The 113,978-nt window shown below is 61.3% G+C and carries 107 protein-coding genes (2 of these 107 running past the window's edge); 48 read left to right on the top strand and 59 right to left on the bottom strand.

The window, feature by feature from the left end; all coding sequences use genetic code 11:
• From mnmG to hemE, 6 genes are all read right to left on the bottom strand, one after another.
• A protein-coding gene (gene mnmG / locus HPQ64_RS03880) for a tRNA uridine-5-carboxymethylaminomethyl(34) synthesis enzyme MnmG (protein WP_172887052.1) crosses the window boundary here: on the bottom strand, window positions 1-1,784 show its 5' portion. It extends 103 nt beyond the left edge of the window; 1,784 of the gene's 1,887 nt are visible here — the first part of the coding sequence; the start codon lies at window positions 1,782-1,784; its stop codon lies beyond the left edge, outside the window.
• Window positions 1,785-2,055: 271 nt separating this feature from the next.
• Window positions 2,056-3,399 carry a tRNA uridine-5-carboxymethylaminomethyl(34) synthesis GTPase MnmE gene (gene mnmE, locus HPQ64_RS03875; protein WP_172887051.1) on the bottom strand — a complete coding sequence of 448 codons (1,344 nt, stop codon included), beginning with the start codon at window positions 3,397-3,399 and terminating at the stop codon, window positions 2,056-2,058.
• Between the two features lie 41 nt (window positions 3,400-3,440).
• The gene (locus tag HPQ64_RS03870; RefSeq protein ID WP_172887050.1) at window positions 3,441-4,115 is read right to left on the bottom strand and encodes a GNAT family N-acetyltransferase; all 675 of its coding nucleotides are present in this window, start codon (window positions 4,113-4,115) and stop codon (window positions 3,441-3,443) included.
• 311 nt (window positions 4,116-4,426) lie between these two features.
• Window positions 4,427-5,692: a transcription termination factor Rho gene (gene rho / locus HPQ64_RS03865; RefSeq protein WP_172888494.1), complete on the bottom strand. Its 1,266-nt coding sequence runs from the start codon at window positions 5,690-5,692 to the stop codon at window positions 4,427-4,429.
• Window positions 5,693-5,985: 293 nt separating this feature from the next.
• Complete coding sequence (hemJ, locus tag HPQ64_RS03860; protein WP_172887049.1) at window positions 5,986-6,414, bottom strand: protoporphyrinogen oxidase HemJ; 429 nt, start codon at window positions 6,412-6,414, stop codon at window positions 5,986-5,988.
• An 11-nt stretch (window positions 6,415-6,425) separates the two neighbouring features.
• Window positions 6,426-7,436 carry a uroporphyrinogen decarboxylase gene (hemE, locus tag HPQ64_RS03855; protein WP_343035978.1) on the bottom strand — a complete coding sequence of 337 codons (1,011 nt, stop codon included), beginning with the start codon at window positions 7,434-7,436 and terminating at the stop codon, window positions 6,426-6,428.
• Window positions 7,437-7,894: 458 nt separating this feature from the next.
• On the opposite strand from hemE, the gene HPQ64_RS03850 reads away from it, so the two are divergent.
• The 6 genes from HPQ64_RS03850 (at window position 7,895) to HPQ64_RS03825 (ending at window position 12,294) form a co-directional block, all read left to right on the top strand.
• A complete protein-coding gene (locus HPQ64_RS03850) occupies window positions 7,895-8,731 on the top strand; it encodes a pyruvate, water dikinase regulatory protein (RefSeq protein WP_172887047.1) in 837 nt (278 codons plus the stop codon).
• Window positions 8,721-9,368 carry a Maf-like protein gene (locus HPQ64_RS03845; RefSeq protein ID WP_246270269.1) on the top strand — a complete coding sequence of 216 codons (648 nt, stop codon included), beginning with the start codon at window positions 8,721-8,723 and terminating at the stop codon, window positions 9,366-9,368. Before HPQ64_RS03850 ends, HPQ64_RS03845 begins: the two co-directional genes overlap by 11 nt.
• Window positions 9,365-10,204, top strand: coding sequence for a shikimate dehydrogenase (locus HPQ64_RS03840; protein WP_172887046.1), 840 nt, complete (start codon window positions 9,365-9,367; stop codon window positions 10,202-10,204). The genes HPQ64_RS03845 and HPQ64_RS03840 overlap by 4 nt, the downstream gene beginning before the upstream one ends.
• Entirely contained in the window at window positions 10,201-10,788 is a 588-nt protein-coding gene (gene coaE, locus HPQ64_RS03835; protein ID WP_172887045.1) for a dephospho-CoA kinase, read from the top strand. Before HPQ64_RS03840 ends, coaE begins: the two co-directional genes overlap by 4 nt.
• Window positions 10,789-10,912: 124 nt before the next feature.
• Window positions 10,913-11,626 carry a DNA polymerase III subunit epsilon gene (dnaQ, locus tag HPQ64_RS03830; protein ID WP_172888492.1) on the top strand — a complete coding sequence of 238 codons (714 nt, stop codon included), beginning with the start codon at window positions 10,913-10,915 and terminating at the stop codon, window positions 11,624-11,626.
• A gap of 122 nt (window positions 11,627-11,748) precedes the next feature.
• Entirely contained in the window at window positions 11,749-12,294 is a 546-nt protein-coding gene (locus HPQ64_RS03825; RefSeq protein WP_172887044.1) for a formyltransferase family protein, read from the top strand.
• A 28-nt stretch (window positions 12,295-12,322) separates the two neighbouring features.
• On the opposite strand, the gene HPQ64_RS03820 is transcribed toward HPQ64_RS03825, so the two are convergent.
• Window positions 12,323-12,934 (bottom strand): DJ-1/PfpI family protein, encoded by a 612-nt coding sequence (locus HPQ64_RS03820; protein WP_172887043.1) that lies wholly within the window; start codon window positions 12,932-12,934, stop codon window positions 12,323-12,325.
• Between the two features lie 52 nt (window positions 12,935-12,986).
• Entirely contained in the window at window positions 12,987-13,973 is a 987-nt protein-coding gene (locus tag HPQ64_RS03815) for a 2-hydroxyacid dehydrogenase (RefSeq protein ID WP_172887042.1), read from the bottom strand.
• A 278-nt stretch (window positions 13,974-14,251) separates the two neighbouring features.
• On the opposite strand from HPQ64_RS03815, the gene HPQ64_RS03810 reads away from it, so the two are divergent.
• Window positions 14,252-14,800, top strand: coding sequence for an SH3 domain-containing protein (locus HPQ64_RS03810; protein ID WP_172887041.1), 549 nt, complete (start codon window positions 14,252-14,254; stop codon window positions 14,798-14,800).
• A 28-nt stretch (window positions 14,801-14,828) separates the two neighbouring features.
• Here HPQ64_RS03810 and fabI read toward each other — a convergent pair whose 3' ends face one another.
• From fabI to fabA, 3 genes are all read right to left on the bottom strand, one after another.
• Window positions 14,829-15,644 (bottom strand): enoyl-ACP reductase FabI, encoded by an 816-nt coding sequence (gene fabI, locus HPQ64_RS03805; RefSeq protein ID WP_172887040.1) that lies wholly within the window; start codon window positions 15,642-15,644, stop codon window positions 14,829-14,831.
• A gap of 58 nt (window positions 15,645-15,702) precedes the next feature.
• On the bottom strand, window positions 15,703-16,920 hold the full coding sequence (gene fabB / locus HPQ64_RS03800) for a beta-ketoacyl-ACP synthase I (protein WP_172887039.1): 1,218 nt from the start codon (window positions 16,918-16,920) through the stop codon (window positions 15,703-15,705).
• Between the two features lie 85 nt (window positions 16,921-17,005).
• Complete coding sequence (fabA, locus tag HPQ64_RS03795; RefSeq protein ID WP_172887038.1) at window positions 17,006-17,521, bottom strand: 3-hydroxyacyl-[acyl-carrier-protein] dehydratase FabA; 516 nt, start codon at window positions 17,519-17,521, stop codon at window positions 17,006-17,008.
• Between the two features lie 374 nt (window positions 17,522-17,895).
• Between fabA and irrA the strand changes: the two genes are divergently transcribed.
• Entirely contained in the window at window positions 17,896-18,327 is a 432-nt protein-coding gene (gene irrA / locus HPQ64_RS03790; RefSeq protein ID WP_172887037.1) for an iron response transcriptional regulator IrrA, read from the top strand.
• Window positions 18,328-18,329: 2 nt separating this feature from the next.
• On the opposite strand, the gene nth is transcribed toward irrA, so the two are convergent.
• Window positions 18,330-19,178 (bottom strand): endonuclease III, encoded by an 849-nt coding sequence (gene nth / locus HPQ64_RS03785; RefSeq protein ID WP_172887036.1) that lies wholly within the window; start codon window positions 19,176-19,178, stop codon window positions 18,330-18,332.
• Window positions 19,179-19,200: 22 nt separating this feature from the next.
• On the opposite strand from nth, the gene HPQ64_RS03780 reads away from it, so the two are divergent.
• Window positions 19,201-19,749 (top strand): DUF2244 domain-containing protein, encoded by a 549-nt coding sequence (locus HPQ64_RS03780; protein WP_172887035.1) that lies wholly within the window; start codon window positions 19,201-19,203, stop codon window positions 19,747-19,749.
• Window positions 19,750-19,756: 7 nt separating this feature from the next.
• Here the strand turns inward: HPQ64_RS03780 and mutS are convergent, their stop codons facing one another.
• Window positions 19,757-22,528, bottom strand: a complete 2,772-nt coding sequence (mutS, locus tag HPQ64_RS03775) for a DNA mismatch repair protein MutS (protein ID WP_172887034.1) — start codon at window positions 22,526-22,528, stop codon at window positions 19,757-19,759.
• Window positions 22,529-22,678: 150 nt separating this feature from the next.
• Between mutS and HPQ64_RS03770 the strand changes: the two genes are divergently transcribed.
• From HPQ64_RS03770 to HPQ64_RS03745, 7 genes are all read left to right on the top strand, one after another.
• Window positions 22,679-24,961: an NADP-dependent malic enzyme gene (locus HPQ64_RS03770; protein ID WP_172887033.1), complete on the top strand. Its 2,283-nt coding sequence runs from the start codon at window positions 22,679-22,681 to the stop codon at window positions 24,959-24,961.
• A gap of 176 nt (window positions 24,962-25,137) precedes the next feature.
• Window positions 25,138-25,794: a phosphoribosylanthranilate isomerase gene (locus HPQ64_RS03765; protein ID WP_172887032.1), complete on the top strand. Its 657-nt coding sequence runs from the start codon at window positions 25,138-25,140 to the stop codon at window positions 25,792-25,794.
• Between the two features lie 3 nt (window positions 25,795-25,797).
• Window positions 25,798-27,015, top strand: coding sequence for a tryptophan synthase subunit beta (gene trpB / locus HPQ64_RS03760; protein ID WP_172887031.1), 1,218 nt, complete (start codon window positions 25,798-25,800; stop codon window positions 27,013-27,015).
• A gap of 9 nt (window positions 27,016-27,024) precedes the next feature.
• The gene (locus HPQ64_RS20835; RefSeq protein ID WP_484496823.1) at window positions 27,025-27,468 is read left to right on the top strand and encodes a RipA family octameric membrane protein; all 444 of its coding nucleotides are present in this window, start codon (window positions 27,025-27,027) and stop codon (window positions 27,466-27,468) included.
• A gap of 8 nt (window positions 27,469-27,476) precedes the next feature.
• Window positions 27,477-28,310, top strand: coding sequence for a tryptophan synthase subunit alpha (gene trpA / locus HPQ64_RS03755; RefSeq protein WP_172887030.1), 834 nt, complete (start codon window positions 27,477-27,479; stop codon window positions 28,308-28,310).
• Window positions 28,311-28,450: 140 nt separating this feature from the next.
• Window positions 28,451-29,440, top strand: coding sequence for an acetyl-CoA carboxylase, carboxyltransferase subunit beta (gene accD / locus HPQ64_RS03750; RefSeq protein WP_172887029.1), 990 nt, complete (start codon window positions 28,451-28,453; stop codon window positions 29,438-29,440).
• A 154-nt stretch (window positions 29,441-29,594) separates the two neighbouring features.
• Window positions 29,595-30,905 (top strand): bifunctional folylpolyglutamate synthase/dihydrofolate synthase, encoded by a 1,311-nt coding sequence (locus HPQ64_RS03745; protein ID WP_172887028.1) that lies wholly within the window; start codon window positions 29,595-29,597, stop codon window positions 30,903-30,905.
• A 21-nt stretch (window positions 30,906-30,926) separates the two neighbouring features.
• Here HPQ64_RS03745 and HPQ64_RS03740 read toward each other — a convergent pair whose 3' ends face one another.
• The 11 genes from HPQ64_RS03740 to aptA all read right to left on the bottom strand — a co-directional run bounded on the left by HPQ64_RS03740 (window position 30,927) and on the right by aptA (window position 42,573).
• Window positions 30,927-31,445 carry an RES family NAD+ phosphorylase gene (locus HPQ64_RS03740; RefSeq protein WP_172887027.1) on the bottom strand — a complete coding sequence of 173 codons (519 nt, stop codon included), beginning with the start codon at window positions 31,443-31,445 and terminating at the stop codon, window positions 30,927-30,929.
• A gap of 242 nt (window positions 31,446-31,687) precedes the next feature.
• Window positions 31,688-32,440 (bottom strand): antitoxin Xre/MbcA/ParS-like domain-containing protein, encoded by a 753-nt coding sequence (locus HPQ64_RS03735; RefSeq protein WP_172887026.1) that lies wholly within the window; start codon window positions 32,438-32,440, stop codon window positions 31,688-31,690.
• A gap of 93 nt (window positions 32,441-32,533) precedes the next feature.
• On the bottom strand, window positions 32,534-33,514 hold the full coding sequence (locus HPQ64_RS03730) for an ABC transporter substrate-binding protein (RefSeq protein WP_172887025.1): 981 nt from the start codon (window positions 33,512-33,514) through the stop codon (window positions 32,534-32,536).
• A gap of 35 nt (window positions 33,515-33,549) precedes the next feature.
• Complete coding sequence (locus tag HPQ64_RS03725; RefSeq protein WP_246270266.1) at window positions 33,550-34,704, bottom strand: ABC transporter permease; 1,155 nt, start codon at window positions 34,702-34,704, stop codon at window positions 33,550-33,552.
• A complete protein-coding gene (locus HPQ64_RS03720) occupies window positions 34,701-35,633 on the bottom strand; it encodes an ABC transporter permease (protein ID WP_172887024.1) in 933 nt (310 codons plus the stop codon). The genes HPQ64_RS03725 and HPQ64_RS03720 overlap by 4 nt, the downstream gene beginning before the upstream one ends.
• A complete protein-coding gene (locus tag HPQ64_RS03715) occupies window positions 35,623-36,426 on the bottom strand; it encodes an ABC transporter ATP-binding protein (protein ID WP_210260073.1) in 804 nt (267 codons plus the stop codon). Before HPQ64_RS03715 ends, HPQ64_RS03720 begins: the two co-directional genes overlap by 11 nt.
• A 117-nt stretch (window positions 36,427-36,543) precedes the next feature.
• On the bottom strand, window positions 36,544-37,995 hold the full coding sequence (hydA, locus tag HPQ64_RS03710; RefSeq protein ID WP_172887022.1) for a dihydropyrimidinase: 1,452 nt from the start codon (window positions 37,993-37,995) through the stop codon (window positions 36,544-36,546).
• 1 nt (window position 37,996) lies between these two features.
• Entirely contained in the window at window positions 37,997-38,440 is a 444-nt protein-coding gene (locus tag HPQ64_RS03705) for a hypothetical protein (RefSeq protein WP_172887021.1), read from the bottom strand.
• 18 nt (window positions 38,441-38,458) lie between these two features.
• On the bottom strand, window positions 38,459-39,709 hold the full coding sequence (locus tag HPQ64_RS03700) for a Zn-dependent hydrolase (protein WP_172887020.1): 1,251 nt from the start codon (window positions 39,707-39,709) through the stop codon (window positions 38,459-38,461).
• A 27-nt stretch (window positions 39,710-39,736) separates the two neighbouring features.
• Complete coding sequence (locus HPQ64_RS03695) at window positions 39,737-41,230, bottom strand: CoA-acylating methylmalonate-semialdehyde dehydrogenase (RefSeq protein WP_172887019.1); 1,494 nt, start codon at window positions 41,228-41,230, stop codon at window positions 39,737-39,739.
• 17 nt (window positions 41,231-41,247) lie between these two features.
• Window positions 41,248-42,573: an omega-aminotransferase AptA gene (aptA, locus tag HPQ64_RS03690; protein ID WP_172887018.1), complete on the bottom strand. Its 1,326-nt coding sequence runs from the start codon at window positions 42,571-42,573 to the stop codon at window positions 41,248-41,250.
• A gap of 519 nt (window positions 42,574-43,092) precedes the next feature.
• On the opposite strand from aptA, the gene HPQ64_RS03685 reads away from it, so the two are divergent.
• The 3 genes from HPQ64_RS03685 (at window position 43,093) to HPQ64_RS03675 (ending at window position 45,389) form a co-directional block, all read left to right on the top strand.
• Entirely contained in the window at window positions 43,093-43,779 is a 687-nt protein-coding gene (locus HPQ64_RS03685; protein WP_172887017.1) for a TetR/AcrR family transcriptional regulator, read from the top strand.
• On the top strand, window positions 43,776-44,438 hold the full coding sequence (gene rutR, locus HPQ64_RS03680; protein WP_172887016.1) for an HTH-type transcriptional regulator RutR: 663 nt from the start codon (window positions 43,776-43,778) through the stop codon (window positions 44,436-44,438). The genes HPQ64_RS03685 and rutR overlap by 4 nt, the downstream gene beginning before the upstream one ends.
• 147 nt (window positions 44,439-44,585) lie before the next feature.
• The gene (locus tag HPQ64_RS03675; RefSeq protein WP_172887015.1) at window positions 44,586-45,389 is read left to right on the top strand and encodes a lytic murein transglycosylase; all 804 of its coding nucleotides are present in this window, start codon (window positions 44,586-44,588) and stop codon (window positions 45,387-45,389) included.
• Here the strand turns inward: HPQ64_RS03675 and HPQ64_RS03670 are convergent.
• From HPQ64_RS03670 to HPQ64_RS03655, 4 genes are all read right to left on the bottom strand, one after another.
• Window positions 45,362-46,330 carry a DMT family transporter gene (locus HPQ64_RS03670; protein ID WP_172887014.1) on the bottom strand — a complete coding sequence of 323 codons (969 nt, stop codon included), beginning with the start codon at window positions 46,328-46,330 and terminating at the stop codon, window positions 45,362-45,364. The genes HPQ64_RS03675 and HPQ64_RS03670 overlap by 28 nt on opposite strands.
• 182 nt (window positions 46,331-46,512) lie before the next feature.
• Window positions 46,513-47,823 (bottom strand): NAD-dependent dihydropyrimidine dehydrogenase subunit PreA, encoded by a 1,311-nt coding sequence (preA, locus tag HPQ64_RS03665; RefSeq protein WP_172887013.1) that lies wholly within the window; start codon window positions 47,821-47,823, stop codon window positions 46,513-46,515.
• Between the two features lie 51 nt (window positions 47,824-47,874).
• Window positions 47,875-49,233 (bottom strand): NAD(P)-dependent oxidoreductase, encoded by a 1,359-nt coding sequence (locus HPQ64_RS03660; protein ID WP_172887012.1) that lies wholly within the window; start codon window positions 49,231-49,233, stop codon window positions 47,875-47,877.
• 220 nt (window positions 49,234-49,453) lie between these two features.
• Window positions 49,454-50,629 (bottom strand): DNA alkylation repair protein, encoded by a 1,176-nt coding sequence (locus HPQ64_RS03655; protein ID WP_172887011.1) that lies wholly within the window; start codon window positions 50,627-50,629, stop codon window positions 49,454-49,456.
• 318 nt (window positions 50,630-50,947) lie between these two features.
• Here HPQ64_RS03655 and HPQ64_RS20545 point away from each other — a divergent pair, with 318 nt between their 5' ends.
• Window positions 50,948-51,082 carry a hypothetical protein gene (locus HPQ64_RS20545; protein ID WP_281358245.1) on the top strand — a complete coding sequence of 45 codons (135 nt, stop codon included), beginning with the start codon at window positions 50,948-50,950 and terminating at the stop codon, window positions 51,080-51,082.
• Window positions 51,083-51,088: 6 nt separating this feature from the next.
• Here the strand turns inward: HPQ64_RS20545 and HPQ64_RS03650 are convergent, their stop codons facing one another.
• Window positions 51,089-52,297 carry a porin gene (locus HPQ64_RS03650; protein ID WP_210260072.1) on the bottom strand — a complete coding sequence of 403 codons (1,209 nt, stop codon included), beginning with the start codon at window positions 52,295-52,297 and terminating at the stop codon, window positions 51,089-51,091.
• Between the two features lie 183 nt (window positions 52,298-52,480).
• On the opposite strand from HPQ64_RS03650, the gene HPQ64_RS20685 reads away from it, so the two are divergent.
• Window positions 52,481-53,494: an NADP-dependent oxidoreductase gene (locus HPQ64_RS20685; RefSeq protein ID WP_210260071.1), complete on the top strand. Its 1,014-nt coding sequence runs from the start codon at window positions 52,481-52,483 to the stop codon at window positions 53,492-53,494.
• 787 nt (window positions 53,495-54,281) lie between these two features.
• On the opposite strand, the gene HPQ64_RS03640 is transcribed toward HPQ64_RS20685, so the two are convergent.
• The 7 genes from HPQ64_RS03640 to HPQ64_RS03610 all read right to left on the bottom strand — a co-directional run bounded on the left by HPQ64_RS03640 (window position 54,282) and on the right by HPQ64_RS03610 (window position 61,953).
• Window positions 54,282-54,614: a hypothetical protein gene (locus HPQ64_RS03640; RefSeq protein WP_172887009.1), complete on the bottom strand. Its 333-nt coding sequence runs from the start codon at window positions 54,612-54,614 to the stop codon at window positions 54,282-54,284.
• Window positions 54,611-55,297, bottom strand: a complete 687-nt coding sequence (locus tag HPQ64_RS03635) for a nucleotidyltransferase domain-containing protein (RefSeq protein ID WP_172887008.1) — start codon at window positions 55,295-55,297, stop codon at window positions 54,611-54,613. Before HPQ64_RS03635 ends, HPQ64_RS03640 begins: the two co-directional genes overlap by 4 nt.
• A gap of 3 nt (window positions 55,298-55,300) precedes the next feature.
• Window positions 55,301-56,179, bottom strand: a complete 879-nt coding sequence (locus HPQ64_RS03630; protein WP_172887007.1) for a pentapeptide repeat-containing protein — start codon at window positions 56,177-56,179, stop codon at window positions 55,301-55,303.
• A gap of 136 nt (window positions 56,180-56,315) precedes the next feature.
• The gene (gene polA, locus HPQ64_RS03625) at window positions 56,316-59,300 is read right to left on the bottom strand and encodes a DNA polymerase I (protein ID WP_172887006.1); all 2,985 of its coding nucleotides are present in this window, start codon (window positions 59,298-59,300) and stop codon (window positions 56,316-56,318) included.
• Between the two features lie 57 nt (window positions 59,301-59,357).
• Window positions 59,358-60,401, bottom strand: coding sequence for an acyltransferase family protein (locus HPQ64_RS03620; protein WP_172887005.1), 1,044 nt, complete (start codon window positions 60,399-60,401; stop codon window positions 59,358-59,360).
• Window positions 60,402-60,564: 163 nt separating this feature from the next.
• Window positions 60,565-61,410: a sterol desaturase family protein gene (locus tag HPQ64_RS03615; protein ID WP_172887004.1), complete on the bottom strand. Its 846-nt coding sequence runs from the start codon at window positions 61,408-61,410 to the stop codon at window positions 60,565-60,567.
• Window positions 61,411-61,434: 24 nt separating this feature from the next.
• Window positions 61,435-61,953 carry an FxsA family protein gene (locus HPQ64_RS03610; protein WP_172887003.1) on the bottom strand — a complete coding sequence of 173 codons (519 nt, stop codon included), beginning with the start codon at window positions 61,951-61,953 and terminating at the stop codon, window positions 61,435-61,437.
• A 307-nt stretch (window positions 61,954-62,260) separates the two neighbouring features.
• On the opposite strand from HPQ64_RS03610, the gene HPQ64_RS03605 reads away from it, so the two are divergent.
• The 7 genes from HPQ64_RS03605 (at window position 62,261) to trpS (ending at window position 70,847) form a co-directional block, all read left to right on the top strand.
• Complete coding sequence (locus tag HPQ64_RS03605) at window positions 62,261-62,995, top strand: Tim44/TimA family putative adaptor protein (RefSeq protein ID WP_172887002.1); 735 nt, start codon at window positions 62,261-62,263, stop codon at window positions 62,993-62,995.
• Between the two features lie 10 nt (window positions 62,996-63,005).
• Window positions 63,006-64,193 (top strand): murein transglycosylase A, encoded by a 1,188-nt coding sequence (gene mltA, locus HPQ64_RS03600; protein ID WP_172887001.1) that lies wholly within the window; start codon window positions 63,006-63,008, stop codon window positions 64,191-64,193.
• Window positions 64,190-64,777, top strand: a complete 588-nt coding sequence (locus HPQ64_RS03595; RefSeq protein ID WP_172887000.1) for a Smr/MutS family protein — start codon at window positions 64,190-64,192, stop codon at window positions 64,775-64,777. Before mltA ends, HPQ64_RS03595 begins: the two co-directional genes overlap by 4 nt.
• The gene (locus tag HPQ64_RS03590) at window positions 64,774-65,145 is read left to right on the top strand and encodes a helix-turn-helix domain-containing protein (protein ID WP_172886999.1); all 372 of its coding nucleotides are present in this window, start codon (window positions 64,774-64,776) and stop codon (window positions 65,143-65,145) included. The genes HPQ64_RS03595 and HPQ64_RS03590 overlap by 4 nt, the downstream gene beginning before the upstream one ends.
• Window positions 65,146-65,214: 69 nt before the next feature.
• A complete protein-coding gene (locus HPQ64_RS03585) occupies window positions 65,215-68,043 on the top strand; it encodes a [protein-PII] uridylyltransferase (protein ID WP_246270260.1) in 2,829 nt (942 codons plus the stop codon).
• Between the two features lie 20 nt (window positions 68,044-68,063).
• Entirely contained in the window at window positions 68,064-69,644 is a 1,581-nt protein-coding gene (gene murJ, locus HPQ64_RS03580) for a murein biosynthesis integral membrane protein MurJ (protein ID WP_172886997.1), read from the top strand.
• A 120-nt stretch (window positions 69,645-69,764) separates the two neighbouring features.
• A complete protein-coding gene (gene trpS, locus HPQ64_RS03575; protein WP_172886996.1) occupies window positions 69,765-70,847 on the top strand; it encodes a tryptophan--tRNA ligase in 1,083 nt (360 codons plus the stop codon).
• Window positions 70,848-70,945: 98 nt separating this feature from the next.
• On the opposite strand, the gene cysK is transcribed toward trpS, so the two are convergent.
• From cysK to dut, 3 genes are all read right to left on the bottom strand, one after another.
• Window positions 70,946-71,908: a cysteine synthase A gene (cysK, locus tag HPQ64_RS03570; protein WP_172886995.1), complete on the bottom strand. Its 963-nt coding sequence runs from the start codon at window positions 71,906-71,908 to the stop codon at window positions 70,946-70,948.
• A gap of 213 nt (window positions 71,909-72,121) precedes the next feature.
• Complete coding sequence (locus HPQ64_RS03565; protein WP_172886994.1) at window positions 72,122-72,799, bottom strand: HAD family hydrolase; 678 nt, start codon at window positions 72,797-72,799, stop codon at window positions 72,122-72,124.
• 60 nt (window positions 72,800-72,859) lie between these two features.
• Window positions 72,860-73,309: a dUTP diphosphatase gene (gene dut, locus HPQ64_RS03560; protein WP_172886993.1), complete on the bottom strand. Its 450-nt coding sequence runs from the start codon at window positions 73,307-73,309 to the stop codon at window positions 72,860-72,862.
• A gap of 225 nt (window positions 73,310-73,534) precedes the next feature.
• Between dut and HPQ64_RS03555 the strand changes: the two genes are divergently transcribed.
• Window positions 73,535-73,963 carry a hypothetical protein gene (locus HPQ64_RS03555; RefSeq protein ID WP_172886992.1) on the top strand — a complete coding sequence of 143 codons (429 nt, stop codon included), beginning with the start codon at window positions 73,535-73,537 and terminating at the stop codon, window positions 73,961-73,963.
• Between the two features lie 41 nt (window positions 73,964-74,004).
• The gene (locus HPQ64_RS03550; RefSeq protein WP_172886991.1) at window positions 74,005-74,586 is read left to right on the top strand and encodes an OmpA family protein; all 582 of its coding nucleotides are present in this window, start codon (window positions 74,005-74,007) and stop codon (window positions 74,584-74,586) included.
• A 42-nt stretch (window positions 74,587-74,628) separates the two neighbouring features.
• On the opposite strand, the gene coaBC is transcribed toward HPQ64_RS03550, so the two are convergent.
• Window positions 74,629-75,840: a bifunctional phosphopantothenoylcysteine decarboxylase/phosphopantothenate--cysteine ligase CoaBC gene (gene coaBC, locus HPQ64_RS03545; RefSeq protein WP_246270259.1), complete on the bottom strand. Its 1,212-nt coding sequence runs from the start codon at window positions 75,838-75,840 to the stop codon at window positions 74,629-74,631.
• Window positions 75,840-77,054, bottom strand: coding sequence for a penicillin-binding protein activator (locus HPQ64_RS03540; RefSeq protein WP_246270257.1), 1,215 nt, complete (start codon window positions 77,052-77,054; stop codon window positions 75,840-75,842). Before HPQ64_RS03540 ends, coaBC begins: the two co-directional genes overlap by 1 nt.
• A 175-nt stretch (window positions 77,055-77,229) precedes the next feature.
• Between HPQ64_RS03540 and rsmI the strand changes: the two genes are divergently transcribed.
• From rsmI to olsB, 7 genes are all read left to right on the top strand, one after another.
• Window positions 77,230-78,156 (top strand): 16S rRNA (cytidine(1402)-2'-O)-methyltransferase, encoded by a 927-nt coding sequence (rsmI, locus tag HPQ64_RS03535; protein WP_210260070.1) that lies wholly within the window; start codon window positions 77,230-77,232, stop codon window positions 78,154-78,156.
• Entirely contained in the window at window positions 78,153-78,329 is a 177-nt protein-coding gene (locus HPQ64_RS03530) for a hypothetical protein (protein WP_172886990.1), read from the top strand. The genes rsmI and HPQ64_RS03530 overlap by 4 nt, the downstream gene beginning before the upstream one ends.
• Window positions 78,330-78,345: 16 nt before the next feature.
• Window positions 78,346-78,732 (top strand): YraN family protein, encoded by a 387-nt coding sequence (locus HPQ64_RS03525; protein ID WP_172886989.1) that lies wholly within the window; start codon window positions 78,346-78,348, stop codon window positions 78,730-78,732.
• A 489-nt stretch (window positions 78,733-79,221) separates the two neighbouring features.
• Window positions 79,222-80,166: a glutathione synthase gene (gene gshB / locus HPQ64_RS03520; protein WP_172886988.1), complete on the top strand. Its 945-nt coding sequence runs from the start codon at window positions 79,222-79,224 to the stop codon at window positions 80,164-80,166.
• A 103-nt stretch (window positions 80,167-80,269) separates the two neighbouring features.
• Window positions 80,270-81,796: a YifB family Mg chelatase-like AAA ATPase gene (locus tag HPQ64_RS03515; protein WP_172886987.1), complete on the top strand. Its 1,527-nt coding sequence runs from the start codon at window positions 80,270-80,272 to the stop codon at window positions 81,794-81,796.
• Between the two features lie 142 nt (window positions 81,797-81,938).
• Window positions 81,939-84,200, top strand: a complete 2,262-nt coding sequence (locus tag HPQ64_RS03510) for a PAS domain-containing hybrid sensor histidine kinase/response regulator (protein WP_172886986.1) — start codon at window positions 81,939-81,941, stop codon at window positions 84,198-84,200.
• Between the two features lie 196 nt (window positions 84,201-84,396).
• The gene (olsB, locus tag HPQ64_RS03505) at window positions 84,397-85,338 is read left to right on the top strand and encodes a l-ornithine N(alpha)-acyltransferase (RefSeq protein WP_172886985.1); all 942 of its coding nucleotides are present in this window, start codon (window positions 84,397-84,399) and stop codon (window positions 85,336-85,338) included.
• Window positions 85,339-85,356: 18 nt separating this feature from the next.
• Here olsB and HPQ64_RS03500 read toward each other — a convergent pair whose 3' ends face one another.
• Window positions 85,357-85,659, bottom strand: a complete 303-nt coding sequence (locus HPQ64_RS03500) for a DUF1330 domain-containing protein (protein WP_172886984.1) — start codon at window positions 85,657-85,659, stop codon at window positions 85,357-85,359.
• Window positions 85,660-86,021: 362 nt separating this feature from the next.
• On the opposite strand from HPQ64_RS03500, the gene HPQ64_RS03495 reads away from it, so the two are divergent.
• Entirely contained in the window at window positions 86,022-87,941 is a 1,920-nt protein-coding gene (locus tag HPQ64_RS03495; RefSeq protein ID WP_425483791.1) for a transglycosylase domain-containing protein, read from the top strand.
• Window positions 87,942-87,956: 15 nt separating this feature from the next.
• Here the strand turns inward: HPQ64_RS03495 and HPQ64_RS03490 are convergent, their stop codons facing one another.
• The 4 genes from HPQ64_RS03490 to hrcA are packed head-to-tail and all read right to left on the bottom strand — an operon-like array spanning window position 87,957 to window position 91,809.
• Window positions 87,957-89,147: a Bcr/CflA family efflux MFS transporter gene (locus HPQ64_RS03490; protein WP_172886982.1), complete on the bottom strand. Its 1,191-nt coding sequence runs from the start codon at window positions 89,145-89,147 to the stop codon at window positions 87,957-87,959.
• A 22-nt stretch (window positions 89,148-89,169) separates the two neighbouring features.
• A complete protein-coding gene (locus tag HPQ64_RS03485; protein ID WP_343035901.1) occupies window positions 89,170-89,910 on the bottom strand; it encodes a M48 family metallopeptidase in 741 nt (246 codons plus the stop codon).
• A 2-nt stretch (window positions 89,911-89,912) separates the two neighbouring features.
• Window positions 89,913-90,716 carry a molybdopterin-synthase adenylyltransferase MoeB gene (locus HPQ64_RS03480; RefSeq protein ID WP_172886981.1) on the bottom strand — a complete coding sequence of 268 codons (804 nt, stop codon included), beginning with the start codon at window positions 90,714-90,716 and terminating at the stop codon, window positions 89,913-89,915.
• 13 nt (window positions 90,717-90,729) lie between these two features.
• Window positions 90,730-91,809 (bottom strand): heat-inducible transcriptional repressor HrcA, encoded by a 1,080-nt coding sequence (gene hrcA, locus HPQ64_RS03475; RefSeq protein ID WP_343035900.1) that lies wholly within the window; start codon window positions 91,807-91,809, stop codon window positions 90,730-90,732.
• A gap of 195 nt (window positions 91,810-92,004) precedes the next feature.
• Between hrcA and rph the strand changes: the two genes are divergently transcribed.
• The 5 genes from rph (at window position 92,005) to HPQ64_RS03450 (ending at window position 96,989) form a co-directional block, all read left to right on the top strand.
• On the top strand, window positions 92,005-92,718 hold the full coding sequence (gene rph / locus HPQ64_RS03470; protein ID WP_172886980.1) for a ribonuclease PH: 714 nt from the start codon (window positions 92,005-92,007) through the stop codon (window positions 92,716-92,718).
• A 12-nt stretch (window positions 92,719-92,730) separates the two neighbouring features.
• Window positions 92,731-93,348, top strand: a complete 618-nt coding sequence (rdgB, locus tag HPQ64_RS03465) for an RdgB/HAM1 family non-canonical purine NTP pyrophosphatase (RefSeq protein WP_172886979.1) — start codon at window positions 92,731-92,733, stop codon at window positions 93,346-93,348.
• Window positions 93,349-93,352: 4 nt separating this feature from the next.
• Window positions 93,353-94,510, top strand: coding sequence for a radical SAM family heme chaperone HemW (gene hemW / locus HPQ64_RS03460; protein WP_172886978.1), 1,158 nt, complete (start codon window positions 93,353-93,355; stop codon window positions 94,508-94,510).
• Between the two features lie 343 nt (window positions 94,511-94,853).
• On the top strand, window positions 94,854-96,422 hold the full coding sequence (phaZ, locus tag HPQ64_RS03455; protein ID WP_246270491.1) for a polyhydroxyalkanoate depolymerase: 1,569 nt from the start codon (window positions 94,854-94,856) through the stop codon (window positions 96,420-96,422).
• Window positions 96,423-96,581: 159 nt separating this feature from the next.
• Entirely contained in the window at window positions 96,582-96,989 is a 408-nt protein-coding gene (locus tag HPQ64_RS03450) for a DUF2852 domain-containing protein (RefSeq protein WP_172886976.1), read from the top strand.
• Window positions 96,990-97,126: 137 nt separating this feature from the next.
• On the opposite strand, the gene secB is transcribed toward HPQ64_RS03450, so the two are convergent.
• Window positions 97,127-97,669 (bottom strand): protein-export chaperone SecB, encoded by a 543-nt coding sequence (gene secB, locus HPQ64_RS03445; protein WP_172886975.1) that lies wholly within the window; start codon window positions 97,667-97,669, stop codon window positions 97,127-97,129.
• A 254-nt stretch (window positions 97,670-97,923) separates the two neighbouring features.
• On the opposite strand from secB, the gene HPQ64_RS03440 reads away from it, so the two are divergent.
• Together HPQ64_RS03440 and HPQ64_RS03435 are read left to right on the top strand one after the other, a co-directional pair.
• Window positions 97,924-99,300, top strand: a complete 1,377-nt coding sequence (locus tag HPQ64_RS03440) for an ActS/PrrB/RegB family redox-sensitive histidine kinase (RefSeq protein ID WP_172886974.1) — start codon at window positions 97,924-97,926, stop codon at window positions 99,298-99,300.
• A gap of 63 nt (window positions 99,301-99,363) precedes the next feature.
• Window positions 99,364-99,921 (top strand): ActR/PrrA/RegA family redox response regulator transcription factor, encoded by a 558-nt coding sequence (locus HPQ64_RS03435; RefSeq protein ID WP_172886973.1) that lies wholly within the window; start codon window positions 99,364-99,366, stop codon window positions 99,919-99,921.
• Here HPQ64_RS03435 and HPQ64_RS03430 read toward each other — a convergent pair.
• A complete protein-coding gene (locus tag HPQ64_RS03430; RefSeq protein WP_172886972.1) occupies window positions 99,918-100,406 on the bottom strand; it encodes an MmcB family DNA repair protein in 489 nt (162 codons plus the stop codon). The genes HPQ64_RS03435 and HPQ64_RS03430 overlap by 4 nt on opposite strands.
• A gap of 210 nt (window positions 100,407-100,616) precedes the next feature.
• On the opposite strand from HPQ64_RS03430, the gene HPQ64_RS03425 reads away from it, so the two are divergent.
• The gene (locus HPQ64_RS03425; protein ID WP_343035898.1) at window positions 100,617-101,813 is read left to right on the top strand and encodes a peptidase C39 family protein; all 1,197 of its coding nucleotides are present in this window, start codon (window positions 100,617-100,619) and stop codon (window positions 101,811-101,813) included.
• 5 nt (window positions 101,814-101,818) lie between these two features.
• The gene (locus HPQ64_RS03420; RefSeq protein ID WP_172886971.1) at window positions 101,819-103,282 is read left to right on the top strand and encodes a RimK family protein; all 1,464 of its coding nucleotides are present in this window, start codon (window positions 101,819-101,821) and stop codon (window positions 103,280-103,282) included.
• Window positions 103,283-103,363: 81 nt separating this feature from the next.
• On the opposite strand, the gene HPQ64_RS03415 is transcribed toward HPQ64_RS03420, so the two are convergent.
• From HPQ64_RS03415 to HPQ64_RS03365, 11 genes are all read right to left on the bottom strand, one after another.
• On the bottom strand, window positions 103,364-104,020 hold the full coding sequence (locus tag HPQ64_RS03415) for a Fe2+-dependent dioxygenase (RefSeq protein WP_172886970.1): 657 nt from the start codon (window positions 104,018-104,020) through the stop codon (window positions 103,364-103,366).
• Between the two features lie 10 nt (window positions 104,021-104,030).
• Entirely contained in the window at window positions 104,031-104,912 is an 882-nt protein-coding gene (locus tag HPQ64_RS03410) for a hypothetical protein (RefSeq protein ID WP_172886969.1), read from the bottom strand.
• 157 nt (window positions 104,913-105,069) lie between these two features.
• Entirely contained in the window at window positions 105,070-105,717 is a 648-nt protein-coding gene (maiA, locus tag HPQ64_RS03405) for a maleylacetoacetate isomerase (RefSeq protein WP_172886968.1), read from the bottom strand.
• A 72-nt stretch (window positions 105,718-105,789) separates the two neighbouring features.
• Entirely contained in the window at window positions 105,790-106,332 is a 543-nt protein-coding gene (locus HPQ64_RS03400) for a VOC family protein (RefSeq protein ID WP_172886967.1), read from the bottom strand.
• A gap of 22 nt (window positions 106,333-106,354) precedes the next feature.
• The gene (locus HPQ64_RS03395) at window positions 106,355-106,570 is read right to left on the bottom strand and encodes a DUF2783 domain-containing protein (RefSeq protein ID WP_172886966.1); all 216 of its coding nucleotides are present in this window, start codon (window positions 106,568-106,570) and stop codon (window positions 106,355-106,357) included.
• A gap of 275 nt (window positions 106,571-106,845) precedes the next feature.
• On the bottom strand, window positions 106,846-108,456 hold the full coding sequence (locus HPQ64_RS03390; protein ID WP_172886965.1) for an FAD-dependent oxidoreductase: 1,611 nt from the start codon (window positions 108,454-108,456) through the stop codon (window positions 106,846-106,848).
• Between the two features lie 31 nt (window positions 108,457-108,487).
• Window positions 108,488-109,036: a DinB family protein gene (locus HPQ64_RS03385; protein ID WP_172886964.1), complete on the bottom strand. Its 549-nt coding sequence runs from the start codon at window positions 109,034-109,036 to the stop codon at window positions 108,488-108,490.
• Window positions 109,033-109,995 (bottom strand): MBL fold metallo-hydrolase, encoded by a 963-nt coding sequence (locus HPQ64_RS03380; RefSeq protein WP_172886963.1) that lies wholly within the window; start codon window positions 109,993-109,995, stop codon window positions 109,033-109,035. The genes HPQ64_RS03385 and HPQ64_RS03380 overlap by 4 nt, the downstream gene beginning before the upstream one ends.
• Window positions 109,996-110,014: 19 nt before the next feature.
• Window positions 110,015-111,028 carry a fumarylacetoacetate hydrolase family protein gene (locus HPQ64_RS03375; protein WP_172886962.1) on the bottom strand — a complete coding sequence of 338 codons (1,014 nt, stop codon included), beginning with the start codon at window positions 111,026-111,028 and terminating at the stop codon, window positions 110,015-110,017.
• A gap of 1 nt (window position 111,029) precedes the next feature.
• Window positions 111,030-112,343, bottom strand: coding sequence for a homogentisate 1,2-dioxygenase (gene hmgA / locus HPQ64_RS03370; RefSeq protein WP_172886961.1), 1,314 nt, complete (start codon window positions 112,341-112,343; stop codon window positions 111,030-111,032).
• A 309-nt stretch (window positions 112,344-112,652) separates the two neighbouring features.
• A complete protein-coding gene (locus HPQ64_RS03365; RefSeq protein ID WP_172886960.1) occupies window positions 112,653-112,892 on the bottom strand; it encodes a hypothetical protein in 240 nt (79 codons plus the stop codon).
• 113 nt (window positions 112,893-113,005) lie between these two features.
• Between HPQ64_RS03365 and HPQ64_RS03360 the strand changes: the two genes are divergently transcribed.
• Window positions 113,006-113,978: the 5' portion of a sulfatase-like hydrolase/transferase gene (locus HPQ64_RS03360; RefSeq protein ID WP_172886959.1), read on the top strand. 710 nt of this gene lie beyond the right edge of the window; the window shows 973 of its 1,683 coding nt (coding positions 1-973); the start codon lies at window positions 113,006-113,008; its stop codon lies beyond the right edge, outside the window.

Raw genomic sequence — 113,978 nt, 5'->3', positions numbered from 1 at the left:
TGACCAAGGGTCCTGGGTCTGACCCTCTCGAGCTTTTGCCGGACTTCGTTAGACAACCCCTTGATCCGATCATAATTGATCGTATCCGGCAATTCGAGCGCCTCATCGCGCTGGAGAGCCGCTATATCGGCGGCTTGCCGCTTCATATAAACCGCATATAGCGCTTCGATTTCCGCCTGCTTTGCAGCCTGAGGCGACAGCGCATCAATCTCCTTCGGCCAGATGCACTTCAAATCATCCAGACAAACGTCGGGATAAGACAGGAGCTCGAATGCCGTGCGCCGCATACCATCCTGGTTGAGAGCCAGGCCCTGGCGGGCCGCATCCGTCGGCGTAACCGATAGCGACTTAAGCGTTTCAATAGCCTCTGACACCGCATGCATTTTCGATTCGAAAGCGAATCGACGCTCTTCGGAAATACACCCAAGCTTCATTCCTATTGGGGTCAGGCGTTGGTCTGCGTTATCCGCGCGAAGGGACAAGCGATACTCAGCGCGCGAAGTGAACATCCGATAGGGTTCGGAAATGCCACGCGTGACAAGATCGTCCACCATTACGCCTATATAGCCATCGGACCGGGAAAAAACGATTTCCTCGCTCTGTCCCACCTTCAGCGCGGCATTAATCCCTGCGACAATACCCTGACCGCCAGCCTCCTCGTATCCGGTGGTTCCGTTCACCTGGCCAGCCAGATAAAGACCGGCGACACGCTTGGTTTCCAGCGTAGCCTTAAGTTCGCGAGGATCAATATGATCGTATTCAATTGCGTATCCCGGTTTTAAGACCTTCACCCGCTCGAGGCCGGGAATGGTCTTGAGGAAGGCGATCTGAACGTCCTCGGGCAATGAGGTCGATATTCCATTTGGATATACCGTGTGATCGTCCAGCCCTTCCGGCTCCAGGAATATCTGGTGACTGTCACGATCCGCAAAGCGGACGACCTTGTCCTCGATCGAGGGGCAATAGCGCGGGCCCTGCCCCGATATATTGCCGGAATACATCGCCGAGCGATCGATATTCTCCCGGATGATGAAATGGGTTTTTTCAGTCGTTCGGGTGATATGGCAAGGCACCTGACGGGCCGTGATTGATCGTGTAAGCGTGGAGAAAACCTCGGGCTCATCGTCGCCCGGCTGCTCCTGGAGCTTGCTCCAGTCAATCGACCGTCCATCTAGCCGGGCTGGTGTACCCGTTTTCAAACGGCCGAGCTGAAAGCCAACCGAAAGAAGGGATTCCGAAAGTTTCAACGAAGGATCTTCGTCCGCCCGACCCGCGGGAATTTGCCGGTCGCCAATATGAATCATTCCTCGCAAGAAGGTACCGGTCGTCAGGACCAGTGCGCCGCAGTCAATACGGCGCCCATCCGAGAGGATAACGCCTCCGATTCGATTATTCTCTATGACGAACTCTGCCGCTTCACCTTCGATAACCGACAGGCCTTCCGTCGAGAGGATCGCCGCCTGCATCGCTTCCCGGTAAAGCTTTCGGTCCGCTTGGGCTCTCGGACCTCTGACAGCCGGCCCCTTACGCCGGTTCAGGAGGCGAAACTGGATACCAGCCTTGTCCGCAACCCGTCCCATCAGACCATCAAGCGCGTCAATTTCGCGAACCAGATGACCCTTGCCAAGCCCACCGACCGCCGGATTGCAGGACATGGTGCCAATTGTATCGAAGCGATGCGTAACGAGGGCAGTCCGCGCGCCAAGTCGGGCAGAGGCCGCAGCCGCTTCACAGCCGGCATGGCCCCCACCAACGACGACAACATCGAATTTCAGGTCCGACATCCTGGCTCCTGATGGTAAACTTGCTCTACGTGGGTACTTGCAACGGGAAGATGGATTATAAATGCCAAAGCCTTCTAGCGGGCCGGTGATACACCATTTGCCTCGGAATAGCCAAGCGATGCGAGGAATTCCGCCAAAGCATGCCCAACGGGAATAGAAGCCGATTTCTCCGCGCAAGAGATAAATACGAGGTGTTAGGTTTTAATGGTCCGACATATGTTTCGATTCTGAATCGATCGCTGGATCTAGCGTTTCACGTGAAACATTTTATTTACTTACCGATACAAAATTCGCCAAATATCACGTCCAACAAATCCTCAACATCGATCCGACCAGATATCCGCCCCAGCGCTTCAGCCGCAGCTCTAAGGTCTTCGGCCCGAAGTTCAAGTGGTTTCGAATCCGAATCCAACGAACGTTCAAGGGCCGTCAGGCAATCCTGAAGGTGCAAGCGATGGCGCTCTCTTGTCGCAAGCGGTTCTTCCGATAGCGCGAGACGCGCTGATGCGAATTTCCCCAGGTCCCAGATCAATTGATCCAGTCCGCGAGGCGTTTTTGTGGAAACAGCGATTGATCCCACCGCCGCCTTAGCCATTTCGCCCAGGCCAAGATCCGCCTTCGACAAGATCATCCATACCGGAGGCATTTCCATCCCACTTAAAAGTTCATCCGGCTGTGCAGGGGCTCCTTCATTGGCCGGCATAAGCCACAATACAACATCAGCCTGTCGCATCCGCTCCCGCGCGCGTCGAATGCCCTCCCTTTCAACCAGCCCTTCAGCTTCGCGAATGCCGGCGGTATCTACCAGAGTGACCGGCAGTCCGTCCAGATCGAGATGGACTTCCAAGACATCGCGCGTCGTTCCCGCTTCCTCGGTGACGATCGCGACGTCCCGCTTTGACAACGCATTCATGAGGCTCGACTTGCCTGCATTGGGCGGACCAGCCAGCACAATCTGGATGCCCCTGCGCAGTCTTTCGGCAATTTTGGACCGGGACAGGTGATCTTCAATGAGGTCTGCGAGAGACCGAACGTTCGCCCACACGCTTTGGGATACAGAAGCGGGCACGTCATCTTCATCGGCGAAATCCAACTCAGCCTCGATAAGGGAACGGGCCCTTAGCAATTCCCGTCGCCACCCCTCGTAAAGTTCGGACAGCCCTCCCCCCAATTGCCGAAGGGCCTGTCGCCTCTGTACCTCCGTCTCTGCGGCTATCAGATCAGAAAGGCCCTCCACCTCGGTAAGATCCAGTCGCCCTGCATCAAACGCCCGTCGGGTGAATTCTCCTGCCTCAGCGGGACGAACGTCAGGAAAACATTCAAGAGCCGACAAAATAGACGTCACGACTGCACGCCCGCCATGGCATTGAATTTCCAGGACATCTTCACCGGTAAAACTGTTCGGCGCCGGAAACCAGATTACGAGCGCTTCATCGATCATCTCCCCTGTACCGGGATGAAGAATTTTCCGAAGGTGCGCTTTTCTAGGGCTAAAAGATCCATCCAGCATCTGCGCTCCTATATCGCCCGCGAGCTGGCCGGAAATGCGGATAACAGCTACACCTGCCGGCAATGCTCCGCTCGAAAGCGCATAAATCGTGTCACGCTCTGTCATATCCTTCTTCGTCTCGTATAGTGCTTGATCGCGGTTGAAGATTATTCTGCATCCGATTCGATCGTCGATGTACCGAAAGAAAAGCTTTCGCTCGGTATACGCACCGGTGAACGCTCTTGTATCGCGGATGTGTAAGCCTGTTTCACGTGAATCCGGCACGGTGCTGACTGACACCAGGTCGCCCGCTGCATTCGATAAGGAATATGGGGCCTCAACGAATCTCCCTCAGCAATCATTGGATGCATGAAATCGCTATCATGATAGCGGGCCAGCCCAATCCTCTCCATCACCCGTGCGGAACGCTTGTTGAGTGTAGCTGTGAAAGAGACAATCTCATCCAGACCCAATGTTTCGAATCCGAATCCCAGTAGTGCCCGCGCCGCTTCGCTACCGTAACCCTTTCGCCAAGATGAAACCGGCGAGCGCCATCCAATTTCGACACATGGTTCAAACGGAAGCGGCTTTTCGTAATCGGGCGGACTCAGTCCGGCAGTTCCTTTAAATTTCCCGGATTCTTTCAATTCCAAGGGAAAAAGGGAGAATCCATCCCGTCCAATCTTCGATTTACAACGTTCTACGAAGGCATCAGATTCCGCGGATGACAGAACAGATGGAAAATATCGCATCACGTGCGGATCGGCGTTCATGTTTCGTGATGGCCGCAAATCGCTGTCATTCCAATCACGAATAATCAATCGCTCTGATTCCAAGAGCATGGGTCAGCTCCCAATCAAGGTTATATAGAAAATCGCCGCGACATGATTCACGTGAAACACCCGTCCACAACATAGCTTGCCAATGCACCAAAGCGCTGTCCACGAAAGCGGACCGCTTTCGTAAAAAGAACTCGCTCTAGTAGCAATATTCTCCGGGCGGCTTACGGAGCCGGAGTAAACTCGGATATTTCCTTCGCGAAATCGGATCCTGATTTCGCGGGACTTGTTCCAGGGTTCAACACCCGGCAATCAAAAAGGGCGCCACCAGATCAGGACGCCCTTCGAAATTCCGAATGGATTGCTCCGTCCGGTCAGGTGTTCATGGAATCGAAGAAATCCTCGTTCGATTTCGTCTGCCTGAGTTTGTCCATAAGAAACTCGATCGCATCGACCGTTCCCATCGGATTGAGGATGCGGCGAAGAACGAAGGTCTTCTTGAGCCTGTCCGGTGCAACCAAAAGCTCTTCCTTACGCGTGCCCGAACGCTGAATATCGATCGCCGGGAAAACGCGCTTGTCGGAAATCTTGCGGTCCAGGATGATTTCGGAGTTACCGGTTCCCTTGAACTCTTCGAAGATAACCTCATCCATACGGCTGCCGGTATCGATCAGCGCGGTCGCGATAATTGTGAGCGAGCCGCCCTCCTCGATATTACGGGCGGCACCGAAAAAGCGCTTCGGACGCTGAAGGGCATTCGCATCCACACCGCCTGTCAGCACCTTGCCGGAAGATGGCACGACAGTGTTGTAGGCGCGGCCGAGGCGGGTAATGGAATCCAGCAGGATCACGACATCACGGCCATGTTCAACGAGGCGCTTGGCCTTTTCGATCACCATTTCGGCAACCTGTACATGGCGTGCTGCAGGCTCATCGAAGGTAGAGGAAATCACCTCGCCATTCACCGTGCGCTGCATGTCTGTCACTTCTTCCGGGCGCTCGTCGATCAGAAGAACGATCAGATAGCATTCCGGATGGTTCGTCGTGATCGATTTGGCAATGTTCTGGAGGAACACAGTCTTGCCCGTACGCGGCGGAGCGGTGATCAACCCGCGTTGGCCTTTGCCGAGCGGCGCAACAATATCGATGACCCGAGCCGAAAAATCCTTCGAGCCGGGATTTTCGACCTCCATCACGAACCGCGAGTCCGGATAAAGCGGTGTCAGGTTGTCGAAATGAACCTTGTGGCGCGCCTTATCAGGATCCTCGAAGTTGATCGAGTTGACTTTCAGGAGGGCGAAATATCGTTCGCCTTCCTTGGGGCTGCGGATCTCGCCTTCCACGGTATCGCCAGTGCGAAGCGAGAACCGCCGTATTTGCGAGGGGGACACATAAATATCGTCCGGCCCTGGCAGATAATTCGCATCCGGCGAGCGCAGGAAACCAAAACCATCCTGCAGCACCTCCACCACGCCTTCGCCGATAATATCGACATCCTTGGCGGCGAGCTGCTTCAGGATCGCAAACATCAGTTCCTGCTTGCGCATCGTGCTGGCGTTTTCGACCTCATTCTCTTCCGCAAACGCCAGCAGCTCTGTCGGAGTTTTCTCTTTAAGATCTGAGAGTTTCAGCTCTTTGATTGACAAGGCAGTATCTTCTTTTTCTCAGTTGGGAGGTATGTTTCAGCTTCAGCGGGAATGCCGCGCCAGAGGAAACGCAAAAAGGTGGGAGAGATTTGCGGATCTTTGACTTAGGGGAGAACCGAAGCCTGGCGCCTTCCAGTTCCAAGGCCACCATGTCCGCACGATTTCGATTAACCTGAAAATATATGCTTCGTAAGCCTACGGCAAGTGTAATTACGAGTTCAAACCTCTCTATAACTTTCTTTTAATATTCAATCGATTCACAGAACCAGCAAACGAAAACAGGTGGCTCAGAACGGCCGCACGATCACCAGGATAACGATCCCGATCATCAAGACTGTCGGAACTTCGTTTATTATTCGGTAAAATCGCTCCGACTTGTCGTTCCGGTCGGCCGCAAACTTCTTGAGGCAACTCCCCAGATATTCGTGAAATGCCGTCATAAGAACGACAAGCAACAGCTTGGCGTGAAACCATCCTTGCGTGAAAGCATCGCCGAGATAGGCCACCCAAAGGCCGAAAATCCAACTTGCGCCCATGGCCGGTCGCATGATCGCCACCATCAACCTGCGTTCCATGATCTTGAAGGTTTCCGCCTTCTCCGATCCGGCGGCGGCTGCAGCGTGATAGACGAAGAGCCTCGGGAGATAAAACAGACCCGCCATCCAGGCGATGATCGACATCACATGGAGTGCCTTGATCCAGGAATAAAGGTCCATCAGCCGCCTCTTCAGCCAGCTTGGCGGACACGATCTACCATCCGCTTCACGTTGTCAGGGTCCGCATCCGGTGTAACGCCGTGCCCAAGGTTGAAGACAAGCGGTCCTCGGCCAAGCTCCTCCAGAACCCTATCCACCCCCTCATCGAGCGCGCGACCACCAGCCACAAGGCGCATGGGATCCATATTTCCCTGGATTGGCACCTTTTTCTGGATTTCCCGAGCAAGTGAAGCCGGTACCGTCCAGTCAAGCCCCATCGCATCCACACCCGTTTCCTCGATATAATCGAACAAACGCGCGGCAGATGCTTTCGGGAATCCGATAATCCTGGCATCGCGCGCACGAGCCTTCACACCGGAGACGATTTCCCTCGTCGGCGCGACCGACCAACGTTTGAAGCCTTCGTCGTCAAGCACGCCAGCCCATGTATCGAAGATCTGCACGGCATCCGCCCCCGCTTCAAGCTGGCGCACCAGATAATCGATCGACGCGGGTACCAATTCATCGATGAAAGCCTGCAGCAGGTCCGGATCGCGATAGGAGCCGATCCTGGCTGCTGTCTGGTCTTGGGTGGTATGTCCCGCTACCGAATAGCATGCAACCGTCCAGGGCGCCCCGCAGAAACCCAGGAGCCCTGTTTCGCGCGGTAGTTCTTCCCGCAACCGCTTCACGGTGGCGATCACAGGATCAAGGTGCGATTTCGCCCGTTCCCGATCAAGTCCACGTACAAGCGTTTCCGACAAGGGCTCCAGCACCGGCCCGCGTCCCTCTTCGAAGCGGACTGGATATCCCAGCGCATCCGGGACCACGAAAATATCGGAAAACAGTATTGCTGCATCGAAGCCGTAACGACGTATCGGCTGAAGCGTCACTTCGGTCGCGAGATCCGTATCGTAACAAAAATCGAGAAAATTTGGTTTGGCCTTCCGCGCTTCTCGATATTCAGGGAGATAGCGTCCTGCTTGACGCATCATCCAGACGGGGGGTGGCCATAACCTTTCGCCACTCAAGGCCCGGACGATTGCTCGAGACGATGACGCGGTATCGGGCACAGTTTGCTCCCTCTAAAAAACAAAGAATCTTTTTGAAAGAGTCTATTGTTTTTGATTGGCGTTGGATTGCATGGATTATCCGGTTTTCCTCACTCGTCTACATGATCTTGAGTTTGCGCGAAAGGATGGATAACCAAGTCTTTATGACGCAGCCCAAATTTTATGAAATCGATTTAACGCTTCGTTCTCAATAAGATATTCCTTTGTTAACGCTTTATTAACCTTTTAGGCGCCTGCGGACAATGTGAGGATATCCGAAGAACAAATCACTTTTCCCCACGGGCGCTAAACGTTACGCATGAGTCACGCATGATGACATCGGGTGTTGATCGAATTTCCAATACGGGCATGATTTTTCGAAATCGCCGCCTTTGAGCTCGTTTATGCACGTCGATCAAATGGTGTCGGCGACAATTGGGGACAAGAGCTTGGGAAAGTCCGGTAACTTCTTCCATTTGCACATGGTTTCGGATTCAACCGGTGAAACGCTGATGACGGTTGCCCGAGCGGCGACGGTTCAATATGAGGATGTGCAGGCGATCGAGCACGTCTACCCTCTCGTCCGCTCCCAAAAGCAGCTCGACCGGGTTGTCGGCGAAATCGAGACCGCGCCGGGAATTGTGCTTTACACTCTCGTCGATAAAGACGTTGCCGCGCGGCTTGAGCGCGTCTGCCTCGATCTCTCGGTTCCCTGCGTGAATGTGCTGCAGCCTGTTTTCAATATTTTCCAGTCGTATCTGAATGTTGCCTGGACGGGGCGTATCGGGGGTCAACATGCCCTGGATGCGGATTATTTCGGCCGTATCGAAGCTCTCAATTACACTATGCTGCATGATGACGGCCAGGTTCCGGGTGACCTGAATGAGGCCGACGTCGTTCTTGTCGGCATCAGCAGGACCTCCAAGACGCCGACCTGTATCTATCTCGCGAACCGCGGGATCAAGGCCGCGAATATACCGATGGTGCCCGAGATTCCGCTTCCGCCTCAGCTTGATGAAATCACCCACCCGCTGGTCGTCGGCCTCGTCGCATCGGCGGAAAGGATCCAGCAGGTCCGGCAGAACAGGGTGCTGGCGCTGAATGCGGTGTCGTATCAGAACGAAAGCTATACAGACCGCCGTCAGATCGCGCATGAGGTATCAAGCACCAGGCGGCTATGCGCGGAGCGCGGGTGGCCGCTGATCGACGTTACGCGCCGATCCATCGAGGAGACGGCGGCCGAAATAATGGCGCTTCTGCGCGACCATCGGGTGGATGAAAAGTGAAACCCGGATGATAAGTAGCGTTAAAATCGAAAGAAAAATCATGCCTGAAATTATTCTGGCCAGCGGGAGCCGCATCCGCGCAAGTCTGCTTGAGAACGCAGGCATTGAAATCCGAATCGTTCCCTCGGACCTGGACGAGCGCGCTGTGGAAGCGCCTCTTCTCGAAAGTTGTGCTCCTGTAGAGGATATTGCCGCGGTGCTTGCAGAAGCGAAGGCGTTAGACGTGAGTGGTCGGGAAAGCGACTCGCTCATTATCGGCGCGGATCAGATGCTTGAATTCGAGGGGAAGCGTTTGACCAAACCCGCTGATATGGATGCTGCGCGCAGGCAACTTCTTGTGCTTTCAGGCAAGACGCATCAACTGCACTCGGCCGTGGCCGTGGTGCGCAATGGTGAAACGATGTGGCGGAACGTTTCGAGTGCAAGCCTGAGCATGCGCGAATTGTCGCCCGGGTTTATCGGGCGTTACCTTGCCGATGTCGGCGATGAAGCCCTCTCAAGCGTTGGGGGTTATCAGCTTGAAGGGCGCGGCATCCAGTTATTCGACAAAATCGACGGAGATTATTTTACCATTCTCGGGTTGCCGCTTTTACCGTTGCTTGCCTTCCTTCGCGATTTCGGGGCGATCGACGGATGACGGTACGCGCGGCGATTACAGGTTGGCCGGTGGAACACTCCCGTTCGCCGCTGGTGCACGGGTTCTGGCTGGAAAAATACGGGATCGACGGGGAATACGGGCGTGTCGCGGTTCCACCGGAAAGCGCAGAGGCTTTTTATCGCGATTTGGCCAAAAGCGGCCTTACCGGATGCAATGTAACGGTTCCCCACAAGGAAACTGCCGCGACAGCTTGTGATTGGTTGGACGATACAGCGAAAGCGATGGGCGCCGCCAATACACTCTGGTTCGATGAGGCCGGCAAGCTTTGCGGCGCAAACACTGACGGTCTCGGGTTTCTGGGTAATCTCGACCAGATGGCGCCGGGTTGGGATTCAATACCCGGTGCGGCGGTTGTTCTGGGGGCGGGAGGCGCCGCCCGGGCAGTCATATGGGCCCTTTTGAAACGTGGCTTTACACCTGTCTACATCGTGAATCGTACTCATGAAAAAGCAAGGCAACTTGCCAAGGATTTCGGGTCCGACTCGATTGCGCGACCCTGGGAAAACCTTGGTGATCTTGTGGGGAAAGCAAGCCTGCTGGTGAATACGACTTCCCTTGGTATGCAGGGCCATGGCGATCTCGATATCGATCTTAATCCGCTGCCGAAAAGTGCCTTGGTTACCGATATCGTTTACGTACCGATTCAAACGGGCCTTCTTCGGCAGGCAAGCGCAAGAGGTAATCTGACAGTCGACGGATTAGGCATGTTGCTTCATCAGGCGGTTCCGGGTTTTGAGAAATGGTTCGGCGTGCGGCCGGAAGTGACGCCGGAGTTGCGCTCCCTCGTTCTTCGCGATCTTGGGGTGGAGGAATGATCGTCCTCGGTCTGACGGGTTCGATCGGCATGGGCAAATCCACTACTGCGAAAATGTTCGCCGAATCCGGCGCCGCGACCTATGACGCGGACGCCGCCGTTCACAAACTCTACCGGAGGCGTGCAGCCCCGCTTATCGAAGCCGCTTTTCCAGGCGTCGTAATTAATGGCGTGGTCGACCGGAGCCTTCTCGCTCAACGTGTCATCGGCAAGCCGGAGGCGATGAAAAAGCTTGAGGCAATCGTTCATCCGATCGTGCGCGAGGAAGAGGAAAGCTTTCTGGCGAATGCGTGGTCGGAGGGGCGGCGGATTGCCGTTCTCGATATCCCACTTTTATTCGAGACGGGCGGCGATGACCGGGTGCGGGCATGCGTCGTGGTGACGGCCGACGCGGAAATTCAACGCAAGCGAGTGTTTGAGCGGCCTGAAATGACCGCAGAGCGGTTCGAGCAGATTCTGGCCAAGCAAATGCCGGATGACGAAAAGCGCCGTCGAGCGCATTTCCTGATTGATACAGGATTGGGCTTCGATCCCGCGAAACGTGCTGTCGAGGCAATATTGAAAGCCGTCGCCTGTATGGCGTGAACGCGTAGAAGCTGGGGATAAGGATGAGGATGACGTGGGGATTTGCTGAACGCCAATAGGCGTGCGGTCAATGCCTCGCCTAGACTCCCTTCCTGTGGAACGAAATTGGCCGAATGAACCAATGCTGCGGGAAATAGCATTCGATACGGAAACGACGGGGCTCAACCCCAGAGACGGTGATCGCCTCGTGGAAATCGGTGGCGTTGAACTCGTCAACCACGTCCCAACGGGGCGTACCTATCATGTCTACATAAACCCGGAACGCGAGGTCCCCTTGGAGGCTTACAACGTCCATGGGCTTTCGACCGAATTCCTTGCCGACAAGCCAAAATTCCATGAAGTGGCAGAGGAATTCCTGGCGTTCGTAGGTGATGGAAGACTCGTGATCCATAATGCCACGTTCGATATGGGCTTCATCAACATGGAGCTTGAACGTATCGGCAAGCCAATCATCGGAAACGAGCAGGTGCTTGATACGCTTGCCATGGCGCGAAAAAAGCACCCGGGCGGATCGGCGTCGCTCGATGCGCTTTGTTCGCGTTATGGCATCGATAATTCCAGACGAACCAAACATGGCGCCCTGCTCGATGCCGAGTTGTTGGCGGAAGTCTATATCGAGTTGATCGGAGGCAAGCAGGCCGGTCTTGCCCTTCTTTCCGACGATGAAGCGGCCCATACTTTCGAAACGAACGGGCGGGCCGCCAGATCTTCCGCGCCAGCAAGGCAACGCCCGACATCGTTGCCCGTCCGCATATCGGCGGAAGAACTTGCCGCGCACACGAGCTTTGTCGAAAAGATGGGTAAAGAGGCCGTGTGGTCGAAATATTCAGATGACTGAAACCATTTTGAAGACGAATCGTTTTTCTCGTTCGACAATGAGCCTGAATTTCATCTGCTATCCGGGACCTTGACATGAATTCTCGCGCGGCGATTTGCGAGGATTGCTCCTTTCTCCTTTTGATGAGCGAAGGCGAAGCGGATTTTTTTGCACGGCTTCTGGCAAAACACGCGCCCAACGCCTACTTCGCGCATGCGGGGGACAAGGCATCCTTGATGTTTCAGGCTGACAATCTTCCTGGCACTGCCCGGCTGATCGCCTTTTGTACCGATGTCATTGTTCCCGCTGCGGTGCTGGACCGAATGGCGGCCGGATCGTTCAACTTCCACCCTGGTCCTCCGGAACGACCGGGCTACCGGCCCGCGGCGTTTGCCGCGCATGAAGGTGGGGCGAGTTTCGGAATCACGCTGCACGAAATGGCTGTAGCTGTGGACACGGGTCCTATCATCGACTGCGAGCGCTTTTCCGTGCCGCCACCGGCGAGTGAAGAGGCCTTAAACATCGAGGCTTATCGTCGCCTCCTCAATCTTGCGAGGCGGCATGCGAGATCGCTTGCCGATATCGGCTCGCGGCCTCCCCCGTCGCGGGAGCGGTGGTCCGGGCGCAAGACGACCCGCCGGGACTGGCGTCAAATCCAATCCAGAAGGAAGCTCGGCGCAACAGCCTGATGGGCTCATCTGAGAAAGCGCTATCGTCTTAATCTGCTTCGGCGGGCAGTCCTTCAATGGAAGTTCGCGGCGGGAAATCGTATGCGATATAGCTTTTCGTGCGTTCCACGGTTTCGGGGCCGTAGAGTTCGTTCACCAGCCAGAGAGACATCTCGATGCCGGACATTACACCGCCGGCGGAGACCAGGTTGCCATCGCGCACGAACCGTACGCCTTCTACCACATCCGCGCGCTTCATTTCCCGGAATGCCTGGATGAACAGGTGGTGTGTCGTCATGCGCCTGCCATCGGCAATGCCGGAGCCTGCGATCAGAAATGCGCCGGTGCAAACGCTGGTGACCCATTTGCATCCGCCGCTCGTTTTCCTCAGCCATTCGACGGTGGCGGGATTTCCGATCTCCCGGCGCGCTCCGCTGCCACCCGGGACGATCAGAACATCAAGCGCGGGTGCTTCGTCAAACTGCGTATCGGGAATGACTCGCATGCCTTTTTCGCAGACGATGGGGCGAGCATCCGGCGCTACTGTGAGCACGCGCTCGCCCGTCTTGCCCTCGACGGCGGCGGCCAAGACCTCCCATGGGCCGACGAAATCCATTTCCTCGGCGCCGTCGAATATCAATATTCCGATAGTATACGCCATGGTAGCCACCCGGCTCGACCGACGGGAACCTTCTGACTTGCGTTTCGACGCATTACAGCATCGACGGCAGCACGCGATCCGGCGGGCGGTGCCCGTCCATGAAGGTCTTGATGTTGATGATGACCTTTTCACCCATGTCGATCCGGCCCTCTATCGTTGCCGATCCCATATGCGGCAGGAGCACGACACGGTCGGATTTCACAAGCTTCGGATTGACTGCCGGCTCGTGCTCGAACACATCCAGGCCCGCGCCTCCAAGCTCGTCGTTTTCGAGTTGGCGGATCAGCGCGTTCTCGTCGATCACCTCGCCGCGCGCGGTGTTGATGATATAGGCCTCGGGTTTCAGGAGCTTCAGGCGCCGGGCGGATAACAGATGATATGTGGCTGGCGTATGCGGACAGTGCACCGAAACGACGTCCATGCGCGCCAGCATCTGGTCCAGGCTGTCCCAATATGTCGCCTCCAGGTCCTCTTCGACTTGTGCCGCCAGCCGGCGTCGGTTGTGGTAGTGGATGGACATGCCGAATGCCTTGGCGCGGCGGGCGACCGCCTGGCCGATCCGGCCCATTCCGATGATGCCCAGGCGCTTGCCCCATATACGGTGGCCGAGCATCCAGGTCGGCGACCATCCGGCCCAGTCGCCATGTTCCATCACCTTTATGCCCTCGGAAATGCGGCGGGCCACCCCGACGATAAGGCCCATCGTCATATCCGCCGTATCCTCGGTCAGGACGCCCGGCGTATTCGTTACGGTGATCGAGCGATTGTTTGCCGTAACGACGTCGATATTGTCGACGCCCGTGCCGAAGTTGGCGATCAGTTTGAGCCTTTCTCCGGCCTGGGAAAGCACCGCAGAATCGATCCGGTCGGTTACCGTTGGAACCAGGACATCCGCCGTCTTGACCGCGTCAACGAGCTCTGCCTGGCTCATCGGGCGGTCGGAGTCGTTTAGTCGCGTGTCGAACAGTTCGCGCATCCGCGTCTCGACCACGTCCGGCAATTTCCGGGTGACGACGACCAGGGGCTTCTTTTTCGGCATGCTCCTCCGCCTTCCGCACTTCGTTGAGGGCCCGTTAACCCTAAGGTATCAACATGCACCGGCGGGCAAAGTTGCCCGAGCGGTACGTTACCGTTCTCCTACTCACAAGACCGGCTCGAAACAAGAGACAGCAACCAGTCAATATCGGCAGTCTTCACGACCTAACATGATATCGCACAAGTTCGAAGTGAACTTCGGCCTTGGTATAACACGGTGTTTTGTGCCACATGCAGCGGACGGACGCAGCAGGGAACGTTATGGCGACGCGGAATAAAATTATGCACGCAAGGATGACGGGCGCATTGAGGTCGCTCGGGCGGGGGCTTTTTCCGCTTCTGATTCTCGCCGCATATCTTGCCGGTGTCGCTCAGGCGCAGGCGCAGGCCACTAAAACGGGGCCAAGCGGACTGCCGGTGCCGCGCTTCGTCAGCCTCAAATCCGACCGGGTGAACGTGCGGAAAGGCCCGAGCCGGGAACATGATATTGCCTGGACGTTCGTACGTGCCGGCCTGCCTGTGGAAATCGTTCAGGAATTCGATAATTGGCGCCGGGTGCGCGACTGGGAAGGCGAGGAAGGTTGGGTGTTTCACTCGCTCCTGTCGGGCCGCCGCACGGGGCTGGTAACCCCGTGGGAATCCTCCTCCACGACACCCATGCGCGCCGATGCCTCGTCGGACGGGTCAATCGTTGCGGAACTGGAGCCGCTGGTTCTGGTGAATGTCGCAGGATGCAGCGAGGGTTGGTGCGAGGTTTCGGCGAACGGTCATGACGGCTGGGTCGATCAGACGCGGCTTTTCGGCGTCTATCCGGACGAAACCTTCGAATAGTCGCCGATCGCCGCCACGATTCTAACCGTCAGATCTGCTCCTGGTCTTCCTGCACCTTCAACGCGTCGAGCCTGGGCATCGACACGATGTTGTAGCCGCTGTCGACGAAGTGGATTTCTCCCGTGACGCCGGCTGAAAGGTCGGAAAGAAGGTAGAGCCCCGCCCCGCCGACATCCTCGATCGAAACGGTGTTGCCGAGCGGCGAATGCTGCTTTTGATATTTGAACATCAACCTGGCATCCGTAACGCCCGATCCCGCCAGTGTGCGGACCGGGCCGGCGGAAATCGCGTTCACGCGTATTCCCTGAAGGCCATAGTCCATCGCCAGATATCGAACCGACGATTCCAGGGCGGCCTTCGCGACGCCCATGACGTTGTAGTTCGGCATGACCCGCGTCGATCCGCCGTAGGTCAGCGTGATGATGGAGCCGCCGTCGCTCATCAGTTCCGCCGCCCGCTTTGTCACCTCGGTGAAAGAAAAGCAGGAGATCACCATTGTGCGGGAGAAATTTTCCCGCGTGGTGTCGGCATATTTGCCTTTCAGCTCCGACTTGTCGGAGTAGCCAATGGCGTGGACGAGAAAATCGAGCTTTCCCCATTTTTCCTTGAGCGCAGCGAATACGGCATCCACGGATGCGATATCCTCCACGTCGCAAGGCAACACCACATCGCTGCCGAGGCTTTCCGCCAGCGGCATCACCCGCTTCGCGAAAGCGTCACCCTGATAGGTGAAGGCGATTTCCGCGCCCTGCGCCGCGACGGCCTTGGCGATGCCCCATGCGATCGAGTGGTTGTTGGCCACGCCCATGACAAGACCGCGCTTGCCTTCCATAAGCCCTGTCATAGGGTACTCCTGCTCAATTTGATGAGGATGCGAGGCCGGTTACCTTGTCGGCCTGGCATCAGGCGACGTAACGCCGGAAGACAAGCGAGGCGTTCGTTCCGCCGAAGCCGAAGCCGTTCGAAAGCACGCAATTGAGGTTTGCGTTGTCCATCCGCTCGCGAACGATCGGCAGATCGGCGAATTCCGGATCCATCTCGTCGATATGCGCGGAAGGCGCAACGAAATCGCCCTGCATCATGAGGATCGAATAAATCGCCTCGTGGACGCCGGCCGCACCCAGCGAATGGCCGGAGAGCGACTTGGTTGCCGAAATCTTCGGAACCTCCTTGCCGAAGACGGCACGGATCGCCTCGATCTCGCGTTGATCGCCGATCGGCGTAGAGGTGGCATGCGGGTTGATGTAGTCGATCGGCTCCTTGACGTCGGCAAGGGCGATGCGCATGCAGCGCTCCGCGCCTTCGCCGGATGGCTGTACCATGTCATAGCCGTCCGACGTCGCGCCGTAGCCGATGATCTCGGCGTAGATCTTCGCGCCCCTTGCCTTGGCGTGTTCAAGTTCCTCGAGCACGAGAACGCCGCCGCCACCGGCAATCACGAATCCGTCCCGGTTCTTGTCATAGGCGCGTGACGCAACCGAAGGCGTGTCGTTGTATTTGGACGACATGGCGCCCATGGCGTCGAAGAGGTTGGAAAGCGTCCAGTCGAGTTCCTCTCCGCCGCCGGCGAAGACGATGTCCTGCTTGCCCCACTGGATGAGCTCGGCTGCATTGCCGATGCAGATGTTCGTCGTCGCGCAGGCCGCCGAAATCGAATAGTTCACGCCATGGATCTTGAACGGCGTGGCGAGCGTCGCGGAGTTGGTCGAACTCATCGCCTTCGGTACGGCGGTGGGGCCAATGCGCTTCGGGCCCTTCTCGCGGGTGATGTCCGCGGCCTGTACGATCGCATGGGTGGACGGACCGCCGGAGCCCATGATGAGCCCCGTGCGCTCATGGCTGATCTCGTTTTCTTCAAGGCCGGAATCGGCGATCGCTTGCTGCATGGCGATATAGTTCCAGGCCGCGCCGGCGCCCATGAAACGGGTCGTGCGCCGGTCGAGAACCTCAAAGGCGTCCACCGTCGGTGCGCCGTGCACCTGGCACCTGAAGCCCAGGTCCACATAATCATCGGCCCGGACGATACCGGACTTGCCCTCGCGCAGGCTCGCCATCACCTCCTGGGTCGTGCCGCCAATCGACGAAACGATTCCCATCCCGGTTACTACAACCCGCCTCATTGAGGTCTCCCGTCGTTATCCTGCATGCGCCGCATGGATTGGCGGCTTCGCATTTCGTTATCGTTGAACAGTTCCTGCGCAGTTCCTATTCTGCGCTTGCCCGAAAAAGGCCGACGCGCAGATCCTTTGCCTGATAGATAGTCTCTCCGTCGGCTTTCAGCCAGCCGTCGGCGATGCCGAGCACAAGACGCCCTGTACGCACGCGCTTGATGTCGATGCCATATTCCACCAGCTTAGTGGAGGGTGTGACCATCTTGGAAAACTTGATTTCGCCAGTAGAAATCGCCCGGCCCCGGCCTTCCTCGCCGAGCCAGCCCAGGAAAAAGCCGGTCATCTGCCACATGGCGTCAAGCCCGAGACAGCCCGGCATGACGGGGTCGCCCTGAAAGTGGCATGGGAAGAACCAGAGGTCGTCCTTGATATCGAGTTCGGCGCGCACGCAGCCCTTGCCATGCTCACCGCCGTCTTCGGAGATTTCCGTGATCCGGTCGAACATCAGCATGGGCGGGAGCGGCAATTGCGCGTTGCCCTGTCCAAAAAGCTCGCCTCGCCCGCAGGCGAGCAATTCCTCGTAATCGTAGCTCGATTGCCGCTCTTGCATTCCTGTCCCGCAGTTCTGTTTTTATCGTCCGCCGGCACCTTGGCGCAGCGCGCCTGCACCGTTTCGGCCGATCCGTTTTGTGCTTCTTCGGTCGAAAACCGCGCTTTCCTAACACAGTGCCACAGTCTTCGAAAGACCGTGCGGCATTGCCGGAACGCAGGACGTCGCTGCGTCGCGCGCTGTTGCCCTTGAGTCCGGTATAAAATATTGATTGCCGGGCGATACTTCCCTATCTCCCGATAAGATCGCTGAAAACGCGGGTGCGACGACGTGTGGCTTGCCATTCTGGTGGCCGTCATGGCACAACGCTAGGGAACGACTTCGCAGAGAGTAGGTTTCTTCGCCCTGAACCTGCAGGAACCGACCGGACGGTAATGACGGAACATCATCACCTTGAGCTAAGCGAACTCGACGTGGCCGACACGCTGCGCAATGCGGGTTTGCGGCCGACGCGTCAGCGCGTGGCGCTCGCCGAAATCCTGTTTTCCAAGGGAAATCGCCATGTTTCCGCCGAGCTTTTGCATGAGGAAGCCGAGGCTGTGAACGTGCCCGTATCGCTCGCCACGGTTTATAACACTCTTCATCAGTTCACCGAGGCGGGCCTGCTTCGCGAAGTCGCGGTGGAAGGCACGAAGACTTATTTCGATACCAACACCGACGATCATCACCATTTCTTCATCGAGAGCGAGAATCGCCTTGTAGACATTCCGGGCGAGGGCGTGCATCTGACATCGATGCCGCGCGCGCCGGAGGGGATGGAAGTGGTGCGCGTCGATGTCGTCGTCAGGGTGCGCCCCAGGCGCTGACGTCAGGCGCCGGTTTCTTCCGCCGCAGCTTTCTCCGCCATCTGGCGGGCTATTTCCGGCACCGCGTCCAGTTTTTCCTTTTCCGGGCTCTTGCACAAATCGTAGATGATGCAGCGCCTGCATTCGGGCTTGCGCGCCTTGCATATGTAGCGTCCATGCAGGATCAGCCAGTGATGAGCGTGCAGGCCGCGGTCCGGCGGAACGATTTTTTCCATCGCCTTTTCGACCTCCAGCGGCGTCTTGCCGGGCGCGATGCCGATGCGGTTTCCAAGCCGGAAAAGATGGGTGTCGACCGCGATCGTCGGCTCCCCGAAAGCGATGTTGAGCACGACGTTCGCCGTCTTGCGCCCCACACCAGGCAGCGCTTCCAGCGCTTCACGGTCCTGCGGCACTTCGCTGCCATGCTCGGAGATCAGCTTTTGCGAAAGTGCGACCACGTTCTTCGCCTTGTTCTTGTAAAGCCCGATGGTGCGGATCTCGTCGCGTACCTTGTCTTCGCCCAAGGCCAGCATCTTCTCAGGCGTATCGGCAATCTGGAAGAGGTGTTTCGTCGCCTTGTTGACGCCGGCGTCCGTCGCTTGCGCGGAAAGGACGACGGCGACGAGCAGCGTGAAGGCGTTGGTATGGTCGAGTTCGCCCTTCGGTTCCGGGTCGGCGGCGTGAAAACGGTCGAATATCGCGCGGATTTCCGCCTTGGTGTAGCGGGGCGCGGCGCGCTTTCGCGGGGGTGATTTCGCCTTGCCGGCGGCGGCTTTCGCAGCGCTTCGCTTTGAGGCGGCACGAGCCGGCTTTTTTTCGCTCGTTTGCGCGCGCTTACGGGTTTTTACGGAATTCTGGTTTTCCTCGGACATTTCCAATCTATACTTATCGCCTATGACAAAGAGCAATGGCCGATCCAGCGGAGCGAGCGAAATTGATGCGGTTGCGGAAAATTCCGACCGCCCGTTTTTTTCCGCCGTGCTCACGCCGCATAGGTCCCTCGGTCCGAAGGGTTTTACGGTCCTGATGGTTGTCACCGGCGGGGTCTGCTTCGCTGCGGGCCTTGTTTTCATGGCGATAGGCGCCTGGCCCGTCGTCGGCTTCCTCGGGTTGGATGTTCTGTTGGTCTGGGCCGCCTTCCGCTGGAACTACCGGACGGCGCGGGCTTTCGAGGAGGTGAGCGTTTCGCTGACCGAAATCGTCATTCGCAAGGTCAGCCACTACGGCAAAGTCGAGGAATATCGTTTCAACCCGTTCTGGGTGCGGCTTTCGGTTTCACGAGAGGAGGATGAAGGCGTCACCCGCATCGCCCTTTATGCGAAGGGCGAGCGTGTTCCCGTTGGCGGCTTTCTGAATCCGGACGATCGTACGAGCTTCGCGGGCGCGTTGCAGGCCGCACTTTCAGCCGCGAAGTCCGGCCGCATTCCGCATCCGGCAACCTGAGTGCCGCTCACCCGCCTTTTTTCAATTCCAGCCGCTTCCGCTTCAACTCGTAGAGCGCTTCCAGCGCTTCGCGGGGCGTCATGTCGTCGGGGTCGACGGAATCGAGCGCTTCGCCCAGCTCGTCGGATATTTCCGCCGATTTCGTGGCAGGCGCCGGCTTTTGCGGCATGGCCGCGAAAAGCGGCAGGTCGTCGATCAGCGTTTCGACGGGTTTCTGACGGTCCTGCTCTTCAAGCTGGACGAGAACCGCACGCGCACGCTCAACCACGGAAGCCGGCAGCCCGGCGAGACGCGCGACCTGAATGCCGTAGGATCGGTCGGCGGCACCCGGGGCGATTTCATGGAGGAAGATGACGTCGCCTTCCCACTCCTTCACCCGAACGGTGGCATTCGACAGGCGTTCGAGACGGGCGGAAAGAGCCGTCAACTCGTGATAATGCGTGGCGAATAGGGCGCGCGAGCGGTTGACCTCATGCAGATGCTCTATCGCCGCCCAGGCGATCGACAGCCCGTCGAAAGTCGCGGTACCCCTGCCGATCTCGTCCAGGATCACGAGCGAGCGTGGCCCCGCCTGATTGAGGATCGCCGCCGTTTCCACCATTTCCACCATGAAGGTGGAGCGCCCGCGCGCCAGATCGTCGGCAGCACCCACGCGGGAAAACAGCCGGTCCACTACTCCGATATGCGCCTCCAGGGCAGGGACGAAGGCGCCCATCTGCGCCAGGATGGCGATCAACGCGTTTTGCCTGAGATAGGTCGATTTGCCGGCCATGTTCGGGCCGGTGATGAGCCAGATGCGGCCGTTCCCGTCCCCGCCTTCGCCGCCAAGGTCGACGTCGTTCGCCACGAACGGATCGCCGCCCTGACGGCGGAGCGCCTGCTCGACCACCGGGTGCCGCCCGCCCTTGATATCGAAGGCCAGGCTCCCGTCGACTTTTGGCCGGACGTAATTCTCGGCCTCGGCGAGGACGGCGAGTGCTATCGCGACATCGAGGATCGCGAGCGCATCTGCGCCTTTTTTGATGAGATTGCCGGCGGCGATCACCTGGCCCTGCAGCTTTGAAAAGACTTCAAGCTCAAGCGCCAGCGCCCGCTCACCCGCACTTGCTATCTTCGATTCAAGCTCGGCAAGCTCCGTGGTGGTAAAACGCATGGCACCGGCCATGGTCTGCCGGTGGATGAAGCGTGCCGGGTCGGCGGTAAGCTTCTCCGCCTGCATGGTCGGTACTTCGATGAACCAGCCAAGCACGTTGTTGTGCTTGATCTTGAGCGAGCGAAGGGCAAGCTCCTGTGAAAGCTCGGCCTGCATGCGCGCGATCACCTTGCGGCTGTCGTCGCGAAGCCGGCGGAGGTCGTCAAGGTCGGGTAAATAACCTTCGGCCACGAACCCGCCGTCGCGTTTCAGCAGCGGCGGTTCGTCGGAAAGCGCATGGTTGAGTTCCTGGCCGAGGTCGTAAGGCGTCTCGGCGAGGCTTTCGCGCGCGGCATCGACTTCCGCCGGCAGTACGCCATGTTTGGCCAAAAGGTTGGCAATGGCATGCGCGGAGGAAAGGCCTTCGGCAAGGGCCAGAAGGTCGCGCGGGCCGCCCCGGTCGAGCGCGAGCCGCGAAAGGGCGCGCGCCATGTCGGGCGCAGCCTTCAGATATTCGCGAAGCCGCTCGCGGAGCATGGTTTCCGAATGGAAAAGCTCGACGGCATCCTGCCTTCTATGGATCGCTTCGATGTCCAGCAGCGGCCCAGCAAGGCGCGCGGCCAGAAGGCGGGATCCTGCCCCGGTTACCGTTCGGTCTATCGCTGCAAGCAGCGAGCCGCCCCGCTCTCCGGACAACGTGCGCATGAGCTCAAGGTTCGCTCGTGTCGCCGGATCGATAAGCATTCGCCCGTCGCCGGCTTCGCGCGCCGGCGGATCAAGCGGCGGCCGGTTGCCGATCTGCGTTTTTTCCACATAGGAGAGCGCGCCGGCGGCGGCTGAAAGTTCGATGCGGGAAAAGCTGCCGAACCCGTCAAGCGTACGCACACCGAAATAATGCGACAGGCGGTCGGCGGCGGTCGCCCCGTCGAAGAGCGCACGCGGCACCGGCGAAAGCGAGGCCGGCAGATCGTTCAAAAGGCGGCGCAATTCGCCATCGTCGAGCAGATTGTCGGAAACGACGATCTCGCGCGGGTCGACACGGGCGATGTCGGCGGAAAGTGTTTCGTCATCGCTTTCGGCCACGCGGAACGCGCCGGTTGAGATATCGATCCAGGCAAGGCCGAAGTTTTGCGTCTCGTCGAGCGAGCCTGCCCGCGCGCGCGTCAGCGCCAGAAGGTAGTTGCTGCGGCTTGCGTCGAGCAACCGCTCCTCGGTCAGCGTGCCGGGCGTGACGAGACGGATCACGTCGCGCCGGACGACGGATTTCGAGCCGCGCTTCTTTGCTTCCGCCGGATCCTCCGTCTGCTCGCAGACGGCGACGCGGTGGCCGAGCGATATGAGCTTTTGCAGGTAATCGTCGGCGGAATGCACCGGAACACCGCACATGGGGATATCTTCGCCCAGATGCTTGCCGCGCTTGGTCAGCGTTATGGCGAGTGCTTGTGCCGCGATTTCCGCGTCCTCGAAAAAAAGTTCGTAGAAATCGCCCATCCGGTAAAAAAGGAGGCTGTCGGGATTGGCTGCCTTGATTTCCAGGAATTGCGCCATCATCGGCGTAACGCGCTGGTCCGCTGCGGAACTTGCGGGGCTATTGGCCGTATTTCGTTTGGCTGGGGGCGTGTCGGGCCTGGTCAGGGTGTCGGGCATGGGCGCAAGTTAGCAAACCGTTGAAAGTCTTTCATTGCCGGATCGCCCTCCGGTCGGGTTGAGCGCACCATTTTCCGGGGATAATGTGCCTCTCCCCAAAGGGTTCGGGCTCATCCCGATTCCATAATAATTTTTTCCAGGGAGGCCGGGATGGTGGCGACGGACAAGTCGAGCAAAAGCGGTGTCAGTTTTACCGAGCAGGAGGCGCTGCAGTTCCATCAGCAAGGCCGGCCCGGAAAGCTCGAAATTACGCCAACGAAGCCGATGGCGACGCAGCGCGATCTGTCGCTGGCCTATTCGCCGGGCGTCGCCGTTCCGGTGAAGGCGATTGCAGAAGATCCGACCCGGGCCTTCGACTACACCACGCGCGGCAACCTCGTGGCGGTGATTTCCAACGGCTCGGCCATCCTCGGCCTCGGCAACCTCGGTGCGCTCGCCTCCAAGCCGGTGATGGAAGGCAAGGCGGTGCTTTTCAAGCGCTTCGCTGATGTCGATTCCATCGATCTGGAAGTTGATACCCAGAATGTCGACGAGTTCGTGAATTCTGTACGCTATCTCGGGCCGTCCTTCGGCGGCATCAACCTTGAGGACATCAAGGCGCCGGACTGCTTCATCATCGAGCAGCGCCTGCGCGAGATGATGGATATTCCCGTCTTTCATGACGACCAGCACGGCACCGCGATCATCGCGGCCGCCGGCCTCATCAACGCATTTCACCTGACCGGGCGCGACATCAAGGACGTCAGGATCGTCTGCAACGGCGCGGGGGCGGCCGGCATCGCCTGCATCGAGCTTGTGAAGGCGATGGGCGTGCCGCATGAAAACGTGCTTTTGTGCGACACCAAGGGCGTTATCTACCAGGGCCGCGAAGAGGGCATGAACCAGTGGAAGTCCGCCCATGCGGTGGAAACGGACGCCCGTTCGCTCTACGACGCGCTGAAAGGTGCCGACGTCTTCCTCGGCGTTTCGGTGAAGGGAGCGTTGACGGAGGACATGGTGCGCGTCATGGCGCCCAATCCGATCATTTTCGCCATGGCCAATCCCGACCCTGAAATCACGCCGGAGGAAGTGGCTGAAATCCGGGACGACGCCATCATGGCGACGGGGCGGTCGGATTACCCCAACCAGGTCAACAATGTTCTGGGCTTTCCCTATATCTTCCGTGGCGCGCTCGACGTTCTGGCGACGACCATCAACGACGAGATGAAGGTCGCCTGCGCGGAGGCGCTGGCCAAGCTCGCGCGTGAGGAAGTGCCGGATGAGGTGGCCGCCGCCTATCGCGGCAACCGGCCCAAATTCGGGCCGGAATACATCATTCCCGTGCCGTTCGATCCGCGTCTTATCTCCACCGTGCCGCCTGCGGTTGCCCAGGCGGCGATGGATTCAGGTGTCGCGCGCCGGCCGATTGTCGACATGGATGCCTACCGGAACCAGCTTTCGGCGCGGCGCGATCCGGTTGCCGGCACCTTGCAGCGCATATTCTCCAAGGTGCGGCAGTCGCCGAAGCGCGTCGTCTTCGCTGAGGGAGAGGAGGAGCCGATGATCCGCGCGGCTGCGAGCTTCGTCAGCCAAGGCCTCGGCAAGGCGATCCTGATCGGCCGCGACGACGAGGTGCGCGAGGCGGCGAAGGAAGCCGGTGTCGATCTCAACCGGCCGGGCATCGAGATCATGAACGCGCGGCTTTCAAACCGAAACAGGGATTATGCGGAGTTTCTCTACGCCCGCCTGCAGCGCAGCGGCTATCTCTATCGCGACTGTCAGCGCCTCGTGAACAACGACCGCAACTACTGGGGCGCGATCATGGTCGCGCGCGGCGACGCCGATGCGCTGGTTACCGGCATCACGCGAAATTACTCCGTCGTGCTCGACACGGTGAGGAGCTGCATCGACGCGAAGCCCGGCCACCGGATGATCGGTATCTCGCTGGCATTGAGCCGCGGCCGCACAGTTCTCGTCGCCGATACGGCGGTGATCGACATGCCGACGTCGGAGGAACTTGCCGATATCGCCGAGGAAGCGGCCCATGTCGCCCGGCGCCTGGGATATGAGCCGCGCGTGGCGATGCTCGCCTATTCCACCTTCGGCCATCCGCCGGGCGAGCGGTCGGAGCGGGTGCAGGAAGCGGTGAAGATCCTCGACCGCCGCCGGGTCGATTTCGAATACGACGGCGAGATGGGAGCCGATGTCGCGCTAAACCCGGACAAGATGGCCGCCTACCCCTTCTGCCGCCTGACGGGGCCTGCCAATGTGCTCGTGATGCCGGCATTCCACTCCGCCTCCATCTCCACGAAGATGCTGCAGGAGCTCGGCGGCTCGACGGTCATCGGCCCCCTCCTCGTCGGCCTCGACAAGCCGGTTCAGATCCTCACGATCGGCGCGAAGGATAGCGATATCGTCAACATGGCGGCCATCGCGGCCTATAATGTGACGTGATATCGAAGACCGTATATCGACGATCGTGCATTTTCGTTCGCCATTGCCGGGCATGGCCCGGCAAACCATATGGATAAGTGCTGCGATTGAAATGTGGTTGATGTCCGGGCCATGCCCGGGCATGACGCTGAATGCATTTTCTTCGAAGTCGGTTGCATGAGTTGAGTGAGACCTGAATGACGGATCCTCTCGTCAAAATCTGCGGGCTTTCGACGCCGGAAACGCTGGATGCTGCCCTGGACGCGGGTGCGGCGATGGTCGGGCTTGTTTTCTTTCCCAAAAGCCCGCGCAACATATCCATCGAGAACGCCTCGCGCCTTGCCGAACGCGCGCGTGGCAGGGCGGAAATCGTCGCGTTGATGGTCGATCCCGATGACGGCCTGATCGACGAGGTCGTCGAACGGGTGAAGCCCGATTGGCTGCAGCTCCACGGGAAGGAAACGCCGGAGCGCTGCGCGCGCATCAAGATGCGCACGGGGCTGAAGCTTATGAAGGCGCTGGGCGTTTCTGAAGGCTCCGACATCGATGCAGCAATGCCCTATATCGGCATTGTCGACCGCTTCCTGTTCGACGCGAAGCCGCCCAAGGGCGGGGAGGTTCCAGGCGGAAATGGCATCGCTTACGACTGGTCTCTTCTAAAGGAGCTTGACCTGGGGGTTCCCGTCATGCTTTCGGGAGGGCTTGCCCCTGACACGATTGCCGAGGCGCTTGCCATATCGGGCGTATCGGCTGTCGACGTTTCCTCCGGCGTGGAGCGCGAGCGGGGCGTGAAGGACGAAAATCTGATCCGGGCGTTCATCGCAAACGCGAAGCGCGCCGGCGTGGGAGAGTAAGAAATGACCGTGCAGCAGCCGAACACCTATCGCTCAGGCCCCGACGAGCGCGGTCATTTCGGGATTTTCGGCGGGCGCTATGTCGCCGAAACGCTCATGCCGCTGATCCTCGATCTGGAAAAGGCCTATGAGGACGCGAAGGCCGACCCATCCTTCCAGGCCGAGATCGACAGCCTCAACAAGCATTACACGGGCCGCCCCTCGCCGCTTTATTTCGCCGAGCGGCTGACGGAGGAGCTTGGCGGCGCGAAGGTCTATTTCAAGCGCGACGAGCTGAACCACACCGGCAGCCACAAGATCAACAATTGCCTTGGCCAGATCCTGCTGGCCAAGCGCATGGGCAAGACCCGCATCATCGCGGAAACGGGCGCGGGCCAGCATGGTGTTGCGACGGCGACGGTCTGCGCGCGCTTCGGCCTGCCTTGCGTCGTCTACATGGGCAAGACGGATGTCGAGCGCCAAAAGCCGAACGTCTTCCGCATGAAGCTTCTGGGCGCCGAAATCGTTCCGGTTACCGCCGGCGCCGGCACGCTGAAGGACGCCATGAACGAGGCGCTGCGCGACTGGGTCACCAATGTGGACTGGACCTATTACCTCATCGGTACGGCGGCGGGCCCGCACCCCTATCCGGAGATGGTGCGCAACCTTCAGTCCGTGATCGGCAATGAAACCAGGGCGCAGCTCATGGAGGCCGAAGGCCGCCTGCCGGATGCGCTGGTTGCCGCCGTTGGCGGCGGGTCGAACGCCATCGGCTTGTTCCACCCGTTCCTCGACGATCCTTCGGTGAAGATCTACGGCGTGGAAGCCGGCGGCAAGGGCCTTGAGGGGGATGAGCACTGCGCTTCGCTCAACGCCGGCAAGCCGGGCGTCCTGCATGGCAACCGTACATATTTGCTGCAAGATGATGACGGGCAGATCCTGGAAGGGCACTCGATTTCCGCCGGTCTCGATTATCCCGGCATCGGGCCGGAGCATTCCTGGCTGAAGGAAACGGGCCGGGTCAATTATGTTCCGGCAACCGACGACGAGGCGCTGGAGGCTTTCCAGCTGCTCACCCGCGTGGAAGGCATCATCCCCGCGCTCGAGCCCGCGCATGCGCTTGCGCATGTGGTGAAGCTCGCCCCGCAGATGGACAAGGATCAGATCATCGTCATGAACCTTTGCGGGCGCGGCGACAAGGATGTCTTCGCCGTCGGCAACATGCTGGGTTTCGATCTTTGAGGCTGTTCTGTGTTTAGCGAGACTGATAATAGCTCAGCTTTTGAAGCTGCAAATAGCATTGCGTTGAAATGGTTTGAAATCCACGCTCAACAAAGGATGAGTTTGTTCAGATTTTTCCTTCTTTCATCGGCATTTATATTTGCAGCATACTTTACGGCTCTTCGAGATAATCAGAGTTTCGTCGCGTTTATTTTGTCAATTTTATTAGTCGTATTTTCTATTTGTTTTAAATTATTGGATTCAAGGTGTTCTCAGCTTATGAAGAATGCTGAAAAACATTTAGAATATGCTGAGGTTCTGCTCTCGGAAAAACTAAAAACAGATACTATAAGACTGATAGAAAAGTCGGAAAAAAAGGAAGCTGTGCTCTCATATCGCCAGACATTCAATATTGTGTTCTGGGTCATGGGAGTATTCGGAGTTGTCAGTTCAATCGTGCCCTGGATTAAGTAGAAGAACAAATGGCAGAATCTCGCATCGACCGCCGCTTCGCGGCCTGCAGGGAGGCCGGGCGCCCGGCGTTCGTCACCTTTATCACGGCGGGCGATCCGGACCTTGAAACGTCCGAGGCGATCCTGACCGCCCTTCCCGGGGCGGGGGCGGATGTCATCGAGCTTGGCATGCCGTTTTCGGACCCGATGGCGGAGGGCGTTCCCATCCAGCGGTCGTCGCAGCGCGCACTTGCCGCCGGCCAGACCATGGACAAGACGCTTTCCATGGTGCGCCGGTTCCGCGAAAAGGACGATGAGACGCCGATCGTCCTGATGGGCTACTACAATCCGGTCTACGTGCGCGATCCGAAGAAGTTCGTGGTGGAAGCGAAACAAGCTGGCGTCGACGGGCTCATCATTGTCGATATTCCGCCGGAGGCCGATGATGAACTTTGTATCCCGGCGCTCGAAGCGGGCCTGAACTTCATCCGCCTCGCCACGCCGACCACGGATGACAAGCGTCTGCCGGCCGTTCTCGCCAATACCTCCGGCTTCGTCTACTACGTGTCGATCACCGGCATCACGGGCACGGCCGCGCCTGACGCGGAAAAGGTCGCCGTGGCGGTTAACCGCATCAAGGGCCACACGGCCCTTCCCGTTGCCGTAGGCTTCGGTGTCAAGACCGGCGATCAGGCGCGGGAAATCGGCAGGAACGCCGATGGGGTCGTGATCGGGTCGGTATTGGTGGAAGCCGTGCGGGAAAGCCTGGACGAAGCGGGCCTTGCCACGGAAAAGACGGTTTCGGCTGTCACGGAATGCGTTCGCGAAATTGCGGAGGGTGCCCGCATGGCCAAGACGGGCTGACGGCACGCCCCCGCTTCTGCTAAAAGACGAAGTAATTCGAATTCGAGCGGCGCGCAGGAGCGGTTCCGTGTGCCGGGACTGAAAGGAATTGATCGGCCTTCCGGCATCGGGAGCAAACCGGTCAGGAAACGGATCGAGCCTTGAACTGGATCAACAGCGTCGTCCGGCCGAAAATCCGCAGCTTCCTCGTGAAGCGCGACACGCCGGAAAATCTCTGGATCAAATGCCCCGAAACGGGGGAAATGGTCTTTCACCGGGACCTTGAGGCAAACCAGTGGGTAGTGCCGAATTCCGGCCACCACATGCGCATCCCGGCGAAAAAGCGCCTCGAATTCCTCTTCGACGGCGGTGAGTACGAAGTCGTCGAAACTCCGCAGGTCGCTGCCGATCCACTCAAGTTCCGTGATGAAAAGCGCTACGTCGACCGGTTGAAGGACGCTCGCGCCAAGACGGAAATGGACGATGCGGTCATGGTCGCCAGCGGCAAGCTGAAGGCCCAGCCGATCACCGTCGCCGTTCAGGATTTCTCCTTCATGGGCGGTTCTCTGGGTATGGCCGCGGGCGAGGCGATCCTGAAAGGCATGGAAACGGCGGTCGAAAACGAGACGCCATTCGTGCTTTTCGCCGCTTCGGGCGGCGCGCGCATGCAGGAAGGCATTCTCTCCCTCATGCAGATGCCGCGCACCACGGTCGGCGTGCAGATGTTGCGTGAAGCGGGCCTTCCCTACATCGTCGTCTTCACCAACCCCACCACCGGCGGTGTGACGGCGTCCTACGCCATGCTTGGCGACATCCATATCTCCGAGCCGGGCGCGCTCATTGGTTTCGCCGGCCCGCGCGTCATCGAGCAGACGATCCGCGAGAAGCTGCCTGAGCGCTTCCAGACGGCGGAATATCTGCTGGAGCACGGTATGGTGGACATGGTCGTCCATCGCCATGAATTGGGGGAAACAATCGCCCGTCTCTGCTCCATCCTGATGAAGCGTGAGGTCGAGGTGCCGACGCTCGATGAAGTCGGCGTCCAGGCCGCGCTGGAACTCGAAGAGCCGGCAAAACGCGCCGAAGGCGCGGGCGAGGTACCGGCGAAAACCGAAAAAGGCGGTCAGGAGCAGCCAAAGGCTGCCGAGTAAGAGCGCTTCGGACGGTATCGCGTCGTTGACTGTTCTTTTTTCGACATGTTGAAAAAGCCCTCTTGCGGGCAACCTTGCGGGACCGTAATCGAATGCGGGCCGCTGTCCCGCCACGCTGGCGTCAGCATGTCGAAGCCGGTTGGAACGAATACCAATGGATCAGGTCGCCGCGATTCTTGAACGGCTTCTCGCGCTTCACCCGCGCGAGATAGATCTTTCGCTCGGCCGGATGGAACGGCTTCTGGCCGCGCTCGATCATCCGGAGCGAAAGCTGCCGCCGGTCATCCATGTGGCGGGAACCAATGGCAAGGGCTCCACGACGGCGACAATGCGCGCCATCATGGAAGCCGCCGGCAAGCGCGTTCACGTCTATACGTCACCTCATCTCGTTGCCTTTAATGAACGCATCCGTCTTGCCGGGTCGCTCGTGGACGATGTGCGGCTTACGGCGGCGCTCGACCGTTGCGAGCAGGCGAACGGCGGTGCCGAGATCACCTTCTTCGAAATCACGACCGCCGCCGCCTTTCTTCTGTTTTCCGAGGAACCGGCGGATGCGCTGCTGCTGGAAGTCGGCCTTGGCGGCCGGCTGGACGCGACGAATGTGATCGACAGGCCGGCCGCCAGCGTGATCACGTCCATATCGATGGATCACGAGCGATATCTCGGCGCTTCGCTCGAAGGGATCGCAGCTGAAAAGGCCGGCATCGTCAAGCAGGGCGTACCCGTCGTCACCGCCGCGCAGGAAGATGTCGCATTACAGGTCATAGAGCGGGTGGCGCTTAGCAATCGTTCGCCCATCCGCGTGTTCGGGCAGGATTTCGCAACGTATGAAGAAAACGGCCGGCTGATCTACCAGGATGAGGGCGGGTTGTTCGATTTCCCCCTGCCCGGCCTCAGGGGCCATCATCAGGTTGAAAACGCAGGCCTTTCCATTGCCACCCTTCGTGTCGCGGGCCTCTTTCCGGAGGTGCCGGCGGTTGAAAAAGGTCTCCAGAAGGTCGATTGGCCAGGCCGGCTGCAGCCGCTCATGCATGGCCGCATCGTCGATCAATGCCCGCAAGGGGCCGAAGTGTGGCTGGATGGCGGGCATAATCCGGGTGCCGGGGTGGCCGTCGCCGCTTTCATGGGCGAGCAGGAAGAGCGTTGCTCCCGCCCGCTTTACGTCGTCTGCGGCATGTTGAACACGAAGGATCCGGTGGGGTTTTTCCGCGCATTCGAGGGCCTTGCCCGCCATGTCGCGACGATCCCTCTTAGCGCCACGGAAAACGGGCGCGAACCCTTCGAGCTCGCGGACAGCGCGCGGGAAGCCGGACTGGAGGCGACCCCGTTCGACAGCCTGGAAGCCGCGTTGGTGGATATCGCGGCATGCGCGGAAAAGGACGGCGAACCGCCGCGCATTCTCATCTGCGGTTCGCTTTATCTTGTCGGCGAAGTTCTGGCGCTGAACGGCACGCCGCCGGTTTGACACCGGCACCGGAAATCCGCTTCAAAGATCGTATTCGAGCGTGACGGCAAGGTCGGAAAATGCATCTTCCAGCCTTGGTGCGCGGGGCAGGTGCACCGCCTCGCCGGATGTCAGTTTATGCTTGATGGCGCGCTTGTAGATGGCGATGCAATCTCTTCCGGTCAGCCTCGAACGGTAGAGAATGCCATCGATATTAGGGAAATCGTCGTGCAGTTCGCTGCTGAATTGCCGGGATTTCTCGTGTGCTTTCGCCCCGACAGCGTCGGTATCCAACCCCAGCCGCAACGCGCCGATCGTTCGCAGGTCGAGCAGGTTCAGACTTTCCGTCGCCGAGATTTCCGCAACGGACCATTCGTCTAGTTCGGAGGCAAGAAGCTTGCGATTATCGACGGCTTCGAACCTGTCGCGAATGACCGTTTCGGCGATCGCGGAAACCAGATCGCAGGCCGCGTAGAGAATATGGAAATGATTGTCGGGTGGAGAAAAGCGTGAAGACCCCGCACCAACGCCCAAGGGGGTTTCTTCGAATTCGCTGCGCATAACCCTGAGCCACCGTATCGGCTTGAAGGGCTGTAACAAGCGAGAAATTTCTTTCGAATCCAAAGGCATAATTGATATCACCGCTCGGAATGAAACTTCAGCGGAGAATTTTGAAAAACCGGCATTCGCCCCGAATCTTCATCCAAAGCATATTCGAATGCAATTCCGGGCCGTGCCGCAGCACCGAATGTCGGAATAGGCAATAAAAGATCCCCGGTCAGGCTCGATCCGGGATCGTGACCTTATGAAAAGGACCGATGAACCGCGTCCAATACGGCTTCGACCTGCCCCTCTTTCAGAGCCGTCAAAGGAGGCGTCTTGTCAAAATCGATATGTGGCGTGACGAGCCACCGCCATGCGACGTGATGATTACCAGCCGCTGCCGCGACTATCCCTTTCAGCCCCTTGACCGGACGCCCTTCGGCAAACTGGTCGGCAGGATAGACATGCGCTCTCAGCCCTTTATTCAGCGCAATCACCATGTTCTTTTGTCGCCAGTTGTCCAGTGTGGACCGTGAAATCCCGAGCCGATCCTTGATGTCCGACGGGCGCCAGACATTGCCCGCCCAACTTTCCAGGGCGGTGGGCTCTGCCAGTCGGAGCAGGCGTTCGGCCGCCTTTGCTTTACTCAAGGGTGTCCCGAGGCCTTCGCCCGTCGAAACTTCGACGGGAGGAGCGTTACCCGGCTCCTGGATGGGGGGCTTGTCGGCAATAACCCGGCACACGGCTACAAGAAGCTCGTTCGTACTTCCACTCAACGCAGCGAGAGCTTTCATGTCCATGCTTCCCGCGGCGTTGACGAATTTGGCCATGGCCTCACCCATAGTGTCGAGTAGCGGCGTCGGTACGTCCGGATTTTCGAACCGCAGTTCCGCCTGAAGTCTTGGCAAGGAAACATGAAGACGGTTTTCGGTGTCATTGCCGGCGGTTTTCATCGTGGGCATGGTCGTCTCCTTCATGCCCGTAATATAGGCGATAATGTCCAGAATGTCCATATTGTACAGTGTGTGCAGCACGGACATGGCAGTGAATAAAAAAAGGGCGCCGCGATTGCGGCGCCCCTTCGGCGATTGGAGCCTGATTTCCTCTTACTTGATCCTGTCCGTAACCGCGTGGGTCCACGCGCCTTCCGGCTCAGCGGTAATGACCGGGTCCGAGCCGCCGGCCAGCAGCGTGTCGACCGTGCGCTGGTAGTCGGCCGGGTCAAGCGTGCCGTCGGAGCCTTCCGTCAGCTTGTTGATCTCGCCGACCATGCGGATCTGGTGCTTTTCGGTCTGCGCGCCGGTGGCGTCGTTCTCAAGCACGATTTCCGCCGCTTCTTCCGGGTGCTCGCGGGTGTACTCCCAGCCCTTCATGGACGCCTTCACGAAACGGGCCATCTTGTCGACGAACTCGGGATAGTCGAGATTTCCCTCCAGAACGTAGAGGCCGTCCTCGAGCGTGGCCACGCCCTGATCCTCATACTTGAAGACAATCAGGTCTTCTTCCGGGATTCCGGCGTCGATCACCTGCCAGTATTCGTTGTAGGTCATCGTGGAGATGCAGGCAGCCTGCTTTTGCAGGAGCGGGTCGACGTTGAAGCCCTGCTTCAGCACGGTCACGCCTTCCTCGCTGCCGTCGGTCGGAATGCCGAGGTGAGCCATCCACGACAGGAACGGATATTCGTTGCCAAAGAACCAGACACCGAGCGTGTTGCCGCGCAGGTCTTCCGGCTTTTCGATGCCGGTTTCCTTCAGGCAGGTCAGCATCATTCCGGACTTCTTGAACGGCTGGGCGATATTGACGAGCGGCACGCCCTTCTCGCGCGAGGCAAGCGCGGACGGCATCCAGTCGACGATGACATCGGCGCCACCGCCGGCGATCACCTGCGGCGGAGCGATGTCCGGCCCGCCCGGCTTGATCGTGACGTCAAGGCCCTCTTCCTCGTAGAAGCCCTTGTCCTTGGCCACGTAGTAGCCTGCGAACTGGCCCTGGGTGACCCACTTAAGCTGCAGCGTGACTTCGTCGGCCGCCTGGGCGGTTCCGAGCCCCATGGCAAGGGCGGCGGCGGCGAGCATCAATTTCTTCATTCTCAAGCTCCCTCTGGTTTTGGCATCCGTGTCCATTATCCCCGAACTGACGGATGCCAGAAGGTGAACACCCGTTCCAGGAGCGTCACCAATCCGTAGAAGACGGAGCCCGCCAGTGCGGCGACGGCGATCTCCGCCCAGACCATGTCGACGTTCATACGGCCGACTTCGGTGGATATTCTGAAGCCCATTCCCACGATCGGCGTGCCGAAAAACTCCGCTACGATCGCCCCGATGAGCGCTAAAGTGGAGTTTATCTTCAACGCGTTGAAAATAAAGGGCAAAGCCATCGGAAGACGTAATTTCAAGAGCGTTTGCCAGTAATCCGCTGCGTAAGTGGTCATCAGGTCGCGCTGCATGCGATCAGCACTCGCAAGGCCCGTTACCGTGTTCACCAGCATGGGGAAGAAGGTCATGATGATGACGACGGCGGCTTTGGACGGCCAGTCGAAGCCGAACCACATCACCATGATCGGCGCGACGCCGACGATTGGAAGCGCCGAGACGAGGTTGCCGATCGGCAGCAGGCCGCGACGGAGGAAATCGACCTTGTCGACGAGGATCGCGACGATGAAGGCGCTGCCGCAGCCGATCGCATAGCCGATGAGTACGGCCTTCAGGAACGTTTGCCGGAAATCGGCCCAGAGCGTCGGCAGCGAGCTTGCGAAGCGCGCGCCGATTGCCGACGGCGGGGGCAGCAGCACGGGCGATACGCCGAATCCGACGACGAAAAGCTGCCAGAGCACCAGCACCCAGACGCCGAAGAGCGCAGGGATCAGAAGCCCGATCGCACGTTTCGCCGTCGGCGATTTCGCGTCCCAGCCCGACAGGCGCTCGACGAACAGCCAGGAGGCGAGCCACAGCGCAGCCACGAGGGTCCAGAAGCCGCCTTCCGCCTTGTCGTAATTGGCGCCCACGGCCCGCAGGAGCTGGATGGCCGCGACAACCGAAACCGCCAGGAGCGCGAGATCGACCAGCCGGCGGGGGCCTACGCCCAGCGCCAGCATGATCGCGGCTCCGCCGAGCAGGATCGGAGCCAGCATCAGGTCGGCCGATCCGATGACCGAAGGCCCGTTCGTGAAGGCCGTCTGCGGCAAGGAGAATAAAGCGAGGGCGACGATGGTCCAGGCGAGATAACGGCCGACGCCCACAGCTCCCTGCCCGGTAAACGTGAGGCTTGCACCGCTCATTGCGCCATCCCCATGCGCTTCAGGACGATGCGCTCGAACACGCCGACGATGGTGACGAGGCTTGCCGCTATCACGGCGGCGACGATAAGCGCCGACCAGATCTGGATCGTCTGTCCGTAGTAGGACCCGGCAAGGAGGCGCGCGCCCAACCCTGCCACCGCGCCGGTCGGAAGTTCGCCGACGATTGCGCCGACGAGGCTTGCGGCCACCGCCACCTTCATGGAGGCGAAGAGGAAGGGGGCTGCCGAAGGAAGGCGCAGCTTCATCAGCGTCTGGCCCTGGCTTGCCGAATAGGTCTTCATCAGGTCGAGCTGGATAAACTCGGGCGAACGCAGGCCCTTCACCATGCCCACCGCCACCGGAAAGAAGGAGAGATAGGTGGAGATCATTGCCTTTGGCAGCGTTCCCGTGATGCCGATGGCGTTCAGCACCACGATGATCATCGGCGCGATCGCCAGGATAGGGATCGTCTGCGAGGAGATGATCCAGGGCATCAGGCTCTTGTCCAACACGCGGCTGTGCACGATTAGAACGGCAAGCCCGATGCCGAGCGCGGTACCGATCAGAAAGCCGAGTAGGGTGGAAGATAGCGTGATGCCGGAATGATAGACCAGCGAGCGCTTGGAGGTGACGCTCTTTTCAGCCGTCGTCTTCCAGATTTCCACCGCCACCTGATGGGGTGCGGGCAGCAGCGGGCGCTCCTGCGCCAGCGTGTCGGCGATGAATTCGGTAAGCGGCACATCCTCGCGGCCTGCGCGCTCGTAGGCATCGCGCTGCAACTGGCCGTTCAGCAAAACCGCGCCCAGATACCAGATGGCGAAGATCACCGCGACGACGACGATCACCGGCCCCGCCGTGCCGCTCATCAGCCGGCTGAAGGGGCTGAGCGAGGCAGGCGCCCCGCCGTGGCTCATCGCCTCAGTCGTCATAGCTGTGCCCCGCGCGCAGACCGTCGCGCACGCGATGCGCGATCTTCAGGAACTCGGGCGTTTCGCGGATGTCGAGCGTGCGCTCGCGCGGCAGGTCGCTTTCGATCACGTCGTAGATGCGGCCAGGCCTCGGGAAGAGCACGACGATTTTCGTTGAAAGGAACACCGCTTCGGGGATCGAGTGGGTGACGAAGATGACCGTCTTGTTGGTCTTCGCCCAGAGCTGCAGAAGCTGCTCGTTCAGGTGGTCGCGTACGATCTCGTCAAGCGCGCCGAACGGTTCGTCCATCAGGAGAAGATCGGGCTCGACGGCAAGCGCGCGGGCGATGGAGGCGCGCTGCTGCATGCCGCCGGAAAGCTGCCATGGGTATTTGCGCTCGAATCCGGAAAGGTTCACGAGGTCGAGGTTGCGCTTCACCCGCTCCGCCCGTTCGGCCTTCGAAAGCCCCATGATCTCGAGCGGAAGCGCGACGTTGTTGGCGATCGTGCGCCACGGATAGAGCGCCGCCGACTGGAAGACGTAGCCATAGGCGCGGGCAAGGCGCGCGTCCTCCGGCGAAACGCCGTTGACGGAGATGTGCCCTCCGGTCGGCTTTTCGAGGTCGGCGATCACGCGCAACAGCGTGGTCTTGCCGCAGCCCGACGGCCCGATGAATGAGACGAAATCGCCTTCCTCGACCTTGAGGTCGATATTGGAGAGCGCGTGCACAGGTCCGTCGTTCGTCTCGAACGTCAGCGAAAGGTCGCGGATGTCGATGACGGAACGCGCGTTAGCACCGTCTTCCCTTGCCATCCCGTCCTCCGCTCTGGCCTCACTTGCCGTTGTCAGCATTGTCCCATCTCTTTTATCGGCGCAAGGCGGGCGGTCCGTCTCGCGCCGTTTCCCCTGAAAACTGGTGTGGAAGGCCGCTCAGACGCCCGTCGCCGGAATTCCCGTGCGCTCCACCTTGCGCGGCGCGGTCAGTTCCTTCCACTTCGAAAGCGCCTTGTTGACCGCCGGGTAAGGCTCGCGAGCCACGAATTCGCCGTGGCCCGGCTCCGCCTTCACGGTCGATTCCTCGATGGCCACCTTGCCGCGCGTCAGCGTATAGCGCGGCAGGCCCTTCACCTTTATGCCCTCAAAGACGTTGTATTCGATCACCGACTGCTGGGTCTTCGCGGTGATCGTCTTCTCGCGCTCCGGATCCCAGACGACGATGTCGGCGTCGGCCCCTTCCACGATCGCGCCCTTCCTCGGGTACATGTTGAGGATCTTGGCGATATTGGTGGAGGTGACGGCAACGAATTCGTTCATCGTCAGCCGCCCGGTGTTGACGCCGCGCGTCCAGAGCACCGGCATGCGGTCTTCCAGCCCGCCGGTGCCGTTCGGGATCTTCGTGAAATCGCCCACACCCATGCGTTTCTGATCAACCGTGAAGGCGCAGTGGTCTGTCGCGACCACCTGCAGGGAGCCTGCCTGCAGGCCCGCCCAGAGCGAATCCTGATGGACCTTGTTGCGGAAGGGCGGCGACATTACGCGCTGGGCGGCGTGGTCCCAGTCGGCGCTTTGATATTCGCTGTCGTCGAGCACGAGATGCTGGATCAGCGGCTCGCCGTAAACGCGCATGCCCTTTTGCCGCGCGCGGCGGATCGCTTCATGCGCCTGCTCGCAGGACGTGTGCACGACATAGAGCGGAACGTTCGCCATGTCGGCGATCATGATGGCGCGGTTCGCCGCCTCGCCTTCCACTTCCGGCGGGCGGGAGTAGGAGTGCGCTTCCGGCCCGTTGTTGCCTTCCGCCAGCAGCTTTTGTTGGAGAGTGGCGACGACATCGCCGTTTTCGGCATGCACCAGCGGCATCGCGCCAAGGGCCGAACAGCGCTGGAAGGAGGCGAACATTTCGTCGTCTTCCACCATCAGCGCACCCTTGTAAGCCATGAAATGCTTGAAGGTGTTGATGCCCCGGTCCACCACCTCGGCCATTTCGTCGAAGACCTGCTCCGACCACCATGTGATCGCCATGTGGTAGGAATAGTCCGCACAGGCAAGCGACGATTTCTGCTGCCAGACGGCAAGCGCTTCGAGAAGCGACTGGTTCGGCGAGGGCAGGCAGAAGTCGACCACCATGGTCGTGCCGCCGGAAAGGCCGGCGCGCGTGCCGCTTTCGAAATTATCGGCCGAATGGGTGCCCATGAAGGGCATTTCCAGGTGCACGTGCGGGTCGATGCCGCCGGGCATCACGTAGCAGCCGGTCGCGTCCAGCACTTCGTCGGCGGAGAGATTGTCGCCGATCTGGACGATCTTGCCGCCGTCGATCTTCACGTCGGCTTTCCAGGTGCGGTCGGCGGTGACGATGGTGCCGCCCTTGATGACTTTCGACATGTCAGAATCTCCCACTGATAACTCGTGACGAATCCAGCGCCCCGCCTGCGACGAACCGCAGTTTCAGCCAGACCGCGCGCAGCGTCGCATTTCCCTTCAAAACGCCCGTCGCCGCAACGACGAGCCGCCCCTCGACGCCCGGCCAGGTCAGGCTGAAGCCCGCGTACCGCCCTTCGCCCAGAATGTGCACCTGCGGCGAGCGGTTCGAATCCTCCTCCGCCCACCCGGCGAATTCGGACATCGGCTCGGCGAGGCGAAAGCGCCGCTGTTTGATCGTCTCGCTCGAAGCGTCCAGGCTTTCGCGCACGAACGGGTTGTCGCGTACCGAGACGAATACGAACTCGCGGCCCATCCGCCTGTTGCCCGGCGTCAGTTCCTTGAGAAACGCAAGCAGCATCGCGTGATGCTGCCTGATCTCCAGAAATGCGTCGACGAGCGCTCTCACTTTCCCCTCGGTTTCCCCTCAGCCTACGACTTCCGCCGTTTCCAGCACCGCATGCAGCAGCACGTCCGTGCCCGCCGTCGCCCATTCGGGGAAGATCTTCTCATCCTCGTTGTGCGACAGGCCGTCAACGCAGGGGCACATGATCATGGCCGTCGGCGCCACACGGTTGACCCAGCAGGCGTCGTGGCCCGCGCCCGAAACGATGTTGCGGTGGGAATAGCCGAGCCGTTTTGCGGCGTCGCGCACCTTGGAAACGCAGCCCTCGTCGAAGGTGACCGGATCGAAATGGCCGACCTGCTCCACCTCGCCGGAAATCTGCAGCGCGTCGCAGATGGTGTCGATGCCGTCGCGGATGCGGTCGTCCATCTCGTCAAGAGTGGCCTTGTCCGGAGAGCGGATGTCGATGGTGAAGACGGTCTTGCCCGGAATGATGTTGCGCGAATTCGGATAGACCTCGACATGGCCGATGGCGCCGACCGCGTCGGGCTGATAGTCCATCGCCACCTCGTGCACCAGCTCCGTCACCCGCGCCATGCCGAGCCCGGCGTTACGGCGCTTGGGCATGGGGGTGGAGCCGGTGTGGCTTTCCTTGCCCGTCAGCGTCACCTGCAGCCATTTCAGGCCCTGCCCGTGGGTGACGACACCGATGTCTACGCCCTCGTCCTCCAGGATCGGGCCCTGCTCGATGTGAAGCTCGAACATGGCGTGCATCTTGCGCGCGCCGACCTCCTCGTCGCCGATCCAGCCGATGCGCTTCAGCTCGTCGCCCACCGTCTTGCCTTCCGCGTCCTCGCGGGCGTAGGCCCAGTCGAGGGTGTGGACGCCGGCGAAGACGCCGGAGGCCAGCATGGCGGGCGCGAAGCGCGTGCCTTCCTCGTTCGTCCAGTTGACGACGACGATCGGATGCTTCGTCTTGATGTCGCGGTCGTTCAGCGTGCGGATGACCTCGAGCCCGCCGAGCACGCCGAGTACGCCGTCATAGCGCCCGCCCGTCGGCTGGGTGTCAAGGTGGGAGCCCATGTAGACGGGCAGCGCATCCGGGTCGGTGCCCTCGCGGCGGGCGAACATGTTGCCCATCTTGTCGACGCCCAGGGTGAGGCCTGCTTCCTCGCACCATTTCTGGAAGAGCGCGCGGCCCTTGGCGTCGTCGTCCGTCAGCGTCTGGCGGTTGTTGCCGCCGCGCACGCCGGGGCCGATTTCCGCCATCTCCATCAGGCTGTCCCAAAGGCGGTCGCCGTCGATCCGCAGGTTGTCGGAAGGGGCTGTCATCGGAAGTTCTCCTTGCGCCTCTTGTTCTTACATGGTCGGGAAGGTGTAGACCGCGCCGTCCTTGATGCCGGCCGGCCAGCGCGAGGTGATGGTCTTCAGCCGCGTGTTGAAGCGGATGCCCTCGGGTCCGTAGATCGAGTGATCGCCGAAGAGCGAGCGCTTCCAGCCGCCGAAGGAAAAGTAAGCGACCGGCACAGGAATCGGCACGTTGACGCCCACCATTCCCACTTCGATGCGGTCGGCGAAGGCGCGCGCGGCGTCGCCGTCACGGGTGAAGATCGCGGTGCCGTTGCCATACTCGTGGGTGTTGATGAGGTCGACGGCCTCGTCGTAGTCCTTCGCGCGCACGACGGAGAGCACAGGGCCGAAGATCTCTTCCTTGTAGATCGTCATGTCCTTCGTCACCCGGTCGAACAGCGTGCCGCCGACGAAATATCCGCCCTCGTAGCCTTGCAGGTTGAAGCCGCGCCCGTCGACGACAAGCTCCGCCCCTTCCTTTTCGCCCTGGTCGATGTAGCCGAGCACCTTCTGCTGGTGCGCCTTGGTGATCACCGGGCCCATTTCGGCGTCCGTATCGGTGGACGGGCCGATCTTGAGGGACTGAACGCGGGGGGCGAGCTTTTCGATCAGCTTGTCGGCGGTCTCCTCACCGATGGGAACCGCGACGGAAACGGCCATGCAGCGTTCGCCGGCGGAACCGTAGCCCGCGCCCATCAGCGCGTCGGCCGCCTGGTTCATGTCGGCGTCGGGCATGATGATCATATGGTTCTTCGCCCCGCCCAGCGCCTGCACGCGCTTTCCGTGGGCCGTGCCGGTCGAGTAGACGTATTCGGCGATGGGCGTCGAGCCGACGAAGGAGATCGCTTTCACGTCCGGGTGCGTCAGCAGCGTGTCGACGGCTTCCTTGTCGCCGTGGACGATGTTCAGCACGCCTTCGGGAAAGCCCGCTTCCATGAAGATGTCGTAGACGACCATGGCGGCGGAGGGGTCGCGTTCGGAGGGCTTCAGGATGAAGGTGTTCCCGCAGGCGACCGAGACCGGGTACATCCAAAGCGGCACCATGGCCGGAAAGTTGAACGGCGTGATGCCGGCGACGACGCCGAGCGGCTGACGGTCGGAATAGCTGTCGATGGCCGGGCCCACGTTGCGCGCGAATTCGCCCTTCAGCAGGTGCGGGATACCGCAGGCGAATTCCACCACCTCGATGCCGCGCGCCACTTCGCCCAGCGCGTCGTCGTGGGTCTTGCCGTGTTCGGCCGAGATCGCGCGGGCGATCTTGTCGGCGTTTTCGGACAGAAGCTCCTTGAAGCGGAACATCATGCGCGCGCGCTTGAGCGGCGGCGTGTCGCGCCATGCCGGGAAGGCGGCCTTTGCGGTGGCGATGGCCTCTTCGACTTCGGAAACCGAGGACAGGCCCACAACGCCGGACTGTTCGCCGGTCGCGGGGTTGAAAACGGGCGCGGTGCGGCCCGAGCGGCTTTCCACGCGGGCGCCGCCGATGGCGTTCGTTATCGTCTGCATTTCATTCCCTCCCCGGATCAATCCAGGCTCTGGAGCACTTCGCGAAGCGTACCCACGATCTGGTCGATCTGGCTTTTTTCGATGATGAGCGGCGGTGACATGGCGATGATGTCGCCTGTCGTGCGGATCAGGACGCCCGCGTCATAGGCCTTCAGGAAGGCGGAGAAGGCGCGCTTCGTCGGCTCGCCGGCGATGGGTTCCAGCTCGATGGCGCCGATCAGGCCGATGTTGCGGATGTCGATGACATGGCGCGTGCCCTTCAGCGAATGAAGCGCGTCCGCCCAGTAATCCTCCAGTTCCGCGCCACGGGTCAGCAGGCCTTCCTCCTCGTAGGTGTCGAGCGTGCCAAGGCCCGCCGCGCAGGCCACCGGGTGCCCGGAATAGGTGTAGCCGTGGAAGAACTCGATCAGATGTTCCGGCCCGGTCATGAAGGCTTCGTGAATGTCGCTCGTGCAGAACACCGCGCCCATCGGGATCACGCCGTTGGTGATGCCCTTCGCCGTCGTGACGAGATCGGGCGTGACGCCGAAATGATCGACGGCGAAGGGTGAGCCGAGACGGCCGAAACCGGTGATCACCTCGTCGAAGATGAGCAGGATGCCGTGTTGGTCGCAGATCTGGCGAAGCCGCTCCAGATAGCCCTTCGGCGGGATCAGCACGCCGGTGGAGCCGGCAACCGGTTCCACGATCACGGCGGCGATTGTGGAGGGGTCGTGCAACTGGATGACGCGGATCAGCTCCTCGGCGTATTCCGCCCCGTTTTCCGGCTGTCCGCGGGAGTAGGCGTTACGCTCCAGGTCATGCGTGTGGCGGATGTGGTCGACACCGCCAAGCAGCGTGCCGAAATGCTTCCGGTTGGCGACGATGCCACCCACGGAAATGCCGCCGAAGTTGACGCCGTGGTAGCCGCGTTCCCGGCCGATCAGGCGCGTGCGGGCGCCCTCGCCGCGCACCCGGTGATAGGCGATCGCCATCTTCAGCGCGGTTTCCACCGATTCCGAGCCGGAGTTGGTGAAGAACACATGGTCGAGCGGGGAAGGCATCAGTGCGGTGAGCCGGGCGGCCAGCTCGAAAGCCGCCGGGTGGCCCATCTGGAAGGCCGGCGCATAGTCCATTTCGGCCACCTGGCGCTGCACGGCCTCGGTGATCTTCGGCCGCCCGTGGCCGGCGTTGCAGCACCAGAGGCCCGCGGTGCCGTCCAGCACCTGCCGCCCGTCGGCGGTGGTGTAATGCATGTCCTTGGCGCCGACGAAAAGGCGCGGGTTCTTCTTGAACTGCCGGTTCGACGTGAACGGCATCCAGAAGGCTTCAAGATTATTGGTAGCAAGCGCCGTCTTCGACATGGTTCCTCCAATCGCCCTTGTTTTCCCAAACGGGCGAAACATCGATCCAACAATCGACCGAAGGAGCGCCCGGCACCCTTTGCTGCGGCCGGGCCGGCTCAATTGCCTGCGTCGGTCCGCATCGGGCCGGGGCCGTCTCCGGTCGTTCCCATGAGCGGCGCTCGCGTTCCACGCAGGAGGCCGCGAACATGGGCCGCTCGTTGTGAAGAAGCGCGCGGTCGGCCTTCAAAGGCGTCCGCGGTCCGCTTCTCTTTCGCCGGTCGATGATATGGCTGCCGCCGGTTGGGCGATCAGCCGCTGTCATCCCCTGGCCGTCCGGACATACGTTATTCGCATGACCCGGGCTATCTGGAAGGTTGAACGGGCCGTTATCTTTTTTCTGGTCGGCCCGCCTGTCGTTGCGACCGTCGCGGCCAGGGTGTAAAACCTGACCAAACGGTCAAATCGAGCGTATGAACACTTGACCAAACGGTCAAGATCATTTTTCGATATCTCTACTCAAATCACGTTCATGGTCGGATGTCGCAGAAAACAACCCAGAAAAGCGCGGTGCGCGCGGAAAACGAGCGGACGATCCTGAAGGCGGCAGAGGCCGTTTTCGCCGATCACGGCTTTCGCGGCGCGACGACCGGCATGATCGCCGAGCGCGCGGGCATCCCCAAGGCGAACCTGCATTATTATTTCCCAACCAAGGAGGCGCTCTACCGCCGCGTCGTGGAGCATATCTTCAACATCTGGCTCGATGCGGCTAATTCCTTCGATGAGAGCGACGATCCGGTCGAGGCGCTGACGGCCTATATCTCCAAGAAGATGGATATCTCGCGCGAGCACCCGATGGGCTCCAAGGTCTGGGCGAACGAGATCCTGCACCGCGCGCCCGTCATCCAGGACTATCTGGAAACGACGCTGCGCGACTGGACGGCAAGCCGCGCCTCCGTCATCGAGCGCTGGATCGCGCAAGGGCGTATCGCTCCCATCGATCCGAACGCACTTTTGTACATGATCTGGGCGACGACCCAGCATTACGCGGACTTCAACCACCAGATCGACACGCTGAACGGCGGCAGGCCCCTCAGCGAGGAGCAGTTCGCCGAGGCCAAGAAAACGGTGATACAGATCGTGCTCGCCGGTATAGGTGCCGCGCCCGTGGCCCTTGCGCGTGATGCTTCGGCTCAAGCTGCCGGTGAGACGGAGGCGGCCGAATGAGCGCGTTTTCCGAAAGCGAGACCGGCAACGGCAGGGGCAACGGATCGGCCACCAAGATCCAGGAGAAAAACCGGGGGCGCATTCTGGAGGCCGCCTTTTCGGAATTCGCTCAATTCGGCTATCGCGGCGCGCGTATCGAGCATATCGCCGCGGCCGCCGGTATGTCGAAATCGAACCTGCTTTATTATTTCGGCTCCAAGAAGGACATCTACAAGGCGGTTCTGGCCGACCTTCTGGACATCTGGCTGGCGCCGCTGCGCACGCTCGATCCGGAAGGCGACCCGCGCGAGGAACTGTCCGCCTACATCAACCAGAAGATCGAGCTTTCGGCGCGTTATCCCGAAGCTTCTAAGCTTTTTGCAAACGAGGTCATGCAGGGTGCGCCGATGATCGGCGACGTGCTGGAAGGCTCGCTGAAGGCGCTGGTCGACGAGAAGGCGCAGGTTATCCGCACCTGGGCGGCCAATGGGAAAATACGCCCGGTCGATCCGCATCATCTCATCTTCATGATCTGGGCGACGACGCAGCATTACGCCGATTTCGCGACGCAGATCCGCGCGCTCACCGGCACCGGCATTGAAGAGGCGGAATTCCGCAAATCGGCGGAAGAAACCGTGGCGTCGATCGTCCTCGACGGGGTGGTTGCGAGGCAGGGTTGACCTCCCGTCTCGCCGCTTCCGCCACCGCGCCGACTTCCAATTTCCAGAGTTTCCTGCCTAATATATTGTTTCCGTTCGGAAAGGTAATGCGCCGGGGCACGCTCGCCTGACCGGACTTCGCTTTGTTTCGCGTATCGGGAGCCGGTCATGTCGAGATTTGTCGCTGCCCTCGCAATTCTTGCGTTCGCATCCCTGCCTGCTTTCGCCGCGTCTTGCGGAAACGACAGCGGCGGTTTCGGCGCGTGGCTTGAGGATTTCAAGCGCCGCGCGGTCGCATCCGGCGTTTCGCCACGCACAGTGCAGGGGGCGCTGAATGGCGTCTCTTACGACCGCAAGGTCATCCGGCTCGACCGGTCGCAGAAGTCCTTCAAGCTGAGCTTCGACCAGTTCCGCCAGCGTCGCGCGCCGGCCGGCACCATCGCTCTGGGGCGCAGGCAGCTGCGCAACAATCAGCGACTGCTCTCTAGTATCGAGAATTCCTATGGCGTCGCGCCGGAAATTCTTGTCGCCATCTGGGGCCTTGAAAGCGGCTTCGGGCGGTTTTCCGGCAATATGTCGGTCTTCCGCTCGCTCGCCACGCTTGCCTACGACTGCCGCCGTTCCGAGTTCTTCACGGAAGAGCTCTATGCGGCGCTCGTCATTGCCGACCGGGGTTACATGAGCCCGTCGGCGATGGTCGGCGCCTGGGCGGGCGAGCTTGGGCAGACCCAGTTTCTCGCCTCCAACTACGTGCGCTACGCGGTAGACTACGACCGCGACGGGCGCCGCGATCTCATCCGCTCGCGAGCGGACGTTCTGGCCTCGACGGCCAATTACCTGAGGCAAAAGGGTTGGCGGCCGGGCGGAGACTGGTCGCCGGGCACGCGCAACTACGCTGTCTTGAAGGAGTGGAACCGGGCGGAGGTTTATCGCCAGACGATCGCCTATTTCGCGACCGAACTCAGGCGCTGATCCCGTACTTGCCTTGTCGACCATTGCAGGATGAAGGTCGCAAGCGCGGTTATCGCAACGCCCGCGAAAACCGTGAGGCCCGGTGTGCCGTCGCCGACAGCCATCTTTTCCAGGACCACGAAGGCGGGCAAAAGGTAGGTATAGGCCATCACCTGGCCGGAGGGCAGGCGCACGGTTGCGAATTTCGCGAGATAGAAGGTGAGTGCGGTTGGAAAGACGGCGAGATAGGCGATGCCGCCGTAGATCTTCCAGGGCACGGCCGTCCAATCGGCTGCAAGGATCGCCGGCAGGCCGAAGACGAACAGCGCGGCTGAACCGCCCATAAGCACCCACAGGGTGAAAAGCATCAAGGGTTCCGCTCCGTGCAGTTTGCGCACGAAGGGCGAATAGGCGGCGAACGCCACGCAGCCGATCAGGAACATCCGCTCGCCGTAGCCGAGCGACAGGTTCAGGAGGGCCGCGATATTGTCGCCGTAAAGTACGACCAGCGCGCCGCAGCCGGCGATCGCGAGACAGACGAGCTGCAGGCGCGTCATCGTCTGGCGCAGGAGGATCCATGCGATCGCCGCCGTCATCGCGGGCACGAGCGCGAACAGCGCGCCGGTGTTGATCGCGGTCGTATAGCGAAGGCCCTCGAACATGGCGACGAAGTAGAAGGCAAGCAGGCTGCCCACCCATGTGGCTTTCGCGGCTTGCGCTGGAGAAGGCATTCGCCACTCGCCGCGCGCGGCGACGATGCCGGCGAAGACGAATGTCGCCAGCAGGAAGCGCAGGAAGGTGAGCGCGCGCGGGTCGAGTGCCGGCGAAATCGCCTCGCCGACAGGAAATGTCGTCGAGATCACGAGAATGAAGAGCAGCATTGCCAGATGCGCACGCAAATTCCCCGCCGCCTTGTCTGCGCCGGAGTTTTTGCCCACGGCTCCTGTGATCGGCTGGTTCATCCTGCTCCAATCTTTCTAGAGCGCTTTCCACGAAATCCGACTCAGATTTCGCGGGATATGCTCTAAGCGCCGAAGATAGCGCTATCCGGACATGATAAGACGGCAAAAAGCCGGCGCACTATAGCTGCGCCGGCTTTTCCCACAGTCCCGAATTGCCGCTTCGCAGTTCGAAAACGCGCCGGTTACTCGGCCGCCTCCATCACCCGGTTGGGGTTGTTCGGATGCGTCGTCCAGTCGGCGAACCTGGTGTCGATCGGCTGCTTCGTGCGCGGATCCACGCCACTCGTCATCGGCTCCATGGTGATGCAGTTTTCAACGGGGCAGACGCTGACGCACAGGTTGCAGCCCACGCATTCCTCGTCGATCACCTCGAAGTGACGCGCCCCGTCCACCATCGCCGTGATCGCCTGGTGCGAGGTATCCTCGCAGGCGATGTGGCAGCGTCCGCACTTGATGCAGAGGTCCTGGTCGATCTTCGCCTTGGTGATGTAGTTGAGGTTGAGGTTCTGCCAGTCGGAGCAGTTCGGCACGGCCATGCCGACGAATTCGTCGATCGACGTGTAGCCCTTTTCGCCCATCCACTCCTTCAGCCCGTCGATCATGTCCTGCACGACCTTGAAGCCATAGGTCATGGCGGCGGTGCACACCTGCACGTTGCCTGCGCCAAGCGCCATGAACTCGGCCGCGTCGCGCCATGTGGTCACGCCGCCGATGCCGGAGATCGGCAGGCCGGCGGTTGCCGGGTCGCGGGCGATTTCCGCCACCATGTTAAGCGCGATCGGTTTCACCGCCGGTCCGCAGTAGCCGCCGTGCGCGCCCTTGCCGTCGATGGTCGGCGTCGGCGCCATGATGTCGAGGTCGACGCCCACGATGGAGTTGATCGTGTTGATCAGCGAGACGGCGTCCGCGCCGCCGTTTTTCGCCGCCTGGGCGGGCTTGCGGATGTCGGTTATGTTCGGCGTCAGCTTCACGATCACCGGCATTTTGGTGTTTTCCTTGCACCAGCGGGTGACCATTTCGATGTATTCCGGCACCTGCCCGACGGCCGAGCCCATGCCGCGTTCGGACATGCCGTGCGGGCAGCCGAAGTTCAGCTCCACGCCGTCGGCGCCCGTATCCTCGACCTTCCTCAGAATGTCGATCCAGTTCTTTTCCTCGCACGGCACCATCAGCGAGACGACGAGCGCCCGGTCGGGCCAGTCGCGCTTCACCTGTTTGATTTCCCTGAGGTTCACCTCAAGCGGGCGGTCGGTGATGAGCTCGATGTTGTTGAGGCCCAGAAGGTTGCGGTCGCGCCCGTGGATCGCGCCGTAGCGCGGCCCGTTCACATTGACCACATGCGGGTCCTCGCCCAGCGTCTTCCAGACGACGCCGCCCCACCCGGCCTCATAGGCGCGGATGACGTTATAGGCCTTGTCGGTCGGCGGCGCTGAGGCCAGCCAGAACGGGTTCGGCGATTTGATGCCGAGGAAATTGCTTGTCAGATCGGTCATGTCGGTCCCCTTCTTTCCCTGGGGCGGAATGAAATTCCGGAAAATTGAGGTTCAGCCCGTGATGGCTGCGTGGATGGAGCGCGCGGCAAGCTTGCCGTCTTCCACCGCGGCCACCGTCAGGTCCTCTCCGCCGGCCACACAGTCGCCACCGGCCCAGACCTTGTCGAGAGAGGTCTTGCGCTCGCCGTCGACACGGATCCGGCCCGCGTAGAGCTCCAGCGCGTCGGATCCGCCGGCAACAGGATCGGCGATAAATGTCTGGCCGATCGCCTTGAACACCTGGTCGGCCTCGAACCGCTCTGTCTCGCCGGTGCCCGAAAGCCTGCCGTTCGCATCCAGCGCGGTACGCTCCGCCTCGATGGCGATGACATGCCCGCCCTCGCCGATCAGGCGCTTGGGCTGGAACCACTCGCGGATCAGAACTCCGTTCGTCTGGGCAAGCTCCTGCTCGTAGCGGCTTGCCTTCATGGCGTCCTGGCCGCGCCGGTAGAGGATCGTCACCTCGTCAGCACCGAGGCGCTTGGTCTGCACGGCAATGTCGATCGCCGTCATGCCGCCGCCGATGACGACGACCTTGCGCCCGACGGGAAGCTTGGCGCGGTCCGTCTCCTGGCGCAGCTCCGCGATATAGGCGACCGCGTCGATCACGCCGGAAAGCTCCTCGCCCTCGGCGTTAAGCGCATTCACGCCGGGCAGGCCCATGCCGAGGAAGACGGCATCATATTCGCCGCGCAGCCCCGCCAGCGTGATGTCGCGGCCGAGCGCCTTGCCGGTTTCCACTTTGATGCCGCCAACGGACAGCAGGAACTCCACCTCGCGCTGGGCGAAGTCGTTCACCGTCTTGTAGGCGGCGATGCCGTATTCGTTGAGACCGCCGAGCTTTTCGCGCGCCTCGAAGATCGTGACGTCATGGCCCTTCAGCGCAAGGGCGTGGGCGCAAGCCAGGCTCGCCGGTCCGCCGCCGACCACGGCGATCTTCTTGTTCGTCGGTGCTTCGCGGGTGAAATGCGAACCGGAAACCTTGTCCATGTAGGTGTCGGTCGCATAGCGCTGCAAAAGGCCGATCTTCACCGGCTTGTCTTCCGCCTCGTTGCGCACGCAAGCTTCCTCGCACAGCGTTTCCGTTGGGCAAACGCGCGCGCACATTCCGCCAAGAATGTTTTCGGCGAAGATCGTCTTCGCCGCGCCCACCGGGTTGCCGGTCTGGATCTGGCGGATGAACTGCGGAATGTCGATCGACGTCGGGCAGGCGATCGTGCAGGGCGCGTCATAGCAGAAGTAGCAGCGGTCCGCCTCGACGGAGGCTTCATGCCTGTCGAGCGGCGGATGGATGTCGTCGAAATTCTTCAGATAGTCTTCGGGCGACAGGCGGCCCGCACGGATATCGGGCGCCGAAAGTACGTCGGCCATTTAAGGACCTCCGGATCGGACCGAACGCAAGATGCCGCCGCTGCGGGGCGGGCGTCTCTGTTCCGGTCGGTTGTTCCTCTCCGCGGCCTCGGCTTGTTCAGGCGGGCCGCTGTCTGGCGATTGTCGCGGCCGGCGCCTCGTTCAGGTGGGCATTTCGGTCCGCTTCGCCTATTGGGCCGAATTTTGACCAAATAGTCAAATTTTTTATTCGCACGCCTGATTATTGGCGGTCCGGGGCCTGCCGTCCTTTTCCCGAAGGGTCGGCGACCAGAGGCATCTTGAGCGTGAATGGCCTCGTCGCAATGATTTCGCCATTCACCTGAATGTCTATCGCATGGCCGCCAGCATAGTATTTTCGCGTGGTGATCTCGCGCATGCCGTGGCGCTTGAAGAGCCTGATCGACCCTCCGCCTTCAAGCATGACGTTACGCCATTTGAAGACTTTCGGGCTGGTGCCGCCATTCGCCTTGCGGTGATGGATCACGTAGTCGATCACCAGTTTCTGCGGCTCGGGCGAGGTCGAGACGATCTCCGCTTCGAATTCCAGATCCGAACCGAATTCGACGCTTTGCGAAACGGAAAGAAAATCCGCCCTGACCCGCGCCGGACCAAAACCCAGCGCGGCAAGCGTTTCGGGATGGCCTTTCTTGATCAATGTGCGGCAGGCGTGGCGCACCAGCCGCGCGCGGTTCTTTCCCGCGCCCTCAAGCCATCGTTTTGCGGTTTGCGCGATCTTGTCCGGATGGTCCTTGCTGATATCGTTCAGATTGTTGGCGACAGAACGGCGGACATATTCCTCCTTGTCATCCTTCAGCTTCTCCAAAAGTTCCATGACCGGGGCCGGATCGGCTATGAATTGCGGAAGCTTCGGCGCCCAGGGCAGCCTCGGACGCGTCCCTTCGGACACGAGGCGGCGCACGTGCTGGTTCGGGTGGTCCGTCCAGTCGTGCAACACTTCCAGCGTTTTCTCCGGCGCGCGCAGCAGAACCGGGCGGATGGCGAATTCCGCGCTGCAGCGCATGGTCAATTCCTTGAGAAGCAGCATCGTCGTTTCGAAATGCGCCGTGCCTTTCTCGGCGACATAATCCGCCAGGGGAAGTGTTGCCCAGCCGGTCAACCCCCTTCCGTCGCTGCGCGCATCGAAATCGACTTCGCTCAACACGGGGCCGAGGCAGTCGAGCACGATTTCGGCAGCGTGCGGGAAATCCTCCGGAAGGTGGCAAGCAAGCGTCCGCGTGATCCGCTGCGAGCGCTGCTTGAGTTCAAGTTCCTCGAATCCGTCCAGCGTCTCAGTGGCGAAACCTTCCGCATCGAACGAATTCCAGCGGTTCGAAAATACGCTGGCCATCGACCGGACAAGCTCGGGGGAAAAAATATTCTTCAGCGGTTCAGCCATCGCGGTGTGGCCCGAAAAGCGAATCCAGAACGATCGCGGCGTGTCGGCATCGGCGGATAAGTCGCCGCCGGTTTTCGCAGCGCGCGTATCAGCGCCCGGGGTTCCCTGTCAATATTTGTCACCGGTCGTTCTGAAATAAACCGGCCCGGGCCATCGTCCGGGCCGTTGTCGCTCAGCGTTGCCGAAATATCGCTGCGGCAGAGAAACTGTTCGAACGCGGCCGGTTCGCTCGAAAATTGCCGCAATGTCACATTCTCTTGACCGCAAGAACGCCCACGCGCGGAAAACCTCCGCCGGGCCCCATCGACGGAGAGAACCATGCGGGTCGATATTCTTGCCGGCATCATTGCCATCGCGCTTCTCTTGATCGCGGCGACAGCGCCTGCGGATGCGGAATATCCCGTGTTCGATTGTGTCCAGGGGGACGAGACTACCTGCAAGGCGCAAAACTGAGCCGGCTTAGAATGTCCGCTGCACGCGGAAGGTGCTTACCCAGAAATCGCCATCGGAAAGGCCTGAGGCGCGCGTGAAGTCGCGCGTCTGATAGCCCACTTCCGCGCCCATCACGAAACCGGAAACCGGCTGCCAGGTCAGCGTGGCGTTGCCGCCCCATTGCGCGAAGTCATAGGCGCGCAAGGCAGCATCGGCTTGGTGATAGCCGCCTTCCAGCGCGATCTCCCAATCGCCGAAGATCGGCTGGCGGTATCCGGCGGCGAAGTTCCAGGTCGTTGTCGTCTCCAGCGAATTTCCGCTCACCACGGCATCGGTGATCTGCCCGTTCCAGCTGTCGATGCCGTATCGGCTCGCGCCGTCGGTATAGATGGCTTCGGCGAGGAAAGCCGCGCCGGGCGTCACGAAAGGCGCGTTCACGGTCACACCGGCGCCGATGGCGAAGCCGAGTTCGGAATCCGCCGTGCCCTGGAAGGTCGACCGGTCGTAAGTGACGTGGTGCAGCGCGCCCATCACCTGCGCCGAGCCCCAGCCCTGGTCGACGCGAAGGGCCGCCACGAAATCCGGAACCCGGTGCCCGCCATAGGCGTTCGCGGCGATCAGCGACGTGCCGGCGGCGTTCAGCCGGGCGATGTTCGTGCGCCGGCGCGTGCCATCTTCCAGAGATACGGTCGCCGAAAACCCGTTGCCGAAGCCTTGCGTGTAGGAAAAGAGGTTCTGCTTGATGTCCGTATAGTCGGTGAAGAACACGCCGAAGGCATAGCCCGTCCAGTAATCCCAGACGGATTGCGCGCGCCCCGCCGTCAGCCCGCCGAACTGGATGAAGCCGAATTCGATCGTCGCCGTATCGCCGGCCGTGCCCGTCTGGTTCTGGAAGACGGCGCTCAGATAAGTCCGCAGGAGGCCGTATTCCGTGTGCGTTCTTGCGTCGAACCGGGCGTAGCCGCGCGCGCGAAAGCGGGTGGAGATATCGCTGTCCTCGTCCCAGAAGTTGGGGCTGTCGCCGAACTGCTGGGCGGAGATTTCCGCGCGTATCCGCCCGCCGACCTTGAGGCACGTTTCCGTGCCCGGCAGGTAGAAGAAGCCGTCGCCGAATGCGTCGCACACCCGAACATAGTCGACAGGCTCGGGCGCGACGGCCAAATCCGCCGCGTAACCCGCTGAAGGAACGGCGGCAAACCCGGCTGCCGCCACGAATTTGAGGGGAGCGAATCGCACGGTCTTCTCCATATGAGTCCGGTCTACCGGAGAAGAATCTATCGTCGCGGCACTTTCAACTTCCGCGAGGTAATTTGAAGACTTTGCGCCCCAACCTGTAGCCCGCGCGCCACACCGTCCTCTTGCTAAGCTCGCGTGCCTGGCGTCAAACTCCTTCCAAAATCAGAAATCGGGAGAACCTTCGTGAGCAAAGCCCGCGTGAATCGCCGCGTCATCCTCGCCTCGCGCCCGAAGGGCGTGCCGCAGGCGAAGCATTTCGCGATAGACGAGGCGCCGATGCCGGCTCTCGCCGAGGGCGAAATCCTGATCCGCAACGAATATTGGTCGGCCGATCCCGCGCAGCGCGGCTGGGCGAACGATGCGCCCAACTATCTGCCCCCCGTCGCGCTGGGCGATCCCATGCGCGGTTTCGCCGTGGGCAAGGTGATCGAGTCCCGCCACCCGGATTACGCGGTGGGCGAGGCGGTTACCGGCATGTTCGGCTGGCAGACCCATGCGGTAAGCAACGGGTCGAATGTCGATAGAAAAGTGACGGAGACGGATCTTCCGCTCTCGCTTGCCCTCGGCGTTCTCGGCCTCAACGGCATCACCGCCTATTTCTGCCTGCTGGAGGTTTGCGCGCCGAAGGCGGGTGAAACCGTCGTCGTTTCCACCGCCGCGGGCGCGGTCGGCTCGGCCGTCGGGCAGATCGCGAAGATAAAGGGCTGCCGCACCGTCGGCATTACGGGCAGCGATGAAAAGGCCGAGCTTTGCCGCAAACGTTTCGGCTATGACGTGGCGATCAACTACAAGACGGAAAATGTCGCGAAGGCCGTAAAGGCCGCCTGCCCCAACGGGGTGGACTGTTATTTCGACAATACATCCGGCCCGATCAGCGATGCGGTGATGGAAAACCTTGCCAGAGGCGCGCGGATCGCCATTTGCGGCACGGCGGCGATACAGGACTGGGAGCCGATCCCTCAGGGCCCCCGCGTTCACCGGCAGTTGCTGGTGGCGCGTGCGCGCATGCAGGGTTTCATCGCGTTCGATTATCAGGCCCGTTTCCCCGAAGCGCTTTCCCAACTGGCGGAATGGGTGCGTGAGGGCAAGCTTGCCTATAACGAGCATGTGCTGGACGGTCTCGCCGCCGCTCCCGGCGCGATAGCCATGCTCTATCGGGGCGAAAACACCGGCAAGCTCGTGATCCGGGTGGATTGACAGCGTTTTACGCTGTCATCGCCGTACCACTCCTGTCATCCCCGCGCAGGCGGGGCTTGTCCTCGGCTTGATCGGGGAACCTCCCTCCCCACGCTGTGTCCTCTCGTCGCGCTCCCGCGCCGTGTCCTCTCCTTCGTCATCCCGGACCAGCGAGGCGAGCGTGCGAGCCGAGTGCCGATCCGGGACCCAGCGCATCAGTCGCGCGTTAGCGCGCTTCCGCCGAGAAATAGAGCGGGCTTCGCCCGCAGCAGATATCTGGCTCCCGGGTCATCGTTCAGCTTACGCTTCACTCGCCCGGGATGACGCCTGAGAGCGCGGCAAACGCTCATCTCTCCTGCGTCCAATTGCTCCACCGCCCCCGCATCACGCCTGTCATTCCCGCGAAGGCGGGAACCTCCCTCCAAACGCCGCGTCCTCTCCTTCGTCATGCCCGGGCTTGACCCGGGCAACCATTCAAAATCGCCGTTTGCCGCAACCTCTCTATGGGTCGCCGGGTCTGCGCCCGGCGATGACGACCCGAGAGGCATCACCACTCCCTCCACCGTCACCCCGTGCTTGACACGGGGGCCATTGGCCCCTCTTCGCAGAATGTAGCTTTCGGCTTGACTGCGCCTTTCCATCTGATCGGCCGATGTCAGCGATACGGTAGGGCTTTTGTAGAAGTATTTATATCAAAAGCGATAGATTATTCGCCGTCGCAATATATTATAGCAGCGCTCAGCGATTTAGCGCTATTTTTAAAGTTATAAATTGGATAATAATGTTACAGTATGACGTATTAACGATTTCAAGTATATCCGTATTTTTTAAATATATTCTTGATTTTATTTTGAATATCCGCAACATAAATCTTATCGAGATTGTCGTTACCTTCGAATACGCCTCGACTATTATCTGCTAAAAATCCCGCCCGCCTACCAATTTCGATCAGTATGTAGACAATATCTTCGACTGCTGCTTTTGGTAGAAATTGAAAAGCACGCACCCGCCAATCCTCAATAGCACCGGAACTAAGGCCTGCTAAAGGGCAGTTAATGCAACAATGCGAGGAATTTATAGTGCTTAATATGGAACGTTCGATATTAATGCGAGCGTTAAATCTCGAGGTTCGCTCTGTCATTTTATAGCCCTAATATGTTCGCTAACGGCTATTGCCCATGGTTTTACAGTAGATGCAGCCTCAAAGGCCAATTCAGGTGTTACTCTCAGAGGTGTTATGCCTCTAGTGCTAGCCATTCGGCACAGCATTATCTTATCATATAAGTGCTTAGGTAGTGTGAGAGCGAAACTATTAAGTGCATATGGAGCGTATCTTCCAAAAAAAGGATTTTCAAGTAAGTGCCAACTTGCAGACATCGCTATATTTCGCGCGCAAACATAAACTATGCCCATCTCAAAAATAGCGTTTTCTGGATGCCTTTCAATGTTTGCTTGGGTCTCGAGAAGTATGTCAGTAAGGCCTGTAACATCTTCTGTTGCCGTTTTATAAGCTTTAGGAGGACCAAAAATACTACTAAGGTGAGTGAAATTATTTAAACTGTAAGATTCTTTGTGTAGGTGCCAAGCAAATAAATGACCGTTCATGTACATCCTTCGTAATTTGGCTTCGCCATAAAATGAAATAGAGGGGCGCTTGTTAAATATAGAAACTATATAATTTTCAATTATTTCCTCTTTTACAGTGCCAAATCCATCTTTCACTACCACAATCACATCTAAATCACTAAAATTATCAGTATCGCCTCTTCCATGCGATCCAAATACGGAGATATTGATAATATTTTTCGGTAGTAAATGGAGCATTGTTTACCTGTGCGAAAGCCATCGAAATAAACCAGTCACCAATACGCCAAACGCAACATAACGTGTGACAACGACAATCCATTCCAATAATATAATTCTACTTGCAGGTAAAATGAAATCTACATCTAAAAATAGACTTAAATAATAATATAGGTATTCTAAGTATGTTTTAGAAACAAAAGAGATTGTTGCGTCAGAATGGTTGTATACCAAATTTATTGTTGAAATTAGAGCTGCCAATCCCAGTAGGACAATAGTGGAAAAAGCCAATCTCCACAAGCGTTCACCGTGTCCCCATAGAAAAGAATCAAACCATAAGGCAACGCGTTGCAAACCAATTTTCATTTGATTTCCAAAGCCACTGTATTTCTTTTTATAATAAGATTCATCCTGCCTCCAAGCCCGTCGTAAATGCTCTTTTCTTGCGTCTATCTCTTTTAGTATAAATTTTCTAGCTGATGAAACGTCTCCTAAAGACATGGAGTTTTTTCTTAGTATCTGGAGAAATTCCCGTCGGACGTTCGGTTCGTCTGGTAAATTATTTAAGAGTTCATTGGTTGAGATACGCGTGCCTGTAAAGTCAGAATATCGAAAATCGCAGCCCACAAATGAGGCATTTCTGAAATTACAATTGATAAAATGGCATCCTACAAACTTACAATTTTTAAAACAAGCATTGTGAAAATAACCTCTGGTTATTAAACTGTAGGAAAAATCAACATCTACATAGTCGACACTTTTTCCGCTAACATCAGTCAGGAAAGCGTGTTGAATACGCTTCCCATTTATTTCCTTAAGTTTTACATTTTCAAGTTCAATTTTTTCGAACACTGCAACATCTTTATCTGGAATACTACCGCCCGAAGCGGCTTGGGTGGCCATCAGGTTAGCTCCTTACGAGTAATCATTCTTGCAGGTTGGCATGTTAGTTCGCCGTGCTGCAACCTTTCATCTCTCAGCCAGGACGGAGATCATACAGGTTTCAAGGTGGGCAAGATAAATACTATAGTTGGAATCACTAATGCGCCTCGTCCCAATTGTCTGCCGCTCTCGCGTCCACCTGCAGGGGCACGGCCAGTTGCACAGCCGGTTCCGCGGCCTTTTCCATCACGTCCTTCACCAGCGGGATCGTCTTTTCCACCTCGTCGTCCGGCACTTCGAAGATCAGTTCGTCGTGCACCTGAAGCAGCATTCTGGCTGAAAGCTTCGAGCTCGCGAGGCGGTCTTCCATGCGGATCATCGCCCGGCGGATGATATCCGCCGCAGAGCCCTGGATCGGCGCGTTGATCGCCGCGCGCTCCAGGAAGGAACGCATGTTCGGGTTCTTCGTGTTCACTTCCGGGTAGTGCGCCTTGCGGCCGAAGATCGTGCGCACGTATCCGTTTTCATGCACGAATTTCTTCGTCGCCTCCATATAGTCGCGGATGCCGGGGAAGCGCTGAAAGTAAGTCTTGATGTAGTCTGCCGCCTCGCCCCGCGATATGCCGAGCTGGGCGGCAAGCCCGAAGGCGGAAATGCCGTAGATGATGCCGAAGTTGATCGCCTTCGCCCGGCGGCGGACCATCGGGTCCATGTCCTTCACGGGTACGCCGAACATCTCGCTCGCCGTCATGGCGTGGATGTCGAGCCCATCCTCGAACGCCTGTTTGAGCTGCGGAATATCCGCCATATGAGCAAGCACGCGAAGCTCGATCTGGCTGTAGTCCGCCGAAAGCAGCTTGTGGCCCTTGTCCGCGACGAAAGCCTTGCGGATCTTGCGCCCTTCTTCCGTCCGCACAGGGATGTTTTGCAGGTTCGGCTCGGAAGAGGAAAGCCGCCCCGTTGTGGTCGCGGCCAGCGAATAGGACGTGTGCACCCGCTTCGTTTCCGGGTGGATGTAACCCGGCAGCGCGTCGGAATAGGTGGATTTCAGCTTGGAAAGCTGGCGCCATTCGACGATGCGCGAGGGCAGCTCGTGGCCTTCCGCCGCCAGGTCGTCCAGCACCGAGACGGAGGTGGACCATGCGCCCGTCTTCGTCTTCTTGCCGCCGGGCAGGCTCATCTTGCCGAACAGGATATCGCCAAGCTGCTTCGGGCTGCCGATGTTGAAACTTTCGCCCGCAAGCTCGTGGATTTCGGATTCAAGGCGCGCCATGCCTTGCGCGAATTCGCCGGAAAGGCGCGACAGCATCTGCCGGTCGACGGAGACGCCCCGCTCCTCCATCCGTGCCAGCACCGGCACCAGCGGACGCTCCAGCGTTTCGTAGACGGTCGCCATATGGTCGCCCGCAAGGCGCGGTTTCAGCACCCGCCACAGACGCAGCGTCACATCCGCGTCTTCCGCTGCATAGGCCGACGCGCGCTCGATCGGCACCTTGTCGAAGGTCACCATCGACTTGCCGGAGCCCGCCACCTCCTTGAAGGGGATCGGCGCATGGCCGAGCCAGCGCTGCGACAGCTCGTCCATGCCGTTGCCGCCCTTGCCGGCGTCGACGGTGTAGGAGAGCAGCATCGTATCGTCGAAGGGCGCGACCTCGATGCCATAGCGCTTCAGCACCAGCCAGTCGTATTTCAGGTTCTGCGCGATCTTCAGCACCGACGGCGCTTCCAGCATCGGCTTGAGAACGTCTAGCGCGTCTTCCAGTCTGATCTGGCCGGGGATAAGTCCGCCGCCGCCCAGAAGGTCGCCCTCTCCCTCCACATGGGCAAGCGGGATGTAGCAGGCCTTGCCGGGTTCCGTTGCCAGCGACACGCCGACAAGCTGCGCCTGCATGGCATTGAGCGACGTCGTCTCCGTGTCGACGGCGACCAACCCCCGCTCGAAAGCCTCCGCGACCCATTCCTTCAGCCGGTCGAGGTCCATCACGGTTTCGTAACCGCTGGTGTCGATCTTTTGCGCGCGGGCTTCTTCCGCCCGGGAATCCGCCAGCGCATCCGGCGTCCAGGGGCCGGTGTCGGGCGCAAAGCCGTGAGGGATTTCTGATGAACCTTTTTCGGCCGCTTTGGAATTCTGATCGCCCGGCGCGGAATTCATCACGCGGCCCTTGCCGTCCGGCGTGTCCCAGCCCCTGATTTCGAATTCTGCGGGCTCGACTTCCGCAATGTCGGCGCCGGTTTTTTCCGCCACGCGCCGCGTCAGCGTGTTGAATTCCATGGCCTTCAGGAAGGCGACGGCCCTCGGCCCGTCCAGGGTTTCGACCGCCAGCGCGCCCAGCGGCACGTCCAGCGGCACATCCTCCTTCAGCGTCACCAATTGCCTGGAAATCCGCGCCTGTTCGGCGAATTCGATCAGGTTCTGCCGCCGTTTCGGCTGCTTGATCTCCTCTGCCCTGGACAGCAGCGTCTCAAGGTCGCCATACTCCTGGATGAGCTGCGCCGCCGTCTTCAGCCCGATGCCCGGTACGCCCGGCACATTGTCGACCGAGTCGCCCGCAAGCGCCTGAACTTCAATGACTTTATCGGGCGTCACACCAAATTTCTCGGCAACATCCTCAACGCCGAAAATCTTGCCTTTCATCGTGTCGATCATGCCGACGTTGGGGCCCAAAAGCTGCATCAGGTCCTTGTCGCCGGAAGCGATCGTCACCCGCGCGCCCGCCTTTTCCGCCTGGCGTGCGTAGGTGGCGATCAGGTCGTCCGCCTCGAAGCCCTCCTGCTCGATGCAGTGGACCGAAAACGCCCGCGTCGCCTCGCGGATCAGGCCGAACTGCGGGATCAGGTCCTCCGGCGGTTCCGGGCGCTGGGCCTTGTATTCCGGATAAATCTCGTTGCGGAAGGTCTTCGCCGAATAGTCGAAGATCACGGCCATATGCGTCGGCTCGTCGCCCGGCTCCGGCGTCAGCCCCTCCTGCAGCAGCTTCCACAGCATGTTGCAGAAGCCCGAGACCGCGCCGACGGGCAGCCCGTCCGACTTGCGGGTCAGCGGCGGCAGCGCGTGGTAGGCACGGAATATAAAGGTGGAACCGTCGACGAGGATAAGATGATCGTCGGGCGTGAGCGATGAGGCGTTGGATTCGTTCGGCATGGGCCGGACGATGCCCGCGAATTCGCCAAAGGGCAAGCCGCTATTGGGGGTTGTCGCCTATTCCGCGGCTTGCGGCGAAGGCGCTGGTCTGCGGGGATTGTCGATCCGCGCCCAGGCCGGCCGCACGAAGAGGAACCGCCCGTACCCGGTCTTTTGAATGAGCCACCACAGAACAAGCGGTGCGGTGACGCCGGCAGCCGTGACGATCACCGAAATCGTGCCGATGTCGGAAATGATCCCGAGTTTCAGGAGCACCGTTCGCGACACCGCCATCGGGAAGAAGAAGGCAAGATAGATGACGATGGAATTCTCGCCGCAGTGACGCAAGGGCGCAGCGACGCCGATCTGGGTCAGCAGCGCGGAAACCGTAATGACGGCGAATGCGCCGATCGCGCCGAGAAAAAGGCTGACGAGCGGAAGGTCGGCATGGCCCTGGAACACCAGCATTCCGTTGGCGAGCGCCCAGACGAACAACCCGCCGACGGCAACCGCCATGTGACGCCGGGCCCACGCGGCGATTTCGAAGGCGTTTGTCGCGAAGATGTAGCCCGAATAGAAATAGACGTAGCGCGAGCAAAACTCGTCGAGCGTGACCCAGCCGGTATGGATCGGCGCGATCTGCAGGATGGCGGCGCCCGCCAGCATGACGGGCCAGGGAACGCCGATCTGCCGTGCGGCCTTGGTAACGACGAACATGACCGGCAGCAGGTAGATGAACCAAAGGGTGCCGAAGGGCTGCACGAAGCTCAGGAGATACGCGCGAAGCACGCCCGCCCAGCCGATTTCGGCTGCGAAATGCGGGGCCTTGACGATGAATTGCAGCGTCACCCAAAGCGCGTAGAAGTACGCGAAGTGCACCACCTTGCGGTCGGCATAAAGCCGCCAGTCCCGGTCGATCACATTGGCGAGGAAGAGCCCGGAAATCAGGAAGAAATCCGGCATTCTGAAGGGGCGCGCGAATTCGACGAGGTATCCCATCCAGCCGGTTTGCCCGGCGGCGGCCTCCACGCCCAGGGTTGAATGCATCATGACGACGAAAACGATGCAGAAGCCCTTGGCCGTATCGACCCAGTCGACGCGTGTTTTGCTCCCTTCGCCCATTCCGGTCCTCCTCCTTGGCGCGAGTCTGCCTGCGCCTGATCGAAGCGTGGCGACCCGTTGCCGGGACGACAAATCGTAAGGTGTCAGGGTGTAGGCCGCGTTAACGTTGCGTCGGTCATTGGCTCAAAAATGCGTGTGTGAGGGGCGGCCTTGCGAAAGCAGGTCAGTCTTCCGGGCCGAAGCGCCGCCCGATCGGGAAACGGCCGACGTTGCCGCGAAACGGCTGGATCAGCATCCGGTCGAGCCAGAGATCGCGCGGCGTACGAAACTGGTCGACGCCGATTGCCATCTTCTCGTGGCCGTCGCGGGGCTGCGGGCGGTAGGTGCCGAGCAGCCGGTCCCACCAGGGAAGGTTGAAGCCGAAATTGCTGTTGGCCTCGTCCGGGTGGACGGAGTGATGCACCCGGTGCATGTCCGGCGTCACGACAAAGAGCCGCAGGATCCGGTCGATACCCGCGGGCAGGTGGATGTTGCTGTGATTGAACATCGAAGTACCGTTGAGCAGCACTTCGAAAACGAGAACGGCGGCGGCAGGCGGGCCAAGGGCCGCGACGGCGGCCAGCTTCAGCGCCATCGACAGCAGGATTTCGATTGGGTGGAAGCGCAGGCCCGTCGTGACGTCGAACTCAAGGTCGGCATGGTGCATGCGGTGCAGCCTCCAGAGGGCGGGCACGGCATGAAACATCACGTGCTGAAGGTAGATCACAAGGTCGAGCACGAGCAGCGTCACGACGAATTCCAGCCAGAGCGGCCAGCCGGCAATATTGAAAAGGCCCCATCCTCCTTTTTCGGCAATAAGGGCCAGCCCGACGGCAAGTACGGGGAAACTCAGGCGTACGAGCAGCGTATCGACCACCACGACAGCCAGATTGTTGGACCAGCGCAAAAGGCGCGGTATTTCCAGCCGGCGGCGGGGCGCGGCGACCTCGAATACAGCCATCGCAAGCAGGATCGCGAAGAATGCGGAAAAGCGCACTGCAGGTTCGTGATCGAGAAGAAATTCCGTCATCTGGCGCGGCGTCCGCCTTCGCCGTCAGGTGTCGGGCCGGTTCTTCCAGGGGCTGATGCGGCGCGGATCGCCACCTGCGCCCTGGTTTGCGCGGGTATCGCCATTTTTTGCGGTCCAATCCTCTTCGTCCAGATCGACGATATCCGGATCCCGCCGATAGCGCCTTGCGCCCTGAACCACCGTGACATCCGCATGCCTGATTATATAGCGCCCGATTGCCGTGCGCACCGGCGGAATGAACAGGAGCAAGCCGAGCGTATCCGTGACGAACCCCGGAATGAGAAGCAATATCGCCGCGATGACAATAAAGGCGCCATGGATGATATCGTCTCCCGGCACGCGTCCCGCGTCGATCTCGCTACGCATGCGTGTCAGCAGGCTCAGCCCCTGAACCCGCAGCATGAGCGTGCCGGCGAGCGCGGTAAGGACCGTCAAGCCGATTGTCGGTATCGCGCCGATCTCGGAGCCGACCTCGATGAGAACGAAGATCTCGAGCAGAGGTACGCCGATAAGCACGAGTAGAATGAGAAGTCCGATGGGCATTTGCGATCCGGTCGGTTGGGACTTGTGAAGCCATGACCTGCACAGTCGGCTCACGATCTCAAATAGGATGCGAAACCGCGGAGTGCGAGGGAAATTCTCCGCAAATGTTAAGGCCGGTGCGTCATCGGGCTTGTGAAAAGGTCTGGATGCTGCTTCAAGGAACCTTACATTAGAGGTGAGACCCTGTGTGCCGTGGGCAATCCGGAAGCGGATTTCGTCATGGCCTGGTTCCTCAGCCCGATCATTCTCCGGGGCGATGTGCCGAGCATCCCCGGTCGCATCACGCGATTACACGGCCGGACGCGACATGAGCGAAATATTCGACGTCTACAACATCATCTTCCTGGCGCTTGCGATTTTCATTTTCCTGAGGCTGCGCAGCGTACTTGGAAAACGGACCGGCAACGAACGGCCCCCGTTCGATCCCTATTCCGCGCCCAAGGAAAACCGTTCGCGCAATGGCGCCGGCGAAAACGGCAGCGACAACGTGATTCCCCTTCCCGGCCAGACGGAGCCGATGGACCTTGAACCGGAGGGTGAGCCCGCCACCTCCGCGGCAACCCTCGACAAGGTGGCGCCGAAGGGTAGCGCGCTCAACGAGGCGCTGCGGCAGATCCTTTCCGCCGATCGCTCGTTCGATCCCTCCCAGTTCCTTGAAGGCGCGAAATACGCCTATGAGATGATCGTCACGGCCTATGCCAATGGCGACCGCAAGATGCTGAAGAACCTCCTGTCGAAGGAGGTCTACGAAGGCTTCGTGGCCGCTATCCAGGACCGTGAATCGCGCAAGGAGACGGTAGATTTCACGTTCGTCGGCATCGACAAGGCGGAAATCATCGAAGCCGCCCTGAAGGATTCCAACGCCCAGGTGACCGTGCGTTTCCAGAGCGAACTCATCTCCGTGACCCGCGACCGGGACGGCAACGTCGTCGACGGTGACGCGAGCAAGGTGAGCGACGTCACGGATATCTGGACGTTCGCCCGCGACACGACGTCGCGGGATCCGAACTGGAAGCTGGTGGCAACCGAATCGATCGAATGACGGCCACGGCATGGGCGGCGGCACAAGGGCGTTTGCGGCATGCGCTTCGCTTTGCGCCGTCTGGCTCGCGATCACGGCCCCCGCTTCGGGAGCGAAGACCGTGAACGGGCCTGAGCTTACCCCGGTGGATTTCAACGATCTTGCCGGCTGGGTCGAAGAGGACCATGCGGCCGCATTGTCCGCCTTTGTCCGCCATTGCGATGACGGGCGTCGAAATCCGGCGAAATCCGGCGCGCTCGGCGTCGATGCCGCCGCACTCGCGCAGGTTTGCCGCACGGCCCGCGGGGTGGAGCCTTCCCGGGCACGGGCTTTCCTTGAAGAGAATTTCCGTCCTGTGCGGATCGAGATGCCCGGTTTCGTCACCGGCTATTTCGAGCCGGAGCTGGAAGGCTCGCGGTCCAGAATAGGGAAATTCACCGTCCCGCTACTGTCGAAACCTGACGATCTTGTGAAGGTTACGGACGAAAACCGGCCTCGCGGTTTCGACCCGGTTTTCGCCTTCGCCCGCAAGCTCGATAACGGCCGGCTAGTGGAACATCCAGACCGTGGCGAGATCATGAATGGCGCACTCGATGGGCGGGGACTTGAGCTGGTCTGGCTCGCCGATCCCGTCGATGCCTTTTATGTCCACATTCAAGGTTCCGCGCGGATTCGCCTGACGGACGGCGGCGTCATGCGCGTCGGCTATGCGGCGAAGACCGGGCACCCCTATTTCCCGATCGGCCGCGTGATGATCGAACGCGGCCTTGCGGACCCTGGCACCGTAACGATGGATGTGCTGCGCGGCTGGCTTGCGGAAAACCCGGATGAGGTGGACGGCGTCTTGCGGCGAAACCGTTCCTACATCTTCTTTCGCGAAGTGAAGGCCGGCGGCCCGGATGCCGGACCCGTGGGGGCGGCGGATATTCCGCTGATCGCGGGGCGCAGCCTTGCCGTCGACAAGGCGCTGCACACGTTCGGCACGCCGGTATTCGTCGAGGCGGAGCTGCCCACCGGACGGGACGGGACGATCGAGCCCTTTCGCAGGCTGATGATCGCGGAAGATACGGGCTCGGCAATCGTTGGCCCGGCCCGTGGCGACATCTTCATCGGTTCCGGCGGGAAGGCGGGCGATATCGCCGGACGCATCCAGCACGAAGCGCGTTTCACGCTGCTCGTGCCGAAGGGTGTGACGCTTGCCGGCGAGGTGAAGCGTTGAGCGGCAAGACGCGGCGGGGACGCCAGCTTTCACCCGAAGAGCGGGCGCTGTGGGAGCAGGTGGCGGCGAGCGCGAAGCCGCTGCATCCGGCCAGACGCAAGGCGCATGCGCCCGCCGGCGGTGAGGAGGCCTCCTTGCCGAAGGGAAATGACAAGGCGGCGCCGTCTACGTCGACGGCCATCCGTTCTCCCGTGGCGAAACCGTCCGCAATCAATCCGCCCGCGCTTGCCCCGCTCGACCGCCGTCACCGGCAGAAGCTTGCCCGCGGGAAAGCCGGGGTCGATGCGCGGATCGACCTGCACGGCCTGACACAGGCGGAGGCGCATACGCGGCTCGCCGGTTTTTTGCGCTTCGCCCAGGCGAAGGGCCATACGCTCGTTCTGGTCATCACCGGCAAGGGGTCTCCGGGAGGCGGCGCTTTCGCCGAAGAGCGCGGTATTCTGCGCCGGGTTGTGCCGCAGTGGCTTGCAATGGCGGAGTTCAGGTCCATCGTCGTTGGCTTCGAGGAGGCGCAGCGCGCTCATGGCGGCGGCGGCGCGCTATACGTTCGTATCCGCAGGAAAAAGGGGGCGAGCGCGCGATGACACCTTTCGGGGCGAAAATCCGTGAGCACAGGCGCAGGCGCGGCATCACGCTCAAGGAAATGGCAGCGGCACTTTCGGTTTCGAGCGCCTATCTATCCGCGCTCGAACACGGCAAACGCGGCCGTCCCACGTGGTTCATGGTCCAGCGCATCATCACCTTCTTCAACGTCATCTGGGACGAGGCGGAGGAACTGCAGCGGCTTGCCGAGATTTCGGATCCGAAGGTTTCCATCGATACTTCGGGCATGGTTCCCGAAGCGACGGAACTTGCCAACCAGCTTGCCGGCAAGATCGGCGGGTTGTCGCGCGACAGCTTGAATCATCTTTTACACCAGCTCAGGGTCGTTGCCGCGCGCGACGGGGTGTGAGAGACGTAAAGGGGCGGGTGGATGAAATCCCCCGGCAAACGAACCCTTAAAGGGAGGCGAACGGGTCCGTTGGACGTTCCCACGACGAAGCCATCAAGAGCGGAAGCGGAACTGGTCGACTTCAAGGCGTTGAAGGCGCAGCTTGCTGCCTTTGCCGTGGAAGCCGGGGGCAAGGGTGGTGATTTCGCGGTCAGGACCAAGGTTCTCAAGCACCTGAAGTCCGTCATGCGCGAGGCCCGCGAAAAAGCCGAGGAACTGCTTTTCGCCGATGGCAGCGGGACGAAATGCGCCAAGCGGCTCTGCCATATCCAGGATGCGCTGATCCGGGCGATCTACGATTTCGCCGTGGAACACGTCTACAAGGTGGAAAATCCTTCTTCCGGAGAAAAGCTTTCCGTCGCCGCGGTCGGCGGGTACGGGCGGGGCACGCTCGCCCCCTTCTCCGACGTCGATCTCCTTTTCCTGCTTCCCTACAAGCAGACGCCCTGGGGCGAGCAGGTGGTCGAATACATCCTCTACATGCTTTGGGACCTCGGCCTCAAGGTCGGCCATTCGACGCGCAATGTGGACGAATGCCTGAGGCAGGCGCGCGGCGACATGACGATCCGCACAGCACTTCTGGAGGCGCGTTACATTCACGGCGACGCGCCGCTTTTCAAGGATCTCGTCAAGCGGTTCGACGAGGAGGTCATCGCCGGAACGGGGCCGGAGTTCATCGCCGCCAAGCTTGCCGAGCGCGACGAGCGCCACCGCCGGCAGGGCGCCTCGCGCTATCTTGTCGAGCCCAACGTGAAGGACGGCAAGGGCGGCTTGCGGGACCTCCACTCGCTCTTCTGGATCGCCAAATACTTCTACCGCGTGCGGGCAGGCTCCGAACTCGTGAAGGAAGGCGTGTTTTCGCGCGGCGAATACAAGCGCTTCAGGAAGTGCGACGATTTTCTCTGGGCGGTCAGGTGCCACATGCATTTCCTGACCAAACGCCCGGAGGAGCGCCTTTCCTTCGATATCCAGCGGGAGATCGCGGTTCGGCTCGGCTATACCCAGCACCCCGGCATGAAGGATGTGGAACGCTTCATGAAGCACTACTTCCTCGTCGCCAAGGATGTGGGGGACCTGACGCGCATCATCTGCGCCGCGCTTGAAAACCAGCACGTGAAAAGCGCGCCGAAGCTTTCACGTATCCTCGGCCGCCTGGGCCGGGGAAAGGTGCGCCGGCGGCACATAAGGGGCTTCCCCGATTTCCTGATCGAAAATGAGCGCATTACCGTGGCGAGCGACACGGTATTCGAGAAGGACCCGGTCAACCTGATCCGGATTTTCGCGCTCGCGGACCGCAACAACGTCGCCTTCCACCCGGAGGCCATGAAGCTGATCCGCCGCTCGCTCAAGCTGATCACGCCGGATGTGCGCGACGACCCGGAAGCGAACCGCCTGTTCATCCAGATCCTGACCTCGCGCAATGATCCCGAAACCGTGCTTCGGAAGATGAACGAGGCGGGCGTTCTCGGCCGTTTCGTGCCGGATTTCGGCAAGGTCGTGGCGATGATGCAGTTCAACATGTATCACCACTACACGGTGGACGAGCATCTGATACACGCCGTCGGCGTGATGGCCGCGATCGATCGCGGAGAGGCCGGAGAGGACCATCCGCTGTCGACGGATCTGATCAAGTCCGTCCAGAACCGCAAGCTGCTTTATGTGGCGATATTCCTGCATGATATCGCCAAGGGACGCCCGGAGGACCATTCGATCGCCGGCGCGCGCATCGCGCGCAAACTCTGCCCCCGCCTCGGCCTGACGGCGGCGGAGACGGACACTGTCGCCTGGCTGATCGAGCACCACCTCGACATGAGCACCATCGCCCAGTCGCGCGATCTTTCCGACCGCAAGACGATCGAGGATTTCGCGCGCATCGTGCAAAGCATGGAGCGGCTGAAACTCCTGTTGATCCTGACGGTCGCCGACATTCGCGCGGTCGGTCCGGGTGTCTTCAACGGCTGGAAAGGCCAGCTTCTCAGAACGCTTTTTTACGAAACCGAACCGCTCTTGACCGGTGGCCACAGCCAGCTTTCGCGCGATGAGCGCGTCCAGGGCGCAAAGGAAGAATTGTCCGATGCGCTCGGCCACTGGAACGCCAGGGAGCGTAAGTCCTATTTGAAGCGGCACTACCCCGCTTACTGGTTGCGCGTGCCGCTGGAGCGCAAGATCGCGGATGCCGAAATGATCCGAGAGGCGGATCGCAAGGAGGAACGCCTTGCGGTGCGCGTCGCCACCCATGTCTTCGAAGGGGTGACGGAAGTGACGGTGCTTGCGCCCGACCATCCGCGCCTTCTTTCCACCATCGCCGGTGCCTGTTTCGTCGCCGGGGCGAATATCGTCGATGCGCAGATCGATACGACGACCGACGGCTTCGCCCTCGACACAATCTTCATTTCCCGCGAGCTGCCCGACGACGAGGATGAGTTGAGGCGCGGGCGCAGGATTGTCGACCTGATCGGCAAGGCCATGCGCGGTGAGGAATCCCTGCCCGTCACCGTCGCGAGGAAGGCGGCATCCAAGAGCCGCATGAAGGCCTTCCGCATCGAGGCGGAGGCGCTCGTCAACAACGCCTGGTCCGACCGCTATACCGTGCTCGAAGTGACCGGACTCGACAGGCCGGGCCTGCTTTTCGACCTGACGCGGGCGATTTCGGATCTCAATCTCAATATCGCGTCGGCCCATGTGGTCACCTTCGGCGAGCGGGTCGTCGACGTCTTCTACGTGACTGATCTTACGGGCCAAAAAATCGCCAACATCGGCCGGCAGGACGCTATCCGCAAGCGGCTTACCCAGGCGGTCGACGGCGAAGAGCCCCAACCCGCACAAACCAGACGCCCGCGCAGAACTGCCGCTTCCTGAGAAAGCCGGAACCGCCGTCGATGAGCCTTGTAAAGAACTTCGCCACCGTCGGCGGCGCCACCATGACAAGCCGCGTGCTCGGCTTCATCCGCGATGTGATGATCGCCGCATTCGTGGGAACGGGGCTTGTCGCGGATGCCTTCTTCGTGGCCTTCCGCCTGCCCAACCTGTTTCGCAGGCTGTTTGCGGAAGGGGCCTTCAACTCCGCATTCGTGCCGCTTTTCGCCCGTGCGCTCGAGGAGGAAGGCGAAGACGGGGCGCGGCGGTTCGCCGGTGAAATCCTGGCGGCGCTCTTCTGGACGCTGGTCGTGCTGACGATCCTGGCGGAAGTCTTCATGCCGGGGCTGGTGATCCTGCTTGCGCCGGGGTTCCTTGATGATCCGGAGAAGTTTGATCTGGCGGTTCTGCTCTCACGGATCGCGTTTCCCTACCTTCTCTACATGTCGCTCGTGGCATTTCTGTCTGGAATTCTGAATACGTTTCAGCGGTTCGTGGCTGCTGCCATGGCGCCCGTCGTCCTCAACGTCGTGATGATATCCGTGCTTGCGGGGATCGGTGCTTCGGATCTGGTGCCCGGAACCGAGATGGGGCTCATCATGGCGTGCGGCGTGGCGGTGGCCGGCCTTGCCCAGCTTGTCCTGCTGCTCGTGGCGGTGCATCGGATGGGCTTTTCCGTTCCGCTTCGCATGCCGCGGCTCACAAAGGGGGTGAAGCGGCTTTGGAGATTAGGGATACCCGGCGTCATCGCGGGCGGTGTCACGCAGATCAATATCGCGGTCGGCACGATCATCGCCTCCACCCAGGCGGGCGCCGTTTCCTTCCTTTACTATGCCGACCGGATCTACCAGCTTCCGCTTGGCGTCGTCGGCATTGCCATCGGCGTCGTGCTTCTGCCCGACCTTGCCCGCCAGCTTCGGTCGGGGCGCGTAGACGTCGCCCTTCACACCCAGAACCGGGCGATGGAATTCGCTCTGGCGCTGACCCTGCCGGCTGCGGTCGCGCTTATCGTGGTGCCGTCCGAGATTATCTCCGTTCTGTTCCAGCGCGGCGCCTTTGACGCAGCGGACACGCAGGCAACGACGGCGGCCCTTGTCGCTTTCGCGCTGGGCCTGCCCGCCTTCGTGCTGAACAAGGTTTATTCGCCGGGCTTCTTCGCGCGGGAAGATACGAAAACGCCAATGTGGTTCGCCGGCATCGGCATGGTCGTCAATGTCGCCGGCGCGCTGGCGCTTGCGCCCTTTCTCGGCCATGTCGGCATTGCGCTTGCCACTTCGCTTGCCGGCTGGGTCAATACGGGCCTTCTCGGCGTCACGCTCTGGCGGCGCGGTCATTTCGGTATCGATGCGGGCGCCAGAAAGCGCCTGCCGCTGCTCGCCGTTGCAAGCCTGCTTATGGGCGCCGTCCTCTATGGCGGTGCAGCACTTCTTTCCGGCTGGCTGTCCTCGCCATTGCTTGTCGTGCGCTTTTCGTCGCTCGGCCTTCTCGTCGTGATCGGCATGGCCGCCTTTGCGCTTTTCGTCCAGCTTACCGGCGCGGTCGACCTGAAGCGCTATCTGGGCGGCGCGTTCAAGCGCAAGCCCCCGTCCGTTGCCGGAGAGTGACACGCTTGATCACAATCGGCATTTGCCTATCGGATCAGGGTTGCATCCGTCCTCACCCTTGCGCATACAGGCGCGCATTCGACTTCGGCACTCCCATGGGTCCACACTAAGGGAAATGAAATGACAGCCTTCCCCAAGCGGGTTTTTTCCGGCGTTCAGCCGACCGGCAATCTCCACCTCGGCAATTATCTCGGCGCGATCTCGCGCTTCGTGCCCCTGCAGGATGAAATGCCATCGATCTATTGCGTGGTCGATATGCATGCCATCACCGTCTGGCAGGATCCTGCGGAGCTTACCCGCGCCACGCGCGAGGTGACGGCCGCCTATCTAGCCGCCGGCATCGACCCGAAGAAGGCGATCATCTTCAACCAGAGCCAAGTCAAGGAACATGCCGAACTTGCATGGATCTTCAACTGCGTCGCGCGCATGGGCTGGCTCAACCGCATGACCCAGTTCAAGGAAAAGGCCGGCAAGAACCGCGAGAACGCCTCTGTCGGCCTGTTTGCCTATCCCGCGCTGATGGCCGCCGACATCCTCGCCTATCGCGCGACGCATGTGCCGGTGGGCGACGACCAGAAGCAGCATCTGGAGCTGACGCGCGATATCGCGCAGAAGTTCAACAACGATTTCCAGGACCGCATCAAGGAACTGGGACTTGGCGTGCCGAACCCGGAACCTTCGCCCGAAACGCCGGATGAGCTTTTCTTCCCCGTCACGGAACCGATGATCGCGGGCCCCGCCACGCGCATCATGTCGCTTCGCGACGGGACGAAGAAGATGTCGAAGTCGGACCCTTCGGACCTTTCGCGCATCAACCTGACGGATGACGCGGAGGCCATCGCCCGCAAGTTCAAGAAGGCGAAGACCGATCCCGAGCCGCTGCCGGGCGATACGCAAGGCCTTGAAGCACGCCCGGAAGCTGACAATCTGGTCGGCATCTACGCAGCCCTTTCCGGCTCCACGAAGTCCGATGTGCTCAATGATTTCGGCGGGCAGCAGTTTTCCGCCTTCAAGCCCGCGCTCAGCGAACTGGCGGTGGAGAAGCTTTCTCCGATCGCAGCCGAAATGCGCCGCCTTATCGACGATCCGGCGCATATCGACGCCGTCCTGAAGGACGGTGCGGAGCGCGCGGCGGCAATAGCCGAGCCGGTCCTGCACGATGTGAAGCGGATTGCAGGATTTCTGGAGTGCAGGCGCGGCTGAATGCGTCGGCCATCGCAGGATTGAAAAAGCCGCGGTTTGTCCGCGGCTTTTTGTTTCTTGTTCGAGAATGCCCTCTCTGGCGCTTCGCGAAGATCTGTCTATTCCAACCCTTCGAAGAGGGCGGTCGAAAGGTAGCGTTCCGCGAAGGACGGTATAATCACGACGATCCTTTTGCCCGCCATGTCCGGACGCTGGCCGACGCGGATCGCCGCCGTTAGTGCCGCACCCGATGAAATGCCGACCGGAAGGCCTTCAAGCCGTGCGGCCTCGCGCGCCATGACGAAGGCTTCCTCGTTCGTGACCGTTTGCACCTCGTCGTAAATGGAGGTTTCCAGAACGCCCGGCACGAAGCCGGCGCCAATCCCTTGTATCTTGTGCGGGCCCGGATCGCCGCCCGACAGAATGGGGCTGTCGGTCGGCTCCACGGCGACGACATGAAGGTCGGGCTTGCGCTCTTTCAGTACCTGAGAAACGCCGGTGATCGTACCGCCGGTGCCGATGCCGGAGACGAAGACATCGATTTCGCCGCCCGTATCGTTCCAGATTTCCTCGGCCGTCGTCTTGCGGTGGATTTCGGGATTGGCCGGATTTTCGAACTGCTGCGGCATCACGGAATTGGGGATCGTCGACAGAAGCTCCTCGGCACGGGCAATCGCGCCCTTCATGCCCTTCGGGCCTTCGGTCAGCTCCAGTTCCGCGCCGAGAAGGCGCAGCATCTTGCGCCGTTCTATAGACATGGTCTCGGGCATGACCAGGATCAGCCTGTAGCCCTTGGAGGCGGCGACGAAGGCAAGTGCGATGCCGGTGTTGCCAGAGGTGGGCTCGATAAGCGTGGTTTCGCCGGGTGTGATCTTTCCGGCCTTCTCCATTGCCTCGATCATCGAGACGCCGATGCGGTCCTTGACGCTGGCGATCGGATTGAAGAACTCGAGCTTGCCGAGAAGTTCGGCCTTCACGTTGTGTTCGGCAGCAAGCTTGTCCATTCGTACGAGTGGCGTATCGCCGATCGTTTCGATGATGGAGGAGTAGATTCGGCCTCTGCCGGGTTTGCGCTCACTCATGCGTTTCCGTTTCCCTCGGGTTTGGCCGCCAGTCCGGTTCGTGGCAACCGGAATGAAGCGGCTCGGGTTTCCTTCTCCAAGCGACCGCGGGGCGCGAGCTTTTCTCGCCCCGCATCTTGCCCGCGGATAGCGCCCCCGGCTGGTAAGGGCAATCCTGTAAGAGCAGCGGGCTTGAAGCAAGTGCAGTAAAGGGCCCTTGCTGCTTCTCGTCGATCAGCAAACGCCGAGTTCGAGCCTGTCGAGACGGAGAAGCCTTGGTAGATCGGCCATATCCGCAAAGAGCTCAGCGCCCGCGGCCTGCATCGCCTCGTCATCCGCTTCGGGATCGCCCGTGAAGCCAAGGACGCGCATTCCGGCGGCCTTAGCCGCCTGAACGCCAGCCACGCTATCTTCAATCACGACGCAGTCTTCCGGTTTCCGGCCCATGCCGGATGCGGCATAGAGAAAGATATCGGGCGCGGGTTTGCCTTCCCTGCAGTCCTCGGCTGAAAAGAGGACATCCTCAAAAAGCGGCAGCAATCCCGATTTGCCGAGCGTTACGTGCATCTTCGAATATTTTCCGCTCGAGCCGACGCAGTAGGGCACGCCGGCCTCCTTCAGCGTCGCGACCACCTCTTCGATGCCTTTGATCGCTTCGACGCCTTTTTCGAATTCCAGCAAGGTTTTTTCCCGAACCTCGTCTGCCCACCCGACGGGCAATCTTCGTCCTGTAAGCTCCTCGACTATGGGATGGATCGTTTCCATCGTCCGGCCCATGAAGCGGCGCTGTGCTTCGCGATAGTCCATCGGCACACCGAGTGCCGTCACCAATTCGGCAAGCAATTTATTGGCTACGGTTTCCGTATCGACGAGCACGCCGTCGCAATCGAAGATAACAAGGCCGGGACGCATGGATCGCTTCTCCAAAATTATCGTCGGGATGGTTATTGGCCGAAAACTTGAAGGAATGTTCTATCTGGTCCCGGTCGAGCCAAAGCCGCCGGCGCCACGTTCCGTAGCCTCCAGATCGTCCACTTCGTGAAGATCGGCACGGACCACGGGCGCGATCACCATTTGCGCGATGCGCGCGCCCCTTTCGATCTCGAAGGGCTCCTGCCCCAGGTTGATGAGGATCACCTTGATCTCGCCGCGATAGTCGGCATCCACCGTGCCCGGCGTGTTCAGCACCGTGACGCCGTTTCTCGCCGCAAGGCCGGACCGCGGGCGCACCTGCGCCTCCGTGCGCGGTGGCAGGGCGATGGCGATACCGGTCGGCACCAGCGCCCGCTCGCCCGGCTGCAGCATCAGCGCCGCATCGACGGCGGCATAAAGGTCCAGGCCGGCCGCGTCGGCGCTCTGGTAGGAAGGAAGCGGCAGGCTGGCCCCGTGTGGCAGGCGGCGGATTTTTACAGGGGTTGTCATGCGATTGCGGCACCGTATCCGGAGAACGAATGAGCCAATGAGGTCGCATTCCGGGCCCCCCTTTGCAAGGGGGTATCGCCGGAGAGGAGGAGATGCCGTTGCCGGGGTGAGGTTTTCCGAAGCGGTATTTAAAATGACGTAGAGGAAAATAATGACTTTCCATAATACAATTGATGTTTAATAAATGTTTTTGGCGCGCGAAATCGGTGATGAAGGATCTTTTGGATGAGCAAGATTTTTGTGTTTCTGGCCATGGCGTCGATGTTCGGTGTATGGGGAGGCGGGAACGCCGCATTCGCGCAAACCATCGGATTTGCCGATGCGATCAAGATCCTGCATGCCAGTTGCGGCGCCGACATCGAGAAATATTGCAAGAACGTCAATCTCGGCAACAACCGCATCCAGCAATGCCTGCAAAAGAACGAGGCGAAAGTCTCGGACCAGTGCAAGGCGGATTATGCGGGTGTTTACATCATGTTGCAGAAGCGCTTTGCCGCCCAGGAAGCCGTCACCAAGGTATGCGATCGGGATATCCAGCAACTCTGCAAGCTCGTGAAGCCGGGCAAGGGGCATGTGCTCAACTGCCTGCTGAAAGCCGAACCTTCGGTCGGCGATAAATGCAATCAAGCGATCACGGACGCCGGATACCGCTGAGAAAATCTCCAATCCAGACCGTTTTCACGGAGCATGCACCGATGAAGAAAATCGCCTTTCTGGCCGTTGGCGCCCTTGCGCTTCCGCTCGTCCTGCAAACCGTCGCGCACGGTCAGACGAAGCTTTCCCGCAATGAAATCATCAACAGCCTGCGCGATGCCGAAGTACAGGTAAAGGTAAATGCCGACGACCTTCGCGCGCAGGCCCTGCAGAACATCAAGCAGCATCCCGGCGACAACGCCACCACGGCGCTGCCGTTGTCGGAGCAGCTTGCGAAACTGCGCCAATTCAACGTCGAGATCACTTTCGACTTCGATTCCGATCGGATTCGGCCCGAATCCTACGAGACGATCGGCCTGATCGCCGATGCTCTCCATACGCCGTATCTCTGGGGCCAGACGTTCTTCGTCGTCGGACATACGGACGCGAAGGGAAAGCGCGAATATAACCTCGAGCTTTCGCAACGCCGCGCGAACGCCATTCGCGAAGCGCTTGTGACAACCTTTCGCGTGCCGGAGGGCCAGCTTGAGGCGGTCGGTCTTGGCGAAGAGGACCTTCGCGATCCGCAAAACCCGGATAGCGAAATCAACCGGCGCGTCCAGTTGATCAACGTTGGGTTCTGACCGGGTTTTCTTGAAAAAGAGGCCGCGGCAGTGGTCGCGGCCTCAGGCTTCCTTCAGACAATCCGCGATCAGGGTGACAAGCCTCTCGGCCACCTCTCGCTTCGACAGCGTCGGCCATTCCTCGACGCCGTCCTTCGTAACCAGCCGTACGGTGTTGGCGTCGCCGCCCATGACGCCCGTCTCCGGCGAGACGTCATTGGCAACGATCATGTCGGCGCCCTTTCGCTCAAGCTTCGCGCGGGCGTTTTCGATCAGGTTCCCCGTTTCCGCCGCAAAGCCGATGACGAGCCTGGGCCGGCCGGACGCGCCATTGCCTATCGTCGCCAGAATGTCCGGGTTTTCGGTAAGCTTCAGCGCCGGCGGCTTTCCGCTACCGTCTTTCTTGATCTTCTGGCCGGAGGCGCCCTCCGCGCGCCAGTCGGCGACGGCGGCGGCCATGATCGCGACATCGGCGGGAAGGGCTGCGTTCACCGCTTCCAGCATTTCGCGTGCGGTTTCCACGCGGACGACCTTCACGTCTTTCGGATCGGGAATCGTAACCGGGCCGGAAACGAGGGTGACATCGGCCCCGGCTCTCGCCGCCGCCTCGGCTATTGCATGGCCCTGCTTGCCGGACGAGCGGTTGGCGATGTAGCGCACCGGATCGATAGGCTCATGGGTTGGCCCGGAGGTGATGACGATCGAGCGTCCCGAAAGCGGGCCCGATTGCGCCGCGAAATGCGCCTCGATCGCCGCCACGATCTCCAGCGGCTCCGCCATACGGCCCACGCCGGCCTCACCGCTTTCGGCCATTTCCCCCGAGTTCGGGCCGATGAAGGATGTTCCGTCGGCTTTCAACTGCGCGACATTGCGTGAAGTGGCCGGATGCGACCACATGGCCGGGTTCATGGCGGGTGCCACGAGCACGGGCTTGTCTGTCGCCATCAGCGCGGTGGAAGCGAGGTCGTTCGCCAGCCCATGCGCCATTTTGGCAAGCAGGTCGGCGGTCGCCGGCGCCACTACGATCAGGTCCGCCTCGCGCGAAAGCCTTATATGGCCGACGTCGTGCTCGTCCTCGCGGTCGAAAAGGTCGGTGAAGACCCTGTCAGCGGTCAGCGCGCCGACGGAAAGCGGTGTGATGAATTCCTGCGCGGCCGAGGTCATCAGCGCGCGCACGGATGCGCCGCGCTCGCGCAGGCGGCGGATCAGGTCCAGCGTCTTGTAGGCGGCGATCCCGCCGCCGATGACGAGGAGGATCCGTTTGCCGTCAAGCATCAGGTGCCCGGCCCGAAGGAGCGCGGCGCGGGGTCTATTACCCTTGCGCCGGAGCCCGTCACCTCGTAGACGGCAAGCCCACGCTCGTTCAACCCCGTGGAGCGGAAGCGGAAGACCCCGTCGATGCCGAGGAAGCCGTCGCCGTTGGCCATCACCCTGCTGCTGAAGCGCTCGGCGCCCGCGGATCTCACGAGGCCGGCGGCAAGGATCGTCGCGTCATAGGCAAGCGTCGCATTGCGGGGCGGACGGTTGCCGAACTGGGCCTGGTAGCGCTGGGCGAACGACTGGAAGCCGGAATTGTCCGGCCCCGGATACCAGGCGCCGATCAGAAGGCCCGTATTTTGTACTTCCGCCGAATCCCATTGCCCGCTGCCGATCATCTTGATCGTGCCGAAGTTGCCGCCTGCCTGAAGCACTTGCGCGACGAACCCGGGAACGCCGCCGCCGGCGGGAACGAACAGTGTGTCGATGGAGCCGGAACTTGCCGCGATCGCCTCCGCCTTCGCTCGAAGATCGTCGGTGTTGCCGCCGCTCAGGCTGTAGCGCTGGATGGAAACGATGCGCCCGCCGATGCGGCCCACTTCCTGGCGGAAAACGGCCTCGGCGATGGAGCCATAGGCATCGTCCGGCAGGAGTGCGGCAAAGGAGCGTTTTCCCTGCGAGCCGGCGAAGGAGACGACGCGGCGAACGTCGCTTTCTGGCAGGAAGCTCAGGAGGTAGACCCCGCGCGAGGCGACGGCGGTGTCGGTTGAGAATGCGACGACCGGCACACCCGACGAGCGCGCCACGGAGCCGGCGCCGCCGACGGCGGGAGCGAAAACCGGCCCCAGAAGAAGTTCGGCGCCCTGCGCTATCGCCTCCTGCGCGGCGGCGCGTCCACCTTCGGCTGTGCCGCCGGTGTCCTTGACGATAAGCTGGATATCCGCGCCTTGGAAATCCGAAAGCGCCAGTTCGGCTGAATTTCGGAACACCTGGCCGATCGAGGTCTGGTTGCCGCCGCCCGAAAGCGGAAGCAGCAGGCCGACGCGGACGGTTCCCGCGCCGATCACATCACCCGCAGCCGGTGGGGTATCCGCGTTCGGATCGCTCGGATAACCGGGGAAATTGCCGAGAGATGAGCCGGAGCAGCCGGCTGCAAGGGCGGCAACGGATAGTGCTGCAATGGTAAGCGCGGTGCGTGAACCGCGCCTGGCAAGGCTTACAAGACGGTGCAAGGCCGACCTCCTGAACCCCATGCGCCGGGTCGCGTTCGGCGCATCACATTTCTCGATCAAATCTTGGCGGCTCCGTTGAGTCCTGTCAAAAGCGCAGGATTTGACGGTGGTTTCGCAGACGGTTTACAGCATCGCGGAGGATTGCGAAACCATATCGCGTTGCAGGGAGAGATCGATGACCGGCGAACCCGGCCCGATGGAAGGCCAGACGGCAGGCGTGCGCCGCTTCTTAATCGGCGCCCATGCATTCGATGCGCCCCGGCTGGAGCCGGCGCTCTACATCGTCGCGACGCCGATAGGCAATCTGGGCGACATGACGTTGCGCGGGCTGGAAACGCTTGCCGGGGCGGGCCTCATCGCCTGCGAGGACACGCGCGTGACGGCGACGCTTCTACAGCGTTTCGCGCTGAAAACGCCGATGCTTGCCTATCACGAGCACAACGCGCAGAAGCAGCGCCCGAAAATCCTGAAGGCGCTTGAGGACGGCAAGGCCGTGGCCCTGGTTAGCGATGCAGGTACGCCGCTCGTCTCAGATCCGGGCTACCGGCTCGTGCGCGATGTCCTCGAGGCGGGCCATCGCGTGGTGCCCATTCCGGGCGCAAGCAGCCTGCTTGCGGCGCTCGTCGGCGCGGGTCTGCCGTCCGATACCGTTTGTTTCGCCGGGTTTCTTCCGCAAAAGGCCGGCCAGCGAAAGAAGCGCCTTGGCGAATTGCGCAATATGCCTGCTACACTCGTTTTCTTCGAAAGTCCGCATCGGCTGTCCGATGCGCTCGCCGCCATGGTGGAAGCGCTGGGGCATGAGCGCGAGGCGGCCGTCGCGCGCGAACTTACCAAGCGGTTCGAGACATTCGAGCGGGGAAGCCTTGAGGACCTGGCGGAACGTTTCGCCGGCCGGTCGGTCAAGGGCGAGATCGTGATTGTGGTCGGTCCGCCGGGGGAAGAAAAGCCGGACGCAAGCAACGCCGATCAATTGCTTGCGGAGGCTTTGAGAACCATGAAGCCAGCAGCCGCCGCCAAGCATGTGGCGGAAATGACCGGGCTCGACAGAAAATCGCTTTATGCGAAAACCCTTGCGCTCAAGGGCGGGGAGGAGACGTCTTGACGAAACTTCTGATGGTGTTCATCGCCATTCTCGTGGTGATCCAGGTCATCAAGCCGCTTGGCTGGCCGGGCCTGCGTTATCGCCGCGACGCCTGGAAGCTGGCGGTTTTCGGCCTTGTCGCCATGGTGCTGCTCATCACGCTGACGGCGCTCATCCAGCCGTCGGCCGGCTGAATGGCCTGAAAGAACCGTGCGCGGGCGCAATCAGGGCAGAAACCGGTCGGACAGGCGGAAAGCCTATCGTCTCGGCCTGTCGGCGGAAGGTCGCGCGGCCTTTTTCCTGCGGCTGAAGGGATGGCGCATTCTTGCAAGGCGCTACAAGGCGGCGACCGGTGAGATCGATATCGTCGCGCTCAAGGGAGATACGGTCGCATTCGTCGAGGTGAAGGCGCGCGCCAGCCGGGAAGCGGCACTTCTCGCCATAACGCCGGCGGCGCAACGGCGCATCGCGTCCGCCGCGCGCATCTGGCAAGCCGAAAACCCGTGGTCGAGCGCCTATACGCTGCGCTTCGACGCCGTTCTCGCAGGCAGGGGCTTCCGCCTCTCCCACGTGCAAAACGTGTTCGAAGGTCGATAATGGAAAAAAGGGTGCCACAGGCAGCCTGCAGCACCCGTCAAGGCGTCGTCTTTTGCAAGACGCGTTCGGGTAGGGATCCGCACATGCCGCTTTCGCCCATGAACGACGCGAAAGCGGCACCCCAAAGGATCCCATGGGGGAGGAATCCGCCATCTTTCAAGCGGATAGCGAAAATCCAGGCTGGCCGTCCGTGTCACCTTGTTGCCGCGCTGGCCCTGGAACCGATCTAGGCGCCAATCGTCCGCCTAGACAATCCTTGGCAAGGCATTTGCGGCGTTCGTGCAACCTTATTGGGACGGCGTGCAACGCTTTCCGGAAACCCGCGCAGCGTGCTTTGTGATGGTACGGCTGGCCGCAAGCCCTGAACGGGAAGCGAAGCCTCGCGGCTGGACAAAGCCGCTCCCGCCTTTCATATCATTGCCGACAACAGGGTGCTGAAGGCATGGATCTCTTGCGCCTGCGGCCCGTCAGGCTTTTCCGGAGTAGCAAATGGCCCTCAAGGTTGCGGTCCAGATGGACCATATCTCCTCGATCAAAATCGCGGGCGACAGCGCTTTCGCGCTCATGCTCGAAGCGCAGGCGCGCGGGCACGAGCTCTACCACTACACGCCGGACAGGCTGGCGATGCGCGGGAACACGGTCACGGCGAGTGTGGAACCTGTCGAGGTCCGCGACATCCAGGGCGATCATTTCACGCTTGGAGAACGCCGGCGCGCCGACCTTGCGGATATGGATGTCATCCTCATGCGCCAGGACCCGCCCTTCGACATGGCCTATGTCGCGGCGACCCACATGCTTGAGAAGATCCATCCGGGCACATTGGTGGTGAACGATCCGGATCACGTGCGCAACGCGCCGGAAAAGCTTTTCGTGACCGAATTTTCCGATCTCATGCCGCCGACGCTGATCACGCGCGACCGCGACGAGATTGACGCGTTTCGAAAGGAGCACGGCGATATCGTCATGAAGCCGCTGTTCGGCCACGGCGGGGCAGCGGTTTTTCGCGTGACCGAGGACGATCTCAACTACGGCTCGCTCTATGACTTTTTCGCCGTCACCTTCCGCGAGCCGTGGGTCGTCCAGGCGTTTTTGCCGAACGTGTCGAAGGGCGACAAGCGTATCCTTCTGGTCGACGGTGAATTCGCGGGCGCCGTCAATCGCGTTCCGGCGGAGGGCGACCTTCGCTCCAACATGGTGCGCGGCGGTGCCGCCACCGAGGCAGAACTGACGGATCGCGAGAGGGAAATCTGCGCCCGTCTCGGCCCTTCCTTGCGTGAGCGCGGACTCATCCTCGTCGGTATCGATGTGATCGACGGATATCTGACCGAAATCAACGTCACCGCGCCGACCGGAATTCGCGCCGTCGCAAAGCTCGGTGGCCCGAACATCGCGGCGAAGGTCTGGGATGTGGTGGAGAAAAAATGTTCAACCTGACGTAGCGACGCCAGTCGGATAATATTTGTTCTCTCTTCGTTCTTGATTTCGTGCGAAGGTTGCATTAGCGTCCTGCCCAACTTTTCCGGGGCGGGACGCAGGCATGGTATCGCGGGTCACGACGGTCGCGTTTCAGGGGATCGAGGCGGTCCCGGTCGACGTTCAGGTTCAGATTGGTCCCGGCCAGGTCAATTTCATGATTGTCGGCCTGCCGGACAAGGCGGTTGGCGAAAGCCGGGAGCGGGTGCGCTCCGCGCTGCATGCCTCGGGGCTTGCCCTGCCCGCAAAACGCGTGACCGTCAATCTCGCGCCCGCCGACCTGCCGAAGGAAGGTTCCCATTACGACCTGCCGATCGCGCTCGCGCTGATGGCGGCGATGGGCGCTGTTCCGGCGGAAGAGCTGGAGCGTTTCGTCGTGCTTGGCGAGCTTGCGCTTGACGGCACATTATCGCCGGTCGCCGGCGTTCTGCCTGCCGCGATCGGGGCGAACGGCATCGAAAAGGGTTTGATCTGCCCGGCTGATTGTGGGCCGGAGGCTGCCTGGGCCGACCCGGAGATGGAGGTTCTCGCCCCTCGCTCACTCATCCAGATCGCCAATCATTTCAAGGGCACGCAGGTGCTCACCCGCCCGCTGCCGAAGCTTGGCGGGGCGGCGCTGGACCTTCCGGAACTGGCTGATGTGCGCGGCCAGGAAACGGCCAAGCGAGCGTTGGAAATCGCGGCGGCGGGCGGCCACAACCTTCTGATGATCGGCCCTCCGGGCGCGGGAAAGTCGATGCTGGCGTCGCGCCTTCCCTCCATCCTGCCGCCGCTTTCGCCCAAGGAACTTCTTGAAGTCTCGATGGTCGCCTCCGTCGCGGGCGAGCTTGCCGAAGGACGGCTTAGCGACCGGCGTCCTTACCGCGCGCCGCATCATTCCGCGTCCATGGCCGCGCTTGTCGGCGGCGGCATTCGGGCGCGGCCCGGCGAGGTGTCGCTTGCCCACAACGGGGTTCTGTTTCTCGACGAACTGCCCGAATTCCAGCCGCAGGTACTCGACAGCCTCCGCCAGCCGCTCGAGACGGGCGAGACGGTGATCGTGCGTGCCAATCACCGGGTCAGTTATCCCTCGCGCATCCAGCTTGTGGCGGCGATGAACCCTTGCCGCTGCGGATATGCGGGTGAGCCGGGCCATACCTGCAAGCGTGGCGAGCGTTGCGCCGCCGACTATCAGGCGCGCATTTCCGGCCCGCTGATCGATCGGATCGATATCCGCATCGACGTGCCGAACGTGACAGCCGCGGATCTGATCCGCCCGTCCCACTCCGAATCTTCCGCCGATGTGGCAGTAAGGGTCGCGGCGGCGCGTGCAAGGCAGCGCGACCGGTTCCAGGAACTCGGCGTCCCCGCGCGCACCAATGCCGATGCCGGCTCGAAGCTGATCGAGCAGATCGCCGAGCCGGACGCGGAAGGCCTTTCGCTGCTTCAGGACGCCGCCGACAGCCTTCGGCTTTCGGCGCGGGGTTATCACCGCGTGCTGAAGGTGGCGCGCACGCTTGCCGATCTTGACGGGATGGAGCGTGTGGGACGGCTGCATCTGGCGGAAGCGCTGAGCTATCGCGGGGCGCACCTCCTGCGCGAAGCGGCCTGAAACAAGCCTTGCGCCACTAAGGAAACATGACCGCGCACGCCGTGAATTTGCCCGGTGGCGGAAAGCCTTTCTCAATGTCTGACCGGCATAATCTCCTTACATTTTCGCGAGGATGTTCGAGGGACAATTGAGGGAGCCACCCTTGGAAGGGACGACGGAGCGTCGGAAGGGGCGGGAACAGCGGACGGACGGACGGGGTTCGGCGAAAGTCGGCTGGACGCGGTTCGGCCTCGCGCCCTTGCATATTCGCCAGACGTTGGCCGCCTTGGGGATGGCAGTCGGCATCGCCTTCTCGTTCTGGCTTGTCCTGGGGGATCCGACGGGCAGGCTGCTTGCGATCTCCATGAGCTTTCTGTCCGGCACGCTTGCGGCCTGGGTGCTGACCGGGGGCGATCTTGCCCGCCTTTCCGGCCGGCAGCGTGCGCTCGACAGCGAGGTTCATACGCTGCGCCGGGAGCGTGAAGTGCTGGAGGATCGCCTCTGGGAACTCAAGGAATCGGACGAACGCCATCGCAGCGTGCTGGATTCTTTGGGCGACGTGATTATCCGCCGTGGCGAGGGCGGAGATGTCACCTATGTCAACGACGCCGCGGCGAGGCTTTTTCCAAAGGATGTCGCGCCGGTGGCGGGCAGGCCGCTTGCCCTCGATATCGATGGCGAACCGGATGCCGAGGATGGCGCGTTCGGCGATATCCGCCTTGAAACGGTGGACGGTCCGCGCTGGTTTTCGCGTATCGACCTTGCGGTGCGCGACCCGATGGACGCGCGACCCCTCAAGCAGACGATCCTGCGCGACATCACCGGCCGGCGGGCGATGGAGGAAGAACTTGTCGAGGCGCGCGACATGGCGGAGGCGGCGAGCGTTGCGAAAAGCCGGTTCCTTGCCACAGTCAGCCATGAAATACGAACGCCGCTCAACGGCATTCTCGGCATGGCGGGCCTGCTTCGCGACACCCGGCAGACGCTCGAGCAGAAAAGCTACACAGATGCCCTGGTCGGTTCCGGCGAATCGTTGCTTCACCTGATCGACGAAGTGCTGGAGTTCTCGAAGGTCGAAGCCGGCCGCGTCGAGCTGGCGCAGGAACCTGTTTCCGTCTCGGGCCTTGTTGAAGGGGTTGTCGAGCTGCTTGCGCCCAAGGCTCAGGCGAAGGGTCTGGAAATTGCCGCGCGCATCGGCGCGAACGTGCCGCGAGAGATCGTCTCGGATGGGAAGCGCCTTCGCCAGGTTCTGTTCAACCTTGCCGGAAACGGCTTGAAATTCACCGAAACCGGCGGTGTCGCGATCGAAGTCTGCCGGGCGGGGCAGGACGCGGCGGACGGCGATAGGGGCATCGAACTTGAAATCCTGGTCCGCGATACGGGCGTCGGCTTCACCGAGGAACAGGCCAAGCGTCTTTTCAAGGAATTCGAGCAGATCGACCATGGCCTTGCCCGACGCTACGGCGGGACAGGCCTTGGCCTTGCGATATCGCGCCGTCTCGTAACGCTCATGGGCGGAACGATAGAGGCCGAAGCTTCGCCGGGCGCGGGCGCGACCTTCCGCGTGCGCCTGCCGGTGCGTGTGGAGCGGGACGTTCTGGAAGACGACGCGGCAATCGATCTTCCACGGCAGAAGATCGCCGTCGTCTCGAAAAGCAGGATCAGCGCGCCGCTCATCGTCGCCCGCCTGCAAGAGGCCGGAGCCGAGGCGAGCGTGGTGGCGCCGGGTAGCGCGGATTTCGAGGAGGAGATCGGCGATGCGGACCTCCTGATGGTGGATCATGCGGGATTTGCAGACGCGGGCGCCTGGCTTGCCGGGGCACGGGCTGCGGGTCTAGAAATGCCGGCCGCGGTGATCGTCAAGCCGACGGAGCGGGATCGGCTGCCGCGCCTCAACCTCGCGGGTTTCGACGCCTATCTTGTAGAGCCTGTCCGTACGTCATCGCTTTTCGGCGTGGTGACGGGCCTTCTGGACCCTGACCGGCGCTCATCCTTCTGGACCGGCGCCAATGCGCTCATCGAGGAAGAGAACGAGCAGAGCGCGGAATCATCGCGCCCGCTCCGGGTCCTGATTGCCGAGGACAACGACATCAACCGCCTTTTGACCGAAGCGCTTTTGCGAAAGTTCGGGCATGAGCCGGTCGTCGCCACGAATGGCAAGGCGGCGCTCGAGGAGGTTCAGGACGGGTCTTTCGACGTTCTTCTGGTCGATCTTCATATGCCGGAGATGGACGGGGTGGAGTTCATCGCACGCTATCGTGAATACGAAAATTCGCGTTGCTGGGACCCCGCACCGCTGATCGCCGTGACGGCCGACGTTATGCCCGACGCCCATGCCAGGGCGAGGGAGGCGGGGGCCGATGACGTGCTTACCAAGCCGCTCGACCCGGACATTTTGAAGCAGGCACTCTCGCGGGCGTCCTGACGGCTGTGCGGCACGTCACGGCAATGCGGGGGCTTTATCGGGCGCCGAATTGTCATGGTATCTTTGAAAAACTATGATGTAGAGCATGACCTGTCCGGTCGTGGGTGCGGTGATTCGCGCGCTTGCCCCTGCCGGTCGATCCAATGCGAGACGCCGAAGGTATCGGCGCGTCTTCGGGGGACGAAACGTGAAGGCCATGCCGCGATCGGGACTTCTGTCGCCGCGCACTCTGGTTCGCAGGTTCATGCCGGCCGCGGGGCCGGCGCCGATAGAACCCGGTCGTTCCGCCGCGCAGCGTTTCCGGTCGTTCGGGAGGCAGGCCGTACCGCTTGGGCGGATAGGGCCTCTGGAAGTGCGGCTTGCCCGCAGCGCCCGCGAAATCAGCAAGGCGCAGGAACTGCGCTATCACGTCTTCTACGAGGAAATGTCGGCAATCGCCGATGCCGAAACGCAGGCGCTCAGGCGCGATTTCGACCCTTTCGATGCCATCTGTGACCATCTTCTGGTCGTCGATCACGATCATACCGAGCGCGCCAAGCCGTTTGCGCGGAAAAAACCGCAGGTCGTCGGCACCTATCGCCTGCTGCGCCAGGAGGTCGCGAACCTTTATGGCGGTTTCTACACGACGGGCGAATACGATCTTCAGCCTTTGGTCGACGCGCACTCCGGCCTGCGCTTCCTGGAGCTCGGGCGGTCCTGCGTCCTCAAGCCCTACCGGAACAAGCGCACGGTCGAGCTGCTGTGGCACGGTATCTGGTCGTATGTACTCCTCAACCGGATTGACGTGATGATCGGTTGCGCGTCGATGGAGGGCACGGACCCGGATCGCCTCGCCTCGCAGCTTTCGTTCCTGCATCACTTCGCCCGCGCTCCGGAAGACTGGCGGGTGAGAGCGGTTGAGGGGCGTTACGTCGAAATGAACCGCATACGCAAGGAAGCGGTTGACCAGCGGCAGGCGCTGCGCGACCTGCCGCCGCTCATCAAGGGGTATCTGCGGCTTGGTGCCTATATCGGCGATGGAGCGGTCGTCGACCGCCAGTTCGGCACGACGGACGTTTTGATCATCCTGCCGGTCTCCGCACTGAACGAGCGTTACGTGAACTATTACGGCGCGGATGCGAGCCGTCATGCCTCCTGAGCGCTTACGTTCGCCGCGTTACGGCTGCGGGCCGTCATACCCTTCGATCACCACCAGGTCGTTCACGCCGGCGTTGCGCCTGATCTCCAGGGCTTCCGCATACTCCGGCGAGCGATAGCACTCCAGCGCCGCCTGGTAACTCGGGAACTCGATCACGACATTGCGTTGGCGCGCAGCACCCTCGACACATTCGAATTCCCCGCCGCGCACGAGGAAACGCGCCCCGTATTTTCCGAAAGCTTTCGCATTCGCCGCGACGTATTTCTTGTAGGCGTCCGGGTCCGTCACATCGACGCGGGCGATCCAATATCCTTTTGACATGGGCTTCCTTTCCGTTTTAAGCGCCCTTTAATCCGCCACAATTAACATAAAAACGGAACCAACCCGCATGGCTTGAGCAGGATGTTCGGCGGGCAGGTAATTTCGTTCGAGGGTCAATGGCACGGCGCCCCAAATCGAGGCAGCGCATAGAACCGCGGTTCGAACCTGACGAGCCGGGATCCCTCGACGTGCGCCTGAGCGCGGACGATCGGCCGGCAAAGCCCTCGAAGCCGAAGCCGCGTCGCAAGAAAACCCCGTCGTCAGGCAAGGCCCCGCCCGCGAAAGCAAGGCCGAACGCGCGGCGCAAGCGCGGCAGCGTGCGGAAGCGGCGCGGCGGAAACGGCAGCTCGCGAATCGGGCGCTTGTTCAAAAGAACCGTCTACTGGGGGCTTGTCGCCGGGCTTTGGGCCTTCATCGGCTTTGTTGGCGTGATGGGATATTACGCGGCGCATCTGCCGCCGCCCTCCGAATGGGAGGTGCCGAAGCGTCCGCCGAACGTGAAGATCGTTTCCCAGTCCGGGCAGCTTGTCGCGAACCGCGGCGATACAGGCGGCGAAGCTGTCCGGCTCGAGCAGCTTCCGGCTTATCTGCCGCAAGCCGTCATTGCGATCGAGGATCGGCGCTTCCGGTCTCATTTCGGTATCGATCCAATCGGTCTTGTCCGTGCGGTTGTCGTCAACCTTGTCGAGGGTCGCCTTGTCCAGGGCGGGTCGACGCTCACCCAGCAGCTTGCAAAGAACCTCTTCCTCGAGCCCGACCGGACGATCAGCCGGAAGATGCAGGAAGTGGTCATGGCGCTGTGGCTCGAACAGAATTTTTCCAAGGATCAGATCCTGGAGATGTATCTCAACCGGGTCTATCTGGGGGCGGGCGCCTATGGTGTGGATGCCGCCGCACGGCGTTATTTCGACAAGCCGGCGCGGTATGTCACGCTGAAGGAGGCGGCGACGCTTGCCGGCCTTCTCAAGGCGCCGTCACGCTACGCGCCGACAAACAGCCCGGACCTTGCCGAAGACAGGGCGCGAACGGTCATCCTTGCGATGAAGGATGCCGGTGTCATTTCCGACCGGGACGCCAAGGATGCAATCGCCGCATCGGCGACGGTCGTGGCGAAGTCCGTCGGCGCGAGCAACAATTATGTCGCCGACTGGGTGATGGAAGAACTGCCGAGTTTTATCGGCCAGATCGACAAGGACGTGATTGTCGACACAACGATCGATATGGACATGCAGCGCGCGGCGGAAGAGACGCTGAAGCGCAAGCTTGCCGAGCAGGGCGACAAGCTTGGCGTCTCGCAAGGCGCGGTCGTCACGCTCGACCGTAACGGCGCGGTGAAGGCGCTGGTCGGCGGGCGGGACTATTCGAAGAGCCAGTTCAACCGTGCGGTCAATGCGCACCGCCAGCCGGGATCGGCCTTCAAGCCTTTCGTCTATCTGGCTGCGCTCGAGCGCGGCCTGACGCCCGAAACGATACGCGTGGATGAGCCGGTGACGATCGGCAATTGGTCGCCCAAGAACTACTCGCGCAAGCATTATGGCGCGGTAACGCTCACCCAGGCACTCAGCTATTCGCTCAACACGGTTGCGGCCAAGCTTGCCCATGAAGTCGGCCCGAAGCGTGTCGTAGAAACCGCCCGCAGGCTTGGTATCTCCTCTCCCTTGCAGGCGAACCCGGCGATCGCGCTCGGCACGTCGGAGGTTACGCCGATTGAAATCGCGGCGGCCTATGTTCCCCTCTCCAACGGGGGATACGGCGTTGTGCCGCATGTCATCCGCCAGATCAGGACGGTCGACGGCAAGGTGCTATACGCCCGTAACGGCAGTGGGCCGGGGCGCGTGGTCAATCCGTTGATCGTCGGCCGCATGAACCGGATGATGGCGGAAACGCTGCAAACGGGCACCGGCAAGAAAGCGAGCCTAGACGGGCGGCCCGCTGGCGGCAAGACGGGCACCAGTCAGGATTTCCGCGACGGCTGGTTCATCGGATACACCAACCAGCTCACAACGGCGGTCTGGCTCGGTAACGACGATAATTCGCCGACGCGGCGCGCAACCGGCGGGTCGCTTCCGGCGGAAATCTGGAAGGAGACGATGCTTGCCGAACACCGCAACGTGCCGGTGGCGGCGCTTCCGGGCGTTTTGGAAGAGCCTGTGCGCGTGGCGGAGCCGGGTAACGGCGGCCCCGTCCCGCCTGGCAGCATCGGTGCGGAGCCGGGCCAGATCGTGAGGCCAGAACCCGGCAGAGGGCCACTCAATCTAATCAAGCGGATTTTCGGCGGATAAAGCTCGCTGCCGCCTTTAGATGGATGCCTCGCGCAGGTGCTTCCCGAACTTGTAGATCAGGAAGGCGGCGAGCCCGTTCGCGGCGATCACGGCGGCAAGCGGCACGGCCGATGAGCCGATGCTAGCGCCCACGCCAATACCGACGATGGCGGCGATGCTCATTTGCGTTACCCCGACCAATGACGAGGCCGTTCCCGCCCGGTCGGGAAAGGGCATCAGCGCGGCGGCCTGCGTTTGCGGCAGGGCGAAACCCACGCCCACCATGTAGACCATCATTGGCAAGACGACCGAAAGCGCGCTTTCAAGACCGGCGAGCACGCAGGCCAGCATGACCACGCCGCCTGCCGCCAGAAGCAGCGTACCGGCGGTTATCACCGCGCTCGAGCCGCGCGTAGCGATGCGCTGTCCGCCGATGGTGCCGAGGACATAGGCGCCCGCGCAGGCGCCGAAGGCGATGCCATAGACCGTCGGCGACAGGCCGTAGAGATCCTGCAGCACGAAGGACGAGCCGGAGATGAAGGCGAAAAGTCCGCTATAGGTGAGCGTGACGACGGCGAGATGGACGCGGAAGCCGCCATGCGTCAGGAGGCTTGCGAAGGCCCGGAAAATCGCGATCAGCGAAAGAGGTTCCTTCGTGCGGTGCTTCAGCGTTTCCGGCAGGCTGCGCCCGACAATGAGCGAAAGGCAGAGGCCGAAGGCGAGCATGACGAAGAAGATCGGCCGCCAGCCCGATATCGCGGCGATCAATCCTCCGAAGAAAGGTGCCACCGCCGGCACGAGGCCCATGATGGAACCCATGCGGGCAAGTTCGTTGCCCGCGCGCGGGCCTTCGTAAAGGTCACGCACGACCGCGCGTGCCAGCACGATGGGCGCGGATGCTCCGAGCGCCTGTACCGTTCTTGCGACGATCAGAAGCTCCACGGAGTTGGCGATGGTGCAGGCGAGGCTCGCGATCGAATAAAGCGCAAGCCCGCCGATCAGCACCGGTTTGCGGCCGTGGCGGTCGGCCAGTGGCCCGTAAACGATCTGGCCGGCGGCAAATCCGACCAGGAAGGCGGATAGCGTCAGTTGCAGGACCGGATTGGTGGTGGCAAGGTCGCTCAGGATCTCGGGCAGCGCCGGCAGATACATGTCCGTCGACAGCGGCCCCAGCGCGGTGAGTCCCGCAAGTGTGGCGGTCAGCGCCCATGTGTTCGCCTTCAGCACGTCTCGTTCCTGCTCGTTTGTATCAGCCGATGTGGTGGAGCCGGCTGCCGTTCTTCCTGAGCCAGAGCCGCGCCTCGTCGGTATGCGGCGCAAGCTTGCGGCAAAGCGCCCAGAAGCGCGGGCCGTGGTTCATCTCGATGAGATGCGCCACCTCGTGCGCCGCTACGTAATCGAGTATTTCGGCGGGAGCAAGCACGAGCCGCCAGGAAAAGGAAAGCCTGCCGTTCGACGCGCAGGAGCCCCAGCGGCTCGTCGTGTCGCGTACGGTGATGCCGGCGGGTTTCTTGGGAATTTTGGCCGCATGCCGGTCAACGGCGGCTTCAAGGTCGGCGCGCGCTTCGCGCTTCAGCCAGTCGGTCAGCTTGCGGGCAAGGTGTTCTTCCGCTCCCGGCACCCGGATTTCGGGGTCTTCGCCATCGTTCACCAATTCGACGAGGCCGCGCAGCTTGCCGGTGCGGACGATCGTGTGCTCGACCCCGCGCAGCGGGATCATCACGCCTTCGCGCAGGCCCGCCGTCTCGGGGCGTGCGCTGAGCTTTTCGGCAAGCCAGCCGCGATGGCGTTCGGCGAATTCCAGCGCGGTTTCGAACGAGCCGTTTTGCGGAACGGTCAGCACCGGCCCCCGGCTGTCCGCCGGAATACGCAGGAGATAGCGCTTCGCGCGGGCGTTGCGCGTCACGCGGACGAGAATTGCCTCGCCGCCGATATCGAGCGTGAGCGTATCTGGCAGGGGGGCTGGATTTCGTGCGAAGAACTTTCGCACGCTCAGGCGTCCGCCAGTTCGGCGAAGGATTTAGGCATGGCCCCTGTGAGCGGGTTTTTCGCCGACCAGGCGTATCTGATCGTCTCCATGCGCATGGAGCGTGCGTCGAACAGAAGGAGCCTGCCCACCAGCCCCTCGCCGATGCCGACGATCTCCTTGATCGCTTCCAGCGCCTGCAGCGAGCCTATGGTGCCGGTCAGCGCGCCGAGGATGCCGGCTTCCGCGCATGTCGGCAGCATGCCTTCCGGCGGCTGATCGGGGAAAATGCAGCGGTAGGTCGGGTTCGGCTTGCCGTCGGCGCCGGTTTCGTAAGGCTTGAGAAGGGTGAGCGAGCCGTCGAACTGGCCGACAGCACCCGTCACCAGCGGTTTTTTCGCGAAGAACGAGGCGTCGGAGGCAAGATAACGCGTGGCGAAATTGTCCGAGCCATCGACCACGAGGTCGTATCGGCCGATCAGCGCCAAGGCGTTCTCGGGCCTGAGCCTGACCGGGTGTGGCTCCACCTTCACATGCGGGTTGATGCGCGAGATCGCCTCCGCTGCGCTTGCCACCTTGGGCTCGCCAAGCTGGTCGGTATCGTGGATCACCTGCCGCTGCAGGTTGGAAAGCGACACCGTGTCGTCGTCGACGATGCCGAGCGTGCCGACGCCCGCCGCGGCCAGATATTGCAGGACGGGAGCGCCGAGCCCGCCCGCGCCGATGACAAGCACGCGCGCGGCCTTCAGCTTCTGCTGGCCGGGCCCGCCCACGTCGCGAAGCACGATATGGCGGGCGTAGCGTTCCAGTTCGGCGGGGGAAAGGGTCATAAGTGCAGCTGCTTCAGGATTTCGGGTTGCCGATCATGCGGCTGACGAGCTTCGCCGTGTAATCGACCATGGGGATGATGCGGGCGTAATTGAGACGCGTCGGGCCGATGACGCCGAGCACGCCGACGATGCGCTGCTCCGCGTCGCGATAGGGCGAGACGATAAGCGACGAACCGGAAAGCGAGAAGAGGTTGTTCTCCGAGCCGATGAAGATCCTCACCCCCTCGCCCTGTTCGGCAAGGCCCAGGAGCTGGATCAGGTCGCGCTTGGATTCCAGATCGTCGAAGAGCAGGCGGATACGCTCCAGATCGTCCGCGGCCTCGAGGTCGGCCAGCAGGTTGGACCTGCCCCGGACGATGAGCGTGCCGGCGTCGGCGGCATTGTTCGTCCAGGTGGCCACACCCGCTTCCACCAGCTTTGCGGTCAGGCGGTCAAGCTCGGCCTGACGCTCTTTCTGCTGTCGCTCCAGCTCGACGCGCGCTTCGGCAAGCGTCCGCCCACGGATAAGGTTGGTCAGGAAGTTCGAAGCTTCCACGAGGGCAGAATTCGGCAGGCCCGGCGGCAGGTCGATGATCCGGTTTTCCACCGACCCGTCCTCGGCGACCAGCACGACAAGCGCCTTCAGCGGCTCGATGCGCACAAACTCCACATGCCGCAGGCGCGCGTCCTGCTTGTGGGCGAGAACCACGCCCGCGCCGCTCGACAGGCCGGACAGCATCTGGCTCGCTTCGGTCAGGATCTGCTCGGTCGTGCGCGGCACTTTCGCGCCTTTCACCTGCACGTCGATCGCCTGGCGCTCCTCCTTTGTAAGATCGCCGACTTCCAGAAGAGCATCGACGAAGAAACGCAAACCCCCTTCGGTCGGCAGGCGCCCGGCGGAGGTGTGGGGGGCGTAAAGCAGGCCCAGATGCTCCAGATCCGACATGACATTGCGGATCGATGCCGGAGAAAGCTGAAGCGATAGCATGCGCGACAGGTTTCTCGAGCCGACCGGCTCCCCGGTGGTGAGATAGGTTTCCACGATCGAGCGGAATATTTCCCGCGACCTCTGGTCGAGATCGCTGAGGCTGACGGAAGGAACGCCAATGCTCACGGGTGAACTCGTCCTGATTGTCTGACCTCGGTTTTTCGTTTCTGGGCCGGATTTCACGCGGTCCCTTATAGATATAGGGCCGAAAGCTGATAATTTGGCAAGCGACCCTTTGACCTCAATCCGTGGACAGCGCTAAAAGGCACGATCTCCTGATCAAGTGTGGACCTTAGCACTTTGCAGCCGGAAAGGAATTTCATGCGACCGTCCAAGCGCGCAGCCGATGAAATGCGGGCCGTTACCCTCGAGCGCGGGGTGTCCAAGCATGCCGAAGGCTCCTGCCTCGTGAAGTTCGGGGATACGCATGTGCTGTGTACCGCAAGCCTGGAAGAGCGTGTGCCGCCCTGGCTGCGCGGCCAGAACCGGGGCTGGGTGACGGCGGAATATGGCATGCTGCCGCGCGCGACGGGGGATCGCATGCGCCGCGAGGCTTCCGCCGGCAAGCAGTCCGGCCGCACGCTTGAAATCCAGCGGCTGATCGGGCGCTCCCTGCGTGCCGTGGTCGACCTTAAGGCGCTTGGCGAGCGCCAGATCAGCGTCGATTGCGATGTTATCCAGGCCGATGGCGGCACGCGCACAGCGGCGATAACCGGGGCGTGGGTCGCGCTGAACGATTGCATCGCCTGGATGAAGGCGCGAGACATGATCTCGGCCCCCGTTCTCGTGGATCATGTGGCGGCTATATCCTGCGGCATTTACGAGGATGCGCCGGTGCTCGACCTCGATTACGCGGAGGATTCGGAAGCCGAGACGGATGCCAATTTCGTCATGACGGGTTCGGGCGGCATCGTCGAGGTGCAGGCGACGGCGGAAGGCAAGCCCTTTTCGGAGGATGAGTTTCAGGCCCTGCTCGGGCTCGCGCGCAAGGGTGTGGCGCGGCTTGTCGATTTGCAGAAAATGTCGATCCTTTGAAGGCGGTGTCGCGTGACGGCTGAGCGGAAACTGGAGCCCGGACGGCTGGTCCTTGCAAGCCACAACCCCGGCAAGCTGGCCGAAATCCGGGACATGCTGGCGCCTCACGGCTTCGAGGTGCTCTCCGCCGGCGATCTCGGCCTGCCGGAGCCTGAGGAAACCGGCACGACTTTCGAGGAAAACGCCGAGCTGAAGGCGCGCGCGGCGGCTGAAGCCAGCGGCCTTCCGGCACTTGCGGACGACAGCGGGTTTTGCGTTGCCGCGCTCGATGGCGCTCCGGGCGTCTATTCGGCGCGCTGGGCGGGGCCTGAGAAGGACTTTGCCCTTGCCATGCGCAATGTGGAGGAAAAGCTCCAGGCGGTGGGGGCGGCCAGCGAGGCGCAGCGGGCGGCAAGCTTCGTCGCGGTGCTGTGTCTTGCCTGGCCTGACGGCGATGTCGCGCTTTATCGCGGAGAGGTTTCGGGAACCTGCGTCTGGCCGCCGCGCGGCAGCCATGGTTTCGGTTATGATCCGATGTTCCGGCCGGAGGGCGAAACGCGCACCTTCGGCGAAATGACCCAGGCCGAGAAAAAGGCCTTGTCTCACCGCGCCCGCGCCTTTGCCCGTTTCCGGGCGTCCGCGATCGGATAGACCCATGAATATTCAGCCTGAAGGCGGCTTCGGGATCTATGTTCACTGGCCGTTTTGCGCGGCCAAGTGTCCCTATTGCGACTTCAACAGCCATGTCCGCCATGCGCCGGTGGATCAGGCGCGCTTCGCCGCCGCTTTCGAGCGGGAGCTGGAGCATTATGCCGAACTCGTCCCGGGGCGCACCGTCCAGTCGATCTTTCTCGGCGGCGGCACTCCGTCGCTGATGGAGCCGGCAACGGTCGCCCGCGTGCTCGACAAGATTTCCGCGCTCTGGCCGGTCGACCCGGATGTGGAGGTCTCGCTCGAAGCCAATCCCTCCAGCGTCGAGGCGGGGCGCTTTCGCGGCTATCGTACGGCCGGCGTCAACCGGGTGTCGCTCGGCGTGCAGGCTCTGGACGACAGGGAACTCAAATTCCTCGGGCGGCTTCACGATGTTGCCCAGGCGCGCGAGGCGATCGAGATCGCGAGAAACACCTTCCCTCGTCTCTCCTTCGATCTCATTTACGCCCGCCCCGGCCAGACGGTGGCTGCGTGGAGGCGCGAGCTTAAAAAGGCGATCAGCCTCGCCGCCGATCATCTGTCGCTTTATCAGCTTACGATCGAGCAGGGCACGCCGTTCTACCGGCTCTACATGGCGGGCAAGCTCACCCTGCCGGACAACGATCTTGCCGCCGACCTCTATGAGGCAACGCAGGAGGTTTGCGCCGCGCACGCGCTTCCCGCCTATGAGGTTTCGAACCACGCGGCACCGGGGGCGGAATGCCGGCACAATCTCGTTTACTGGCGCTACGGCGACTATGTCGGGGTCGGGCCCGGCGCCCACGGGCGCATCTCGGTCGGCGCCACGAAACGGGCGACGGCGACGGAGAAGCATCCCGAAACGTGGCTTGAACACGTGGAATCGCGCGGACACGGGCGGGTCGAGGACCTGCCCCTCGATCAGGAGGAGCAGGGGGATGAATTCCTGCTGATGGGCCTTCGTCTCGTCGAAGGTGTGGATCTCGCGCGCTTCGAAAGGCTTGCGGGCCGAAGGATCGACCCGTGGAGGCTCGACCAGCTTCTTGAGCACGGCATGGTGGAGGAATTGGGCGGACAACGGCTGAGGGTCACGCCCGCCGGTTTTCCCGTGTTGGACGCTGTTGTTGCCGATCTGGCCGCGTGATGGCGGATATCCACAGATGCCGTGACGGAATTACTCGCAATGGCTGTGCCGGATACAAGTATTCGAGCCGCTTTTGTGATTCGATTTGTCCGATAATTTGCTTTGTTCGCAGGTGCGATCTATCCTCCACCGCAGTGCCGCAAAAGTGAAGCGCCGTCGAACCGCTTGATGCATCACTGGAATCGCCGGGCTGTGGACAATGCTACGACAGTCGGTATTGAGGATAGTGCTTCGATCCGCTTAATCTTTTGCGATGCAAAAGTCCCGCCGGTTTTTCCGGTTGCTGGATGAAAGGTCGGATCAGGTGCCTTACTATCAGCTTTACGAACTCAATCACGCGGCCATGAGCCCGATGCGGGCGGCGGCGGACATGACGCGGCTCTACTTCCAGAACCCGCTCAACCCGCTTTCCCACACCACCTACGGGCGTTCCGTCGCGGCGGCCTGCGAAGTTTTCGAGCGCACGACCCGGCGGTATGGCAAGCCGGAGTTCGGGCTGCACGAAACGACGGTCGGCGGCATGCGCGTGCCGGTTCGCGAAAAGGTGGTCTGGCAGCGGCCCTTCTGCAATCTGATCCATTTCGAACGCGGCCCCGGGGATGCGAGAGCCCGCGCGCGGCGCGGCAGCGATCCGCGCATTCTCATTGTCGCGCCCATGTCCGGCCACTATGCCACGCTTCTTCGCGGCACGGTGGAGGCCATGCTGCCGCGCGCGGATGTCTATATCACCGACTGGATCGACGCGCGCATGGTGCCTCTTTCCGAGGGCGGTTTCGATCTCGACGACTATATCGACTACATCATCTCCATCCTGCATTTCCTGGGTGAGGACACGCATGTCATTGGTGTGTGCCAGCCGTCGGTGCCCGTTCTTTCGGCTGTGGCGCTCATGGAGGCGAAAGACGATCCCTACGCACCGTCGACCATGACGCTGATGGGCGGGCCAATCGACACGAGGATCAATCCGACGGCGGTCAACGATCTGGCCGAGGACAAGGGGATCGACTGGTTCGAGCGCAATGTCATCATGCAGGTGCCCTTCCCGCATCCCGGTTTCATGCGCGATGTCTACCCGGGCTTCCTGCAGCTTTCCGGCTTCATGAGCATGAACCTCGACCGACACATGATCGCCCATAGGGACTTCTTCCAGCACCTCGTGGAAAACGACGGCGACAGCGCGGAAAAGCACCGCGAATTCTATGACGAATATCTCGCCGTCATGGACCTTTCGGGAGAGTTCTACCTTCAGACCGTGGAAACGGTTTTCATTCGTCACTCCCTGCCGAAGGACGAGATGATGCATCGCGACGAGCCGGTGGAATGCGGCGCGATCCGCAAAACCGCGCTCCTGACCATCGAGGGCGAAAAGGACGACATCACCGGTCGGGGCCAGACGAAGGCGGCGCACAAGCTTTGCGTCAATCTTCCCGATGACAAGAAGGCTCACTACGAGCAGCCGTCGGTCGGACACTACGGCGTGTTCAACGGCTCGCGCTTCCGGGCGGAAATCGCCCCGCGCATTCTCGATTTCATCGCCTCCAACAGGACGCGCAACGTGACGGTGACGACGGGTGCGGCAAGTGGCGGAACGGCCGCCGTCAAGCCGGCGGTTGCCGTGCCCGCCCCGGCGGCGCAGGCAGAGGCGCCAGTGACCGCCATGCCGGACCCGCTGGACAAGATTCTGCTCGCCAGGCCCGAAGGCGCGGTTGATGATCTGAAGCGGATTTCAGGCGTCGGGCCGAAGCTTGAAAAAATGCTCAATGAGGCGGGTATTTTTCATTACTGGCAGATTGCCCAGCTTACCGACGCGCAGATCGCGGTTCTTGACGACAAGCTGGAGTTTCGTGGGCGCATCGCCCGCGACAACTGGATAGACCAGGCGAAAAAACTCGGCAATTCCGTGACATCGTAAGCTATCTGCGGAACGTCCGGTCAAAGCGGCGGAGCGTCTCGGCTTCGCCGTTTTTCGTTTCCGGTGACGTTGGGAAAATAAGGTTCCGGTCGCGTTCATCTTGAATATCGCCCCTCATGCGCCCACCTTTTAAGAGCAACGGGTGAAGAGGGAGTCGTCATGACAAGTTGTTCCGCGATCAGACCGGGCTGGAATCCGATGACAATCGGCCTGATGGTGCTCGGCTTCATCGTCTTTTGGCCGCTTGGCCTGGCAATGCTTGCCTATATCGTCTGGGGCGACCGTTTCGGAGAAATGGCGCGCGATGCTCGTGATCAGTGGCGCTCGGGTGCGTGGCACGGGCCATCGGGCGGCGGCCACGGCTTCGGCCGCACGGGAAATGCGGCGTTCGACGAATATCGCGAGCGTGAGCTGAAGCGGCTTGAGGAAGAGCGCGCCCGGCTGGACCGCATGCGTGCGGAGTTCGACGAATTCCTGCGTGAATTGCGCCGCGCGCGCGATCAGGAGGAATTCGACCGCTTCATGGCAAATCGCGGTCGTGGCCCCCGGCCGGAAGCGGAAGCCTGAACAAGCTGAAGCCCGCGCTTTCCCTTCAGGCGATCACGCCTGGAGGGTAGGAAATCGCGTCAGGATCAAGCTTCCAACATGAAAAAAGCCGCGGGTCGTTTCCGCGGCTTTTTTCATTGTCGCAAACTTGCTGCCTGTCAGTTCGGCATCGGCTGCTGCGGGGCTCCGCCTTCGCCGGCGCCGGCCGCTTGCTGCTGTTGCAGGTTCTGGCGGTAGAGGGCGGCAAAATCGATCGGATCCAGCATCAGCGGCGGGAAGCCGCCGTTTCGCGTCGCCTCGGCCAGTATGTTGCGAGCGAACGGGAAGATGATGCGCGGCGCCTCGATCATCACGAAGGGATGAAGGTGCTCCTGCGGCACGCCGGAAACCTTGATAAGGCCGGCGTAGACGAGTTCCACAACGAACAGCGCCATGGCGTCGTTGTTGGCCTTCGCGTTCAGCGTCAGCACCACTTCGAACTGGTTGTCGTTGAAGGGCGTCGCATTGACGTTCACGTTGATGTCGAGCTTGGGCTGGCCCTGCGGCTGCAGCGAGCGCGGCGAATTCGGATTTTCGAAGGAAAGATCCTTGATGTACTGCGCGATGATCGAAAGGCCCGGCTGAGCCTCACCGGTCGTCTGCCCTTCTCCGCCCTGCGGAGCGCCACCGGCCGGTGCGGCGGCGTCGTTGGTATCCGTCATGTCGTATCGTCCTGGTTCCAAGTGCCTGGGGCCGCGCGCCGGCGAGGCATTTATGCATCGCAAGACGGCGGCTTCGGCCCGGTGGGCCAAACTGTCGAGCGCTGGCTAACATGTAGGGTGCCCGCGGCACAAGGTATTTAGGGATCACATTGCGGCAAAACCGCCGGTTTGCGGGATTCCGCCTCGCGCCACTGGCGTGGAGGCTGGCGGACAATTAAAGTGCAAGGCATTGATCGGCAAGGAAGGTTTCCCGGATGCTTGAAGCGCGCGACGACGACCTGCGTCTGCCGCACAGGACGTTGAAGCTCGATACCCTCGTGCGGCTGCGCTGGCTTGCCATCGCCGGGCAGACGGCGGCGCTTCTTGTCGTCCATTTTGGCTTGGGCTACCCGTTTCCACTCGTCTTCTGTTTCGGCCTCGTCGCCTTTTCGGCGTGGCTCAACATTTTCCTCAAGATCCTGTGGCCGGAAACCCGTCGCCTTTCGGAGCGCATGGCGGCGATCCAGCTCGGATACGACCTCATCCAGATGGGCGGGCTTCTTTACCTCACGGGCGGTTTGGGCAATCCGTTCGCCTTCCTGCTGCTCGCGCCGGTCATGATCTCCGCGACCGGGCTATCGGCGCACAAGACGATCCTGCTGGGCCTGCTTGCGGCCGGCATCGCCAGTATTCTCGCCGTCTTCCACATGCCGCTTCCCTGGCATGATACGGGCGATTTCTTCCTTCCGCCGATCTATGCCTTCGGCGTTTGGACCGCGCTTGTCTGCGCGCTCGCCTTCATGGGCGTCTATGCGTTCCGCGTAGCGGAAGAAGCGCGTCAGCTCGCCGATGCCCTTGCCGCCAGCGAACTGGTGCTTGCGCGCGAGCAGCACATCAACGCGCTCGACGGCCTGGCGGCGGCCGCGGCCCATGAGCTCGGCACGCCGCTGGCCACCATCTTCCTAACGGCAAAGGAACTGAAGCCCGAATTCGAGACCGACGATCCGCGCGGCGAGGATGTCGCCCTGATCGCCTCCCAGGCGGAAAGATGCCGGGATATTCTCGCCAAACTCACCTCCCTTTCAGACGAGGGCGACCTGCACATCCGCCGCATGCCGCTGTCGCAGTTGATCGAGGAGGTCGTCTCGCCCTATCGCGACTTCGGCACGCGGATCGAGGTCGATATGCGTGGCGATGGCGGAGAGCCGGTCGGCGCGCGCAACCCGGGCATCATCTACGGCCTCGGCAATCTGGTGGAAAACGCGGTCGATTTCGCTGAAGCCACGGTAAAGGTCGAAGGGCGCTGGAGCGGCAAGGACGTCCGCATCGTCATCAGCGACGACGGGCCGGGCTTCGCGCCGGATGTTCTGGCGCGATTGGGTGAGCCTTACGTTACCGCCCGTGGCCGTGGCAGGGATGCGCGCGGCGATCATGGTGAGCGCGCCGGCGGTCTCGGTCTCGGCTTTTTCATTGCCAAGACCTTGCTGGAGCGCACGGGCGCCCGGCTTTACTTCGACAATCGGCGCGTGCCCGCCCATGGCGCGGTGATCACAGTCGCCTGGCCGCGTCCCGTGATGGACCAGGAGGGCGAAACGGCGGTGGAGAAAGACGTTGCCCTGGCGGCTTCCGCTGATACGGGGGCTTTGACGTGAAGGAAAGCCAATCTATAACAATTGCTGAGTTTTGAATTTCTCTAAACAAGGCCGGAATGCCCCATGACCGATCTGCAGGGCCAGCAAAACGCGGCGGAAGACCGTCGCCTGCTCATTGTCGATGACGATCACGCCTTCAACCAGCGGCTGGCGCGCGCGATGGAAAAGCGCGGGTTTCAGACGGAAACCGCCGACAGCGTGCGCGAGGCGATCGGCAAGGTTGAAGCCGCCCCGCCGGCCTATGCGGTGGTCGACATGCGCCTTGAAGACGGCAACGGCCTCGATGTGATCGAGGCGATCCGCGCCCGCCGCCCGGACGCCCGCGCGCTCATTCTCACAGGCTACGGCAATATCGCGACCGCCGTGACGGCGGTGAAGCTCGGCGCGGTCGATTATCTTGCCAAACCGGCGGATGCCGACGACATTTATGCGGCCTTGACGCGTGACGGCGACGAAAAGGCCGCGCCGCCGGAAAACCCGATGTCGGCGGACCGTGTGCGCTGGGAGCATATCCAGCGCGTCTATGAGCTTTGCGACCGCAATGTTTCGGAAACTGCGCGCCGTCTCAACATGCATCGCCGCACCCTGCAGCGCATCCTTGCCAAGCGCGCGCCACGCTAAAGACCGGCACCCGGTCTTGCATCGGGGTCGAGCGCGTCATGCAGGCGGTTGGCGGCGGCCTGCGCGAAACGCAGCGTAACGGCCTTGCGCCTTGCGCCCACAAGCCGGTGCTCAGGCGCTTCGCGCAGGATATCGGCGAAAAACCCGTCGGAGAGGATGAAGCCGGCTTCCTCGGGGAAGATGTCGCGCGGCACGCCGGCGTGGCTTGCGAAGAAGAAACGGTCGCAGAAGTCCCTGTAGCCCGGCCATTTGCGGTCGGCGCGAAAATCCGCGATGGAGGATTTCACTTCCACGATCCAGACCTCGCCCTTCGGCCCCACGGCCATCAGGTCCGCGCGCCTGCCGGACGCAAGCACCACCTCGCCCACGCTCGCATATCCCATCTGCCGGAACAGACGGGCGACGCCGCGCCAGACCATCGCTGCCGTGTCCGACTGCCGTCCGTCCGCCAGGGGATCGTCCAGCCTCACCCTGTTCGATTGCATCGGCCACCTCCAGTTGGAAGAATTGTTCTTGTTTCGTTCGATAAATGCAAGCCGAAACCGGGCGCAGCCTGAATGTGGCTGAAACCATTGTCCCGTTCGTCGAAAGCCTTTGCGAAAAACCGCTATGCGGCGTATATAGCCGGCCGTTGGGTCGTGGCGAAAATTGCAAGCGTCATGCGATCCTGATTTCTTTTCGGACAATCGAATATCGTGGACACTCCGTCCCGCGTCGGTAATGCGGCGCGTCCTTCCGAAGGGCCGCAAGGTCCTCACCCCGTCGGCATGCGCGCGGCGAAGGCGGAGGATCTTGCGTCGCTTGTCGCGCTTGAAGTTGCGGCCTTCGCCAGCGACCGTATCTCGCGGCGCAATTTCCGTTATTTCCTGAAAAGCCCGACGGCACGGCTCATTGTGGCGATCGCGGGAGACCGGCTCGCAGGCTATGCGCTCGTCCTCTTTCGCGCGCAAACGGCGCTGGCCCGGCTTTATTCCATTGCCGTCGATGCCGGGTTTCAGGGTGCGGGCATCGGCCGCGAGCTCTTGCGGGCCGCGGAAGACGCGGCTTATGACGCTGACCGGCTGTTCCTGCGTCTGGAGGTTCGCGCCGATAACCCGGCTGCCATTGGCCTTTACGAAAAGTCGGGTTACCGCCGGTTTGCGCGGGTGAAAGCCTATTATCAGGATGGCGAGGACGCGCTTCGCCTCGAAAAGCGCCTGCACGGCGGGCATGCGCTCAGAACGTCGGTTCCCTACTTCCGCCAGGCGACCGACTTCACCTGCGGGCCGTGCTGCCTGCGCATGGCGTTTGCCGCCTTCGACGTCGAAAGCGGCGTGGACGAGACGGCAGAGCTGCGGCTCTGGCGGGAGGCGACGACGATCTATCTCGCCTCGGGCCTTGGCGGGTGCGAGCCTTTCGGCCTGGCGGTCGCGGCGAAAAAGCGCGGCCTCTACGCCGAAATCCGCGTCAACACGGAAGAGCATTTCTTCCTCTCCTCGGTGCGCGACGCGGAAAAGCGGCGCGTGATGCGCCTCGTTCAGGACGATTTTCGCAGCGAGGCGAAAGCTTTGTCGATCCCGGTGTTCGACAGGCCGCTTTCGGCGGAAGAGCTGGCAGGCGAGGCGCAACGCGGCACGCTGTCCATCGTGCTGATTTCCGGTTACGGCATGTACCGCAAGAAGGAGCCGCACTGGATCCTCGTTCACGGCGGTGACGAGCGCCATGTCATCGTGCACGATCCCTGGACGGAGCCTGAAGTCGCCGCCGGCCACGACAAGGGGACCGATCCCGACGCCATTCCCGAAACCTTCGCCGATGCCGCGCATCTGCCCATTCCCCTTGCGGCGTTCGAGCGCATGGCCCGCTGGGGCAAGCAGGGCGTGCGTGCACAGATTTTGCTCAGAAAGGCGTAGCGCTCATGGCCACATGGGTCATTCTCGTCGACAATCCCAAGGACCTTTCGAACGCGGAAACCCCGCACAAGGTCATGACGGTGCGCGAATACATCACGCGCCCGAAGCTTTTTGCCGGCACGCATCCGACGATCCTCAACCTGTCGCGCTCCTATGCCTATCAGGGCGGCGGTTATTATGCCTCGCTGCTCGCCGAAGCGCGCGGGCACCGCGTGGTGCCGGGCGTGGAAACCATGACGGAACTTTCCAGGAAAGGGCTTTACCGTCATGCCCTTCCCGAGCTCGAGGACCGTCTCAACAGGACACTTGCCAGGATCGCGAATGTTCCGGGCGGCTCCTTCAAGCTCACGGTCTGTTTCGGCCATGCCGCGGATGAGACTTATGAGCCTTTCGCCCGCCTGGTGTTCGACTGGTTTCGCGTCCCGCTTCTCGAAGTGACGGTAAAGCCTGGCGAATGGCGGACGATAGATCGCATCCGCCCACTCCCCCTGACGGAGCTTGATGCGCAAGGGCGCGATCATTTCAACCGTTCGCTGGAGGCCTACACGCGCCGCTCCTGGCGCGCGCCGAAACAGCGTGTGCCGATGAAATATTCGCTCGCCGTCCTTTGCGACCCGAAAGACGCGCTGCCGCCGTCCTCGCAAGCCTCCCTCAAGTATCTTGCGAAGGTTGCCGCGCGCCATGGCATCGAGGTCGTTCCTATCGGCAAGGGCGACCTGGAGCGGCTTGCCCAGTTCGATGCGCTCTTCATCCGCGAAACCACCACAATCGACAATCACACCTACCGCTTCGCCCGCCGCGCGACGTTCGAGGGCATGCCCGTCATCGACGATCCGGTTTCGATGATCCGCTGCACCAACAAGGTCTATCTGGCCGAATTGCTGGAGCAGAACGGCGTGCCGACGCCGAAGACCGTCATCCTGTCGACGATGAAGGATGCGGAGGGCCTTGGCGAGGCGCTCGGCTGGCCGATCGTTTTGAAAATTCCCGACGGTTCCTTTTCGCGCGGCGTTTTCAAGGTCGAGGATGCGGCGGCGCTAACGGCCAAGATGAAAGAACTTTTCGACGAGTCGGACGTGCTGCTTGCCCAGGAGTTCTGCCTCACCTCCTTCGACTGGCGTATCGGCGTGCTGGACGGCGAGCCGCTTTTCGCCTGCCAGTATCTCATGGCAAAGAAACACTGGCAGATCGTGCGCCACGAGGAGGGAAAGGCCGCCGTCGAAGGCAGCTTCCGCACTTGTTCGCTGCTTGAGGCGCCGCCGCTCGTGGTGGAAACGGCGGTGCGCGCCGCGCGCCTCATCGGCAACGGTCTTTACGGGGTCGACCTGAAGCAGGTCGGTGACAATGTCGTCGTTATCGAGGTCAACGACAATCCGAACCTCGATCACGGCGTTGAGGATTCGGCGGAAAAGGACATGGTCTGGGACCGGCTGGTCCGCTGGTTCCTGAAGCGGCTGGAGGCGCGTTAGAGCGCACCTTGCCCCTGCATCACCCCGGCCAACGGCAGATGAGGATGCGGCGGCGTGTCCAACTACGCGCAAATGTTGCGATCAGCCTGCCCACATGCGCAGGAGATTGGAGCGCGTCTTGGCAAGCCGGTCGAACAGGGCCGTCTTGCCTTCAGCCGCATGAACGGCATTCAGGCTCTGCTCCAGGTCGAAAAGGATTTCGCGCCGCTCCGCTTCGCGAATCCAGCTTTCAACCCAGCCGACCACGGCAAGACGTTCACCGCCGGTAACAGGTTCGACACGGTGCAGCGTGTTCGAGGGATAAAGGAACAGGTGGCCCTCCGGCAGCTTGATCGCCCGCTCCTCCAGTGCGTCCTCCACGACAAGCGCCCCGCCCTCATAGGATTCCGGATTCGAAAGGAAAAGCGTGAAGGAAAGGTCGGTGCGCGCTCCGCCCATCAAGGCGTCGTCGACGTGGCTCCCGTAAGTCTGGCCTTCGCAGTAGCGAGATAGAAGAAGGCGCACGATGCGCTTCGGTCGTGCCGCCGCGCTGAAAAGCGGGTTCGCCGCCAGCGCCTCTTCCACCTTCTTGAGAATGGCGTCGCGCTGCGGCGAGGCCGCCGCCTGCGCATTGGCCTTGACTTCGCGGGCGAAGCGGCCGGCGGTCTTGCGCCCGTCTTCGAAGGCCAGGTTGGCAGCGGTCTCTCGGACCGCTGCAACTTCATGGCCGTCGAGCAGATCCTCGATGGCGATAAACAAGCGAATGCTCCTATTTGACGGAAAGCGAGGCGATTTCCATGCGCGCCGCGGCGCCAAGGAGAACGGATGCTTCGAGAAGGGTCGAATCTTCTCCAGGCTGAAGGGCAGGAAAGGCATCCGCTATGACATCGAATTGTTCGTTGATGGCGGCGACGGCATCGCGGACCTCAGGCCGCGTGGAGTGCGACAGCTCTTCGGTCATGGCCCGTGCGGCCTGCACAAATCCCCAAGCGTCCTGATATTCATGCGCTTCGACGAGCTTGCCGTTCCTGACGCCCTCTTCGTACTCCTCGGCCGCTTCGCGTACGATCAGCACCACAGCCTTGAGCCGGGAGGCTTCGCCGCCGCCGGCCTTTTCGCGCGCTTCCTCCAACTCATGCAGGACCTTGTCGAACGCGGCCTTGGCTTCCGGCACCGGCTTGCCGCCTTCGATTGCCGCCGCCAGCGTCGAGAGTTCTTCCGAGAAATCCTCCGCGCCGCGCGACTGCAACTGCGGTTTCAGTTCGGCGTAGATTTCATCCTGAGGATGCTTCATGTGGGGCTTTGCCATATCGGGCGCCCCGGAATCATAGAGGGCGAACCCGGCGCGCAGATGCCCTTCGACGATGGCAAGCTCTGCCAGGAAATGGCTGTCTTCGGCGCCGGCGCGCGCCGCGCCGCCTTCGCCTCCCTCGCCGCCTTCGCCCCCTTCTCCTCCTTCGCCGCCTTGCGAGGCTTCGGCAAGCACGATAGAGGGCACGGATTTTACCGCATATCCGGCTTCTGCCTTGCCGTTCGCAGCGAAAGCGGGTGCGGCTGCGGCCGTGGCGAACCCAACGGCGGCTGCGGTGCCAAGCAACAGTGTGCGTCGCGGCTCGATTCGGCGGGGGGAGGGGGTCGCTTCCTTGGTCATCGATTGCCTTTCTGTTTGGCGATTAAAATATGAGCTTTATACTCAAGTATTTTTACGCGCCTAAAATGTCAACCGGATTTCCGGCGGGAAACGCAAACGTGCGCCCTCGTCGGATAGGCGGTCCGTAACGGCTGTTCTGGAGCGGGACAGGCTGGACTTAATCGGCCGGCGGACCGACGCGTTCGGGGTGAGCGGCGGCGAAAGCTTGCCTTTCCCTGCATCGCTCGCCGATCTCCATCAGCTTCGGGCAGGCGGAGATATCGGCTCCCCAGCGCTCCGCATTGTATAGCTGCGGCACGAGGCAGATATCGGCCATCGTCGGCCGGTCGCCATGGCAGAACGCGCCGGTCGCCGGGTCGTCCAGCATCTTCTCGAAGGCGGCCAGACCGTCGCCGATGAACTTCCTCATCCAGTCGATGCGGATTTGCTCGTCCCCGCCGCCAAGCTGCATCGCATATGCGGCAACGGACATGTTGCAGACCGGGTGGATTTCCATGGCGATCACGTAAGACAGGGCGCGCACGCGCTGCCGCCCCACGGGGTCACGTGGCAGAAAGCCTGCGCCGTCTCGCGTCTCGTCCAGATATTCCAGAATGGAGACGGACTGGGTAAGAGTGCGCCCGTCGATCTCAATCGTGGGCACGAGGCCCTGCGGATTTCGGGCAAGGTTTTCCGGCTCCCTGTGCGCCTTCTTGAGAAGGTTCACCTGCACCGCCTCGTAATCGATGCCGAGCAGGTTCAGCGCGATCCGCAGCCGGTAGCTGGCGGAGGATCGCCAGTAGTCATAGAGAACGGTCCGGCTCATGTTCCCACCTTACTTCGGCCATAGGGATCGCCGGCGGACGCCGGTGCGGGCGTCCGCGCGTCCACTGTCCGATCAAACGTCGGAAAGTTCCTTCTCGTGCATCCAGGCGGCGTGCTTGGGCGCGCGCTTTGTCTTCGACCATTCCTCGAGCATGTCCCATTTCACCGCGTCGAGCTTCTTCAGCATCTCCTCTTCCTTCGGGTCCGGGCAGGCCAGTTCGATGCGGTGGCCGTTCGGATCGAAGAAATAGATCGAATGGAAGATCGAATGGTCGGTGACGCCAAGCACCTCGATCCCGTTCTTCTCGAGGTTTTCCTTGAACTCAAGCAGCGTATCGCGATCCTTCACCTTGAAGGCGATATGCTGCACCCAGACGGGCGTGTTCGGATCGCGGCCCATCTCGGGCTTCGTCGGCAGCTCGAAAAAGGCGAGCACATTGCCGTCGCCCGCATCCAGGAAGATGTGCATGTAGGGATCGGGCTCATGGGTCGACGGCACATGGTCCTCGGCAATCGCGAGGATGAAATCCATGTTCAGGTTCTTCGTGTACCAGTCGACCGTCTCCTTCGCGTCCTTGCAGCGATAGGCGACGTGGTGGATCTTCTCGATTTTCATGGGGTATGTCCTCCGTGGACGTTCAGGATCGGGCAGGATCCCGGTGCATTGCCTGTTTGGCTGCGGCAAGCGCTTGCCTGAGCACTTCCCGGTCGCCGATCTGGTTGGCGAGCACGAAAATGAGACGCGCGTTGAGCGCATCGCTTTCCGCCTTCGAAAGGCCTTCGTGTGCGGCAAGCAGGTCGGCGTAGAAATCGTCCGGCCGGTCGATATTGGCCTTGAGGGTCAGTTCGCTCATTCTCACCTCCTTAGGGTCTGGACCCTTAAAATTGACGGGATCGGTATGAGCCGATTTGATTGGATACGAGGAGCAAGAACGCAGGAAACCAGGCCGGTATTCAAGTTCTTGCGACAAAGTAGCCAGCCAAATCGGCCATATTTTCCAGACACCGAAACGGCTTCGTCCTGCTTCGTCGAAGCGCTTGACCGGGTGGCCGACCCGCTATGCGTGCATCTCCTTGCATCTCTTTGCCGTTTCAGGTGCCGATCTCATTAATTTTATGGGTCCAGACCCTAGATCCGGCCCGTGGCGGTGTTGACGGCTGAGCGAAGCTCCGCCTCGTTGAATTTCGTCCAGCGCGCGGCGACATGCTGGTCCGGGCGCATCAGGTAGATACCGGCCTGGGCATCGCCCAGGTAACGCTCGGCCAAAGCGCCGCTCGGGTCGTCTTTTGCGGAAAGTTCGAGGCGTTCCACCTCAATGCCCGAAACGTCGATCCTGTCGGGCGCCTCCGCGTCGATCGTCATGAGCTGGAAACGGTCGCCAAGACGCGAAAGCAGCCAGCCATTGCCGACGGGCGCGTCCACCGCCGGCGCGCCGGGGCGGGTGCGCCTCGGCATTTCGTCAACATCGGGGCCGTTCAGCGGCGATCCGTCATAGGTCGCGGGTACCGACAGCCGCCCGGAATTGACGATTGGGCGGGCGAACTCGAAATGTTCGGCAAGATCGAGTACGGCGTCGCGGAAGATGCGGCTCTGGTCCGATTTCGGCGTTATGAAGTCGGTGGAGCGCGATGAATTCAGGATGTTTTCATCAGCCGCATGGACCCGCTCCGCGTCGTAGCTGTCGAGCAGGGTTTCGGGCACCTTGCCCTCCATCACGAGCTTCAGCTTCCAGATCAGGTTGTCGGTGTCCTGCAGGCCGGAGTTCGCTCCGCGCGCGCCGAAGGGGGAGACCTGGTGGGCTGCGTCGCCGGCAAAGATCACCCGCCCGTGGCGGAACTTCTCCATCCGCCGGCACTGGAACGTGTAGATCGAGACCCACTCCAACTCGAATTTCGCATCCTCGCCCAGCATCGCCTTGAGGCGCGGGATGACGTTCTCCGGCTTCTTTTCCTTTTCCTTGTCGATGTCCCAGCCAAGCTGCAGGTCGATGCGCCAGACATTGTCGGGCTGCTTGTGCAAAAGGGCCGATTGGCCCTTGTTGAAAGGCGGGTCGAACCAGAACCAGCGTTCGGTGGGGAAGCCCGCTTCCATCACCACGTCGGCGATCAGGAAATTGTCTTCAAAGACGCGGCCCACGAAGTCGAGCCCCATCATGGAGCGCACGGGCGAGCCCGCCCCGTCGCAGGCGATCACCCAGTCGGCGATAATCCGGTACGGCCCGTCCGGCGTCTCGACGGTCATGAGCACGCCATCGTCCTTGGCGTCGACCGCCGTCACCTTGCTGCCGCCGCGCAGGTTGATGGGCTTGCCTTCGGCCTCCAGTACGCGGGCGCGGTTCACCAGATACTCTTCGAAGTAATATTGCTGCAGGTTGATGAAGGCGGGCCGGTGGTGGCCCTCCTCCGGCAGGAGGTTGAAATCATAGACCTTGCGGTCGCCGAAGAAGACCTTGCCGAGGTTCCACTGCACGCCCATGTCGACCATCTCCTGCCCGCAGCCGAGCCTGTCGAGGATTTCAAGCGGGCGTTTCGCGAAACAGATCGCGCGCGAGCCCCAGCTCACCTTGTCGTTTTCATCGAGGATCACGACCGGCACGTCATGCCGGGCAAGGTCGATCGCGGCAGCCAGCCCGATCGGGCCGGCCCCGATCACGACGACAGGATGGCGAACAGGCTCCGCCGCGTCCTGATCCTTGGTTCGCTCGTAGGGGTAAAGCGGCGTTTCGAAGATCTTCGTCATGTTTCCTCCCGAACGCACCTGCTTGCGCTGGTTACTTTGGCTGCCAGCCAGTCATTCCGGCCGTTTTCAAATGTTTCTCAGCAACCGGGTCGCGCTCGAACTCCAGAAAGAATTCGTCAAGCTGCGGCGGCTTCACCCTTGTCGAGGAGAGCATCGCGTGCGCCTGCCCCCGGTGGTGCACCTGATGCTGGAAGAGATGCAGGAGCAGCGCGTCCACCCGCTCCTCGATCGCGCCTTTATCCCCGCGATCGGTCGCAACCTGCCGCAACGTAGCTTTGTCCGTCAGGTCGCGGCAGAAAGCGACGAGACGGGCATCCTCTTTCGCCTGTTTGGATTTCAGTTCGCCCGGATTGGAAATTTCCTCGGCGTCGTAGACTTTCTTCCCGACGCCTTCCTCATAAAGCGCGTCGAGGTAATAGCGGTCGACGAAAAGCACGTGGTTCAACGTCGCCTTCAGCGAGGGGAAGAAGCCTGAGCGCGGAGCTGAAAATTCTTCGTCCGAGAGTTCGCAAACCGCGCCGAGCAGCTTTTCGTTCGCATAGGCGTTGTTGAGCGCCATGAGGTAAAAATACGAGTTCATGTAATCACTTGACCTTGCAGGGCTTCCCACATTTCCTTGTCGCGCTCCGCTGTCCAGATACGTGGCGTGTCGATGTCCAGCGCCTCGTCATAGGCGCGCGCGACGTTGAACGGCAGGCAGTGTTCGTAGATCGCGTAATCGGAAAACTTCGGGTCGCATTCGGCCCGGCACGCGTCCCAGGCTTCCTTCAGCGAGCCGCCGCGCAGCGCCACCTGCGCCACCGGACGGTAGGTCGACTTTACGAAATCGCCTGTAAGATCAAGGGCATCGTTGACCATCTTCTTGCCCACCAGCGCGTCGCCGCGCCCCGGCGCGATGGCGTCGACATCCCATACCCGGATTTTTTCCAGCGTGCCCGGCCAGTCGTGGAAATGGCCGTCGCCGCAGTAGCAGGCGGAGTGGTATTCGACGATGTCGCCGGTGAACATGACGTTGGCGTCCGGCACATAGACCACGATGTCGCCCGCCGTATGGGCGCGGCCGAGGAACATCAGGTCGACCCGCCGTTTACCGAGGTAGACTGTCATGCGGTTGTTGAAGGTCGTCGTCGGCCATGTCAGGCCCGGAATGCTCTCATGCCCCTGGAAAAGTCGGGGAAAGCGGGCGAATTCGCTGTCCCAGTCCTCTTGCCCACGCTCGGCGACCATGGCGCGGGCCTTCTCGCTCATGATCACCTGCTGCGCGTTGTAGGCGGAAGCGCCCAGTACGCGAACGGCGTGATAGTGGGTCAATACCAGATGGGTGATCGGCTTGTCGGTGACCGAGCGCACCTTCTCGATCACCTTGTTGGCGAGCCGGGGCGTTGCCTGTGCCTCGACGATCATGACACTGTCGTCGCCGATGATGACGCCGGAGTTCGGGTCGCCTTCGGCGGTAAACGCCCAGAGGTCACGGCCGATTTCGCTGAAGGATATCTTCTTTTCGGCCATGTCGCCCTGCGATGCGAAGGCTTTTGCCATCGGAATTCTCCCAAGTCTTTCAGTGTTCGTATTTCTCGACCGTCTGGTCGATCGCGCCGAAGATGGAATGGCCGGCTTCGTCCTTCATCTCGATCCTGACCGTATCGCCAAAGCGCATGAAGGGCGTCTTCGCCTCGCCGGTTTCGATTGTCTCGATCATGCGGATTTCGGCAATGCACGAGTATCCGACGCCACCCTGGTCGACCGGCTTGCCCGGGCCACCGTCGAGCTTGTTGGAAACCGTGCCGGACCCGATAATCGCGCCCGCCGAAAGCGGCCGCGTCTTCGCCGCATGGGCTATTAACGTCGGGAAATCGAATGTCATGTCGACGCCTGCGTTCGCCCGGCCGAACGGTTTTCCGTTGAGATCGACGCAAAGGGGCAGATGCAGCTTGCCGCCGTCCCAAGCCTTGCCCAACTCGTCGGGCGTGACGGCAACCGGCGAAAATGCTGAAGACGGCTTCGACTGGAAAAAGCCGAAGCCCTTGCCGAGTTCGCCGGGGATTAGCCCACGCAGGCTGACGTCATTGACCAGCATGACAAGCCGGATCGCCTCGCGCGCTTCATCGAGCGAAGCGCCCATCGGCACGTCGTCGACGACGACGGCAACCTCGCCTTCCATGTCTATGCCCCAGGCTTCATCCGCCATCAGGATCGGCGCACGGGGGGCGAGGAAAGCGTCGGAGCCGCCCTGGTACATCAGCGGATTGGTCCAGAAACTTGCCGGCATCTCGGCGCCGCGTGCTTTTCGAACCAGTTCCACGTGGTTCACATAGGCAGAGCCGTCCGCCCACTGGTAGGCGCGCGGCAGGGGCGAAAGCGTCAGGTGCTCGTGAAAGCGCATGGTCGGAACGGCGTCATGCTCGAGGCTTTCGGCCAGCACGGCGAGCTTCGGTCCGGCGGTCGCCCAGTCGTCGAGCGCTGCCTGGAGCGTCGGGGCGATCCGCGTCGCCTCCGTGCAGCGGGTCAGGTCCTTCGAGACGACGACGAGAAGCCCGTCGCGCGTGCCGTTGTTAAGCGTCGCGAGTTTCATATCAGTCCAAAATCCCTTCCGGCGTACCATTGAAGCGCTTCTTCAGCCCGCTCCAGCAGTCCAGGTAGTTGTCCTGCAGGGTGTCCAGGTTCGCGGCGTAGCGCGTCAGGTGCTGGGGAAAGCGCGTCTCGAACATGAAGGCCATGGTGCCGGAAAGCTTCTGCGGGCGAAGCTCCGCGTTGCTTGCCTTGTCGAAGCCCATGGCGTCCGGCCCGTGCGGCAGCATCATGTTGTGCAGGCTCATGCCGCCCGGCACGAAGCCTTCCTCCTTGGCGTCATACTGGCCGCAGATCAGGCCCATGAATTCCGACATGATGTTGCGGTGGTACCAGGGCGGGCGGAAAGTATGCTCGGCCACCATCCAGCGCTCGGGAAAGATCACGAAGTCGATGTTGGCCGTGCCCGCCTCGCCGGACGGCGCCGTCAGCACCGTGAAGATCGACGGATCGGGATGGTCGAACAGGATCGCGCCGACCGGCGAATAGGTGGTGAGGTCGTATTTGTAGGGCGCGTAGTTGCCGTGCCATGCGACGACGTCGAGCGGGGAATGGCCGATTTCGGTGACATAGAAGCGCCCGCACCATTTCACCGTGATGCGGCAATCGGTTTCCTTGTCCTCGTACCATGCGGTTGGCGTCTTGAAATCGCGCGGATTCGCCAGGCAGTTCGCGCCGATCGGCCCGCGATCCGGCAGGGTGAATTTCGCGCCGTAGTTTTCGCAGACGTAACCGCGCGAAGGGCCATCTTTCGGCTCGATCTTGAAGACCATGCCGCGCGGCAGGACGCAGATTTCCTTCGGCGCGACGTCCATGATGCCCATTTCGGTGTAGACGCGAATTTCGCCGTCCTGCGGCACCAGCAGCATTTCGGCATCGGCGTTGAAGAAATAATCGTCCCGCATTGCTTCGTTCAGCACATAGACGTGGGTCGCCATGCCGACCTGCGTGTGGACGTCGCCGGCGGTCGTCATCGTGCGCATGCCGGCGATGAAGTTCGTCGGCTCGCTCGGCGTGGGGATCGGATCCCAGCGCAACTGGCCAAGCGCAAGCTCGTGATCGTCGATGTTCGGCGCCGTGTTCCAAAGCTTGTAGGAGACCGGGTGGAAGCGGGCGGTGTGGCGTACGGACGGGCGTATGCGGTAAAGCCAGGAGCGCTCGTTCGTACCGCGCGGCGCCGTGAACGGCGAGCCTGAAAGCTGCTCGGCATAAAGTCCGTAGGCGCAGCGCTGCGGAGAATTCTGCCCTTGAGGCAACGCGCCGGGCAGCGATTCCGTCTCGAAATCGTTCCCAAAGCCCGGCATGTAGCTGAGCGTCATGTCTGATCCCTCCTCCGGCATATTCCATTCGGATCCGTCCGATCCGGCAACCAAGAATATGCGCAATAATTTGGGCGGGAGCTAAATTCTCTCGGCCGGTTCGGCATCCGTCCGCAAAGCGCTCCGCAGCCTGGCGTTTATTAGTTGCGTTTGTAACTTTTTATGTACAAAGGATCAACCGTCATTTCCACGAATGGAAAAATCAAGCGGCGTGTGGCGTCTTATGTTCTTGAATCAATAAGCGAACATGGGCGTTCGGCGGCTTCCCGGGCTTTGGACCCGGCAAGGCGTTGCATGCGGAATGCCGGCTCAAACGGCCAGATAGATACCAAGGGCCAGAAGCCAGACACCGCAACCGACCCACCCGGCCATCGTATCCTCAAGCAGATATCTTCCGTGGGGTTTGCGCTTCAGCCCGAAGGAGTTGAAGCCTTTTTCGTTCGAAGACATCGTCTGCACCGTAACGCGGCCGAAGCTGATGATCGGCACGATCATCCGGGCCGTCCAGTAACCGATTATTTCGTAGGCGATGGAAATAAATTCATGCATTGGCTGAAATCCGGATTTTGCGATCGTCACCGCAAATTCATTCAAGGATATGGGTAGCCTGACATCGGCGGGTTAAGGAAACGGGAAACGATTTTCGGAAAGGCGGGCGCGTGGTGGCCGGAAAAATCAAGAACATCCTCTTCATCATGTTCGATCAACTGCGGTTCGACTATCTCTCCTGCGCCGGCCACCCGACGCTGGAGACGCCTTACATCGACAGGCTGGCACAAAAAGGCGTGCGGTTTACCCGCGCTTATGTGCAGTCGCCGGTCTGCGGTGCTTCGCGGATGAGTTTCTACACCGGGCGATACGTCCACTCCCATGGTGCGGCCTGGAACAACTATCCGCTCAAGGTCGGCGAGATGACGCTCGGCGATCATCTGCGCGAAGCCGGCATGGACGCCTTTCTCGTCGGAAAGACGCATATGAAGGCGGATGAAAAGGGGATGGACCGCCTCGGTGTCTCGCGGGATTCCGTCATCGGCGCGCGCGTTTCGGAATGCGGTTTCGACGTTTATCTGCGCGATGACGGGTTATGGGGCGAAGGCCCTTCAGGTTTCTACGACAAGCGGCGATCGCCCTATAACGAATACCTGAAAGCGAAAGGCTACGAGGCGGAGAACCCCTGGGCGGAAAACGCCAATGCAGGTGTTGCGGATGACGGCGAGGTTGCTTCCGGCTGGTTCATGAAGAACGCACGCATGCCTGCAAACATCCGCGAGGAGGACAGCGAGACGCCTTGGCTCACCTCCCGTGCGATCGATTTCCTGGAGGAGCGGCGGAAAAGCGATGCGCCCTGGCTGTGCCACCTTTCCTACATCAAGCCGCATTGGCCCTACATCGTGCCGGCGCCTTACCACGCGATGTATGGTGCGAACCATATCCTGCCGGCCGTGCGCCACCTGGATGAAAGGGCCGATCCGCATCCGGTTTATGCGGCTTTCATGAACAACCCCATCGGGCAGGCATTTTCGCGGGACGAGGTCCGCGAAACGGTGATCCCGGCCTATATGGGCCTCATCAAGCAGTGCGATGACCAGATGGGCCGTCTCTACGCCTATCTGGAGGAAAGCGGACGAATGGACG

The organism is Hongsoonwoonella zoysiae (assembly GCF_013266695.1).
Classification (GTDB): Bacteria; Pseudomonadota; Alphaproteobacteria; order Rhizobiales; family Stappiaceae; genus Hongsoonwoonella; species Hongsoonwoonella zoysiae.
Note: the sequence above shows the minus strand (reverse complement) of the source record. Positions and strands in the feature narration are given on the sequence as shown.

Bases quoted from the DNA above. Each gene is read 5' to 3' on its own strand.
- mnmE (WP_172887051.1), bottom strand. From the start codon at position 3,399: ATGACAGAGCGTGACACGATTTATGCGCTTTCGAGCGGAGCATTGCCG.
- HPQ64_RS03870 (WP_172887050.1), bottom strand. From the start codon at position 4,115: ATGCTCTTGGAATCAGAGCGATTGATTATTCGTGATTGGAATGACAGC.
- hemJ (WP_172887049.1), bottom strand. From the start codon at position 6,414: ATGGACCTTTATTCCTGGATCAAGGCACTCCATGTGATGTCGATCATC.
- HPQ64_RS03845 (WP_246270269.1), top strand. From the start codon at position 8,721: ATGAAAAGTGAAACCCGGATGATAAGTAGCGTTAAAATCGAAAGAAAA.
- HPQ64_RS03840 (WP_172887046.1), top strand. From the start codon at position 9,365: ATGACGGTACGCGCGGCGATTACAGGTTGGCCGGTGGAACACTCCCGT.
- coaE (WP_172887045.1), top strand. From the start codon at position 10,201: ATGATCGTCCTCGGTCTGACGGGTTCGATCGGCATGGGCAAATCCACT.
- HPQ64_RS03825 (WP_172887044.1), top strand. From the start codon at position 11,749: ATGAGCGAAGGCGAAGCGGATTTTTTTGCACGGCTTCTGGCAAAACAC.
- HPQ64_RS03820 (WP_172887043.1), bottom strand. From the start codon at position 12,934: ATGGCGTATACTATCGGAATATTGATATTCGACGGCGCCGAGGAAATG.
- HPQ64_RS03815 (WP_172887042.1), bottom strand. From the start codon at position 13,973: ATGCCGAAAAAGAAGCCCCTGGTCGTCGTCACCCGGAAATTGCCGGAC.
- HPQ64_RS03810 (WP_172887041.1), top strand. From the start codon at position 14,252: ATGCACGCAAGGATGACGGGCGCATTGAGGTCGCTCGGGCGGGGGCTT.
- fabI (WP_172887040.1), bottom strand. From the start codon at position 15,644: ATGACAGGGCTTATGGAAGGCAAGCGCGGTCTTGTCATGGGCGTGGCC.
- fabB (WP_172887039.1), bottom strand. From the start codon at position 16,920: ATGAGGCGGGTTGTAGTAACCGGGATGGGAATCGTTTCGTCGATTGGC.
- fabA (WP_172887038.1), bottom strand. From the start codon at position 17,521: ATGCAAGAGCGGCAATCGAGCTACGATTACGAGGAATTGCTCGCCTGC.
- irrA (WP_172887037.1), top strand. From the start codon at position 17,896: ATGACGGAACATCATCACCTTGAGCTAAGCGAACTCGACGTGGCCGAC.
- nth (WP_172887036.1), bottom strand. From the start codon at position 19,178: ATGTCCGAGGAAAACCAGAATTCCGTAAAAACCCGTAAGCGCGCGCAA.
- HPQ64_RS03780 (WP_172887035.1), top strand. From the start codon at position 19,201: ATGACAAAGAGCAATGGCCGATCCAGCGGAGCGAGCGAAATTGATGCG.
- mutS (WP_172887034.1), bottom strand. From the start codon at position 22,528: ATGCCCGACACCCTGACCAGGCCCGACACGCCCCCAGCCAAACGAAAT.
- HPQ64_RS03770 (WP_172887033.1), top strand. From the start codon at position 22,679: ATGGTGGCGACGGACAAGTCGAGCAAAAGCGGTGTCAGTTTTACCGAG.
- HPQ64_RS03765 (WP_172887032.1), top strand. From the start codon at position 25,138: ATGACGGATCCTCTCGTCAAAATCTGCGGGCTTTCGACGCCGGAAACG.
- trpB (WP_172887031.1), top strand. From the start codon at position 25,798: ATGACCGTGCAGCAGCCGAACACCTATCGCTCAGGCCCCGACGAGCGC.
- trpA (WP_172887030.1), top strand. From the start codon at position 27,477: ATGGCAGAATCTCGCATCGACCGCCGCTTCGCGGCCTGCAGGGAGGCC.
- HPQ64_RS03745 (WP_172887028.1), top strand. From the start codon at position 29,595: ATGGATCAGGTCGCCGCGATTCTTGAACGGCTTCTCGCGCTTCACCCG.
- HPQ64_RS03740 (WP_172887027.1), bottom strand. From the start codon at position 31,445: ATGCGCAGCGAATTCGAAGAAACCCCCTTGGGCGTTGGTGCGGGGTCT.
- HPQ64_RS03735 (WP_172887026.1), bottom strand. From the start codon at position 32,440: ATGGACATTCTGGACATTATCGCCTATATTACGGGCATGAAGGAGACG.
- HPQ64_RS03730 (WP_172887025.1), bottom strand. From the start codon at position 33,514: ATGAAGAAATTGATGCTCGCCGCCGCCGCCCTTGCCATGGGGCTCGGA.
- HPQ64_RS03725 (WP_246270266.1), bottom strand. From the start codon at position 34,704: ATGAGCGGTGCAAGCCTCACGTTTACCGGGCAGGGAGCTGTGGGCGTC.
- HPQ64_RS03720 (WP_172887024.1), bottom strand. From the start codon at position 35,633: ATGACGACTGAGGCGATGAGCCACGGCGGGGCGCCTGCCTCGCTCAGC.
- HPQ64_RS03715 (WP_210260073.1), bottom strand. From the start codon at position 36,426: ATGGCAAGGGAAGACGGTGCTAACGCGCGTTCCGTCATCGACATCCGC.
- hydA (WP_172887022.1), bottom strand. From the start codon at position 37,995: ATGTCGAAAGTCATCAAGGGCGGCACCATCGTCACCGCCGACCGCACC.
- HPQ64_RS03700 (WP_172887020.1), bottom strand. From the start codon at position 39,709: ATGACAGCCCCTTCCGACAACCTGCGGATCGACGGCGACCGCCTTTGG.
- HPQ64_RS03695 (WP_172887019.1), bottom strand. From the start codon at position 41,230: ATGCAGACGATAACGAACGCCATCGGCGGCGCCCGCGTGGAAAGCCGC.
- aptA (WP_172887018.1), bottom strand. From the start codon at position 42,573: ATGTCGAAGACGGCGCTTGCTACCAATAATCTTGAAGCCTTCTGGATG.
- HPQ64_RS03685 (WP_172887017.1), top strand. From the start codon at position 43,093: ATGTCGCAGAAAACAACCCAGAAAAGCGCGGTGCGCGCGGAAAACGAG.
- rutR (WP_172887016.1), top strand. From the start codon at position 43,776: ATGAGCGCGTTTTCCGAAAGCGAGACCGGCAACGGCAGGGGCAACGGA.
- HPQ64_RS03675 (WP_172887015.1), top strand. From the start codon at position 44,586: ATGTCGAGATTTGTCGCTGCCCTCGCAATTCTTGCGTTCGCATCCCTG.
- HPQ64_RS03670 (WP_172887014.1), bottom strand. From the start codon at position 46,330: ATGAACCAGCCGATCACAGGAGCCGTGGGCAAAAACTCCGGCGCAGAC.
- preA (WP_172887013.1), bottom strand. From the start codon at position 47,823: ATGACCGATCTGACAAGCAATTTCCTCGGCATCAAATCGCCGAACCCG.
- HPQ64_RS03660 (WP_172887012.1), bottom strand. From the start codon at position 49,233: ATGGCCGACGTACTTTCGGCGCCCGATATCCGTGCGGGCCGCCTGTCG.
- HPQ64_RS03655 (WP_172887011.1), bottom strand. From the start codon at position 50,629: ATGGCTGAACCGCTGAAGAATATTTTTTCCCCCGAGCTTGTCCGGTCG.
- HPQ64_RS20545 (WP_281358245.1), top strand. From the start codon at position 50,948: ATGCGGGTCGATATTCTTGCCGGCATCATTGCCATCGCGCTTCTCTTG.
- HPQ64_RS03640 (WP_172887009.1), bottom strand. From the start codon at position 54,614: ATGACAGAGCGAACCTCGAGATTTAACGCTCGCATTAATATCGAACGT.
- HPQ64_RS03635 (WP_172887008.1), bottom strand. From the start codon at position 55,297: ATGCTCCATTTACTACCGAAAAATATTATCAATATCTCCGTATTTGGA.
- HPQ64_RS03630 (WP_172887007.1), bottom strand. From the start codon at position 56,179: ATGGCCACCCAAGCCGCTTCGGGCGGTAGTATTCCAGATAAAGATGTT.
- polA (WP_172887006.1), bottom strand. From the start codon at position 59,300: ATGCCGAACGAATCCAACGCCTCATCGCTCACGCCCGACGATCATCTT.
- HPQ64_RS03620 (WP_172887005.1), bottom strand. From the start codon at position 60,401: ATGGGCGAAGGGAGCAAAACACGCGTCGACTGGGTCGATACGGCCAAG.
- HPQ64_RS03615 (WP_172887004.1), bottom strand. From the start codon at position 61,410: ATGACGGAATTTCTTCTCGATCACGAACCTGCAGTGCGCTTTTCCGCA.
- HPQ64_RS03610 (WP_172887003.1), bottom strand. From the start codon at position 61,953: ATGCCCATCGGACTTCTCATTCTACTCGTGCTTATCGGCGTACCTCTG.
- HPQ64_RS03605 (WP_172887002.1), top strand. From the start codon at position 62,261: ATGAGCGAAATATTCGACGTCTACAACATCATCTTCCTGGCGCTTGCG.
- mltA (WP_172887001.1), top strand. From the start codon at position 63,006: ATGGGCGGCGGCACAAGGGCGTTTGCGGCATGCGCTTCGCTTTGCGCC.
- HPQ64_RS03590 (WP_172886999.1), top strand. From the start codon at position 64,774: ATGACACCTTTCGGGGCGAAAATCCGTGAGCACAGGCGCAGGCGCGGC.
- murJ (WP_172886997.1), top strand. From the start codon at position 68,064: ATGAGCCTTGTAAAGAACTTCGCCACCGTCGGCGGCGCCACCATGACA.
- trpS (WP_172886996.1), top strand. From the start codon at position 69,765: ATGACAGCCTTCCCCAAGCGGGTTTTTTCCGGCGTTCAGCCGACCGGC.
- cysK (WP_172886995.1), bottom strand. From the start codon at position 71,908: ATGAGTGAGCGCAAACCCGGCAGAGGCCGAATCTACTCCTCCATCATC.
- HPQ64_RS03565 (WP_172886994.1), bottom strand. From the start codon at position 72,799: ATGCGTCCCGGCCTTGTTATCTTCGATTGCGACGGCGTGCTCGTCGAT.
- dut (WP_172886993.1), bottom strand. From the start codon at position 73,309: ATGACAACCCCTGTAAAAATCCGCCGCCTGCCACACGGGGCCAGCCTG.
- HPQ64_RS03555 (WP_172886992.1), top strand. From the start codon at position 73,535: ATGAGCAAGATTTTTGTGTTTCTGGCCATGGCGTCGATGTTCGGTGTA.
- HPQ64_RS03550 (WP_172886991.1), top strand. From the start codon at position 74,005: ATGAAGAAAATCGCCTTTCTGGCCGTTGGCGCCCTTGCGCTTCCGCTC.
- coaBC (WP_246270259.1), bottom strand. From the start codon at position 75,840: ATGCTTGACGGCAAACGGATCCTCCTCGTCATCGGCGGCGGGATCGCC.
- rsmI (WP_210260070.1), top strand. From the start codon at position 77,230: ATGACCGGCGAACCCGGCCCGATGGAAGGCCAGACGGCAGGCGTGCGC.
- gshB (WP_172886988.1), top strand. From the start codon at position 79,222: ATGGCCCTCAAGGTTGCGGTCCAGATGGACCATATCTCCTCGATCAAA.
- HPQ64_RS03515 (WP_172886987.1), top strand. From the start codon at position 80,270: ATGGTATCGCGGGTCACGACGGTCGCGTTTCAGGGGATCGAGGCGGTC.
- olsB (WP_172886985.1), top strand. From the start codon at position 84,397: ATGCCGCGATCGGGACTTCTGTCGCCGCGCACTCTGGTTCGCAGGTTC.
- HPQ64_RS03500 (WP_172886984.1), bottom strand. From the start codon at position 85,659: ATGTCAAAAGGATATTGGATCGCCCGCGTCGATGTGACGGACCCGGAC.
- HPQ64_RS03480 (WP_172886981.1), bottom strand. From the start codon at position 90,716: ATGACCCTTTCCCCCGCCGAACTGGAACGCTACGCCCGCCATATCGTG.
- rph (WP_172886980.1), top strand. From the start codon at position 92,005: ATGCGACCGTCCAAGCGCGCAGCCGATGAAATGCGGGCCGTTACCCTC.
- hemW (WP_172886978.1), top strand. From the start codon at position 93,353: ATGAATATTCAGCCTGAAGGCGGCTTCGGGATCTATGTTCACTGGCCG.
- phaZ (WP_246270491.1), top strand. From the start codon at position 94,854: ATGAGCCCGATGCGGGCGGCGGCGGACATGACGCGGCTCTACTTCCAG.
- HPQ64_RS03450 (WP_172886976.1), top strand. From the start codon at position 96,582: ATGACAAGTTGTTCCGCGATCAGACCGGGCTGGAATCCGATGACAATC.
- secB (WP_172886975.1), bottom strand. From the start codon at position 97,669: ATGACGGATACCAACGACGCCGCCGCACCGGCCGGTGGCGCTCCGCAG.
- HPQ64_RS03440 (WP_172886974.1), top strand. From the start codon at position 97,924: ATGCTTGAAGCGCGCGACGACGACCTGCGTCTGCCGCACAGGACGTTG.
- HPQ64_RS03435 (WP_172886973.1), top strand. From the start codon at position 99,364: ATGACCGATCTGCAGGGCCAGCAAAACGCGGCGGAAGACCGTCGCCTG.
- HPQ64_RS03430 (WP_172886972.1), bottom strand. From the start codon at position 100,406: ATGCAATCGAACAGGGTGAGGCTGGACGATCCCCTGGCGGACGGACGG.
- HPQ64_RS03420 (WP_172886971.1), top strand. From the start codon at position 101,819: ATGGCCACATGGGTCATTCTCGTCGACAATCCCAAGGACCTTTCGAAC.
- HPQ64_RS03410 (WP_172886969.1), bottom strand. From the start codon at position 104,912: ATGACCAAGGAAGCGACCCCCTCCCCCCGCCGAATCGAGCCGCGACGC.
- maiA (WP_172886968.1), bottom strand. From the start codon at position 105,717: ATGAGCCGGACCGTTCTCTATGACTACTGGCGATCCTCCGCCAGCTAC.
- HPQ64_RS03400 (WP_172886967.1), bottom strand. From the start codon at position 106,332: ATGAAAATCGAGAAGATCCACCACGTCGCCTATCGCTGCAAGGACGCG.
- HPQ64_RS03395 (WP_172886966.1), bottom strand. From the start codon at position 106,570: ATGAGCGAACTGACCCTCAAGGCCAATATCGACCGGCCGGACGATTTC.
- HPQ64_RS03390 (WP_172886965.1), bottom strand. From the start codon at position 108,456: ATGACGAAGATCTTCGAAACGCCGCTTTACCCCTACGAGCGAACCAAG.
- HPQ64_RS03385 (WP_172886964.1), bottom strand. From the start codon at position 109,036: ATGAACTCGTATTTTTACCTCATGGCGCTCAACAACGCCTATGCGAAC.
- HPQ64_RS03380 (WP_172886963.1), bottom strand. From the start codon at position 109,995: ATGGCAAAAGCCTTCGCATCGCAGGGCGACATGGCCGAAAAGAAGATA.
- HPQ64_RS03375 (WP_172886962.1), bottom strand. From the start codon at position 111,028: ATGAAACTCGCGACGCTTAACAACGGCACGCGCGACGGGCTTCTCGTC.
- hmgA (WP_172886961.1), bottom strand. From the start codon at position 112,343: ATGACGCTCAGCTACATGCCGGGCTTTGGGAACGATTTCGAGACGGAA.
- HPQ64_RS03365 (WP_172886960.1), bottom strand. From the start codon at position 112,892: ATGCATGAATTTATTTCCATCGCCTACGAAATAATCGGTTACTGGACG.